The following is a 114,299-nucleotide window of genomic DNA, read 5'->3' as shown; positions in this document are numbered from 1 at the left end:
CCACGGACCCCAACCTCGGCAGGAAGCATCGGGAGCGGCTGCTGAACCGTCGCAACGTCGTGCTGAACCGGATGGCCGAACTGGGCAAGATCCCCCCCGCGGAGGCGGCGGAGGCGAAGGCCGCCAAGCTCGGCTACAAGGGCACGAAGCTGCCGGGCGGCTGCGAATCCAGCAAATATCCCTATTTTTGCCTGTATGTCCGCCACGAGATCCTCAGCAATCCCGACTTCGGGAAGACCGCCGAGGCTCGCCTGGCGACGCTGAACCGCGGCGGCCTGACCATCAGGACCACGCTCGACGCGGCCATGCAGGCGGCCGCCGACCGGGCGATCAGGAAGCACGTGCACGCCTCGGACGCCCCGGTCGCCGCCCAGGCCCTGGTCCAGCCCGGCACGGGAGCGATCAAGGCCATGGCCGCGAGCAAGCCGTACGGGCCGCGCAAATCGCGGAACGAGATCTCGTACAACGTGGTCGCGGACGCCGCCCACGGCGGCGGGATCGGCTTCCAGGCCGGGTCGACTTTCAAGACGTTCACGCTGATCACCGCGCTGAAGCAGGGCATGAAACTCGACGACGGCCTGACCGCGGGCGCCGGCTACCGGGCGCCGGGCTACGCGACGTTCAAGAACTGCGAGGGCGGGAGCATCGGCGACCCCTCCCACACGGTCACCAACGACGAGGGCTCTCCCGGGTGGAAGACGTTGCGGACCGGCACGTGGGACTCGGTGAACACGTTCTTCATGGAGCTGGAGCAGCGGGTCGGGCTCTGCGAGACCGTCGAGACGGCCAAGTCGCTGGGCATCCGTCGCGCGGACGGCCGGAAGCTGCAGGAGTACGAGACGTTCACGCTCGGGATCAACGAGATGGATCCGGTGACGGTGGCGGCCGCGTACGCGGCGATCGGGGCACGGGGCCGCCACTGCGCGCCCATGGCCATCGCGCGCATCACCGATCGCGACGGTAAGACCACCTCCTACCGGCCGAAATGCCGCCAGGCCCTCGACCCGGCGATCGCGGACGCGACGGCGGACGTGCTGTCCGGGGTGTTCACCGAGGGCACGATGAGCGCCGTCGGCGGCATCGGCCGCCCCGCCGCCGGCAAGACCGGCACCACCGACCAGTACGCGGCCGCCTGGTTCGCCGGGTTCACTCCTGATCTGGCGGGGGCGGTGAGCATCGGGGATCCGCGCGGGTCCCAGCGGCACAAGCTGGCCGGGGTGACGATCGGTGGCCGGTACTACGGGACCGTGGCCGGGGCCACCCTTCCGGGGCCGATCTGGAAGGACACGATGGTGGGTGCGCTGAAAGGGGTGGAGCCGTCGTCGTTCACGCCCGTCGACACGGCCCGCTTCGGGGGATGTGGCGAGAGCTGCCGCCCCGAGCGGAGGGACACCGACGCGGAGCCGGAAAGCGGTTCGCCGGACACCGCCGAGCCGGACACCCCCGAGCCCGGCTACGGCGGCCCGGGCGACGGCGACCCGGGCGCCTCTGAGCCGGACGGCGGCGACCAGTAGGTCGTGGCGGGGTGGCGGCTGTCGACGCGGGTACGAGTACCTGCGCCTACACCGCCTGACACCGAGGAGAGAGCGCATGGGAGCCGCCCCGCGTCCCCGGCGCGGGGCCCGCGCGCGGGAGCACCCGTGAGAGGCGGGCTGCGGCGGCTCTCCGACGCGTTGTTCCCCGGCCACGCGGCCGAGTACGGCACCCTGCCGACCCTGCTGATCGTGCTGACCGTCACGACCGGCCTCGTGGACGCCGTCACGTTCCTCGGCCTGAACCGGGTCTTCGTCGCCAACATGACCGGCAACGTGGTCTTCCTCGGCTTCGCCCTGGCCGGCGACCCCCAGCTGTCGAGGTGGGCTCCGCCGCTGGCCGTCGCGGCCTTCACCGCCGGGGCGTGGAGCGCGGGCCGGTTCGCGGGATGGGTGAGGGACATGCGGCGGGGGTTCACGGCGCTCACGGCCGCGCACGCGGTCCTCGTCGCCGGCGCTCTCGCGGTGGCCCAGGTGGCGGGACATCGCGAGACCGCCGCGCAGGCGGCGCTCATCGGGCTGCTCGGCTACGGCATGGGCCTGCAGAACGCGGCCGCGCTCCGGCTGGGGGTGCCCGACCTGGTCATGACGACCGTGCTCACCACCATCCTCACGCGTCTGGCCACCGACCGACCGGGACGGGCGGCGATGCGCCGGTCGGTCACCCTCGGCGCGCTGTTCACCGGCGCGGTGACCGGCGCCGTGCTCTACCGGCACGCCGGTCCCGCGCCCGTGCTGGCGGCGGTCACGGCCTTGCTCGCGATCGTCGCCTTCGCGTCGCGCCCGCCCGCGCGGCGGCCTGAGACCAGGGCCTCCTTCCCGGACGATCAGTGAAGACGGGACGGTTCGCGGCCCAAATGGTCTCAAGGACGTATAGCGGTGTCCTCGACCCGGCGATCGTGGACGCGACGGCGGACGTGCTGTTCGGCGTGTTCGCCAAGGGCGCCATGCGAGAGGTCGGCGGCATCGGCCGCCACGCCGCCGGCAAGACCGGCACCACCGACCAGTACACGGCCGCATGGTTCGCCGGGTTCACGCCTGATCTGGCCGGTGCGGTGAGCGGCCGATCTGGAAGCACACGATGATCGGTGCCCTGAAGCGGATGAGTGATCAGATCCATCTACGGATCGGTGCCGAGCCGTGGTGCCCGGCCGACACAGCGAAGATCGACAAGATCCTCGACCACTACGACATTCCACTCGCTGGGATCATCCAGCAGCACCGCAGGTACTACATCTTCGAGTGCCTGGATGGCCACGGGAACACGTCCAACCTATGGGCCTATGCCGAGATCAGCCGGCAAGAGCGACGCCAGCTTCTCAAGGTGAAGGAGCGAAGTGAGCTCTCGCAACTGTTCACGTCGATCCTCAAGTCCCGCTCGTTCACAGCCGCCGTGGCCATCAATCACGGACTGGAGTTGGCGGCCACAGTTGACCAACCTGACCGAGCACCAGTGAAGGCCGCATCGACAGCGATCACGCGCGAGGCCGACACAGTTCGCGCGGTGGACGGTCTCGCCGCTTGCTGAGGGAGAAGGCCACCCCGCCGCACGCACGGACCCTGGCCAACGAACCCGGGGCCGGGGTGGGAAGATCCGACGGGGGTGTGGAGCTTGCCCACAGAGCATGGCCGAGCGATAGCGAGGACCACTCTGGGTGGGCTCCCGCCAGCCCACCGGGTAATCGGGATTGGGGTGGGCTGGCGAGCGGAGCGAGCGGGGTTTTCGGGGGTTCGGGTTACAGCTTGGCGAAGCAGGGGCCGTCGAAGGTGTACGACTTCGCCGTCTCGCCGGTGAAGAAGTCCTTGACGATCGAGACGCCGGTCGGGGCCTGGTCGTCCACCTTGTTGATCAACGTCTGGCGGAAGGTCGCCGTGTTGGCGTCGTCGGCGTAGTTGCCCGCCTCAGGGGGCAGCATGCCCTCGTAGTCCACGGTCTTCAGGGTCTTCACCGCGGCCAGCAGGCCCTTTCTGCTCACGTCCCCGCCGGCCACCATCTTGTCCAGGGCGGCCTTCAGCGGGTACGCCCACGCCCAGCCGGACGTGTAGCCCTCGTTGGCCGTCACGTTCGGGAACGCCTCGCGCAGGGCCTTGTGGCCGGGCGTGTCGGCGTCCCACGGCTTGCCGGGGGCCGACTGCTCGTACAACGCCTTCAGCGCGGGCGCGGCCGGGGACTTCAGCAGGGCCGGGTTCCACGTGGGGCCCGTGCCGATGAAACGGCCCTTGTAGCCGGCCGCGGCGGCCTGGCCGATGATCGTGGCGGCGTCCGCCGGGCCCGTCGTGAGGATGACCAGGTCGGGCTTGTTCTTGGTGATCTCGGTGATGGCGCGGCCCTGTTCGTTCGCGCCCGTGGGCGTCTCCACACTGGTGAACGTCAGGCCGTTCCGTTCAGCGGCGATCTTGGCGCCGGCGGCGGCGTCCGCGCCGTAGTCACCGGCCAGGTGGACGGCCATGACGGACTTCGGCTTGTACGTCTCCACCGCGTAGTCCACGGAGTTCATGGCCTCCACGCAGTAGTTGGCCCCGGACTCGACGATCACGTCCTCGAACTCCCAGGCCGAGGTCCAGGAGGCGGGGGCGGCGACGATGTCGTTGGCCTTGAGGTCGGCGATGATGGCGGCGGTCGTGGGGGAGCCGAGCGTCTGGGCCAGGCCGAGCACCTGGTCCTTGATCTCGTTGTAGACCTGCCGGTGCACCTCCGGGTTGTACTTGTTGTCCCGGACGTAGCGGGTGACGTCCACCTCGTACTTGCCGCCGATGCCGCCCGCCTTGTTGACGCGGGCCCAGAACGCCTTCTGCGCGTCGGTGATGGGCACGGCCAGCGCGGCGAACGGCCCCGAGGTGAGGTCGGAGATCGAGCCGAGGTAGATGCATCCCTTGTTGCGGTCGACCGCGTTGGGACATGGCTCCGTGGTGACACCTGGCGCCTGGGCGCCGCCCTTGCTGCCCTCGTCGTCCCCCCGGATGACGCCGCACGCGGACAACAGAAGGGCCACCGACGCGGTGAACGCCACCACATAGCGACTCTTCATGAAAAATCCTCTCTCAGTATGAAAAGGGCCAGGATTTCCAGTAGTTGCGGATCCGGATCCACAGACCGAACAGGCCGCGCGGCTCGAAGATGAGGAACAGCACGATCAGCAGCCCGTACAGCACGGTCTCGACCTGGAACACGTTGGGGGTCTGCGTGGTGTCGCCGCTGACGAACGGCACCAGCGAGGGCAGCGACCTGGTGAGGGGCTGCAACAGCGTGATGAACAGCGCGCCCGCGATCGACCCTGACACGGTGGCCACGCCGCCGATCAGGACCATCGCGATGAACTGGACGGACATGAGCAGGCTGAACGAGCCCGGCTCGACGTACCCGGAGATCGTGTAGAGCAGGCCGCCGGCGCAGCCCGCGTAGAAGGAGCTGATGCCGAAGGCCAGCACCTTGTAGCGGGTCAGCGGCACCCCGATGACCTCCGCGGCGATGTCGCGGTCGCGGACGGCGGCGAAGGCGCGGCCGATGCGCGAGCGGGCCAGGTTGCGGGCCGCGACGGCGAAGACGATCAGCAGCGCCAGCATGAGCGTGTAGAGCAGCTGCTCCTTGGTGCCGAGCGGCCCGTCCTGGTCGAGGCGGACGCCGAAGAGCTGCGGCACGGCGGCCTCCCGGCCCACGCCGGGGCCGCCGGTCAGCTCCTGCCACTCCTTGAAGATGTGCTCGCCCAGGAAGACCAGACCAAGAGTGACGATGGCCAGGTAGAGGCCACGCAGGCGGGTGGCCAGCGGCGCGACCAGAACCCCGGCCGCGGCGGCGACGAGCCCGGCCGCGGGCAGCCAGATCCAGATCTCCGCGATCCCGTAGCCGAGCCGCTGGCCGTCCACGGGCCCGGACAGGGCGGCGGCGGTGTAGGCCCCGATGGCCACGAAGAAGGCGTGGCCGAGGGAGACCTGGCCGGCGTACCCGGTGACGATGTTGAGCCCGATCGCGCCGATGGCCATCACGTACGCCGTGGCCAGCACCTCCAGTGACCGGTCCTGCAGCAGCACCGTCAGCGCGAACGCCAGCACCACCAGCAGCCCCGTCCACACCCGCTTGGCCCGCGTGTCGAGCAGCGCCATGTCCTGGGCGTAGGAGGTGTAGAGGAGCGGCCGGCCACGGACCCTGTGAGACCGGCCGGTCGGTATGTCAGGGGCGGCCGGGGCCGCCGCGGAGCGCGTCGTCTCGGTCATACCCGCTCGACCTCCCGGGTCCCGAACAGGCCGTACGGCCTGACCAGCAGCACGATCAGCATCACCACGTACGGCGAGACGACCGCGAAGTTCTGTCCCAGCCAGGGTGCGAACTCCCCTTGGTAGGACTGGAACAGCGACTCGACCACGCCCACGACCAGCCCGCCCACGACGGCGCCGCCGAGCGAGTCGAGCCCGCCCACGATGATCGCCGGCAGCGCCTTCAACGCGATGATCCAGGTCAGCTGCTCGACGCCCTGCCCGGTGCCGACGAACATCCCGGCGATCGCCGCCAGGAATCCGGCGAGCCCCCACGACAGCGCGAACACCATGCCGACGGACACCCCCTGCGCCAGCGCGGTCTCCTGGTCGAAGGCCGCCGCCCGCATGGCGAGCCCGTACTTCGTGTAGCGGAAGAACGCGAACAGCAGCGCCACCAGCACGGCCGTCACCAGCAGCATGGCCAGCCAGCGGCTCTGCACGACCAGCGGCCCGAGCGACACCTGCGTGAATCCCCACGGATCGCCCATCTGCCGCACGTCGCGCCCGATGAAGGCGTTGACCACCACCCGCACCACCACGTCGATGCCGAGCGTGATGATCGCCACGACGAAGACCGGCCGCCCCACCATGGGCCGGATCGCCACCCGCTCGATGCCCAGCGCGACGAGGGCGATGAGCAGCGCGGACAGGATCACGGCGGCGTAGAAGCCGGTCACCTCGGCCAGGTAGCTCACCGCGACGGCCCCGGCCAGCATGAGAGCGGGCTGCGCGAAGCTGATCACCCGCGTGGCCTTGTAGATGATCACGAATCCGAGGGCGAGCAACGCGTACACCGAGCCGTTGCCCAGGCCCCTGATGATGGTCTCCAGCAGCCCCTTCACCGGGCGTACATCCCTTCCACCAGGTCCTCGAACAGCTTGGCGATGGCGCTGCGCTTGACCTTCTGGGTGGCGGTCAGCTCGCCGTCCTCGTGGTCCAGCTCCTTGGGCAGGAACGCGAAGCGCTTGACCTGCTCGACCGAGGCGAAGCGGGCGTTGACCTCGTTGACGATCCCGCGGACGAGCTCCCGCGTCTCCGCCTTCTCCGACAGGTCCCGATAGGTCGTGTACGGCAGCCCGCGCCGCCGCGCCCACTCCCCCACCGTGTCCGGCTCGATCCCGATCAGCGCCACCAGGTACGGCCGCTGGTCCCCGATGACCACGGCCTCCTTCAGGTACGGCGACGCCTTCAAGGCGTTCTCGATCTCGCTGGGCGCGACGTTCTTGCCCCCGGCCGTGATGATGATGTCCTTCATCCGGTCCGTGATCCGCACGTGCGTGCCGTCCACCCACTCGCCCACGTCGCCCGTGTGCAGCCAGCCGTCGGGATCGAGCACGTCGGCGGTGGCACGCGGGTTGCGCCAGTAGCCGGCGAAGTTGCCCGGGTGCCTGGTCATGATCTCGCCGGTGGCCTCGTCGATCTTCAGCTCGATGCCGGGGTGCGGCTCGCCGACCGTGCCGAGGCGCACCCGTCCAGGGCGGTTGGCGGTGGCGATGGCGGTGTTCTCGCTCATGCCGTACACCTCGTGCATGGGGATGCCGATCCCCATGTAGAACTTGAGCACGTCGGGCGCGATGGGCGCGGCGCCGGAGGCGGCGTAACGCACCCGCCGCATGCCGAGCCGCTCGCGCAGCGCGCGATAGCAGAAGACCCACCCGATCGCGTACGCCAGCCGCGTCCCCAGCGTGTGCGTGCCTCCCGTGCGCACCAGCGTGTCGCCGATCCGGTCGGCCACCCGCAGCCAGAACCGGGTGATCGCGCGCTTGAGCGGCGAGGCCGACTCCAGCTTGATGTTGACCTGGGCGAGCACCTTCTCCCAGATGCGCGGCACCCCGAACAGGATCGTCGGCTGCACCTCGCGCAGGTTGGCCTGGACGGTGTCGATGGACTCGGCGAAGTTCACCTGCACGCCCGCCGCGGAGTTGAACCACACGGTGAACGCGCGCTCGGCCACGTGACACAGCGGCAGGTACGACAGCGCGAGGTCGCGTTCGGAGGGCGGCGGGGAGGTGAAGCCGCCGCCGGTGACGAGCGTGTCGACGGCGAACTCGACGTTGCCGACGGTGAGCATGACGCCCTTGGGCGGCCCGGTGGTGCCGGAGGTGTAGATAAGCGTCATCACGTCGTCGGGCGCCGCCTCGGCCATGCGGCGCTCCACGGCATCGGGGTGCCCGGCCCGGTGCTCGGCACCCAGGGCGAGGAACTCCGGCCAGGACATCAGCAGGTCGTCGTCGTAGCGGCCGCGGATGCCGCGCGGCTCCATGTAGACGATCCGCCGCAGGTCGGGGCACTCGTCGCGGACGGCCAGGGCCTTGTCGACCTGCTCCTGGTCCTCGGCGAGGAGGATCGCGGCGCCGGAGTCGGCCAGCAGGTACGCGACCTCGGCGGGCGGGTTCGTCGGATAGAGGCCGACCGTGATGCCGCGCACCGCGACCGTCCCCAGGTCGCCGTAGAGCCACTCGGGGCGGTTCTCGGAGTGGATGGCCACCCGGTCGCCCGGCTCGATCCCCAGCGCGAGCAGGGCGTGCGCGACCAGCTCGACCTGCGTCCAGTAGGCCGCCCAGGTGACCTCCTGCCATATGCCGAAGTCCTTGTGCCGCATCGCGACGGCGTGCGGGGTCGCTCTGGCCCGCTCACGCACCCTGTCCACGATCGTCATGCGGTCCCTCCGAGATACGCCTCGATCACCTTGGGGTCCTGCTGCACCTCGGCCGGGCTGCCCAGCGCGACCGGGCGGCCGAAGTCCAGCACCAGCACGCGGTCGGCCAGGTCCATGACCAGCCCCATGTCGTGCTCCACGAGGACGACGGGGATGCCCAGCTCGTCCCTGATGTCCAGCACGAACCTGGCCATGTCCTCGGTCTCCTCCAGGTTCATGCCGGCCACCGGCTCGTCGAGCAGCAGCAGCCGCGGCTCCATGGCGAGGGCCCGGCCCAGCTCGACCCGCTTCTGGATCCCATACGGGAGCAGCCGCACGGGGTGGCGGCGCCAGGCCTCCAGCTCCAGGAAGTCGATGATGTCCTCGACCTTGGCGCGGGCGGCCAGCTCCGCCCGCCGGGCGCGGCCGTACCAGAGGACGGCCGCGAACGCGCCGTAGCCGAAGTGGTGGTGCCGGCCGAGCATGAGGTTGTCCAGGACGGTGAGGTTGTGGAACAGCTCCACGTTCTGGAACGTCCTGGCCAGGCCCATGGCGGCGATCTCGTGCGGCCGTTTGAGCAGCAGGTCCTCGCCCAGGAAGGTGACGCGGCCGCTCTGGGGCCGGTAGACGCCCGACAGCACGTTGAAGATCGAGGTCTTGCCGGCGCCGTTCGGCCCGATGATCGCCAGCAGCTCCGCCTGCCCCACCTGGAAGGAGACGCCGTCCACGGCCTTGACGCCGGCGAAGCTCAGGTGCACGTCCTCGAACGTCAGGAGAGCCGTCATGAGAGCCACCGCTTCCTCCGCTTGTAGTGCTTGACCTCGCGGAAGGACCGGACGGCCCCCAGGTAGAACTCCTTGATGTCCTCGTCGGCGAGCAGTTCCTTCGCCGGCTTGTCCATGACGATCTTCCCGGTCTCCATGACGTAGCCGTGGGAGGCGATGGACAGGGCCATGGTGGCGTTCTGCTCGACCAGCAGGACCGTGGTGCCCTGCCGGTTGATCTCGACGATGAGGTCGCGTACCTGGGCGACCAGCGACGGCGCGAGGCCCAGGCTGGGCTCGTCGAGCAGCAGGTAACTGGGGCCGGCCATGAGCGCGCGGCCGACGGCCAGCATCTGCTGCTCGCCGCCCGACAGGTAGCCGGCCACGCTCTTGCGCCGCTCGCGCAGCAGCGGGAACAGCGCGTAGACGCGGTCGAGGTGGGACTCGGCCGCGGTGTGGCCGCCGACCTTGAGGTTCTCCTCGACGGTCAGCTCGGCCAGGATGCGGCGGCCCTCCATGACCTGGCTGACCCCGCGGCGGACGATCTGGGCGGGTTTGAGGTGGTGGATGGGCTCGCCCTCCAGCGTGACGGCGCCCTTGGTGATCTCTCCGTCGTGCACGTCGAGCAGCCCGGACAGGGCCCGCAGGAGCGTGGTCTTGCCCGCGCCGTTCGCGCCGAGCAGGGCCACGATCGAGCCGGGCGGGACGGTGAGGCTCACGCCGCGCAGCACGAGCATCACATCGTCGTAGACGACCTCGAGGTTGCGTACCTCCAGCACGCGCGGCTCCCGGGAACGGTGTGGTCTATGTCACTCCCCCGATGAGCACAATGTCCACGTTTGCCCGTCAGCCGACAAGAGGCCCGGCCGAAATTAGGCAGTGCACTGGCCCTAAGATTGCTGTTATGGCAATGTGCGAGCATCTTTCCCAGGCTGGCGACCCGCCCGCGCGGACGCCGGAGGGCTGCGAGGAGTGCCTGGCCGACGGCGGCCGTTGGGTGCACCTGCGGCGCTGCCTGGAGTGCGGCCACGTCGGGTGCTGCGACTCCTCGCCCGCCAAACACGCCAGCGCCCACTTCCGCGCCACCGCCCATCCGGTGATCCAGTCGTTCGAGCGCGGCGAGGGCTGGCGGTGGTGCTTCGTGGACAGCCAGATGGGCTAGGACGCTCTCCCGGGCGGGCGGGTCAGCGCTCGAGGATCGCCTCCTCGAAGTCGAGCTGGGCCATCACCTCGCGCATCACCTCGTCGTCCAGGCGGCGCTCGTCGCGCAGACGCACGAAGACCTGGCGCTCGGCCTGGAGCATCTCGCGGCGCAGACGCCGGTAGAGCGCGCTCGGGGTCTCCGCGCCGCCCTGGCCGGTGCCGCCGCCCAGGCGCTCCCACGCGGAGAGCGAGCGGCGCCACGACTTCTCCCTGAGCTGGTCGATGACCTGCTTCTGGATCTCGTCGGGCTCGCCATCCTGCTCGCCGACCAGCCGCTCCAGCTCGGCCACGCCGGCCTCCAGCGCCGCCTGCTGGGCCGCCGCCTCTGCCAGGCGGTCTTCGTACTGCTCCTGCTCGCTCGACACCCGCAGCCGCCTGATCAGCGGCGGGAACGTGGTGCCCTGGATCAGCAGGGTGCCGATCACGGTCGTGAACGTCAGGAACAGCAGCAGGGCGCGGTCGCGCGCGGGCACCTCCGGCGGGATGGCGAACGCCGCCGCCAGCGACACCACGCCGCGCATGCCCGCCCAGCTCAGGATCACCGACTGCTGCGGGGTCGGCGCCGGCTGCCAGCCGGGCCTGGACAGCAACCGGATCAGCCCCGTGACGGCGAACACCCAGGCGAACCTGCTCGCGATCGTCACGCCGAGCACCGCGGCGGCGTAGCCCGCGACCTCCCACGCGCCGTAGCCGCCGATGCCTTCGATCACCGTCACGAGCTGCAGCCCGATCAGCGCGAACACGATCGTCTCGAGGAAGAAGTCGGTGACCTTCCACACCGCGTCCGACACCAGCCGCGTGCCGAACCCTCGCAGGTGCATGCGGTAGCCCAGGTAGAGGCCGACGATCACCACCGCGATCACGCCGGAGGCGTGGACCGACTCGGCCGCGAGGTAGGCGGTGAACGGGATCAGCAGCATCACCGTGTTCTCGACCAGCGAGTCGCGCGTGTGCTGGAACAGCCAGGCGAAGACGAACGCCAGCGCCAGCCCGATCACCACGCCGCCGGCCGCCGCCAGCAGGAACTGGCCGACGCTGTCGAGCAGGTCGACCGTGCCGCCGACGAACGCCCCCAACGCCACCCGGTACGCCGTCAGCGCCGTGGCGTCGTTGAACAGGCTCTCGCCGATCAGGATCGTCAGCGTCCTGCGCGGCAGCCCGAGCCGCCGCCCGACCGCGACGGCGGCCACCGCGTCGGGCGGCGCGATGATGGCGCCCAGCGCGAACGCCAGCGGCAGTGGCAGGGCCGGCACCAGCAGGTGGACGACCATCCCGACAAGGGCCGTGGTGAACAGCACCAGCCCGATCGACAGCAGCGCCACGGCCCGCTTGACGTCACGCAGCCGCAGGTAGGAGCTGTCGAGGGCGGCCGAGTAGAGCAGCGGCGGCAGGAACACGTAGAGCGCCAGCTCCGGGTCGAGCGGGACCGCCGGCACCAGCGGCGAGACCAGCAGCCCGGCGGCCACCAGCAGCAGCGGGGCCGGCCAACCCCTCCGCCGTGCCACGGCCGAGACCGCGATGGCGCCGCCGGCCACCAACAGCAGCTGCAGGCCCAGGATGGGACTCACCGATGCTCCTCCTGCCTCGGCCGATCACCTCGCCTGGAGCGTACCTGGCGGGCCGAGGTGGAGCATCACCACTCCCTGCGGTCGCTCCTCTGGTGGTAATCCGGCTGCTCAGGGCGCAGGCGTTCACCGGTGGAGAACATGGGGTCCCCGGCGTACGGGCGGGGGGTGTTCGGGTCCGGCTGTTGCTGGTGCGGCTGGTACTGCTGCTCCTGGCGGCCGAGCGCCAGCAGCGGGTCCACCGGGTTGGCCTGCTGGGGCTGCTGGTAGGCGGCGTAGTCGTCCATGGCCGGCTGCTGGGGTGCCGCCCGGCGGCGGCCGGCGCCCGGGATGCCGTGCATGGGCGTGCCCAGGCCCGCCCCGCCGCCTTGGCTGGGCTGGGGCTGCGCGTAGGCCGGGGCCGGGGCCTCCTGGCGCCGCCCGAAGGGGTCGGAAGCGGAGGCGTAGGGGTCGGACGGGTACGGGTCGGCGGGGAAGGGGTCGGACCGGTGCTGGGGGGCGGCGTAGGAGTCGGCGGCCTGGGAGGCCGCGTAGGGGGAGGCCGCCTGGGAGGGGAAGCCGAGCGGGTCGGTGCTCACCGGTGACGGGCGGCGCTGGTCGGCGCCGGGCATCTGGTAGACGGGCTCGTTGTCGGCGTACTGGGAATTGCCGAAGGGGTCGGGCTGCTGCTGGTACTGCGGGGCGTCCCCGGTGTACTGGGGGCCGCTGAAGGGGTCTCCGGTGTACTGGGGCTGAGGGCCCGTGGGGTCGACGTACTGGGGGCCGGTGAAGGGCGGCCGCTCGCCGTAGGCGGGGTTCGCGTCCCTCGGGGCCGTGGTCTCGCCGAACGAGGCGACGAGCTTGTCCTGCGGCGCCGGGCCCCTGGCCACGAGGACGTCGTTCGGTGACAGCGCGGCGGTGGGCCGGTCGTCCAGAGGCTGCTGGTGATGGGGCTGCTGCTGGAGGTGATCGGGCTGGGGCGGGCGCTGGTATTGACCGGTGCCCGGGATGACCTCGGTGCCCGGATCGTGCGCGGGTACGGCGGGCTGCTCGCCCGTCGCCTCGGCGTAGCCCTCGTCGAGCGTGTCGAGCAGCCGGCCGACGTCCTCCATCGGCATGCGGAAGCTCGCTGTGCACATCTCCCCTCGCCACAGGCTGAGCACCAGGGTGCCCTCGTGCCACGTGACCCGGAGACACCGCTCCTGACCTCGTGCATCGAAGAAGACTTCGCCAAATGATGGCAACGGGACAACTTCCGACATGGCAGACATACTGCTAAACCAGCCCTTATTCGTCCACTCAACCCCGGAAAACCCTACGGAACCGGCCTTCCCCTACACACCGTGAACCCCTCTGATCACACACGGGTGATCGCGTTTGACCAGTTGGAGTCCCGATCGCCCAGTGTGCCACGCGCGCCGCCGGAAGGATTCGGGAACGCCGGGATGTGCATGGCCGATCACACCGCGTTCGGCACGGCGACCCGGAAAATGCGGGTAGCGTTTACTGCCGTGCCGGACTCCCATCTCCCGCCAGTCGACGAGCTCCTCAAGGTCGCGGTCAGCGCTCTCGGAGGGAGCGAACGGCAGGGCCAGGTCACAATGGTCCGCGCCGTGCAGAAGGCCATCGACGACGAGGAGCATCTCGCGGTCCAGGCGGGCACGGGCACCGGCAAGTCGCTGGCCTACCTCGTGCCGTCGATCCGCCACGCGATGGACAGCGACAAGCCGGTCGTGGTCTCCACGGCCACCATCGCGCTGCAGCGCCAGCTCGTCGACCGCGACCTGCCCCGGCTGGCCGAGGCGCTGAGCAAGGAGTTGCCGCACGAGCCGACCTTCGCGATACTCAAGGGCCGCCGCAACTACCTGTGCCGCTACAAGGCCACGGCCGGCTGGCCCGAGGAGGACGAGCAGGACCAGCTGTTCGACCCGCGCGAGGTGAGCGCGACCGGCCGCATGGTGCAGCGCATCCAGGAGTGGGCCGAGGAGACCGAGACCGGCGACCGCGACGAGCTGGTGCCGGGGGTGAGCGAGCAGGCCTGGCGGCAGTTCTCGGTGAGCGCGCAGGAGTGCCTGGGCGCCAACCGCTGCCCGAGCGGGGCCGAGTGCTTCGCCGAGCTGGCCCGCGCGCGGGCGGGCGAGGTCGACGTGGTGGTGACCAACCACGCGCTGCTGGCCATCGACGCCATGGGCGACCTGCCGGTGCTGCCGGAGCACGAGGTCGTGGTCGTGGACGAGGCTCACGAGCTGGTCGACCGGGTGACGTCGGTGGTGACGAGCGAGCTGTCGGAGCTGACGGTGTCGCTGGCGGTGCGCCGGGTGGGCAGGCTGATCGAGCAGGCCGTCGCCGACCAGTTGCAGGAGGCCGGCGAAGACCTCAAGGCGCTCCTGGCCGCCGCCCCGCCGGGGCGCATCGACGAGCTGCCGCAGGTGCTCGGCCTGACGCTGCAGCTCATCCGCGACACGGCCTGGCGGTGCATCACGGCTCTGGGGCCGCGCAACGCCGACAAGGACGACCCTGACAAGGCGGGGCAGCGCAAGGCGGCCTTCACGGCGCTCGACGAGGTGCACGACACGGCGGTACGCATGCTGGAGGCGTACGGGCACGCCTCCGAGGCCGACCGGGCCGAGGTCGTGTGGCTCGACGGGGGCACCGACCGGCGCCCGCCCATGCTGCGGGTGGCGCCGCTGACCGTCGGCGGCATGCTGCGCGACAAGCTCTTCGGCGAGCGTACGGTGATCCTCACCTCCGCCACCCTGGCCCTGGGCGGCACGTTCGACGCGCTGGCCGCGCAGTGGGGGCTGGGCGACAGCAAGGAGTGGCAGGGCATCGACGTCGGCTCGCCGTTCGACCACCCCAGAGCCGGCATCCTGTACGTCGCCAAGCACCTGCCGCAGCCGGGGCGCGACGGGCTGCCGCAGCAATACCTGGACGAGATCGCCGAACTGATCGAGGCCGCCGGGGGGCGCACGCTGGGGCTGTTCTCGTCTATGCGCGCCGCCAAGGCGGCCACGGAGGCGCTGCGCGACCGGCTGGACGTGCCGCTGCTGTGCCAGGGGGACGACTCGACGATGCTGCTGGTCAAGCAGTTCGCCGAGGACGAGCGCACCTGCCTGTTCGGCACGCTGTCGCTGTGGCAGGGCGTGGACGTGCCGGGGCCGTCGCTGCGGCTGGTCATCATCGACCGGGTCCCGTTCCCACGCCCCGACGACCCGCTGACCTCGGCCAGGCAGCGGCACGTGGCGGCCAGGGGCGGCAACGGCTTCATGGCGGTGGCCGCCAACCACGCCGCCCTGCTGCTGGCGCAGGGGGCGGGCCGCCTGCTGCGCGCCCAGGACGACAAGGGCGTCATCGCGGTCCTGGATCCCCGCCTGGCCACGGCCCGCTACAGCGGCTTCCTCCTGGGCTCCCTCCCCCCGTTCTGGCGCACCACGGACCCCGCCATCCCCCGCGCGGCCCTGAAGCGTCTGGCAGCAGAGTCCCCGAACTGACCCACTCCCCGGCGGGGTCGTCCGGCGCCCCGCCGAACGCCGACCCCCGCCGCCCGTTCGCAGGGCCGACCCGCCCGCCGTCGCCCGCGTCCCACGGCGTATGCACGTCCAGCGGGCGGCGCTCGGCATGTGGGGCGGCGCTCGGGCGGCGCGCGGCGAATCGGCGGCGGGGGGGAATCGACGGTGCCCAGGGCTGCGCCGGACGCCCGCCACCGCGGAACGCACGCACTCAAGGCCCACGCCACCGCAGAACGCACGCCACCGTGGGTGTGGGTGCCGTCACCCGCGCCTTCCGAGCGCCGGTGCGGCGAGGGGGTGTGCGGCGGAGCCCGGCGCAATGTGCACGGCGACCAGGCCGGGAACCACGGAGCCGGTCAACATGGGCTCGCGTAACGGCGGGCCACCGGTGAAGGGATCAGAGGCCGTTTCCTGGAGGGCCCTCAGCCGGAGTACGGCGAGTGGCAAGCCACGGCAACGCGTAACAGATGATTACCCGAACGGGGTCAGGGTGGGGCGTTTGGGGGAGAGCCCGTCGCCCGAGGAGACGCCGCGCAGGCGGCGCGCCACCCAGGGAACCAGGTGCTCGCGCAGCCATTGGGCGTCCTCCCGCCGCCGCGCCCGTGGATCCACCGTCCGCGCCGGCCAGTCCTTGCGCCAGTCCTCGAATGGCACCCCCAGCACGTCCAGCACCCGCGCCGCCACCAGCCGGTGACCGTCCTCGTTCATGTGGAGCCGGTCGGCGCTCCACGCCCGCCAGTCGCGCAGCCCCTGCATCGACCACTGGTCGACGAGCCGGCACCCGTACAGGTCGGCGATGGACCGCACGTGCAGGTAGAAGATCGCGAAGCGGCCCCGCAGCCGCCGCATCAGCGGCGTGTCGCGCGGGTCCACCCCCGTGAACAGCAGCACGTCCGCGCCGCCGGCCCGCAGGTCGCGCACGGCCCCTGCGACCTTCTTGGCCATGACGTCCGGGTCGCTCCCTGGTCTGAGCAGGTCGTTGCCCCCGGCGCAGAAGCTGACCAGGTCGGGCGCCATCTCGACGGCCTGCGGCACCTGCTCGGCCACGATCTGGTCGAGCAGCTTGCCGCGGACCGCCAGGTTGGCGTAGCGGAAGGACGGGTCGTCGGCGGCCAGCCGCTCGGCCACCCGGTCGGCCCAGCCGCGGTAGTGGCCATCGGGGCCGGGGTCGTTCAGTCCTTCGGTGAAGCTGTCCCCGAGGGCGACGAAGGACTTGTAGTGCCTCATGAGGTGGTCTTCATCTCCACGATCGCCTGCAGCGCAAGGACGTATGACTGTAGTCCGAAGCCCGCGATGGTGCCCGTCGCCACCCCGGCGACGACCGAGGTATGGCGAAACTCTTCCCTGGCTGCGGGATTGGAGATGTGCACCTCGATCAGCGGGGCGGTGCGCTGGGCGGCCGCGTCGCGCAGGGCGTAGGAGTAGTGGGTGAACGCGGCCGGGTTGAGCACGACCGGGATGCGGCCGTCGGCGGCCTCGTGCAGCCAGCCGACCATCTCGGCCTCGTCGTCGGTCTGGCGCACCTCGACGTGCTCGCCGAGCTTGCGGCCGGTGTCGCGGCAGAGCTCGACGAGGTCCTCGAACGTCTCGGCGCCGTAGACATCGGGCTCGCGGGTGCCGAGCCGGCGCAGGTTGGGGCCGTTGAGCACGAGGATCATGCGGAGATCTCCTTGTACGCGGCTTCGAGCAGCTCTTCCGAGGGATCTTCGAGGCGGCCCGGCTTCGCCAGGTCGTCGAGCACCACGAACCGCTGCTTGGCGCCGCGGTTCTTCTTGTCGAGCCGCATGTGGTCGCGCAGGCGCGGCCAGGCGCCGGCGCGGTAGGAGATGGGCAGGCCCACGCTGGTGAGGATGGCGCGGGTACGGTCGACGAGGTCGGCCCGCCCGGAGAGCCTGGACAGCTCGGCGGCGTAGACCATGCCGATCGCGACGGCCTCGCCGTGGCGGATCTCGTAGTGTTCGTCGCGCTCGATGGCGTGGGCCAGCGTGTGACCGTAGTTGAGGATCTCGCGCAGGCCCGCCTCGCGCAGGTCGGCGCCCACGACGTCGGCCTTGACGCGGATCTTGCGTTCGATGAGCTCTCTGGTGTGGGGGCCGTCGGGGCGGGTGGCGGCCTCGGGGTCGGCCTCGATGAGGCGGAGGATCTCGGGGTCGGCGATGAAGCCGCCCTTGATGACCTCGGCCAGCCCCGCCACGTAGTCGCGGCGCGGCATGCCGGACAGCGTGGACAGCTCGCACAGCACGCCCGCGGGCGGCAGGAACGTGCCGACGAGGTTTTTGCCCTCGGGCGTGTCGATGCCGTTCTTCCCGCCGACCGCCGCGTCGACCATGGCCAGCAGCGTCGTGGGCACGAGCACGACCTGCACGCCGCGCAGCCACGTGCCGGCCACGAACCCGGCCAGGTCGGTCGTCGCCCCGCCGCCCACGCCGACGACGGCGTCGGAGCGGGTCACGCCGGCGCGGCCGAGCGCGGACCACAGCCCGGCCGCCACCTCGACGGTCTTGGCCTTCTCACCGTCCGGCACGGGCAGGTCGACCACTTCGTAGCCGGCCTCGGTGAGGGCCGCGCAGACGGGACGGGAGAGCTCCTGCAGGGTCTCCGGGCGGATCACCGCGACCGTGCGGGCGCCCGGTCTGACCAGCGTGGTCAGCTCGGCCAGCACGCCGGTGCCGACCACCACGTCGTACGGGCTGTCGCCCCGCACGGTGATCCTGGTCGCGTCCGTCATGCGGGCAGTCCCTTCACGATCTCGTCGGCGAGCTCTGCCGGCTCCCGCTTGTCCGTGACCACGGTCATCACGGCCAGCCGCTCGTAGACCGGCCGCCGCTCCTCCATGAGCTTCTTCAACTGGCTGCGCGGGTTGAGCACGAGCAGCGGCCGGGCCGAGGCGAGCCCGACCCTCTGGACCGCGTCGGCCAGCCCCACTTGGAGGTAGACCACGTGGTGGCCGGCGAGCAGGGCCTGGGTCTCCTCGTTGAGCACGGCCCCGCCGCCCAGGGACAGGACGCCGTCGTGCTCGGCCAGGGCGCGGCGCACGGCCTCGTGCTCCAGCTCGCGGAAGCGGGCCTCGCCGTCCTCGACGAAGATGTCGGCGACGGGCTTGCCGGCCACGGCCTCCACGTCGGCGTCGGTGTCGCGGAACCCGACGCCGAGCCGCTCGGCCAGCAGCCGCCCGACCGTGGTCTTGCCGGACCCCGGAGGGCCTATGAGCACAGCCGTCGTCATTTGATCACCATGGAAGAGAGGTAGCCGGAAAGGTTGCGGGCGACTTCCTCGACGGAGTCGCCGCCGAACTTCTCGAGCGCCGCGTCGGCCAGCACCAGCGCGACCATGGCCTCGGCCACGATGCCGGCCGCCGGCACGGCGCACACGTCGGAGCGCTCGTGGTGGGCCTTGGCCGCCTCACCGGTCTTGACGTCGATCGTGGCCAGCGCCCTGGGCACCGTGGAGATCGGCTTCATCGCGGCGCTGACGCGCAGGATCTCGCCGTTGGTCATGCCGCCCTCGACGCCGCCCGCGCGGTTGGTGATGCGCTTGACGCCGTCTTCGGCGGTGTATTCGATCTCGTCGTGGGCGCGGGAGCCGGGCCTGCGGGCGGTCTCGAAGCCGTCGCCGACCGCGACGCCCTTGATCGCCTGGATGCCCATGAGCGCGGCGGCGAGCCGGGAGTCGAGCCTGCGGTCCCAGTGGGTGTAGCTGCCGAGGCCGGGCGGCAGACCGTAGGCGAGGACCTCGACGACGCCGCCGAGCGTGTCGCCGTCCTTGTGGGCCTTGTCGATCACGTCGACCATGGCGGCGCTGCCCTCGGGGTCGGCGCACCTGACCGGATCGGCGTCGATCGTGGCCAGGTCGCCAGGGCCGGGCAGGCTCTCCGCCGGGGTGCGGGCGCCGCCGATCTCGGTGACGTGGCTGACGATGTCGACGCCGAGCGCCTGCTTGAGGAAGCGCCTGGCGACCTCGCCGAGCGCGACGCGGGCCGCGGTCTCGCGGGCGCTGGCCCGGTCGAGCACCTGCCTGGCGTCGTCGAAGCCGTATTTCTGCATGCCGGCCAGGTCGGCGTGGCCGGGGCGCGGGCGGGACCTGGGAGCGTTGCGGGCCAGGCCCTCCAGCTCGGCCGGGTCGACCGGGTCGGCCGCCATGACCTTTTCCCACTTGGGCCACTCGGTGTTGCCGACGCGGATCGCGACGGGGCTGCCCATCGTCCGCCCGTGCCGGATGCCGCCGACGATCGTGACCTTGTCCTCCTCGAACTTCATCCGGGCGCCCCGGCCGTAGCCGAGACGGCGGCGACGCAAGGCCTCGTCGATCGCGGCCGTGGTCACCTCTACCCCGGCCGGCAGGCCTTCCAGGATGGCGACGAGTTCGGGCCCGTGGGATTCTCCGGCGGTCAACCAGCGCAACATGCGTACAAGTCTTCCATGTGCGGCCGAGTGAGATGTCCCGCGTTCACCCGTCGAGACACAGCACGGTGAACGCGCCCAGCAGCATGAACGGCCCGAACGGGAACTGCGTGCGCCGCGTGCCGCGCCCGGTCGCCAGCAGGGCGAGGCCGTAGAGCGCGCCGAGCAGCTGCCCGCAGAAGGCCGCCACGACCCAGGCCTGCCAGCCCAGCGCGGCCGCGGCCATGCCGATGAGCCCGGCGAGCTTGACGTCGCCCAGACCCATCGCGTCCGGCCGGATGAACCAGAGCAGCCCGTAGAGGGCGGCCAGCGCTGCGCCTCCGGCCAGAGCCCTCGGCAGCTCGCCCGTGGGGAGGATCGCCAGGGCGGTGATGGGGTACGCGGGCAGCGTGATCGCGTCGGGCAGCGTGGTCGTGCGCCAGTCGATGACGGCCAGGGCGACGCCGATGACGGCGAACGGCACGTACGGCAGGCCGATCCGCCAGGCGACGAGCGCGGCCACGGCGGCGGTCACCAGCTCGACCTTCGGCGGCCAGGCGGGCTCCGGGACCCTGTCGTAGGAGTCGGCCAGCGTCCTGATGCGGTGTCCGCAGACCAGTCCGGCCAGCGCCATGAGTGCGACCACGGGCCGACGCTAGCCCGGGCCCCGGCCCGCCCGCCGCCGACCGACGGACCCGGCATGACCACCCCCGACCGGCCCCCTTCACCCGTAGGATGGGCGGTCTTTCACACGTGCGGTCGGCGGCCTCCGCCCCGCCCTCTTCGGCAACCCTTTGCCCGTCCCGTCCGCGAGCCTTCGCCGGGGCTTTCGGCCCGCACGCCTTCGCCCGTCCCGTCCGGAAGCCTTCCCCGGGGCCCGTCCGCGAGTCTTCGCCCGATGCGGTCAAGGGGATCCGCCCGTGCAGAGGGCCCCACGCCATACGTCGGGGACCGCGGCTCGTGCGGCCGAGGGAACCCCGCCCGTGCGGTCGGAGGCCTCGCCGTGCGGGCCCCAGAGCCTCGGCCGGTGCGGCCGGGGATTTCGGGTGTCCGATGGGTGGGCTTCGCACGGGGGTCGAAAGGCGGCCTGTTGCGGCGCACCCGGCCGATCACGGACACTGCCCGCGTGGACAGGGATCGGTTCGCCAGGATCGCGGTGGTCATCGCGACGTTCGTGCTCGCCCCTGTGTTGCTGGAGATGCTCGCCTGGTACATCCAGGGCGAGGACTACAACCTGTCCCGTGCGCTCACCGTCCTCGCCGTGGTCTGCGGGCTCGCGCTGATCGCGCTCGTGGCCGGCCGGATCCGCGGCAGGCTGCCGGTGATGCTGGTCGGCGCGATGACGGTGGCCGCGGCGGGCGGGCTGGTCCTGGGGTTCGTCGCCGGGTTCGGCCCCGTCCTGTGGCACCGGAGCGTCTCCGGCGAGCTGCTCGGCCTGTCGATGATCGGGATCGCCGCGTTCACCGCGCTGACCGGTGTCTACCTGCTGCTGTTATTCCGGCGCGGTCTGTACGTGCCGCACCTCGAGGCCACCGCCGTGCCGTCGCCGACCACCACGAAACGCAAGCTCATCGGCGAGTCGGAGATCCTCATCCGCACCCAGCCGGACCTCAGCCACGCCCTGGAGAAGGCGCTCGGCAGCTGCGTGTCCGTGATCGACCAGGAGGACCTGCACTTCGTGGCCTTCTTCGGGCCCGAGGGCTGCGCGTTCTACACCGACGTGCTCGACGACGCCGACCTGCGGCACTTCTTCCACGACACCACGCCGGAGGAGCGGCGGATCACGTACCTCAGGCTCGGCCGCCAGCTCGACTGGCTCGGCCACCGGCTGGACACGCACCTGCGGTCGATGGAGAGCGGCACGGTGATCAGGACCGTGCTGGACGTCGAGCGCGGCGCCCTCTACCACTACTGGGTCGACCGCGGACGCTACGTCATCGGCCTCACCCTCGACCAGCGCAAGGTCGCCGAGGCCGACGACAAGATGGCCAGGCTCGTGGACCTGATCCGCGGGCATTTCACGCTCCCGCCGATCAACCAGCGGAGCCGCCAGGCGGAGCCCGGCACCGGCACCAACGTGCGCGCGCTCAGGAAAGACCAGGCGTGGCCCGAATCTGGCTCCTGATCCTCGTCCTGCTCGCCGGATGGGGGACGGCGCGGCTCGCCGGCGTCACGGGGCTGGAGACGTCGGAGACGTACCTGCTGGCCAGCCAGTTGCTGCTGGCCGTCGGCCTGTACGGGAACACGCACGACATCGACCCGGCCGAGGCCCGCGCGCACGCCCGGCTGATCGTGGCGGCGGTCACGGTCGGGGTGGTGCTGAAGGCGGCGCTCATCGCGGGCGTGCTCTACCTGTTCACCGGCGATCCGCTCGCGCTGGTGCTGGCGGTCGCGGTGGCGCAGATCGACCCGCTGTCCGTGGCGTCCGTCATGGGCGACTCGCGGCTCTCGCCGAAGGCGCGCACGATCCTCGCGGCGTGGGCGTCGTTCGACGATCCGGTGACGGTCGTCCTGTCGGTGTACGCGGCCACGCTGGCCTTCTCCTCCGGCGGGATCACCCTGTCCCACCTGGCGGATCTGGGGTGGAACGCGGTGTTCGCCGGGACCGCGTACGTGGTGTGGCGGCTGGTGCGGCGCGGCCCGGCCTGGCTGATCAACCTGGCGGCCGTGGCCGCCGTGCTCGTCGGCGCGTGGACGTTCCTGATGCTGGGGCTGGCGGCCGCCGGGTTGTTCCTGCGGCTTCCCGACGGGCGGCGGCTGGCGCAGGCGGTGGCGGTGGCGTTCCCGCTGGCGGCGTTCCTCATGGGGATGCTGCTGGTGGGCGGGGTGGCGGTGGCCGAGGGCCTGCTGCTCGGGGCGGTGGCGTTCTGCGCCCAGGGATTCGCCGCCGTGGCTCTGACCTGGGGGCTGCCGGTGATCGACCGGGTACGGCTGGCGCTGGCGCAGCAGAACGGGGTCACGGCGGTCATCCTGGCGCTGGTGTTCGAGCGGTCGCTCGACGGTTTCGTGGCGGTGGTGGCGCCGGCGGTGGTGACGGTGAACCTGCTGCACGCCCTGGCGAACCGTGCGGCCGACACCTGGGAACGACGCCGCTCCGTCGTCCCCTGACGTCCTTCACCGGCGGGAGAGCAGGGCCGCTTCACCGCCGGGAGGGCCGGCAGGGCCGCTTCACCGCCGGGAGAACCAGCGGCGCCTGCGTGCCGGCTCGACCGGCTCGATCCTGGCCACGGTGGCGCCCTCGATCTCGCCGACGGTGCCGGACTCGACCGCCGCCAGCGCCTCCAGCACCGCGCCCTCGATCACGAACTGCACCGGCCCGGCCACGTCCACCACGACCGCCGCCGCCTGCTCCTGCACGGCCGCCCGGCACACCTGCAGGGTGGTGGCCTGGATCGGCCGCGCGTCCGGCCGCCACCTGACCAGCGCCTGCGTGCCGGTGAACGCCAGCACCGCCTGCCTGCCGTCCTGCCCGACGAGCTTGGGCAGGGCCATCTCGCTCTCCTTCTCCTGCCGGAGCCCGTGCGCGCCGACCCCGGACTCGGTCAGCAACGCCACCACGGGAACCAGGAGGCGGGCGCCGCCGAGGGCGTTCAGCACCTCGGTGGCGTCGGCCGTACCGGCCTGGTAGGAGGCGAGGGCGGCGGCCACGGCGGGCGCGACGCCGCCGTCGTCGTCGGGGTCGAGGGGTTGCGGGATGCTCGGCACAACCTCCGAGGTTACCGGCGCCTGGGTGTGACCCCGAGCCTGGCCCGCAGCGCGCGCACCCCGGCCGCGAGCACCGGCGGAACGGTGATCAGGAGTGCCACCGCGTCGCCGAGCCGCTCGGCCGCCGTGTCCAGCACCAGCCAGGCGACCAGCGGCCCCAGCAGGGCCCAGGTCCGCATCTCCGAGATCAGCAGCCACCGCACACCCCGGATCAGGACCCGCTCGGCACCTCCGATCCGCGGCGCCCCGAAGCCGTTCCCCGCGGTGCCCGCCGCCCGCCGCCCCAACCCGAGGCCGTCACGTGCGGCATGCGGTGATCGTTCCAGGCCGGAGGAGGCAGGAGGTTTGGGCCGCGGCCGGGCGACGGCTCCTCGCCCGCGCAGGGTCCAGGCCAGGCGCGGCATCCCGGCGAGGAGCAGGGCGGCGAACCGCAGCCGGGCCCGAGGGCCGGGCAACGCGTGGAGCTCGCCCAGCCACTCCTCCAGCCAGCGGGCCCGGGCCCGCCGCGGCAGCAGGATCGCGGCCACCGTGAGGACGCCGTAGGACGCTTGGAGGCCCTCCCGCGCAGAGAGGTTGGCGACGGCCAGCCGTTCCAGCTCGTCCTCGATCCGGGTCAGGCCCAGCCGTCCGGCGATCGGCGCGAAGATCTCCAGCGTTTGCCGCGATTTCTCTCTGCGGTGCGTCTCGGGCAGCCGGCGCAGTGTCCGCATGTTGTGCAGCCGGTGCGCCAGCAAGAGCAGCAGCACGCGCATGTCCGCCTTCGCCGCGGCGGCCGCGGGCCTGTCGTCGGTATGCCCTGGCCCATACATGCCCGCCACCAAGTCCATGATCGGGTGACCGAACTCACGCACCAGCTCCGCCTCCGGGCAGCCGGCCGGCATCACGTCGTGCAGCAGGGCCGCGCACAACATCTCGTGATCCGCGCCCAGCTCGGCCAGGATCGCGGCGACCGCGACCGGATGGGTGACGTAAGGGTCGCCGTTGCGCCGGCGCTGGTCGCGGTGCCAATGGGAGGCGACCGCGTGTGCGCGCCGGACGAGCCGTAAGCGCTCGCCGGTCAGCGTGTCGCCGGCGGCCTCCAGCACCGGGCGGAGCGAGCCGTCGGCGCCGCTCACGACCCTCCTCCCGCCGTCCCGGGCCGCGGCAGCCAGGCGGGGAGGGGCTGCCGGCGCGACCGGTAGGCGCGGGCGATCGCCTCGCGGCCCCGCTCGGCGCCGTCCGGCGTGATGCGGTAGTAGCGGCGGCGCGGGCGCCCCTCCTCCACATGGGTCTCGGGGTCCTCCCACCGGCTCTCCACCCAGCCGATCTGCTCCAGCCTGGCCAGGATCGGATAGACGGTGCCGCTCGGCATCTCCGCCAGCTCGCACAGCTCGAGCCCGTAGCGTTCGCGTGCCGGATCGTCCAGGAGGACGCGCAGCACCGCCTGGGTCGGCATGGTCATCCTGGGACCGGCGCTCTTCATATCTCGTACTCTACATAGCTAGAGGGGGCACCATGGGGCCACATTGCCGGCACCGCTTGATAGACAAGCGCGGTGCGCATCGAACGACTCCCCCTCGACGAGCAACTCACCGCCACGCTCGCCGTCCTCCGCGCCTCCCCGGCCTGGCCGCCGTGCTGCGACGGGCCCGCACGCTCGACCTGCCCGGCTGGTGGGTGGCGGCGGGCGCGGTGGTCCAGACGATCTGGAACCACGTGACCGGCCGCGACCCCGGTCACGGCATCAAGGACTACGACCTGATCTACCACGACCCTTCCGACCTGTCGTGGGAGGCCGAGGACGTGGCGATCAGGGCGGGGCGGGAGGTGTTCGGGGAGGTGCCGGTGGAGATCCGCAACGATCCTTCGGGCGAGTGGAAGCTGTACGCGCCGTACGGCGTGACCGACGCCTTCGGCCTGGTGCTGCGGCCCGATCCCCGGCAGGCGCCCAGGCACGTCTACGAGGCCAAGGTGGCGCGGTGGACCGCGGCCTGGCCGGAGCTCACCGCGCTCCCCTGGCCCGACGGCCCTAGCCGAGGTCGGAGATCGCCGCGACCGGGCCGCCGCCCGACGGGCCCTGGTGGACGGCGGCCACCGAGACGAAGACCGCGGGATCGCCCGTGACCGACGCCGCCACGCCGCCGACGGCCGCCTTGATCTGGCGGTGCCAGTGCACGTCCGAGTCGTCCAGCATGATGTTGCGCCGGCCCCGCACCCGGCCCGACGGGTCGGCCTCGCACTTCATGAAGACGTTCACCAGGCGGCCCTGCAGATCGCTCGGGTGGGGCCGCTCGGGGAGCGGGAGGCCGGAGTCCCTGATGGCCGCCCAGATGCCGTCGGCGTCCAGGGCGTCCTTCATGACGCTGTGACCGATGCGGTAGCGCCCGCCGATCCCGCGTACGTTGCCCACCAGCACGATCTGCGCCCGGTCCAGCTCGACCCCGGACGAGCAGGAGGCCACGGACGAATACAGCGACAGGTCCTTGTGGATCTGGTCGGCGCGGGGCATGTCGATCTCGCCGAGCGCCACGGCGATGCCGAGGGCGGTGGTGGAGTTGGACAGGTCCATGGAGGGGCCGGTCTCCTCGATGGCGGTGTCCTGGCCGCGGCTCTTGGCGTCGGTGATGGTGGCCAGGGTCAGCAGCGGCGTCTTGGTCTGCACGTAGTGGACGTCGCGCGGGTCGTCGATGCCGGCGATCTTCATGGCCTCCCGCACGCCGGCGGCGACCTTCTCCACCATGGCGGGCCGGCCGATGTCCTCGGGGAGGATGACGTCGCTCATCGCCACCCCGACCGACAGGCGGGGCTCCTCGGTGGCGGGGGCGTTGGCGGTGGTGGCGAAGATCGTGGCGTGCGGGCTGAGGATGCCGTCGGTGCCGCCCGACCACACCAGCGGCACGCTCTCCGGCGCCGGATGCCCGTGCTCGGCCAGCACCTCGCGGAAGGCGCGGTCGGCCAGGATGCGCGTGTAGTCGTTGACGCCGCCGTTGCCCTCGGTCTTGCCGATGACGGCGAGCACCCGGTGCGCCTCGATCACGCCGTCGGCGATGAGCCGCGACAGTCCGGAGGCGTCGGTGACGCTCTCGATCGGCACCTTGCGCACTTCGATCGGTTCCGGCATGCCGAAGCCCTCCTCGTTCTACCCGTCCCCGCTGGCGACGCTAGCCGAGCCGGTCGGCGGCGTTCATGGGCAATGTCTGCCCATGAACGCCGCTTCCCATGTCAAGGTGCGCTGAGTGCCACGGTCGGGGACAGCCGGGCGGCGCGGGCCGCCGGATAGATCCCGGCCGTGACGCCGACCAGAAGCGTGGCGGCCACCGCGCCGGCCGGCGCCCAGGCATCCAGTGTGGGCGGGAATCCATGGCCGAGCGCGTACCCGGTGGTGACCAGGGCGCCCAGCGCGAGGCCGGCCAGGCCGCCGAGCGCGGACAGCAGCAGGGATTCCGTGAGGAACTGCAGGCGTATGTCGGTCCTGGTCGCGCCGAGCGCGCGGCGCAGGCCGATCTCCCTGCGGCGTTCGAGCACGGAGACCACCATCGTGTTCGCGATGCCGACGCCGCCCACGAGCAGGGCGACCCCGCCCAGCCCGAGCAGCAGGTTCGTGAGCGCCCCGGCGGCCGCCGCCCGCGCGGCCAGCGCGTCGGACGGCCGGGCGACCGTGGTCTCCTCGGGGTGCTCGGGGTTCACGGTACGGGGGAGCACCGCCGCCACGTCCGTCACCGACTCCGGGTCGGCGCGGACGTACACGGTGGTCGGGTGACCGTCGAAGCCGAGGTGCTCGGCGGCGGCCGGCCAGCCGACCAGCGCCGACCTGTCGATCTCCGGCGCCAGCGGGAGCGGGTCGAGCACGCCCAGCACCGTGAACCACCGCTCCCCGACCCACACCTGGTCGCCGCCGCGCGCCCCGAGCCGCTGGGCGGCGACCGCGCCGAGCACGACGGTCGGGTAGCGGCTCGTGGCCGGGCTGAACCAGGCACCCGTGCCCTGGAGGGTGTCCAGGAGGCGCTGGGTGGCGGCCTGTACGGAGACGCCGCCGGTGCGTTCGGGCGGGATCAGGTCGCTGCGGTAGATCCTCGCCTCCAACTGGGCCGTCGCGGCGGCTCCCCGGACCGGGCCGATCTGGCCGGCCATGGCGACGGCGGTCCTGGGCAGGCTGGCCTGCTCGCCTCTGACGGTCTGGCCCGGGGTGACGGTGAGGAGGCCGGTGCCCAGGCTGTCGAGCTGACGGATCAGGTCGGCGCGGCTGGAGGCGGAGATGCCGATGACGGCGACCATGGTGGCGATGCCGATCGCGATCCCGAGGGCGGACAGCAGGGCCCGGCTCGGCCTGGCCCGCAGGCCGACGGCGCCGACGCGGAGCAGGTCACGCGGGCTCATGACGCCTCCCGCCGGGTCGGGAGGTGCCCTGGACGTGCGCGGTCATGACGTCTCCTCCTCCACGATCCGGCCGTCGCGCATGCGTACGCGGCGAGGCAGGACAGCGGCCAGGTCGGCGTCGTGAGTGATGATCACGAGCGTGGCCGCCACGGCGGACAGCACCCGCAGCACCTCCGCGCCGGAGGCCGAGTCCAGGTTGCCGGTGGGCTCGTCGGCCAGCAGGAGGGCGGGTTCGCCGACGACCGCCCTGGCCACGGCCACCCGTTGCTGCTCGCCGCCGGACAGTTGGTGCGGGCGGTGGCCGAGCCGGTGGGCCAGCCCCACCCGCTCCAGGGCTAGCGCGGCCCGCCGCCTGCGCTCGTCGGGCGGGGTCTTCGCGTAGAGGAGGCCGTCGGCGACGTTGTCCAGGGCGCTCGTGCCGGGGGTGAGGTGGAAGTGCTGGAAGACGAAGCCGATCGTGGTGGCGCGCAGGGCGGCGAGCCGCCGGTCGGGGAGGCGGGCGACGTCGTGCCCGGCGATGCGCACGGTGCCGGAGGAGGGGAGGTCGAGGGTGCCGAGCAGGTGCAGCAGGGTCGACTTGCCGGACCCGGACGGGCCGACGACCGCCACCGCCTCGTCCGCCTCGATCCTGAGATCGACGCCGCGCAGCGCCTCGACCCCGCCCGGATAGGTCTTCGTGACCCCGGCCAGCTCCGCCACCGGTCCGTCGCCCAGGGCCGGGAGGCGGCGGGGTCGTGGCGGAGGCGCCGGGTCCGGGTGCACGGTGCCGCTCATGAGGCCGGCACCTCGACCATCATGCCCTCGCTCAGCCCGGCGCCCGTGACCTCCACCCGTCCCCCGGCGAACAGCCCCGGCTTCACGGCGATCACGTCGCCCTGCGGGGTGCGCACCCCGTACCCGCCTTCCCGGAGCGCCAGCAGCGCCTCCACCGGCACGGACAGCACGTCCTCGCGGGTCTCGCTGCGCAGGTCCACCGTGACGGGCACCTCGCGCAGGTCGCCGGTGCCGCCGTGCGGGGTGACCTCCACGTCCACGGTCACACTGTCCTCGGAGACCTCAGCCACCACCCCGACCTTGCTGATCTCGCCTTTGAGCCGGGTGCCGTCGGGCAGCTCCATCTCGACGTCCGCGCCCTTCCTGGCGAGGTGCTGGTCGGCGAGGTCGAGATCGATGGTGACGACCCGCCGGGTGCTCCTGACGACGAGCAGCTCGTCGCCGGCCGAGACGGGATCGCCGACCTGGGCCTCGGCCTGCTTCACCCACGCCGTGCCCGGCAGGACGGCCACCTGGGCGGCGTCCACGGCGCCGGTGACCGGCAGGTTCCTGCCGGCCTGCCAGCGGGCGACGGCGGCGGCGGTGACCGCGGTGAAGTGGTCGTCCACGGTCAGTCCCGCGCCGTGGCCGAGGGCCTTGAGGTTGCGTTCCAGCTGGGCGACGTCCGCGCCGCTCACCCCGACGGACAATTCGCGGTAGAGGGGGATCTTCCCGTAGAAGAGGGTGACCGGGCGCCGGTTCACCGTGTAGAGGGTCTGGCCGCGCCTGACCGAGGTCCCCTTGCCCCTGATCGCGGTCAGCGTGCCCGGCGGGCCGGCGCGCAGCACGCGCTCGTCGGCGTAGGCGAGCATGCCGTCCACGGTCTCGGTGTCGGCCAGGTCCCCTCGGGTGACCTCGGCGTAGGAGAGGGTGGCAGAGGACGGGGTCGGGGCGGGATCGCCGTCGAACGCTGCCACGAGCGCGGGTTCGCCGCCGAACACGACCGCCAGCGCGGCCGCCGCGCCCGTGCCGGCGACGGCGGCCAGGACCGGGCCCCGCCTCACTTGGTCCCTCCGGACGTCTTCTTCTCGCCCAGCAGCGGCCGGCACTCGTCGTCGGCGGTCTTGAACCGGTCGGTGTTCCTGCCGGGCAGGTCGTCGGTGTCGGGCCAGCGGGCGTCGCCGTTCACGACGACGGGGTCGGGCCAGTCGAGTCCCTGCTCGCGCATGCAGCGCGCGTACGCGACCATGGCGTCGACCGCCTGCCGGTCGTCGTCGCGGTCGGCGGTCTGCGGGGGCGCCAGCGACCGGCACGCGGTCATGGCCTTCTCCATCAGCTCGCGCCCGGCCCGGTCGGCGTCGTCGACGTCGACCCGCTCCCCCGGCGCCGGGTCGTCGACCTTCAGCCCCTGGTCGCGCAGGCACTGTGCGAACTTCAGCACGTCGCCGCCCGCCGGCGGCGAGGGCGTGGCGGCGGACGCGGGCTCGCCGGCCGAGGCCACGCCGTCGGCGGCCGGGGCGGCGGCGCATCCCGCCAGGAACATCAGCGCCACGAGGCACCGGATCATGGTCGGTCTCCTCCCGTGCGGGGAACCCTCGTCCCCGCACGGGTCCAGGTGTAGGCGGCGGGTCTAATCCGGCCTCAAAAGGCGGCTGTGGATTCCCTGATCGAGCGGGAGCCGGACGGAGAAGGTGGTGCCCCGGCCCGGCGCCGACGCCACTCCCACCGAGCCGCCGTGGGCCGCCACGACGGCTTGGACGATGGCCAGGCCCAGCCCGGAGCCGTCGCGCGAGCGGGCGCCCGGGGCGCGGTAGAAGCGTTCGAACACCCGCGCCGCCTCGTCCTCCGTCAGCCCGGGGCCGCGGTCGGAGACCTCCACCACGGCGTGCCCGTCCTCGGCCCGCGCCCGCACGTCGACGGCGGTGCCCGGCGGGGTGTGCGTGAGGGCGTTGCGTACGAGATTGCGCAGCACCTGGCCCAGCCGGGCCGCGTCGCCCGGCACCACGTACGCCGCGTCCTCGTCGAACGCGAAGCCGATGTCGCGCTCGGGCGCCAGCACCCGCGCGTCGCGCACGACCTCGGCGGCGAGCGGCAGCAGGTCCACGGGCAGGCGTTCGGGCGGCCGCTCGGCGTCCAGGCGGGCGAGCAGGAGCAGGTCGTCCACGAGCACCCCCATCCGCCTGGCCTCCGCCTCGATCCGCCGCACGTGATCACTGTCGGCGTCGCTGTCGGCGTGCCGCAGGAAGTGCTCGGCGTAGCCGCGCACGACGGTCACGGGGGTGCGCAGCTCGTGGCTGGCGTCGGCGACGAAGCGCCGCATCCGCTCCTCCGACTCGCGCCGGGCGGCGAAGGCGGCCTCGATCCTGGCCAGCATGTCGTTGAGCGCGGCGCCGAGCCGCCCCACCTCGGTACGCGGGTCCACGTCGGGCACGCGCCGCGACAGCTGCCCGTCGGCGATCTGCCGGGCCGCGCTCTCGATCCCGGCCAGCGGCCGCAGGCTCCGCCGCACGAACACCAGCCCGGCCGCCGCCAGCACCACCACGACCACGCCCCCGGCGAGCAGCTCGATCACGCCGAGCAGCCCGATGGTGGCGTCGATCTCCCGCAGGTCCATGGCGGCGACCACCGACTCGCCGCCCGGCCGGGTGTCGACGAGGACCCGCCAGTGGCCCGTGGTGTACGGCTCGCGCTCGTCCCGCGGCACGTCCGGCGGCCCGCCGGGGTCCCCGCGGACGACCGCGCCGGTGGCGTCACGTACCTGGAAGACGTAGCCGGGGAGCGAGCGCGCCGGCCGGTCGTCGGCCACCCTCGTCTGGGCGAGCGTCCTGAGCTGGACGTCGGCCCTGGCCACGAGCTGAGCCCGGAGCAGGATCAGGCTGGCCACGCCGATCGCGACCAGCGCGAGCGCCACGAGGACGACGGTCCCGGCGACGAGCCGGACCCGCAGGCTACGGAACGCGGAGAACATAGCCCACCGAGCGCACCGTATGGATCAGCCTCGGCTCGGCGGAGTCGACCTTCCTGCGCAGGAGCGACACGTACTGCTCGACGATGCCGGGATTGCCGCTGAAGTCGGGGTCCCACACGTGCTCGAGGATCTGGGCGCGTGACAGCACCCGGTTGTGGTTGACCATGAAGTACCGCAGCAGCTGGAACTCCGTGGCCGACAGGTGCACCTGGCGGCCCGCCCGCCACACCGTGTGGGCGTCCTGGTCGAGCTCCAGGTCGGCGACCGTGAGCCGGGCCGGGGCGGCCGCGCTGCTCCGGCTGCGCCGCAGCAGCGCGTGGATGCGGGCGATCAGCTCCTCCAGGCTGAAGGGCTTGGTGACGTAGTCGTCGCCGCCCGCGGTCAGGCCGCGCACCTTGTCCGCGGTGGCGTCCCTGGCGGTCAGGAAGAGCACGGGGGTCCGGTCGCCGCCGCCGCGCAGCCGCCGTACGACGTCGAACCCGTCCAGGTCGGGCAGCATGACGTCGAGGACGATGAGGTCGGGCGCGTGCCGCTGGGCCAGGCGCACCGCCTCCCGCCCGCCGGCGGCGGCCACCACCTCGAACCCCTCGCGCAGGCAGCCGACGAGTAACTCACGCAGGCTCGGTTCGTCCTCAACGACGAGCAACGTGTCCATGGCCGCCAGGCTAGGGATCGAAGCTCAACGTAGCCTAAACGCGTGATTCGCGAAGCACACGTCAACGGGATCAAGCTCGTCTACCGGGAGGAAGGCGACCCCGCCGCTCCCCCACTGGTGCTGCTCCACGGCCGGACCGCAAACCACAACGATTGGAACGGCATCACCCAGCACTTCGCGGCCCGCCACCACGTCCTCGCCCCGGACCTGCGCGGGCACGGGGCCAGCGATCGCCCGGGTGAGTACCCGCTGCCGGAGATGGCGGAGGACATCGCGGCGCTGCTCGATCACCGCGGCATGGAGCGGGTGACGCTGGTGGGCCACTCGCTCGGCGGCGCGGTCGCCTACCACCTGGCCATGAACCATCCCGGCCGGGTCGCGCGGCTCGTGCTGGAGGACCCGGCGCCGCCGCGCCCGCTCCAGGGGCGCCAGCCGATCGTGGAGGACGGCTCCACCGGGTTCGACTGGCGGATGATGCACGACACCGAGCGGCAGCTCCTCGATCCCGATCCCGCCTGGGTGAAGGGGCTGGAGCGGATCACGGCGCCGACGCTGGTGTTGTCGGGCGGGGCGGCGAGCCCGTTCGACGCGGCGGAGCTGGCGGCGCTGATCCCGGGGGCGAGGCTGGTGACGATCGAGGCGGGGCATCTCATCCACGCCACCGACCGCCGGGCGTTCCTGCGGGCGGTCGACGAGTTCATGGACATCTGAGCTCATCGTGCCGTAATGCGCGTGTTACGTGCTGGGGCCAGGGTAGTGCCGTGGTCGACATGCACGTACAGGAACGCCTGAGCAGGCTGCGGCTGATGGCGCCCCCGATCGTCCAGTGCGCCGTCGCGGCGGCGCTCGCCTGGCTGGTGGCCAAGGACGTGCTCGGGCACAGCCGCCCGTTCTTCGCGCCCATCGCGGTCGTCGTGTGCATCGGCGTGGGGCTCGGGCAGCGGCTGCGCCGGGTCGGTGAGCTGGTCGTGGGGGTCAGCCTCGGGGTCGGGGTCGGCGACCTGCTGGTGTCCTGGATCGGCTCGGGACCCTGGCAGATCGCGCTGGTCGTGGCGCTGGCGATGGCGGCCGCGGTGCTGCTCGACAGGGGCTCGCTGATCGTGCTGCAGGCCGGTTCCTCGGCGGTGCTCGTGGCGACGCTGCTCCCGCCGAGCGGCACGGGCGGGATCGACAGGATGCTGGACGCCCTGGTCGGCGGCCTCATGGGGCTGGCGGCCGTGGCGCTGCTTCCGGCCAGCCCGAAGGCGCTGGCGAGGCGGCACGCGACGGGGATCTTCGAGGTGCTGGCCGACGCCCTGCGGGGGATCGCGGAGGCCCTCGACAAGGCGGATTCGGCCCTGGCGAGCGAGGCGCTGGAGGCCGCGCGGGGCAGCCAGACGAACGTGGAAGAGTTCGAGCAGGCCCTGGCGACGAGCCGGGAGATCGCCAACATCTCGCCGCTGCACCGGCGCCGCGGCACCGCGCTGGAGGGGTACGAGACGGCGGCCGTGCCGCTCGACCACGCGCTGCGCAACACCCGGGTGCTGGCCAGGCGCGCCATCGTGGCGCTCGACGGCTCCAGCGCGCTGCCGCCCTGGCTGCCCGAGACGCTGCGCGAGCTGGCCGACGCGACGCTGCTGCTCAGGGACGACCTGGCCGGCGGCCGCTCGCCCGAGCGGGCCGCCTCGGCGATCATGGCGGTGGCCTCGCGGCCGGGCGCCGAGCGGTGGGGCTTTTCGGCGGACGTGATGGTCGCGCAGGTCCGGTCGATCATCGTGGACCTGTTGCAGGCCACCGGCGCCGACCGCGAGGAGGCCGTGGCCGCGCTGCCCCCGCTGGACGCCTCCGGCGACAGGGAGGTATAGGGCGACGTGACCGCAACGTCACATTGATCCGCCAAGGTGGAAGGGTGCGAACGAGGCTCAGCGATCATGTGAAGGACCGACTGGGCACGTTCGGTCTCATGGTGCCGTCCATCGCGCAGTGCGCGGTGGGCGCCGCACTGGCCTGGGTCATCGCCATGGAGCTGCTCGGACACCCGCGGCCGTTCTTCGCGCCCATCTCCGTGCTGATCTGCGTGGGCGTCGGCCTGGGGCAGCGGCTGCGCCGGGTCGTCGAGTTGGTGGTCGGGGTGAGCCTGGGGGTGGGCATCGGCGACCTGCTGGTGTCGTGGATCGGCTCGGGCCCGTGGCAGCTCGCGCTGGTGGTGGCGCTGGCGATGTCCATCGCGGGGCTGCTGGACAGCGGTGCGCTCTTCGTGGCGCAGGCGGGGTCGTCGGCGGTGCTGGTGGCCACGCTGGTGCCGACCGAGGGCGCCGGGGGCCTGGATCGGATGGCCGACGCGTTGACCGGCGGAATCATCGGGATCGCGGCGGTGGCGCTGATGCCCGCGAGCCCGTTCACGATCGCGGCCAAGCACCTGTCCGGGGTGCTCGACGCGCTGTCCACGGTGCTGGAGCGGGCGGCGGAGGCCATCGAGAAGCGGGACGTGGACCTCGCGGCCGAGGCGCTGGAGGAGGCGCGCGGCACGCAGGAGGCGGTGGAGGAGTACGAGAAGGCGCTGGAGACCAGCAAGGAGATCACCACCATCTCGCCGCTGCACTGGCACCGGCGGGCCCGCCTGGCCCGGTACGAGACCGCCGCCGTGCCCGTCGACCTGGCCCTGCGCAACGCGCGAGTGCTGGCCAGACGCACGCTGGCCTCGCTCGGCGAGGCGAGCCCGCCGCCGGCCGCGCTGGCCGAGGCGATGCGCGAGGTGTCGGAGGCGGCCCTGCTGCTGCAGCTGGAACTGGGGGCCGGGCGGGAGCCGACGCTGGCCCGGCAGGCGTTGCTGGCGGTGGCGGCGCGGGAACGGCCCGAGCAGGTGGGCTTCTCCGCGCATGTGATCATCGCGCAGCTGCGGTCCGTGGTCGTGGACCTGCTACAGGCGACCGGGATGGAGCACGAGGAGGCCACGAAGGCCCTGACGCCGCTGGACGAGCCCGGCCACGCCTGACGGTCAGGAGGGAGGGCGGGACGAAGGAGTTGAACCCCTCTTGGCGGCGCTCAGGACCCCGACAGGCGCTTGAGCCGGGTGACGGCCTCGTCGATGACCTCGTCCTTCTTGCAGAAGGCGAATCGGACGAAGTGGCGGCCGCGCTCGGCGTGGTCGTAGAAGACCTGGGTCGGGATGGCGACCACGCCGGCCAGCTCCGGCAGCCGCCGCGTCAGCTCCAGCCCGTCGGCGAACCCGAGCGGCCGGATGTCGGTCTGCACGAAGTACGTCCCCGAGGGCCTGAGCACCTCGAACCCGGCCGCGGACAGCCCCTCCATGAGCCGGTCGCGCTTGTCCTGGAGTCCGGCCCGCAGCGCGGACACCCACCCCATCTCCTGCCGCAGCCCGTACGCCACCGCCAGCTGCCACGGCGCGCTCGCGGTGAACGTGAGGAACTGCTTGACCGTCTGCACCGCCCTCACCAGCGGCGCGGGGGCGCAGACCCAGCCGGTCTTCCACCCGGTGACGGAGAACGTCTTCCCGGCGGAGGAGATCATCACGGTGCGTTCGCGCATGCCCGGCAGCGTGGCCATCGGGACGTGCTCGACCCCGTCGAACGTCAGGTGCTCGTACACCTCGTCGGTGATCGCCACCAGGTCGCGCTCCCGGCAGAGCTCGGCGATGACGGTCAGCTCCTCCCGCGTGAACACCGTCCCCGTGGGGTTGTGGGGCGAGTTGACCAGGATGGCGCGGGTGCGCGGCGTGACGGCGGCGCGCAGCTCGGCGGGGTCGAAGGTGAAGCGGCCGGCGACCGGCCGCAGCGTCACGGCCACCAGCCGGGCCTGGGCCAGCGCGATGGAGGCGGCGTAGGAGTCGTAGTAGGGCTCGAAGGCGATCACCTCGTCGCCCGGCTCGCACAGCGCGAGAACGCTCGCCGCGACGGCCTCGGTGGCGCCCACCGTGACGAGGACCTCCCGGTCGGGATCGTAGGCCAGGCCGTAGTGCTCGGCCCGGTGGTCGGAGACCGCGCGGCGCAGCTCGGGCATCCCCGGACCCGGAGGGTATTGGTTGGCGCCCGCGCCGATCGCGTGGATCGCGCGATCCAGCATCGCCGCCGGACCGTCGGTGTCGGGGAAGCCCTGGCCGAGGTTGATGGATCCGGTCTGCACGGCGAGCGCGCTCATCTCCGCGAAGATCGTCGTACCGAAGGCGCGCATCCTGGACACAAGTGGTTCCGTCACGCCATCAGACTCTAGTCTCGTCCCTGTGATCATTCGGGTCGTGCTCGCCCTCGCGCTGTCCGCGCCCCCTGTCATGTCCTCGTCCGCGCCCGAGCCCCGCGGCTGCCCGGTCGCCATGCCGCCTCATACGACCTGCGGATTCCTGATCGTCCCGGAGCGCAGGGACGCCCCGGACAGGAAGATCAAGGTCGGCTACGCCGTCCGCCACTCGATGGCGAAGGACCGCAAGCCGGACCCCGTCGTGTACATGAGCGGCGGGCCCGGGTCGGCGTCCATCCAGCTCACGGGCTTCCTGAGCGCGATGTTCCCGGACCGTGACGTGGTGACGGTCGAGCAGCGCGGCGGGAAATACTCCGAGCCGACGCTGGGTTGCCCGGAGACCGCCGCGGCGCTGCTCGGGCAGCTGCGCCGGCCCGCCGCGGACGTGGGCGCGGCGGCGGTGAAGTGCCGCGACCGGCTCCGCGAGCAGGGCGTCGACCTGCGGGGATACAACACGAAGGAGATCGCGGCGGACGTCGTGGCGCTGCGCCGCGAGCTCGGCTACGAGTCGTGGAACCTGTTCGGCGTCAGCTACTCGACCAGGGTCATGCTGGACGTGGCCGCCGCCGACCCGGAGGGCACGCGGTCGGTGGTGCTGGACTCGTTCCTGCCGGAGAGCGTCGCCTGGTACGACGACGCCGACAGGAACCTGTCCGACACGCTGGCCCGGCTCGGCGTCGAGGACGGCTTCGCGGCCATGAGTGCCCGGCTCAACGCCTCGCCGGCGCTGGTGCCGACCACCGACCCGATGCTCGGCCGAGGGTTCACGGCGCGGATGAGCGGTGACGACGTGGCCACGGTCATGGTGGAGGCGCTGCACGAGGCGGACGTGGCCGCGGTGGCGCCGCAGCTGCTGCCCGCCCTGGCCCGGGGGCACGACGAGCTGCTGCGCCCGCTGGCGGACGCCGTGGGCCAGGGGCTGGTGTCGCACGAGTTCGGGCTGTATCACGCGGTGCAGTGCCAGGACGAGGTCCCGTTCAACACCTTCGCCACCAAATCACGGCTTTTCACGGTAAATGTCGACAAAGCGGTGTGCGACGCGTTGCAGCTCCCCAAGTCCCAGCCGGTGAACGCCCGCCCGAAGGCCCCGGTGTACGTCCTCGGCGGCCGGCACGACCCCACCACCCCCGTCAGGACCGCCAGGCCGGCCGCCGGCGACCTGCCCGACGCCCGCTTCGAGGAGATCCCCCGCGCCGCGCACGCCGTCTTCCTGTCGAGTGCGTGCGCCCGGGCGAAGATCGCCGCTTTCGTCGCCGACCCGGTCGTCACCGCCTTCACTCTCTGCATGGACGACGGCCGCGATCGGCCCGTGGACCTGCACGTGACCGGGGCGCCGTACCAGATCTCCCGGACGCCGTGGCTGGCCGCGCCGTTCGCGTTGTTCGCGCTCGCGGCCCTGGTCCAGCTGGTCACGGCCGCGCTCAAGGGCCGGGCGACGGCGGCGTTCGGCGGACTGGCGGGCGTGGCGTTCGCCGGGCTGGTCACCCAGTCGGTGTACGGCCTGGCGACCAGGAACGAGACGGCCCTGGCCGTCGGCGTCCCCGGCGTGGTCGCCCCCTACACGTGGATCGCGGTCGCCTCCGCCATACTGACCGCGGCGGTCCTCCTCCGCCACCGCAGATGGCCGCAGATCGCCGCGACGGCCATCAGCGGCGGATTCCTCGTATGGTGGTTCACCTGGTTCCTGTGACGCGCATCCGAGAGCTCGACGCCCTCCGCGGCTTCGCGGTGGGCGGCATCATGCTGGTCAACACCTGGCAGCACGTGGAGAACAAGACCGACAACGGGCTAGACCTGACCATGGAGGCCCTGTTCCAGAGCCGGTTCTACCCGATCTTCTCGCTGCTGTTCGGCATCAGCTTCATGCTCTTCCTGCGCGGCAACAGCCGGTGGGCGCTGCTGAGCCGGCTGTTCTGGCTGTTCTGCCTCGGGCTGGTCCAGCACAGGTTCTACGAGGGCGAGGTGCTGACCGACTACGCCTTCTACGGGGCGGCGGTGTTGTTGCCCGCCTCCTTCATGGCCCCCGGCTGGCCTCAGCTGCTGCTGGGGGCGGCGGCGATCGCGTGGGCGCTGATGGTCGGCGGCGGGCCCCTGCTGATCCCCGGGCTGTTCCTCGTCGGCATGGCCTTGTGGGAGCTGCGGCCGCCGAGGACGCTGCTGCTGCCCGGGTTCGCGGCCGCGGCGGTGGTCACGGCGCTGCTGACCTACTCCTGGTCCACGACGAACGAGTGGATCGTCTACAGCACGGCCGCGCTGGCCGGCGCGGCGGCGTACGCGCTGGGTCTGCTGCTCCTGTTGAGGCCGTGGCTGTCGGCGGTGCTGGAGCCCCTGGGCAGAATGGCGCTGACCAACTACGTGTCGGGCACCGCGGTGATCGTCCTGACCGGGCCGCTGGCGAACGCCGACCCCACCCGATGGTCCGTGGTGGCCGTGGCGGCGGTGACCGTGGGCGTGCAGGTCCTCGTCAGCCGATGGTGGCTGGCGAGGTTCCAATACGGCCCACTCGAGTGGATTTGGCGGTGCCTGACCAGGTTTCGAGTGGTGCCCAACCGGCTAGAGTCGGGCCGTGACCACAATCGCCCTCTGCCAGATCCCGGTGTCTCCTGACCCGTCGACGAACCTCAAGAGGGCCAGGGAGGCGCTCTCCCGAGCCGAGGGGGCCGAGCTGGCGATCTTCCCCGAGGCCACGCTGACCCGCTACGGCCGGCGCATCACCGGCCTGGCCGAGCCGCTGGACGGGCCCTTCGTGTCGGGCCTGGCCGAGGCGGCGCGCGAGCACGGTCTGGCGGTGATCGCCGGCGTGTTCGAGCCGGGCCCCGGCCACCTGCCCGAACGCGTGCACAACACGGCCGTGGCCATCGACGAGCACGGCGCGATCAAGGCGGCGTACCGGAAGATCCACCTGTTCGACTCGTTCGGCGCGAAGGAGTCCGATCTGGTCGTGCCCGGCGCCGAGCCCGCGGTCGTGGAGCTGGCGGGCGTGCGGGTGGGGCTGATCACCTGCTACGACGTCCGTTTCCCCGAGCTGGCCAGGGCGCTGGTCGACAAGGGCGCGGAGCTGTTCGCGGTGATCGCGGCGTGGGGCTCGGGGCCGCTCAAGGAGGACCACTGGGTGACCCTGGTGCGGGCGCGGGCGCTGGAGAACACGATGTGGACCGCGGCCGTCGGCCAGGCGCCCAACCCGGCCGAGTCGTCCGACGGCTACGGCGTGGGCCGCAGCATGCTGGTCGACCCGCTGGGCGTGGTCCGCGCCGACCTGGGCACCGCACCCGGCGTGCAGGTCGTGCGGGTCGACCACGAGTACACCGTCACGGCGCGGGCCACGCTGCCGTGCCTGGAACACCGGGTTTTCTAAGGGTCAACCGATCGTAAAGTAGTACCGTGAGCGGAACGCAGATGCAGAAGGTTGTCCCGCCGCGTCTGCTCGTGCCATACCTGTCGGGCAAGCGCACGGTGATCTCCGGTTACGTCTACCGAGTGCAGGACTGCGTCAGGCTGACCACGCCGGAGGCGCTCTACTGGGGGCTCGACCTGTCCTTCGAAGGATCGGAGCTGTTCGCCGAAGTGCCCGAGCTCTACGTCATGCGCTGGTACGCCCGCGACGTCGACACGTACGCGGTGCCGTACGGGCCGCACATGGGAGGCGACTGGAGCGACGCGCCCCCGTTCGCGGGCAACGGCTTCACGACCTCGCCCGACCACGTGGTGCCGCAGTTCCACACCGTCCCGATGCCGATCCCCGCCGGGGCGGAGATCGTCCACGTCACCAGAGACGGTGAGCGGCCCTTCGCCGACTACGACGGGCTGACCTGGCGGCCTGCCGCATGAGTGACGACATCACGCCGGTCGCCTCCGGCTTCGTGGCGCGCTACGGCGAGCGCACCCTGCCTGCCGCGCTCGGTCCCGACAACGACGACGTGGTGCTGTTCAGCGAGGTCGAGCTGGAGGGGTTCGAGCCGGCGGCCGGCTACTGGCGGCGCCGGGTGGCCAGGTCCGAGGTGGAGTGGCTGGTGCTGATCCGGACGGTGGGCGCGTTCGGCGGCGAGCCGTGCATCGTGCTCGACGAGGACGAGGACGGCCTCCACATCGCCTACACGGGCCACAGCGGGATGAAGGCGGAGGCGCTGGGCTACTGGATGGTCGACCACGGGGCCTACGAGGTCGTGGTGCCCCGCGAGGAGGTCTTCTCCATCCGGGTGGAGCGGATTCCGGTCCCCTAGTCAACCGGAGGCCCCTTCGGGTGTCTCTGGAGTGTGATCGAAACAGCGACCATGGCGCAGCCGTCGTTCGCCGACCTGTTCGCGGCCCAATACCAGTCCCTGGTGCGGCTGGCCGGACTGCTCGGCGCCGACGACCCCGAGGACATCGCCCAGGAGGCGTTCGCCCGGCTGCACACCAGGCGGTTGCGTGACGACGGGGCCGCGCTGGCCTATTTACGCGCGACCGTCTGCAACCTGACCCGCAACCGCCTGCGGCACCTCCGGCTGGTCCGGCTGCGCCGTCCCGACCCCCCTGAACCGGCGCGCAGCAGCGAGCACGACGTGCTCGTGGCCGAGGAGCACCGGGAACTGCTCGCGGCCGTCGACCGCCTGCCGCGCCGTCAGCGCGAGGCGCTGGTCCTGCGCTACTGGCTGGACCTTTCCGAACGCGAGATCGCCGACGCCATGGGCGTGTCGCCCGGGTCGGTGAAGACGCACGCCAGCAGGGGCCTGGCCGCCCTCGGCAGGGCGCTGAAAGAGGAGGATGCGTGAACCACCTGGAAGAGCGCCTGCGGGCCGCGCTGGACGCCCGCGCCGAGACCTTCGAGGCGAGCCCGCACGCCTGGGCGCGGGTGCACGCCCGGCGTCCCCGGCGCCACCGTGGCCGCCTGCTGCTGGCCGCGCTGCCGGTGGCGCTGCTGGCCGTGTTCGTTCCCGTCCTGCTCAACGGGGGCCTGGGCAGGAACACCGCGACCGACCCCGACGCGGTCTACGAGCGCCTCATGCGGCAGCGCACGGCCGTCGGCGAGCCGCTGACCGTCGACGACCCGGTCGAGGGCCGGCCGCTGCGGATCTGGTTCGCCAAGGCCAGGTTGGGCTACCCCGAGGTGTGCTACGTCGTGGAACGGGCCGCCGGCGACCCCTACGGCGGCTGCTCCCCCGTGCCGGACAGCCAGGACATCCTGTTCGCGGGCAGCAGCCTGCGGGACGGTGCGGCGACCGCGCTGGACTGGGGCGTGGCCAAGAACGACGTCGGCGCGGTCACCGGGCTCACGAAGGCGGGGCGGAAACTGCCGGGCACGGTGCGGACGCCCGGCGGCGCGCCGTACCGGATCTGGACCGTGCCCTATCCGGCCGATGACCCGGTGACCGGGGTCGAGTACGCCGACGGGAACGGCAGGCGAATCGGGGAATGGTCGCGGGACATGTTCGCGCCACCGCCGGGAACGCCGGCCGGCGCGCCCATGGAGCTGCCCGACGGCGTCATCGCGCGGCCGTACCAGGCGGACGGCACGGTTGTGCAGTTGTCACGGCACGGCGCCGTCCTGCGCGAGATCCGGCCCGGCCCGCAGCAGGAGCCGGTGATCGTGATTGTGGGGCACAACGCGATTGCCGGCCTCGCGCGCCAGGACGTCGCCAGGGTCGAGATCCTCTTCCAGGACGGCGCCACGACGAGCCTGGAGACCAGGCCCGATCCGTGGGGCCGGGGCGTCGCGCTGTTCGCCGGGGCGCATCCGGACGGCGAACCGTTCCGTGGCTATCGGGTGGCCGCCTACGACGCGTCGGGCAAGGAGGTCTGGAGCCGTGATGAGCCCGAACCGGGGGTGGAGGAAGGGGGCTCCGATCTGATCGGACAGGTGATGACCCTTCCGGGCACGGAGAACTCCGGCCGCCCGGTCCGCCTCGCGTTCAGGAAGAGCCCCGAGTACGGCCCCTCACTCTGCCAGAGCGGCGGCGCCACGCCGGACAACTCGGGCGTGATGACGTGTACCTTCGGCGGCGGGAAGGGCTTCTCGGTCCTGACGGCGAAGACCTACCTGCCGGAGCCGGGGGCCGTCGTCCACTACGGCCCGGCCGGCGACGACTGGGAATGGGTCGAGGCGGTGCTCTCCGACGGGCGGCGGGTCCGGGCCGAGTTCTTCCGGGGCGACGGCGCCCCGCTGCGGATCTGGCACGTCGCGGTGCCTCTCGACGCCGAGGTGGGCGGCTACGTCATGAAGGCCCGGGACGCGACGGCCAGGCCGATCCCCGTCTTGGACAAGGCGTGCGGCAGGCAGGCCGAGCGCTCCGAGGCCGAGCGGGTGACCCTGGACGCGGGCGTCACCGCCCTGCTGAGCGGCGCCTGCATGGCCTTCTGGGAGAACGGCGAGGTCCAGGCGGGCCTGCCGGGGCCGATTCCCGGCGGGAAGCTGAGCGACCTGCTTCTCGACGCCGGGCAGCCGGTCTACTGGGCGGACACCGGGCGTGCCTGGTACGGCTACGCGCCCGCCGGGACCGCCAAGGTCGAGCTCGCGTTGAAGGGCGGCGCCACCGGCACGGCGCGGGCCGTGCCGGACCCGTGGGGGCAGGGTGTGACGTTGTTCGCCGGCCCGAAGCCCGAGGGAGGCGACTTCGGCGCCGAGGCGACCCTCATCGGCTACGGGGCCGACGGCAAGGAGCTCTGGCGCTTCGAGCCCTAGGCGCCCAGGGAACGGTAGCGGGCCCGGCGGGCCGCGAGACGGCCGGCCGGGCTCAGCTCCAGCAGCTTCGCGATCTCGTACTCCAGCGCCCGCCCCACCCGCTCGCAGAACTGCCTGGGCTCGTAGGCGGCGTCGGGCAGCTCCGGGATCACCCGGTCCACGATGCCGTCGCGGCGCAGGTCGGTGGCGCGGATGCGCTGCGCCTGGGCGATCTCGGGCGCGAAGTCGACCGAGCGGTAGAGGATCGCGGAGGCGCCCTCGGGCGGCAGCGGCGACAGCCAGGCGTGCTGCGCGCACAGCACCCGGTCGGCGGGCAGCAGGGCCAGCGCCGCACCGCCCGCGCCCTCGCCGAGCAGCAGGCAGACGGTCGGCGCGTCGAGGGTGACGAGCTCGGCCAGGCAGCGGGCGATCTCGGCGGCCAGCCCGCCCTCCTCGGCGGCCTTCGACAGGTCGGCGCCCGCCGTGTCGACTACCGTGACCAGGGGCAGGCCGAGCTCGGCGGCCAGCCGCATGCCGCGCCTGGCCACCCGGAGCCCGGCCGGGCCGAGCGGCGAGTTGAGGCGCTGGAGCCGCCGGTCCTGGCCCAGCACCACGGCCGGCGCGCTGCCGAACTTGGCCAGCGCGAGCAGCAGCCCCGGCGCGTCGTCCCCCGTCCCGGTGCCGGCGAGCAAGGTCAGGTCGGTGGCGGCGAGCTTGAGCAGCGTGCGTACGCCGGGGCGGTCGTCGCGGCGGGAGCGGGTGATCGCCTCCCACGCCTCCACGGGCCGCAGGTCCTCCTCTGGGGGCACGCCCGCCTCGACGGCGGACTTGTCGGCGGCGAGCACGGCCAGCGCCCTGATCGCGACCGCGCGCACGTCTTCCGCCGAGACCACCGCGTCGAGCAGGCCCTTGCGGTGCAGGTTCTCCGCGACCTGAACCCCTTCGGGAAAGGGGTAGCCGTGCAGCGCCTCGAACACCCGCGGCCCCAGGAACCCGATCAGCGCCTCCGGCTCGGCGGCCGTGACGTGTCCGAGCGATCCCCACGAGGCGAGCACGCCGCCCGTCGTGGGGTGGCGCACGTACACGAGATAGGGCAGGCCGACCGCCCGGTGCGCCTGGATCGCGGCGGTGATCTTCACCATCTGGACGAACGCGAGCGCGCCCTCCTGCATGCGCGTGCCGCCCGAGGCCGGCGCGGCCAGCAGCGGCAGCCGCTCGCGGGTGGCCCGCTCGGCCGCCGCGACGAACCGCTCGGCGGCGGCCACCCCGATCGAGCCCGCCATGAACGAGAACTCGCAGGCCACGACGGCCACCCTGCGCCCGTCGAGCAGCCCTTCGCCGGTGATCACGGCCTCGTCGTAGCCTGACTTGGCGCGGGCGGCGGCCAACTCGTCGGCGTAGGAGGAGCCGGGCTCGGCCGGGTCGGCGGGCGGCGCGTCCCACGACTTCCACGACCCCCGGTCGAGGACCGTTTCGATCAGTGTGCGCGCGTCCGGACGGCTCACTATCGCTCCCTAGATGTCAGCCAACGTTGCAATGTTGACGCATGAAACCACCCACCGGTGCCACCAGATGCGGATCATCGTTCGCGTTCCTCCAGCCAGGCGAGCACCGCGTCGCCGTCCTGGCCGAGCATGGGCGGCGCGGTGTGCTCCACTCCGGCCGGCCCGTCGAAGCGCAGGGGCGGCCCCGGCAGCTCGATGCGGCCCAGCACCGGGTGCTCGACCTCGACGACCAGGCCCTGCGAGCGGGTCTGGTCCCAGGTGTAGACCTCGTCGATCGACCTGATCGCGCCCGCCGGCACGCCGGCCTCGGCCAGCCTGGCCAGCCAGTGGGCTCGGTCGTGGGCGGCCAGGGCCTTCTCCATGTCGGCGATCAGCTCGTCGCGGTGCGCGCGCCGGTCCTTGTTGGTGGCGTAGCGCGGCGTGTCGGGGTCGATGCCGAGCAGCGTGGCGACCTTGCGCCACTGGCCGTCGTTGGCGGCGGCAATCTGCAGCATGCCGTCGGCGCAGCGGAAGGAGCCGTACGGGGTGATGGAGATGTGGTGGTTGCCGCCGGCAGCGGGCACCTGGCCGCCCACCGTCCAGGCGGTGCCGTGGTAGGCGTGCACGCCGGTGACGGCGGCCAGCAGCGACGTGCGCACGACGCGCCCCTTGCCGGTGCGCTCGCGCTCGTAGAGGGCGGCGGCCACGCCGTAGGCGCCGTGGATGCCGGCGAGCAGGTCGGCGATGGAGGCGCCGACGCGGTAGGGCTCGTCGGGCGAGGGGCCGGTCAGCGACATCAGGCCGGCCTCGCCCTGGGCGATCTGGTCGTAGCCGGGGCGCCCGCCCTCGGGGCCGTCGTGGCCGAAGCCGGTGATCGACAGGATGACCAGGCGCGGGTTGAGCTCATGGAGCCGCTCGACGGGGAAGCCGAGGCGCTCGAGCACGCCGGTGCGGAAGTTCTCGACGAGGACGTCACTCTGGCGGACGAGGCGCTCGATGAGCCGCTTGCCCTCCGGAGACTTCAGGTCGACGGCGATGGACTGTTTGTTACGGTTGGCCGCCAGAAAATAGGTTGAAATGTCGTGATCCGGCCCGACAAAGGGCGGGCCCCAGCCCCGCGACTCGTCGCCCCCGTCGGGGTGCTCGACCTTGATCACCCGCGCGCCGAGGTCGCCCAGCATCTGCGCAGCATGCGGTCCGGCCAGGGCTCTGGACAAATCCAGCACGACGATGTCGCCGAGGGGTCCGGGCACGGTCAACCTCCTGCTTGCGTTTTCGGGGCGAAAGAACATTCTCTCAGTTGGCCTTCCCCCGTCATCTACCCTGGGGCGGTGAATTCGCCGGCCGACCGCATCAGGAAACTGCCGCCGTCCTGCGGTCCCGTCCGCCTGGTGGCCGTGGACGGGCCCGCCGGGTCGGGCAAGACGACGTTCGCGCGGCGGCTGGCGGCGGAGCTCGGCTGCCAGGTGATCCACAGCGACGACTTCCCCGTGCCGTGGGAGGAGGGGCCCGGCGGCTGGTTCCACGCGCTGGAGGAGCAGGTGCTCCGCCCGCTGCGGCACGGCCGTCCGGGAGGTTTCCGCAGGTATGACTGGGTGCGCGGCGAGTACGCCGAGCACGTCGCCGTCCCGGTCGCGCCGGTCCTGGTGATCGAGGGCGTCGGCACGGCCCGTGCCTCGGTCGCCGGGCTGCTGGCGTTCACCGTGTGGATGGAGGCCGGCGAGCGGGTGCGCCTCGCCCGCGTGCTGGAGCGGGACGGGCCCGAGCTGGAGCCGCGGTGGCGGGAGTGGTTCGCGGCGGAGAAGGCGTGGTTCGCCGAGGACGGCACCAGGGAGCGGGCCGATCTCGTCATTCAGACGTGAGGTGGGCGACGTCGTTGAAGCGGACGAGCTCGAAGCGGCGGCCTGGGCCGGTCCGCCATACGGAGACGGAGGCGTTGAGCACCGGGGCGTAGGCCAGCACCGCGGCCAGCTCGGCGTCGGGGCCGCCCGCGATGACGTGGCGCAGCCCCAGCACCACCGAGTCGTGGGCGACGATCAGCACCCGCCGCCCGTCGGCGCGGCCGTCCAGGTCGCCGAGGAAGTCGCGGAGCCTGGCCACCACGTCCGCCAGGGACTCGCCGCCGGGCGGGCGGAAGGCGTAGGCGCCCTCGGACTCGCGCCGCGCCAGCTGCTCGGGGAACCGCTCCCTGATCGCGGCCAGGTTGTGGTGCGCGAACGCCCCGGCCCCCTGGTCCCTGAGCCGCGTGTCCACGGTGACCGGGAGCGGGTCGACGCCCCACTCCCCCTGCGCGATCTTCCACGTGTCGAGGGCGCGCAGGTAGGGCGAGCACCACACCAGCTGGGGCGCCTCGCCGCCGGGCAGTGACGCGAGCAGCCGGCCGAGCGCCGTCGCCTGCGTCCTGCCCAGCTCCGTCAGGGTCACCTCGTCGTCGCCGCGTTCGTAGACCAGCGGCGTCTCGCCCGCTTGCCGGTGGGCGAGGTTGGCCTCGCTCTCGCCGTGGCGTACCGCGATGATCAAGGAGGGTCCCATGACGCCATCCTCACACGCGGGCGCCCGTGATGACCTTCGCGAGCGCTTCGGCGACGTCGGCGGCGGCGTCCGGCGCGTCCATGAGCATCGCCTGGCGGATCCACACCACCGTCCGCGCCGCCTCTTCTGCGGCCGGGCAGGGCTCGGCACGCGCGCCCTCGGCGGTCAGCGCGGCCATCGTGCCGAGCGGCGGGTATCCGGCGTCGAGCGGCACACCCTCGGCGGCCATGGCGGCGAGCAGGAACTCGCGGTCCACGTCCGCCTCCACGCGCAGCATGAGGAGGTGGCGGGAGTCGCGCGTGGTGCCCTCCGGCCGCGGCACCGCACGCACGCCGGGGACGGCGGCCAGGTCGCGTTCGAGTGCGGCGCAGAAGGCGTTCCTGCGGTCGATCTCCCCGTCCAGGCGGTCCAGCCAGGGCAGCAGCAGGGCGGCCTGGAGCTCCGTGAGCCGCAGGTTCCAGCCGACGGACGGGTGGCCGTACCACGCGCCGCCGGGGGCGCGCCCGACGTTGCAGGCCGACCAGACGCGCTCGTGCACGGCCTCGTCGCGGCAGACGATCAGCCCGCCCTCGCCCGCGGTCATCGCCTTGCTCGACTGGAAGCTGTAGACGCCGGCGTCGCCCAGGCCGCCGACCGGGCGGTCCCGGTACGTGGTGCCGTGTGCCTGCGCCGCGTCCTCGACGACCGCCAGGCCGTGGCGGGCGGCCAGGTCGTTCAGCGGGTCCATGGCGGCGGGGCTGCCGGCCAGGTGCACCGGCATGATCGCGGCCGTCCTGGCGGTCAGCGCGTCCCGCACGGCTTGCGGGGACAGGTGCAGGTCGGCGGGATCGACGTCGGCGATCACGGGCGTGGCGCCGGCGAGCAGCACGGCGGTGGCCGAGGCCACGAAGGTGTACGCCGGGACGATCACCTCGTCGCCTCTTCCGATGCCCAGGCCGCGCAGCGCGGCGAAGAGGCCGAGGGTGGCGTTGCCGCAGGCGACGCCGTACCGGACGCCGGAGCGGCGGGCGAACGCGGCGGCCAGGTCCGCCACCACGGAGCCGCCCTGGGTGGCGCCCCAGAGGCCGCTGTCCAGGACCTTCGCGACGAGCTCGCGCTGGGCGGGGTCGAGGGGCGGGGGCCAGGCGGGCCAGGGGGTGGATCTGACGGGGATGCCGCCGTGGACGGCGAGAGTCACGAGAGCCTCCTGATGAGGGTGACGAGTGGCGGGTTGCTCAGAGCCCCGGCCCTCGTGCCGGGGGCCGCACGCGCATGATCACCTCGCCTGCGCCTGTCTGCTCCCGCCCTCGGTCCGGCCGCCCCGTTCACGGTGGAGGCGGGGACGCCGGTGGCCTGCTCAGCGTGGGCGCGGGGGCGGGCGGCGGCGTGCGCGGCATGGGAGCCGAAGCGGGGGCGGGCGGCGGCGTGTCCGGCGTCGGAGCCGAAGCGTGGGTGGGCGGCGGTGGGGCGTTCGGGCCGAGGAGGCGGGTCAGGTTGCGGCCCTGGATGAGCGCGCGGTCGGCGTCGGAGATCGGGGCGAGCGCGACCCGGCCGTAGCCGGTGCGCAGGTCGAGGAAGCAGGCGTCCGACCCGAACAGCACCCGCTCAGCGCCCGCCGTCGCGGCCAGCCGGGCGATCCACCGGCCGGTCATCTTCGAGCCGCACGTCTCCAGGTACACGTTCGGATGGTCGGCCACGAGCCGGGCCGCGCGGGCGAACCCGTACGGCCAGAGCCCCGTGTGCCCCATGAGCAGCCGCACGTGCGGATGGCGGGCGGCGACGGCGGCGAACCGGGCGGGGTCGCTCCACGGCGAGTCGGTCTGGCCGTGGGCGAGGACCGGCAGGCCGAGCTCCCAGACCGGCTCGTACAGGGGGTCGTCGAGGCGGCACTGGTGGACGTCGGGATGGAGCTTGACCCCCCACACGCCGTCGCGGGCGAGCGGGGTGCGGTGGTGCGGGTTGTAGACCTGCCACACCCCGAACCTGCCGGGGAAGCGGGCGGCGATCTCCATGGCGAGCTCGTTGCCGCGCACGGCGTCGGGGCCGACGGCGAGCAGGTGGCTGATGCCCATCGCGGTGACGCCGATCCGGTCCATGGCGGCCACCAGGTGCTCGGCGGTGGGCGCGGGGATGAGGAAGTCGGGCCAGGTCCCGACGTGGCCGTGGGCGTCGAGGATCACAGCAGCCGCTCCAGGGACCCGGCGGCGATGCGGTCGACGTCGTCCGGGGGCAGGTCGAGGTGGTCGAGCAGGAAGCGCGGCCCGCAGTCGTCGGCCACGGGGGCGCCGGTGCCGAACACCAGCCGCCGCGCCCCGAACCGGGCGGCCAGCCACTCGACGCCGCCCTGTGTGTTGACGGTGCCGATCTCGGTCCACACGTTCGGCGCCTCGGCCATCAGCTCGGCCACCGCGCGCAACGCGCGGTAGCCGGGGTTGAGCAGCAGGATGCGCTGCGCGGGCAGGCGTTCGGCGAGCCGGAGCAGCTGCGCGGGTGAGGTCTCGTCCAGGTCGATGGCGATCGGCAGGCCGAGCGCGGCCAGCCAGCGCGATGCGACCGGGCCGGTGAGGTCGAAGCGGTGGCGTTCGGGACAGAGCCGGACCATGCGCACCCCCCACGACCGCGCCTCTTCGGGCGTCTCCGGCTCGCCGGCCCCCGGCACGCCCGGCACCACGACGGGCACCGGGATGAGCCGGGGATCGGCGAGGGCGAGCAGGGCCTCGTTTCCGGCTCCCGGGTCGGAGTAGAGGCTGAGCGTGTGGGTGACGCAGGCGCGGTCGATGCCCAGCCGGTCCATGTCGTCCCGCGGGTCCGGCGGCAGGTCGTCGAAGGGCACGGGACCGACGAGCCGGTGGGCGTCGACCACAGATTTCGGCACAGACCGAAACCTAACCGGCGGATGGAGTGACGGTCAAGGGCGGGCAGCGCGGGTCGAGCCTGATCCTGGCCAGGTCGCGGCCCGCGAGCGCCCACGCCCGCCACGAGCCGGGCTCGAAGTGGAGCTGCGGGTTGGTGTACCACTCGTCGCCGAGACCGGTGGCCAGGAGTTTCGCCTCGGCGCCCAGTTCGTACGCGTTGCCGCCGCCGAAGAACGTGGACGTGAAGACCCGGCCCCGGTGCGTGGTCAGCTCGCCGTACCCGGACAGCGTGCCCTGCCGCACCACCTGCCTGGTCGCCAGGTCCATGGCGATCCAGGTGCCCGAATTGCGCTTGTAGACCCCGTACAGCAGCCCGCCGTGCGCCTTGACGTCCTGGAACGTGCGGTGCCCCGGGACCGGGTCCACCTGCCAGAGCACCTTGCGGGCGACGAGGTCGAAGGCGGCGACCGACGCCGTGGTCCTGACCGGCGGGGTCCCGCCCCCGCCGAGCACGTCGCCGCCCAGGTAGACCACGCGGCCGCGGGGGTCGACCGAGAGGCTCATCAGGCTCTGGTCCGGGATGACGCCCTCGTAGACGTCGATCCGGCCGGTGTCCGGGTCGACCACGGACAGCGCCCCGTTCAGCCGGGCGCCGAGCGGGGCGGTGGCGACCACGAGCTTGTCGGTGACGGGGTCGTACTCGATGTCCCACGGCCGCTGCTGGCCGTGCCCGAGATAGCCCACTGCGCGCACCTCGTCGGTGCGCAGGTCGACGGAGACGATCTGACCGCTGGGGTAGATGGCCGCGTAGATCTTGTTGCCGCGCCGCACGAGGTCCTTCGGCTCGCCCGGCATCCGGAACCTGCGCTTCTGGCCGGTACGCAGGTCGCGCACCTCCATCGAGAAGTGGCCGCCGACGTAGACGGCCCGGCCGGGCACGAGGAGCATGCTCTGCGGGCGCTCAGGGCCGCTGGGCAGGCCGGCCTCGATGAGGTCGGCGAACTCGGAGCGCCCCGTGCGCAGGTCGAGCCACCACATGCCGCCGCTGCCCGCGAAGCCGAGCAGGGTGTTCTCGTCGAGCAGGTGCAGCCGCCTGGTCTCGTCGCCCCGCGACGGCGGCTCGGCGATCTTCGTGAAGGCGGCGTCGGCGGCGCGGTAGCGGTGGACGGCGCCGTCCGGGCGGGAGGTGGCGTAGACCGTGCCGTCGCCGGCCGTGGTGAGCATGTCGATCGTGCCGCCGTCCAGGGTGACGCGGCGCTGGTCCGTGCCGTCCGTGCGCACGTCGATCAGCACATTGCCGCTCGCGGCCAGCACGCGGTCGCCGTGCACGGCGACGGCGCCGATGCCGGCCGGGCCGCTCGCCAGCTCCCTGACCGTGCCGTCCGCGCGGTCGATCCGGACCAGCTTGGCCTTGTCGAGCAGGCCGGCGTACACGTGGGCGGCGTCGGCGGCGACCGCCCGCACGTAGCGCTCTCCCTGGGCGAGGACGCCGAAGTCGCGCACCGCGCCCGTGGCCGGCACGTACTCGCGGACCCGGCCGTCGGGGTAGGTGCCGGCGTAGAGCGTCCCGTCGGGCGCGGCGGCCAGGCTCCAGACGAATCCCCCGTTCCTGCCGAACGACCGCAGATGCTCCACGGCGCCGGTGGCCGGGTCGAAGCGGTAGAGGTCCGGCACCGGGTAGGTGCCGACGTAGATCTTGCCGCCGGACACGGCCGTGGCCCACGCGCCCTCCGGCTCGCCGGCGGCCGGGCCGTCCGGCAGGGTGACGGTCCTGACGACCTTGCGGGTCGCGAGGTCGACGTCGGCGAGCACGGGCGGCTTCAACCCGCGGGTGACGACGTAGGCGTGCCCTTCGTGGACGGCCGCCCCCACGATGGCGCCGGTGACCGACGCCGGGCCGAACCGCTCCACCGCGGGCTCCTCGCAGGCCGCCGCCTGGGCCGCCGGGCCCGTGAGGAGCGCGGGTAAGAGCGCCGCCAGGACGATCAGGGGTGATCGGAGCATGGGCGTTCCTCGCGTTCATTGCTGATCGATTTTGGCCCAGACCGTAACCTTATGCGCGTGGTTCGTCAATGGCATGATGGCCCGCATGGCGATTAAGGACGAGACCGCTATGCCGTTCGACGCATGGCGGAGGATCGGCGGGCTGGAGGTCGCGCTCGACGTCGACGTGTTGTTCGGGGCGTACCCGGACCGGGACGGGCCGCCCGGCACGCCCGCCTCGGTGCTGAGAGTGCTGGGCGCGCACCGGATCCGGGCGGCGGCGGTGGCGAGCCTGCGGGCGGCGCTGTTCGACGTGCGCTCGGGCAACGACGAACTGCTCGCCCTCACCGCGCCCGCACCCACGGGACTCCCGGCTTCAGGGCTCCTGGAGGCCGCGGGGTCCGGGACGGCCGTTCCGGGGAACGGCGAGTCGGGGGCAGCGGTCGTTCCCGTCGGGACGGCGATCGTGCCCGTCGGGGCGGTTGATCTTCGTGACCCGATCGGCGCAGCGCGGGAGCTCGACCGGCTGGCGTCGGCGGGGGTGCGGGCCGTCCGGCTGTTCCCCGACGAGCAGGGGGTCGAGGCGGGCTTCCCGTCCGTCCGCCACGTCGCCAGGCAGGCGGCGCGGCTCGGCCTGGTGGTGCTCACGGGCGGCGACGTACGCAGGTTCTGGCGGCCCTTCGCCGGTCTCGGGGCGAGCGTGGTGTTCCTCGACACGCACTTCTACCACCTGGGCGACTTCCTGGTCGCCGCCGCGGACGAGCCCGGCTTCCACACCTCCACCCGCCTGCTCAACTCCCCCGACGCGCTGGAGCTCGCCGCCGCCGAGATCGGCGCCGACCGCCTGCTGTACGGCTCCCGAACCCCCCACTACGAGCCCCTGGTCCCCCTCCTGCGCCTGGCCACCAGCGGTCTGGCACCGGTGGAGATCGCGGCCGTGGCGGGCGGGAACGCGGCGAGGCTGCTGTCCGGCGAGACCGCGCGGAAGGAACAGCCGTGATCATCGACGTGCACGCCCACTGGGGCCCGTGGTTCTTCACCATGGACGTGGCCGAGGCCAATCTCGCCACCATGGACCGCTACGGCATCGACCGGGCGATCGTCTCCGCCACCGAGGCCGTCATCTACGACGCGCCGGCCGGCAACCGCGCCCTGGCCGCGTACCTGGAGACCCAGGACCGCCTTCTCGGTTACGTCACGGTCAACCCGCGGCGGCTGCGCGAGGCGGAGGAGGACCTCCGCGCGTACCTGCCGGGCGGCCGGTTCGTCGGCGTCAAGATCCACACCGACTACACGGGCTCGCCTGTCGCCTCCCCGCAGCTCCGGGACGCGCTCACCCTGGTCGCCGAGGCCGGCTGCCCCGCTCTGGTGCACACCTGGGGCGCCTCCGTGCTCGACCTGGCGCGCGTGTGCCAGGACATCCCCGGCCTCCGGGTGATCGCCGGGCACATGGGGGCGGACGGGTACCGGCACGCCATCGAGGCCGCCAACGCGTGCGACCGCCTCTACCTGGAGCCCTGTTGGTCCCACGCCCCCGCCGGCCGCATCGCGGAGGTGGTGGCCGCCGTGGACCCGGCCCGGCTGCTCTTCGGCACCGACGCGACCCTGATCGACCCGTCGTCGGCGTTCGGCGCGGTGGCGGCGGCCGGACTCTCCGCGGAGACCGCCGAGCGCGTCGCCTGGCGCAACGCCGCGGCGCTCTTCACGATCTAGCTCCCAGACCCGAAGCTGGACATTACGGCCCCGTCCGTTATAGCGTGCGGCCAAACTTCACCCAGGGAGCCCGCGCATGATCCCCCGCCGTCGTTTCCTCCACGCGGCCGCCGCGACCACGGCGGCCGCCACCCTCACGGCCCCGCCCGCCCAGGCCCGCGCCGCCGCCCGCGAAACCGTACCCCCGAAGCCCGAGGGCACCATCACCGACCTCGGCCCGGCGAGTGTCGCCAGCCCGCTCGGCAACGGCGAGTTCATCGGCGGCGTGCTCTACGCCGGGTCCCGCGGCCTGTCGCCCAACGTGGTCGGCGCCTACGACCTCACGCAAGATTCGGTCACGGCCCATATCGACATCCCGACGGGGATCGGCATCTGGGCCATGTGCCGGTCCGGCACCGACGTCTACGTCGGGACGCACGCCCGATCCGACCTCTACAAGATCGACACCACCACGAACCAGGCCACCAAGGTCGCCGAGTACCCCGACCAGTACATCTGGACCATGGCCTCCTCCCCCGACGGCAAGGTCTACCTGGGCACGTCGCAGCCGGGCCGCGTCTGGGAGTACGACCCCTCCACCGGCACCAGCCGCGATCTCGGCCAGCCCGCCCCCGGCGAGGCCTACGTCCGCAGCATCCAGGCCGACGACCGGTACGTCTACGCCGGAGTCGGCGCCAACGCGCACCTCATCGCGATCGACCGCGTCACCGGCGAGAAGCGGGAGCTCCTCCCTCAAGCCCTGGCCGACCGCGACTGGGTGGCCAGCCTGGCCATGTCCGGCACCCACCTGGCCGGCGGCATGAACTCGCTCGCGGAGTTGCTCGTGCTGGACAAGGCCGCGCCGGAGAACTACGAGGTCGTCAAGGCCACCGCCCCCGGCGAGAAGTACATCGTCTCCGTGCTCATCCACGACGACCACGTCTACTTCGCCGGCCGCCCCTCCGGCACGCTCTACCGCTACGGCCTGACGACCGGGAAGCTCGAGGTGCTCGGCGTCCCGTACTTCGAGGCGGCCACCCACCGCCTGCTGGCCCACGAGGGCCGCGTCTACGGCGTCCAGGACAGCGCGGTCTTCGTCTACGACCCGGCGACCGGCTCGCTCGACTACCGCAACCTCGTGCAGCGCGGCTTCCGGGCCGCGCCCGAGGAGCCGATGTCCGTGCACTCCGACGGCAGGCGCGTCTACGTCGGCGGCAAGGGCGGCGCCGACCTGCACGACCTCGCCACCGGCCAGGTCACCAGGCTCGCCATCGCGGGCGAGCCGAAGACGATGCTCACCGTCGACGGCTCGACGTACCTGGGCGTCTACACCCAGGCCGCCCTGTACGCGCACCGCGCCGGCGAGCGCGAGGCCACGCTGATCGCCCGCACGGGCAACCAGCAGGACCGGCCGCGCGACCTGGCCTTCGACGCCCGCACGGGCCTGGTGGTCATGCCCACCCAGCCGGAGCCCGGTCACATGAACGGCGCCCTGTCGCTGTATTCGCCGCGCACGGGTGCGTACGAGACGTACCGGCCGGTCGTGGAGCGCCAGACGGTCTACTCGGTCGCCGCCCGGCACGGCGTGGCCTACCTCGGCACCCTGATCCAGGAGGGCCTCGGCCTGCCGCCGCTCACCACGACCGCCCGTCTGGCGGCCTTCGACCTGGTGCGGCGGAAGCTGTTGTGGCAGGTGGAGCCGGTGCCGGGTGCCCGCCACATCTCCTCGCTCTCCCTCGGCCGGACCGCCCTGTACGGCATGGCGAGCACGGGCGAGGTGTTCGAGTTCGACCTGCTGCGCAGGAAGGTCACCAGAACCCTCAAGGTGGGGGCGAAGGGCGGGGAGCTGTTCGTCACCGGGCGGGTCGCGTACTGCTCGGACGGGGACAAGATCGTCAAGATCGACCTGATCCGGTTCACCGCCACGCCCATCGTGGAGGGGCTGGCCGGGCAGTGGTTCGGCGGCGAGCCCAAGCTCGCCCTCGACCCCTCGCGCCGCGCCCTGTACGCCGTCCGCGGCCGCAACCTGGTCCGCGTCGCCATCACCGGCCGCTAGTCATCCCCTGAGCACGCATACCGGGGTGCGGCCCTTCCGCCCGCCGGCCCTCAGCGCGGGATGGAGACCAGTGCGGCCCGCTCCCCCTCGGGCAGGGGCGGGCCGTAGGGGTCGTACGCGTGCGTCCCGGGAATGAGGCCCTCGGCGGCGGCCAGCCAGAGCATGCGCTGGACGTATCCCTCCATGGGTTCCGTGAAGGTGACCCGCGCCAGCCGGTCCAGCCGACCCGACGCCTCCTCGAACGCCCGCAGATCGGTTTCCTTGAACGCCTCCAGCACGTCCGCCGTCACCGCCACGCTCGCCGCCGCGATCCCGACCAGGGCCGCCTCGGCGCCCCACAGCAGCGACGGGCCGAACATGCGGTCCTCACCGGTGATGGCGAGCCGGTCGGCCTCCCTGGTGAGCGCGATGGCGCGCTGGCAGCCCATCGCGTCCGACAGCAGGGCCGTCTTGAGCCCCGCCACTCCGGGATGCGCCAGGAGCTCGCGCAGCGTCCGCTCCGGGCACGGGAGCGTGTAGAGGTCGAAGGCGATCATCGGCAGGCGGGCGGCCCGCCACACCTCCTCGTGCAGGGCCACGCGATCGCCCGCGGACGGGAACACCAGCACGCCGTCCGCCCCCAGCCCGGCCGCGACCCGTGACTGCTCCGCCGCCACGCGCGCCAGGTCCGCTCCGCCGGGCTCCGCACCGCCCTCCTTCCCGGGCGCGGGAGAGCCGCCGCCCTCCTTCCCGGGCGCCGGAGCGCCGCCGCCCACGCCCACCAGCACGGGCACGCCCAGCGCGACGGCGCGCTCGATGACGGCGACCCGGGTGGCGGGCGGGAGGAACGGCCCGCGGCCGGTGTGCGCGAGGACGGCCAGGCCGGTGGCGCCGTCGGCGACCAGGCCGGCGAAGTAGCGCGAGACCACGTCGAGGTCCACCTCGCCGGAGGCCGTCATGGGGGTCGCCGCGGCGGCGATCAGCCCGCCACGGAGCCGGTCCCGCAGGTTTCGTGCCGAAATATCCACCTAGAGGATCTTATTTCAGCCCGGTCATCGCGATGCTGTTCACCAGATACCGCTGCAGCAGGAAGAACACCAGCAGGCACGGCACCACGGACACGGCCGCCGACGACATGAGCACCGACAGCTGCAGCTCCTCGGTCCGCAGCGTGGTCAGGCCCACCGTCAACGTCCGGGTGGCGTCGCTCTGCCCGACCACCAGCGGCCACAGGAAGTCGTTCCAGTGCCACAGGAACACGAACACGCCGAGTGTGGCCAGGATCGGCCGGGTCAGCGGCACCACGATCGTCCAGTACACCCGCCACTCGGAGGCCCCGTCGACCTTGGCCGCGTCGAAGAGCTCGTCCGGCAGGCCCAGGATGAACTGCCGCATCAGGAAGACGGCCTGGGAGTTCGCCAGCGTGGGCACGATGAGCCCCCAGAACGTGTCCACTCCGTTCAGGCTGTTGACCAGCACGAACGTCGGGATGAGCGTGGCCTGGAACGGCACCATCATGGTCGCCAGGAACGTCCAGAACATCGCCTCCCGCCCGGGGAAACGTTTCTTGGCGAAGGCGTACCCGGCCATGGAGGCGGTGAGCAGGATGATCACTACGGACACCCCGGCGTAGATCACCGAGTTGAGCGTCCAGGTGGCGAACCCGGACGACGCCAGCACCCGCGTGATGTTGTCCAGCGTGAGCGACTCCGGCCACCGCGTGGGCACGGTGGGCCGCCCCGCCGGGGACAGCGCCACCACGAACATCGCCACGAACGGGCTGACGGTCAGCACGGACAGCAGCGCCAGCAGGGCCGCGAGCGGCCACGTGGTCCGCCACCGGCGCCGGCGCGCTGCCCGGACGGCGCCGGCCGCGGCCACGGGACGGGACGCGGTGATCGTCATGTGTTCCCCCGATCCAGGAAACGGCGCTGGACCAGCGACACCACCAGCACGATGGCGAACAGCACCATGCCCCACGTGGCCGCGTAACCGAAGTCGAAGGAGCGGAAGCCGTGGTCGTAGATGCCGTAGATGAGGGTGTAGGTGGCCCTGGCGGGGCCGCCGCCGGTCATCACGTAGATGGTGTCGAAGGTCTGGAACGCACTGATCGTCTCGATCACCAGGACGAAGAAGATGGTGGGCTTGAGCAGCGGCAGCGTGATGCGGCGGAAGCGCTGCCAGGCGCCCGCGCCGTCGACCGTCGCCGCCTCCAGGTACGACGACGGGATCGACTTCAGCCCCGCCAGCAGGATGAGCATCGAGTAGCCGAATCCCTTCCACACCGACACCACGGCCAGCGCGGGCAGCACCACCGCCGACTGCTCCAGGAACGCCACCGGCCCGAGGTCGGCCTTGGCCAGCAGGCCGTTGATCAGCCCGTCGAACTCGTAGATCCAGCGCCAGATGATGCCGGCCAGCACGAAGCTGGTCACGTACGGCAGGAAGAGCATGCCGCGGAACAGCCCGCGCATGAAGACCACCTGGTGGAGCAGCAGCGCCGTGCCGAGCGCCACGAGGAGGGTGAGCGGCACGTAGACCGCCGCGTACACGAGCGTGACCCGCAGGCTCAACCAGAAGTTCACGTCGTCGAGCAGCCGGGCGTAGTTGTCCGCGCCGATGAAGTCCCACTCGCCGCCGATGTTCCAGTTCGTCAGGCTCATGCCCGCCGCTCCCAGCGACGGGAAGATCCGGAAGATCAGGAAGAGCACCAGCACGGGCAGCACGAACAGCAGGCCGGTGACCGGGTCACGCAGGCGATGACGCACCAGGTGAATCCTTTCCTCGCTCAGCCGCCGCTGCCGAGCAGCTGGTCGGCCTCCTTGGCGGCCGCGTCGAGCGCGGTCTTGGCGTCCTCCTTGCCGAGCAGCGCGGCCTGGATGTGCGGGGCGAGGAGTCCCATGACGTGACGGGCCTTGGGGTGGGTGTCGCCGGGGAAGGCGTACTGCAGGGACTTGGCGAACTCCTTGGACGTCGCCGACTGGTCCGGCACCGTCACGTCCGTCCGCGCGGGGAAGAAGCCCGACTCCTTGGCCAGCGCGGCGGAGACCTCCGGGGAGGCCAGGTAGGTCGCGAGCTTCTTGGCCGCGTCCTTGTTCTCGGAGTGCTTGGCCAGCACCAGGCCGCCGGGGATGCCGAACGCGACCCGCTTCTTCCCTTCGAGCGGCAGGCCGATGCCGACGTTCTCGGCGCCGATGGCGGCGCCGAGCTGGTCGGCCTGGCCCGCGGTGGCCGCGTGGTACATGGCGGTCTTGCCGGCGGCCAGCGCGCCGCCCTCGATGTCGTTGCCCTTGCTGGCGGTGTTCTCCGGCAGCCCGCCGGCGGCCTTGAGGTCGAGCAGGAGCTGCAGGCTCTCCACCCCCTCGGGGCCGTTGAACGCCACGGTCTTGCCGTCGGGGGCGAAGACGCTGCCGCCGTTGGCCCACAGGATGGGATAGAAGCTCTGGTTGAGGCTGACCTCGGGCTTGCCCGGGTAGTCGAGCACGGCGACCTTCTTGGCGGCCAGCTTCGGCGCGGCCGCCTTCAGCTCGGCCAGCGTCTCGGGCGCCTTGTCCACGCCGGCCTCGGCGAACAGCTTCTTGTTGTAGATCGGCGCGGTGATGGTCTGGTAGATGGGCACGCCGTAGAGCTTGCCGCCGACGGTGAGCGCGCTCAGCGAGTTCGGCAGGTACGAGGCCTTGGCCGGGGCGACGACGTCGTCGACGGCCTCGACCGTGCCCTGCTGGGCGTACTGCGGGATCTGGTCGGGACCGAGCACCACCAGGTCGAAGCCCTTCTTCGAGACCAGCGCGGTGGTGACCTTCTCCTGGCGGCCCTCCCAGGGCTGCTGGTCGATCTTGACGTCGATCGCCGGGTTGGCGGCCTCGAAGTCCTTCTCGACCTTGCCCCAGAACGCCTGGCTCTTCGCCTGGTCCCCGATCACGGGATACATCCACAGGGTCACGGTGCTCTTGTCCGAGCCGCTGCCGGATCCGCACCCGGCGGCCGCGAGGCTCAACGCGGCCGCGAGGCCGACTGCCGCTGCCTTCTTCATCGGCGGCTTCCTTTCGACAGTAATACCGGTCCTGACCGAAACCTAGTAACCGCTCTCGACTGGGTCAATGGCTGATACATGAACGTAACTACGGTCGAGCCCGAAATTTCACGATCTCTCGGGCGATGGTCTCGACGTGCCGCGTCGTGTAGCGCTCGTTCCAGTCGATGACCAGCAGGGTGCGCTCCACCAGGCGCTCGGCCTGGGGGCACGGGTTCGGCTCGTAGCCGTCGAGGGGGTAACGGGAGGCGCCGTAGATGGCCGCGTCCCACACCGGCGCCCTGTTCAGGGGCTCGGCGAGATAACCCGCGTGTGCCGGGATCCCGGCCGCGGCCAGGTGCGCGGCGAGCTCGGGGGCGTCGCCGTCCGGGCACACGAGGGGGAAGAGCCACCAGGCGTGGCCGTCCGGGCGCGGCAGCCGCACCCCGGGGACGCCCTTGAGCGCGTCGAGCAGGCGCGCGGCGGTGCGGCGGCGGGCCGCGACCACCCCCGGCAGCTTGGCGAGCTGGGCGCGCGCCACGGCGGCCTGGAGCTCGGTCATGCGGTAGTTGAGCCCGAAGGCGGCGTGCGAGCGCCCGGCCGCGCGATCCCAGCCCTTGTCGGCGAAGAGCCGCATCCGCCGGGCCAGCTCCTCGTCGTCGGTGATCGCCACGCCGCCGTCGCCGCAGGTGATGTGCTTCCACTGCTGCAGGCTGAGGCAGCCCACCTCCCCCACCGTGCCCGCGAGCCGGCCGCCGGGCAGCTCGGTCAGCCACGCCTGGGCGCAGTCCTCGATCAGCGTCAGGCCGTGCTCGTCGGCCAGGGCGCGCAGCCCGGCGGCCCGGGCTGGGGCGCCGAACAGGTGGACCGCCATGATGGCCCTGGTCCGCGGGCCGATGAGGGCGGCCACGGCCCCGGGATCGAGATTGCCGTCGGACGGATCCACGTCGGCGAAGACAGGAACGGCGTTCTGCGCCAAGATGGGGGCCACGGTTCCGAAATCCGTGATCGGTGTCGTGATGATCTCGTCTCCCGGGTCGGGCGCGGCCGCCACGACCGCCAGATGGAGGGCCGCGGTGCCGGAGCTGCAGGCGATCGCGTGACGGGAGCCGTAGACTCCCGCGATCTCGCGCTCCAGCGCCCGCGCCTCGGTCCCCCAGACGGAGTTGAGCATGCCCGAGCGGATCACCCGCTCGGCGGCGGCCACCTCCTCGTCGCCGAGGGTGCGACCGTCCGCTTCAGCCATCGACGGGAACTTCACCGGTACACCTCACAAGATATCATTGCGGTCTTGACCGAAATCAGCGACAGGGAGGGCGAGGGTGGGAATCGTCATCGGGGTCGTCGGACCACACGATCTGGTCGACGACGTCGCGGCCGTCTGCGAGGAGCAGCCGGGCGTCAGCGCCCTGCGCCTCGACTACGACCACGAGTCGCAGGCGCCCGCGATCGTCGAGGCGCACGCGGGCGCCGTCGAGGGATGGCTGTTCACCGGCATCGTGCCGTACATGCTCTCCCGCGACGCCGAATCGCTCGACCGTCCCGCCGCGTTCGTCGACTACTCGGGCGCGACGCTGCTCAACGCCCTGGTACGCCTCCAGCACCAGGGCCAGGACGTCACCCGGCTGTCGATCGACACGTTGTCCGCCGCCGCCGTGCACACCACGTTCACCGAGGCCGGGCTGCCCACCGACGAGCTGCGCACGCTGCCGTACCGGCCGGAGATGACCTCCAAGAAGGCGATCGCCTTCCACCGCAAGGGCCCCGCGCACCCTGTGATCACCTGCCTCAGCTCGGTGCACGAGGCGCTCCGCGACCAGCTGCACGTCCTGCGCCTGGTGCCCTCCGTCCACTCCGTACGGGTGGCGCTGCGCCAGCTCCTGCTGACCGCCGAAGGGCAGGTGCAGGAGGACGCGCAGATCGCGCTCGGGCTCATCGAGGTGGCCGGCGAGGAGGGGCTGCTGCGCGAGGCCACGGCGCTCGGCGGCACGCTGGCGGCCTTCCGCGGCGGCACCCATCTGCTGGTGACCACCCGCGGGCCGCTGTACGACGCGACGGGCGGCTTCACGGGGCTGCCCATGCTGGCGAGGCTGGCAGGCCACAACGACGTGGTACGTGTCGGTTTCGGCCTGGGCCGCAGCGCGGCGGAGGCGGAGAGCCTGGCCCGCCGCGCGCTGGCGAGGGCCCGGCGGATCGGCGACGTCGCCGCCGTGCTGTCGCTGCGGGCGGACACGGACATCGTCCTGGAGTCCGTCACCGCCACCCCGCCGCCCGGCGGCCAGAACCTCTCGGTCATCGCCCGCCGGGTCGGGCTGTCGGTGCCCACGCTGGAGAAGCTCCTGGAGGCGCGTGCCGCCGCCGGGGACGAGCCGCTGACGACGCGCGAGATCGCCGACCGCCTCGCCGTCCAGCAGCGTACGGCGCGGCGGATGCTGCATCGGCTGGAGCTGGCGGGGCTGGCGGAGCGCACGGGGAGCCTCACCAGCGGCTCCAGCGGCCGCCCCCTGACCCTCTACCGCCTCACCCTCTGACCCGCCACCACCCGTCACCGCGCCCCGGGCGCCACCACCCTCCGCACCCTCTGACCCGGCACGGCCCGTCACCGCCGCGCTGCTCAGGCCGCCACCGCGACGGCGCGGCCGACCCGTGGCCGGCCCAGCGGGGAAGCGGGGGGCCGGATCTGCGACGGCGACCGAGCAGCCGACCTCCAGGGCACCACCCACACCCACCCCCACGCCATGGGTTCCACCGCGAGGACGCGTCCGGTCCGCGCCCGCAGCTGCCGGGCTCGGCGCCGCGACGGTGACCGCAGGGCGGTGGTGGCTCGCGTGGGTGAGAGGCGGGTGAGCGAGCGGCGTGCGGCCGAACGGCATCCGCCCCAGCGGCAGGCGGGCGAGCGGCAGGTGGAAGAAGGACGCGAGCGCGAGCGGCGGGCAGGTGGGCGGCACCCGAGCGAGCGGCGGGCAGGTGGGCACGGGGTCAGGAGAGCCAGCGGTCGAGGCCGGCCGCCACGAAGTCGTCGTCCCGCAGCCACGGATAGGCGGCCCAGACCCGGTCGATCTCCCGCAGCTGGCCCGGCGAGAGCTCCTCCTCCGGGTCCAGGCACCAGCGCCCGGCCAGCAGCCCCTGCCGCCGCAGCACCTCATGAATGCCCGGGATGCACCCGTGGAACCCGTTGGCCGAATCGAAGATGGCCGCGTTGGCGTCGGTCAGGTGCCCGTCCAGGGTGAGCAGCCGCCGCACCGCCGCGTCGTCCCCCGCCCGCGCGAGCCTGGCCTCCTCCAGCAGCTCGACGGCCCGCCGCACCCACACCGCCCACTGCCCGAGCAGCCCTCCGGCGAACTCGACCTCGACCTCGCGCCCGTCCACCACCACCCGGTGGCAGGTGATGAGGTCGGCCAGGATGTGGTCGTCGTTGCCCGTGTAGAGGGCCACCTCCCCCGCCCGCCCGGCCCGCACCACGCCGTGCAGGACGTCGAGTGTGCGGTAGCGGTCGAAGGGGGCCACCTTGATGCCGACGACCGACTCGACGCCCGCCAGCTCTGTCCAGAAATTTCGTGACAAGGGCCGCCCGCCCACCGCCGGCTGCAGGTAGAACCCGATCACCGGCAGGACCTCACCCACCGCCCTGGCCCGCTCGATCAGCCCGGCCTCGTCGAGCTCCTGGTACGGGCTGAGCAGCACCATGTGGTACCCGAGCGACCGGGCCAGCTCGGCCTCCGCCACCGCCTGGGAGGTGGGCCCGGTCGCCCCCGCGACCAGCACCACCTCGCGCTCGTACTCCGCGGCCGTGCGCGCCGCCAGCTCCAGCACCGGCGGCAGCAGGCCGGTGCCGTGGATGGCGAACTGCGTCGTGTGCACGCCCACGGCCAGCCCGCCCGCGCCCGCCTCGACGTAGTAGCGGGTCAGGGCCCGCTGGCGGACCTCGTCCAGTTTCCTGTCCTCGGTGAGCGCGAGCGGATGCGCCGGGATCACCAGGCCGCGCCTGAACAGGTCGCGCACTGACGTCTGCGCCTCCGAAGCGGTGCTGAGCACGTAGGTCCCCCTCATGTGGTCGAGATGGCGGGCTGGGCTGGTCAGAAGCGCCCGTCGCGGCGCTCGAACTTGGTCGGCTTGCCGAGCAGCGGCCCGCCGCCGGCCACCCACCGCGCGGTGTGCTCGACGAGCTCGGCGGGGGTGAGCTCCGGGTAGCCGAACAGGCGGTGGCAGCGCCCGGCGTTCGACAGCAGCGCGGTCGGGGCCTCCTCGCCGGTGAACACCGGCTCCTTGCCCATCGCCGCGCCGAGGGCCAGCGCGGCCTGGCGTACCGAGACCAGCTCGGGCCCGGTCACGTTGAGCACGGCAGGCGGGGCGGCGGCCAGGGTCAGCGACCGCAGCGTGACCTCGTTGGCGTAGCCCTGCCAGACCACGTTCACCTGCCCCGTCGCCAGGTCGATCGGCTCTCCGGCCAGGATCTTCTGCGCGAGGTCGACGAGCACGCCGTACCGCAGCTCGACCGCGTAGTTGAGGCGGATGAGCGACAGGGGCGTGCCGTACGTCGCGGAGAAGTGCTCCAGCACGCGCTCACGGCCCAGGCAGCTCATGGCGTATTCGCCCACGGGCCCCACCGGTGAGTCCTCGGTGCTGCCGCCGCTGCCGACGGGGACGAGCGGATAGACGTTCCCGGTGGACAGGGCGGCGATCCGGCTGTCCTTGAACCGGTCGGCGACGCGCCCCGGCAGGTACGCGTTGGTGAACCAGGTGGCGTGTTCGCGGCCCTGCGTGCCGAACTTGGCGCCGATCAGGAAGACGACGTTGGGCGCGTCGGGCAGGTCGCGAAGCGCGCGCTCGTCGGCCGCGTCGGCGGGCACCACGGTCGCGCCCTCGCCGGCGAGCGCCTCGGCGAGCCCGGGTTCGGAGAAGCGGGACACGGCGATGATCCGCCGGTCGGCGCCGCCGGCCCGGATGGCGTTGAGCGCCAGGCGCACCAGGCTCGGCCCCAGCTTGCCGCCGGCGCCCAGGATCAGGATGTCGCCGTCGAGCCTGCTCAGGTCGTCGATCAGCCCGGCGCTCGGCCGCGCCAGCCGCTCCTCGAGTTCCGCAGTCGTCCGCACGCGGGGTCTCCTCCATCCGTCATTTACGGTCCAGACCGTAACTGGGACGGACTTCGGCTGTCAACGGCGAACCTCGGATCAGACGGCGCTCGGGGGCGGGGAGAGCGGGTTGTCAGGGCGCGATCGCAGCAGCGGGGCGGCACCGCTCACGCGGGCTCGCATGACCGGGGCGGCACCGCTCAGATGCGCTCGCAGGACCGGGGCGGCACCGCTCGGTCGTGCTCGCAGCAGTGGGCCGGCGCCGCTCAGGCGTGCTCGCGGGCGCTGACCAGCACCTCCAGGACGGCCCTGGTCTCCGCCCACGGCACCGGGCTCGGCGCGCCGCCGACCATGGACAGGAACGCGTCGATGGTCCCCTCGTACCCCAGTCCCTTGATCGGATCGTCGCCGGCCTCGATCACGATCGTCTCGGAGCCGTCGCGCTTGTGCAGCGTGACGTCGTAGGACTCGCCTTCGGACACGCCGAGGATCTCCACCGTCCCCGTGACGCCGCTCCCCCACCGCAGCGCCATGACGCCGGTGTCCTCCGAGCGCAGCGTGCGGTAGTGCCGCCTGGCCCCGGCGGCGCCCGCGAGCCCCACGTCCGGCCCGAGGAGGGCGACCAGCAGCTCGACGCCGTGGATGCCCATGGTCACCATGGTCCCGCCGCCCTCGCCGGGCGTGTCCTGCCAGGCGTTGTAGCCGGTGGCCCAGAGGCCCACGTCATGCCGTACGGTGGCCCGCACGGCCAGCACCTCGCCGGGATCGACCCGTGCTCCCGCGAAGGCCGGCGCGAACCTCAGCACCGAACTCGACAGCACCCGCTCGTGGATCGCCAGCCGGTCGAGCGCGTCGAGCTGGGCGCGGGTGGCGGCGGCCGGCTTGTTCACGAAGCACGGCACGCCGGTCTCCAGCACCCGCGCCAGCGCCTCGGGCACCTGCGGGTTGGGGACGGTCAGCACCACGCCGTCCGGCCCGGCGGCCAGCACTTCGCCGAGGCTGCCCGCCACCTTGACGTCCGGGTGCTCGTCCGTGAAGCGCCGCAGCCGCGCGGGGTCCTGCTCCCACACCACCAGCTCGGCATGGCGGGTCAGGGTGCGGGCGTCTGTGTAAGGGTGGCTGGTGGCGAGCCCGGCCAGAGCGACACGCACGATCGTCTCCCTTCCTAGCGGAAATGCAGACCATCATGACAGCCGCCGTCGCCGTCACACGCGTGCGCTCACTTGCCCTCTGACGAGGTCCTCCACCCGCGCCCGGAGAGCGAGGAACTCCGGGGTCCGCTTGAGCGCGAGCTCCCGCCGGTCGGGAAGCGGCACCGGCAGTTCGGCCGCGACCCGGCCAGGGTTCGAGGTGAGGACGATGACGCGCCGCCCGAGCAGCACGGCCTCCTCGACGTCGTGGGTGACCATGAGCACGGTGGCGCCGGTGTCCTGCCAGACCTGGTGCAGGAAGACCTGCATGTCCTCCTTCGTCTGCACGTCGAGGGCGCCGAACGGCTCGTCGAGCAGCAGCACGGACGGCTCGCAGGCCAGGGCGCGGGCGATCGCCACCCGCTGCCGCTGGCCGCCCGACAGCTGCCGGGGCAGGGCCTTGGCGAGGGGCGACAGGCCGACCTCGGACAAGTACCAGTCGACGCGGCGCGCGCGCTCGGCGGCGGGCAGAGGCAGCAGCCGCAGGCCGAACCCGACGTTCTCGGCGACCGTGAGGAACGGGAACAACGCCCCGGACTGGAACACGAGCCCGCGCTCGGGCCCGGGGCCGCTCACCGGGCCGCCGTCGAGCTCGATGGCGCCGCCGGTGACCGGCTCCAGCCCGGCGATCATGCCGAGCAGTGTGGACTTGCCGGAGCCGCTGGCCCCCACGATGCACACGAAGTCGCCGGGCTCCACCTCCAGGCCGATGCCGTCGAGCACGCGGCGGCCGCCGTACTCCTTGACGACGTCGCGCAGGACCAGCGTCACGCCGCCCACCTCCCCATTCTGGCCCTGGCCAGCCTCAGCCCCACGTCGATGGCCAGGCCGATCACGCCGATCACGACGAGCACCGCGAAGATGCGGTCGGTCTGGAGGAAGCGCTGGGCGCGGACGATGCGGTAGCCGAGCCCCGACTCGGCCGCGATCAGCTCGGCGACGACCACGAAGTTCCAGGCGGCGGCCGCGTTGACGCGCATCGCGTCGAGCATGCCGGGCAGCGCGTACGGCCAGACCACCTTGCGCAGCACCTCACCGCCGGTGGCACCCAGCGTGGCGGCGGCCTTGCGCAGCTCGGCCGGGACGGCGCGGACCGCGTCGGCGGTCATCAGCGTGTTGAAGAACACCACGCCGATGACCAAGATCGCGATCTTGGAAGGCTCCCCGAGGCCCAGCCAGATGATCAGGAGCGGGATGAACGCGGACGCGGGCAGGTATCTCAGCATCCCGATCACCGGTTCGAGCAGCGCCAGGGCGACCTGGGAGGTGCCCATGGCCATGCCCAGCGGCACCGAGATCGCCACCGCCAGCGCGAACCCGGCGCTCACCCTGCCCAGGCTGGCGGCGGCGTCCGACAGGAGCTGCCCGCTCGCCGCCATCTCCGCGAACGCCTGCGCCACGGCGGCGGGCGACGGCAGGAACGTCGGATCGACGACGCCCAGGGAACTGACGACCGCCCAGAGGGCCAGCGGCACGAGCACGGCCACGGCCCGCAGCGCCCACCGCGTCCGCGCCGGCAGCACCCGGCCGCGTCCCTCCGGCCGCCGGCCCAGGCCCAGCAGCCGGGCGAGCGGAGAGACGGGCTGCCGCGGCCGCTCGCGGGCGGGGCGCTTGGGGAGCGGCGGCCAGTCAGCGCGGTCTCCCGGCCGCCGCCCGCTCACCGGCCCCGCGCCCCCGACATCGGTCGCCGGGTCCTGGACACCCGCCTGCGCGGGGACCACGCCTCGGAAACCATCCCCCTCCTGGACCGCACCCTGAGAACGGGGCCTCTCCGGCATCGCCCCCTGAGAACCGGTCTCCTCTACGGCGGCGCCCTGAGAACCGGCCCCTTCTGGGACCGCGCCCTGGGAGCCGGAATCCGGCAGTCCTGCGCCGTGGGAGCCGGGCTCCTTCGGGACCGCAACCCCGGGGTGGGACCCCTCCGGGCCCGCGACGCCCGGCACCGGTACCGGGTCGGCGAGGTCAGGAGCGGCAGGTCGCCGGGACGGCGGGCCGGAGTCCGCCCCCGGTGCTGGAGGGCGGGATCCCAGGGCTGGAGGGCCGGATTCCAGGGCCGGGGGGACGGGTCCCGGCTCCGAGGTGCGGGATGAGGCGGCGCGGGCCGGGCCCGTCATGATGAGGCCCCTTGGACGAAGCGCGGGTCCAGGAGGCCGTCCAGCGGCGGGGCGGCGTCGGCGAGGCCGGATTCGGTGAGGAAGGTCGCGATCTCCTTGGCCTGCCGCTCCAGGCTGCCCGAGGTGAACGCCTCCACGTTCTGGGCGAGGGAGAAGATCGTGGTCCCGGCGTCGTACTCGGCGTAGTCCTCCTCGCTCACCCCCGCCCGCTTCGCCATGATCGTCCTGGCCTCCGCCTTGTTCGCGTCGATCCAGGCCAGCGTGTCGAACCAGGTCTTCACCAGCCCCTGCACGACCTCGGGCCGGGACGAGACGAGCTCCCGCGACACCACCAGATGGTCGGGAATGGCCCCGGGGAAGTCCTTGGACGAGGCGATGGCCGTGGCGCCCGGCAGTTCCAGCGCCGTCGTCGTGAACGGCGCGAACACCCCCACCGCGTCCACCTGCCCCGCCTTGAACGCGGCCGCCGCCGCGTCCGTGGGCAGCGGCTTGAACGTGATGTCGTCCTGGGTGAGCCCCGCCTTGCGCAGCGCGAGCAGCAGCAGGTAGTGGTCCACGGTGCCCTGCTCGGCGGCGACGGTCTTGCCCTTGAGCTGGGCCACCGACGTGATGCCCGGCCTGGCGATGATCTGGTCGTTGCCGGTGGAGTTGTCGTTCACCAGCACGACCGTCTGCTTCGCGCCGCCGGAGACGGAGGCGAGCGTGTCGTTCAGTGTCTGGCTGTTGGCGTCGATGTTGCCGGTGGCCAGGGCGGTGAGGCTGTCGGTGTAGCTGTCGAAGTACTTCAGCTCGACCTGGACCCCGTTCTTGGCGAACAGCCCCTTCTCCTGGGCGACCTGCCAGGGGAACCAGCCGGGCCAGGCGGAGAAGCCCAGGGTGACGGCCTTGCCGCCGGACGACGGGGCGGGCGCGGCCGGGCCGCCGCCGCAGGCGGCGCAGAGGGCCAGCAGGGCGGCGATCAGGAGCCGTCGGGTCATGACGCGGTCTCCGTTCCCTTCGATGGGCTCTTCTTCGGCAGGTGGCCGGAGCGGACCAGGCAGCCGAGCGTGTCGCAGATGACGCGGGTGGCGATCAGGGAGGTGATGTCGGCGTTGTCGTACGGCGGGCTGCACTCGACCACCTCGATCCCGGCCAGCGGCGCGGCATCGGCGATGATCTGGATGAACTTGAGCACCTCGCGCGGCAGGAACCCGCCCGGCTCCGGCCACCCGGTGCCCGGCACGAAGGCGGCGTCCAGGCAGTCCACGTCGAACGACAGCCACACGGCCTCGGCGTCGCGCCAGGCGACCTCCAGCGCCTTGGCGGCGGCGGCCTCGATGCCCATCTCGACGCAGTCGGTGACCGTCATGATCGTGGTGCCGCGCTCGCGCCCGACCTTCACGCCGGGCCGGGGCGCCTGCCAGCCGCCGATGCCGATCTGCACGAGGTTCTGCGGCGGCACGTTGGGGATGTCCGTGGCGTGGAACCAGGGTGTCGTGTGCATCCGCTCGTCGAGATCGGTCTCCTGGGTGTCGACGTGCCGGTCGAAATGGATGATCCCGAGGTTGCCCGACAGGTGCTCGGCGACGCCGCGCACGGTCGGGTAGCCGATCGAGTGGTCGCCGCCCAGGACGACGGGGAACGCGCCGCTGGCGTAGACGTGGGAGACGGCCTTGGAGATCTGGTCGAAGGTCTTCTCGATGTTGCCGGGGATCGTGAAGACGTCGCCGAGGTCGGCCATCGTGATCGACTCGCGCAGGTCCACGCCCAGCTCGAAGCTGTAGGGGCCGTACAGGGCGGAGATCCGGCGGATGCCCTGCGGCCCGAACCTGGTGCCTGAGCGGTACGTCGTGCCGCCGTCGAACGGCGCGCCGAGCACGGCCACGTCGAAGTCGCCGCAGGTGCGCACGTCCTCGACGTACGGGGCCTTGAGGAAGGTGTTGATGCCCGCGAAGTGCGGCAGCTCGCCGCGCGAGAAGGTCGGGATGCGGCGGTCCACGATGGAGTCGGCGCCCGGCAGGCCGAGCTCCAGGGCGCGGGCCACCTCGCGGTCCCAGGCGGTGGTGGGCAGTTCGGCCTCGCGTTCGACGGCGAAGCGGGCCTCGGGTCCGTAGTCGTCGTGCAGCTTGCGGGGATGCCAGTGCATTCGAGCTCCGAATGATCGTTGCCCGGCCGGAAGGCAGCCAGGCGATGGCTGAACTCCCGGGCTTTTGTCCCGCCGTGGAGCGGCCTTGTCAAGACCGCCTGCACCTCTTGGACCAGACCCGTGTCAAGCCGGCGGAACCCTAGGTGCGCCTCACGCTCTCGGTGAGTCCCCCTCAGTGCACTCCCGTGGTGTTTCCGTGCCGTTAAGACCTTGTTCCAGTCGCCTTACCGGTGCCCGGTCCGCGGGCGCTTCGGCAGTAGGTCATATGGTGATCCCATGACTTCTGTCGCAGTACTCGGAACCGGGATCATGGGCGCTCCCATGGCCCGCAACATGGCCGGGTCCGGCCTCCAGGTGAAGGTCTGGAACCGCACGCCGGAGAAGGCGCGGCCGCTCGAGGCCGACGGCGCGGTGGTCGCGGGCTCGCCGGCCGAGGCGGTCGAGGGCGCGGACGTGATCGTCACGATGCTGGGCGACGGCGAGGCGGTACGCGCGGCGATGTCCGCCGCCGCCCCCGGGCTGAGGTCCGCGCAGGTGTGGGCGCAGATGAGCACGGTGGGGCTCGCGGCCGTGGAGGAGTTGGCGGCGCTGGCGGCCGAGCATGGGCTGACGTTCGTGGACGCGCCGGTGCAGGGCACCCGGCAGCCCGCCGAACAGGGCAAGCTGGTCGTCCTCGCGGCCGGTCCGCAGGCGGCCAGGCCGGCGCTGGAGCCGGTGTTCGACGCGGTCGGGCAGCGTACGCTCTGGCTCGGCGAGAACGGCGCGGACGGCACGGCCTCCAAGCTGAAGCTCGCGACGGTCAGCTACGCCATCTCGCTCACCGCCGTGGTGGCCGAGTCCCTGGCGCTGGCCGAGGGGCTGGGCCTGGATCCCGACCTGGTCCGCCAGGTGATCAGCGGCGGGCCGCTGGACAACGCCTACTTCCAGGGCAAGTCCAAGGCGATCATGGAGGGCGACTTCACGCCCAGCTTCACGGTCTCGAACGCCGAGAAGGACACGCGGCTGATCACGCAGGCGGGCGAGGCGGTCGGCGTGAAGCTGGACGTGGTGGCGGCCGCCGGGGAACGCTTCCGCCGCGCGGAGGCACAGGGACACGGCGAGGAGGACATGGCGGCGACTTATTTCGCTAGCTTCGACAAGGGGCAGACGGCTGCGCTGTGACAGCCGCCCATCGCTGATGGGAGTGGAAGTGAGCCCGGGTGTACTGCCGGAATTGACAGGAGCCCGGGCTTTGCGCTTTCCGGACTCAGTCGAGTGTCATGCAGCTCATTTCCACACCCGACCCAAGCGTCTCCCAGAAGCCCGGCTCACCGTGTGCTGCCAATGAGGCCGCTCCCGCGACGATGTCGGGCAATCAGATGAGGGGCTCCTGGACCGCGGGCGCCCACACGGCTCGCAGCCGTGGCGCTATAGCATGCCGGATTCGAAGGACGTCGATCAGTTTCTTGTCGGCCGCGTCCAGAACAGCGTTACGCGACTCGAAGCACACCTCCACCACAGCCCTGTTCCCAAAGTCCCATAGCAGGCGTTCCATGCACTTGCGACGCGCGCGTTCCCGGCACTTCAGGTCCATGCCGGTGCCGAGGGCGACAACGCCCGCAGGCCGCAGCGCCGCCACCGCCTCGACGACCTGGCAGCGACGTTTGTGCTCCTCATCGCGCCACGCACGGCGCTCAGGTCGCTCTCACGAAGCGTGATTAACTCCTCACAATTCGTCCACCTCCGCGAGCGTCCGCCCGCCGGACAACTTCGCGTATCCCGGCCCCCGATCGAAGAACCGGTCCGCCGGAGGCCGCAGGGTGGCCCGCAGTTCGGCAGTGGCCTGCTCGTCGATCCGGTCCCCGTCCAGCACCACCCCGTAGTCCCCCAGGGCGCCGGCGATCGACACCTTCCCGTCGCGGACGTCGGCCGCCACCGCCCGCGGATCCCGGTCGTACGGCGAGCCCCAGCCGCCGCCCCCGGTGGTCCGGATGCGGATGACCTCGCCCGCCTGGACGGGGTGGTCGTCCACCAGGCCCTCCATCTCCTTGCCGCCGATCTCCACCCGGAACGGCCGTCCGGCCAGGCCGCCGTTGACACCCCAGCAGGACAGGATCGAGCGGTCGGCGATCGACATGTACGAGGCGTCCCGCAGCATCCTGATGTGCTTGTCGTAACCGAGCCCGCCCCTGAACATCCCCGGCCCGCCGGAGTCGCAGGCCAGCCCGAGCCGCTCCACCCGGAACGGCCAGCGGGCCTCGGCGAACTCCACCGGGATGTTGCGCGAGTCCGGCACCACGTGGATGGTGTCCTCGCCGTCGGCGTACCAGCGCCCGCCGGAGCCGCCGCCCAGGACCTCCCGCATGAGGTACGGCTGCCCTTCGGCGTCCGTGCCGTACACGCCCGTGTAGCGGATGGTCTCCTGGTCGGCGGGCATGCGCCCGCCGGTGGCCTTGGCCAGGACGCCGGCGAGCACGCCGAGCAGGCGCAGGATGACGAACGTGCGGGCGTTCGTGGGCGCCGGGAAGATCGGCGTGAGGAGTGTGCCCTTCTCCGGGAAGATCATCTTGATGAGCGGCACGACGCCCTCGTTGACGTCGAGCTCCGCCATCCGCTCCGGCGTGTCGGCCAGGTTGCGCAGCACCGGGGCCAGCCACTTCTTCAGGAACACGCCGTCGGCGTAGTCGCCCGCGTGGTTGATCGGGCCCTTGGCCTGCGGCGACGTGCCGGTGAAGTCGATCGTCAGCGGCGACTCGGCGGAGTGGTCGACGGTGAGCGTGATGCGCTGGGTGTGCAGGCGCGGCTCGTCCACGCCGTCGTGCTCGGCGTAGTCCTCCCACACGTACGTCCCCTCGGGGATCTTCGACAGCAGCTCCCTGCGGAACGTCTCCGTGGTCTTGGAGATGATCGCGTCGAAGCACTCCACGACCGCCTGCTTGCCGTACCGCTCGAACAGCTCGCCCAGCCGCCGCGCCCCCATGAGGCACGCCGAGCACTCCGCGTCCAGGTCGCCGGCCAGCGAGTCGGGCATGCGGGAGTTTCGGGTCATGATGCGCAGCGCGGCCTCGTTCGGCACGCCCTGGTCCCACAGCTTGATCGGCGGGACCATCAGGCCCTCCTCGTACACCGAGCGGGCGTGCGAGGGCATGGAGCCCGGCACGGAGCCGCCGATGTCGTCGTGGTGGCCGAACGCCTGCACGAACGCCACCACCTCCCCCTCGTGGAACACCGGCACGGTCACGCACAGGTCCGGCAGGTGGCCGATGCCGCCCTCGGAGAGGTAGACGTCGTTGTGGAAGTAGACGTCGCCGGGCTTCATCGTCTCGATGGGGAAGTCGCGCACGATCGGCTGGACCAGCGCGCTGTAGGAGCGGCCGGTCAGCTTGCGCAGGCGCGCGTCGTGGATGCCGGCGCGGAAGTCGTGCGCGTCGCGGATCATCGGCGAGCGCGCCGTGCGGGCGATGGCCGTCTCCACCTCCTTCTCGACGGAGGCCAGGGTGCCCTCGACGATCTCGATGAGGATGGGATCAGTCACGCTTGACCTCCACGTTTCCGTACGGGTCGACGGTGGCGGTGAAGCCGGGGTGGATGGGGATCGTCGAGCCGTACTCCTCGATGATCGCCGGCCCCTTGACGGTGGCGCCGGGGCCGAGCGCGGCGCGCTGGTGGATCGGGGTGTCGCGGGTCTCGTCGAAGTGCACGGGGCGGACGGACGTGGCGCCGTTGCCGGGCTTGTCCAGGGGGCGGATGGTCGGGCGGGTGATGGGGCCGATGCCGGAGACGCGAAGGTTCACCCATTCGATGCCGTGGCGGGGGTCGTCGCGGTAGGCGTACCCGTAGAGCTTCTCGTGCGCCTCGTGGAAGCGCTCGATCACCTGGGCCTGCCACTCGGCGTCGATCTCGCCGGAGGGGGCGGGGACGCGGACCTCGTAGCCCTGGCCGTAGTAGCGCAGGTCGGCGCTGCGCATGTACACCGGGTCGTCGAAGCCCTCGCGGTCCAGCGCCTCGCCGGCCTGATGTTCCAGGTCGTGGAAGATCTCGGCCGCCTTGCCGAGCGAGAGGTCGCGGGTGACGTACGTGCGGACGTAGTCGTTCTTGACGTCCACCGTGAGCAGCCCGAACGCTGAAACGTTCCCGGGGTCGCGCGGGACGACGACCGACGGCAGGCCGAGGATGTCGATCAGCCGGCACGCCAGCAGCGGCCCCGACCCGCCGAACGTCACCAGCGGGAAGTCCCGCACGTCGAGCCCGCGCTTGACGGTGAGCTGCCGGATGGCGTTGCTCTGGTTGAACGCGCTGATCTCCAGGATCCCGGTCGCGGTGCGCTCGGGGCTGAGGCCGAGTTTGTCGGCGAGCGCCTCGATGCCCTGGCGGGCCGCGTCGGCGTCCAGCGGGATCTCGCCGCCGAGCAGGTGGGGAGGGATCCGGCCGAGGAAGACGTGCGCGTCGGTGACCGTCACCTCCGTCCCGCCCCTGCCGTAGCAGAGCGGTCCGGGGTCGGCGCCGGCGGACTTGGGGCCGACCTTGAGCGTGCCCTCGGGCGAGATCCAGGCGATCGAGCCGCCGCCCGCGCCGACGGTGATGATGTCGATCATCGGGATCTTGCACGGATAGCGGCCGACGGCGCCCTCGGTGGTGATGGACGGCTCGCCGTCGATCACCACGGCCACGTCGGTGGAGGTGCCGCCGCCGTCCAGGGTGATCACCGACTTGTGCCCGGCCGTGGAGGCGATGAGCGCGGCGCCGAGCGCGCCCGCCGCGGGGCCGGACAGGACGGTGGTGATCGGCTGGTTGACGACCTCGCGGGCCGACAGGATGCCGCCGTTGGACTTCATGACCGAGAACGGCCGGCCCAGGCGGGCGGACAGGTTGGCGAGGTAGCCGCGCATGGCGGGTTTGACGGCGGCGTCGACGAGGGTGGTGACCGAGCGTTCGTACTCGCGGTATTCGCGCAGCACGTCGCTCGAAAGCGAGATCACCGCCTCGGGGTGCTCGCGCCACAGCACCTCGCGCATGCGGCGCTCGTGCTCGGGGTTGGCGTACGAGTGCAGGAAGCACACGCCGATCGCGGTGATGCGCCTGGCGCGGAACCAGCGGGCCACCTCCACGGCCTGCTCCTCCGAGAACGGCCAGACCTCGTTGCCCAGGTGGTCGAGCCGCCCTCCGACGGTCTTCACCAGGTGCACGGGAACGATCCTGGGCGGCTTGACCCAGAAGTAGGAGTTGCCGTAGCCGTCGGGCACGCTCTGCCTGGCGATCTCCAGGATGAACTCGAAACCCTCGGTCGTGATGAACCCGAGGTTCCCGATCCGGTCCTCCAGCAGCTGGTTCGTGGCCACCGTGGTGCCGTGCACGATGGAGCCGACGTCCAGCTCGCCCAGCTTCGCGATGCCCGCGAGGAACCCGTCCGCCGGGTTCCCGGGGGTCGAGGGGGTCTTCGTGGTGAGGATCTCACCGGTCTGCTCGTCCACCGCGACCACGTCGGTGAACGTGCCCCCAGTGTCCACTCCGATACGGACGCTACGCATGGCTCCTCAGCTTCGGCGTCGGCCGAGCACTTCGTCGATGACTCGGGGCGCGTTCTCCGTCCCGACGTAGGCCGCCAGGCGTACCACCATCTCCTGGGACCTTGCGAGCTCGGCTTCGACCCTGGCCTTCCCCGATTGCCCGGCCTGCACCCCGAAATACGCTCCGATGATGGTACCGATCACTCCGGCCACCCCGGCGAAGAGCGGGGCGAATTCCGCAGAGGCGAACACAGCGGCGCCGAAGGCGGCCAGGACCGCGACGATGCCCGCCACGACCACGAGGAAGCCGTAACGCCAGCGCGTCGCGTCAGCCTGGGCCGCCGTCAAGTCGTCCTGCTTCATCATCGCGTCGAGCGACGCGGGTTTATCGGTCACCACAGTTCCTCCAAAACCTCAGGGGGAAAATGTCCCACGAGGTCCTAGAACAAGCCAAGCCACTAAGCTGGCGGCCCGTGACTGAATCGTCTGCCTTGTCTGCTGTGCCGTCTGGTGCCAGGGATGCCGTAATGAAGTTCTACTTCGGCCCCATGGATTGCGGGAAGTCCACCCTGGCGCTTCAGATGAACTACAACCACCGGCGGCAGGGACGGCGGGGCCTGGTGCTGACCAAGCACGACCGGTCGGGCGGACCCAAGATCACCAGCCGGATCGGGCTCGGGCTGGAGGCCATCGAGGTGGACGACTCGCTCGACCTCGTCAGCCTGGTGACGGCGGCGCGCGACCGGGTGGACTACCTGATCTGCGACGAGGCGTGCTTCTACACGGTAGAGCAGATCGAGCAGCTCGCCGACCTGGTGGACGAGCACGGTGTGGACGTGTACGCGTTCGGCCTGGCCTCCGACTTCCGCTCCGTGATGTTCCCGGCGGCGCAGCGGCTGTTCGAGCTGGCCGACGAGGTGTGCCGGCTGCAGGTCGAGGTGCTGTGCTGGTGCGGACGGCCGGGTCAGCTCAACGCGAGGGTCGTGGGCGGGGTGATGGCGCGGACCGGCGAGCAGGTCGTGATCGGCGACACCGACGCCTCGCCCGTGCGCTACCAGGTGCTCTGCCGCCGCCACCACCGCTCCGGCCAGCTCGGCGAGGGCGGCGCGCCCGTGACGAGGTCACACTAGGCGGCTCAGTACGTCTCTGAGCAGGCGGGCCTCCTCGCCCGAGAGGGAGGCGAGGAAACGCTCCTCCGCCTCCTCCACGGCGGGCACGGCGGCGCGCAGCGTGTCGTGCCCGCGCTCGGTCAGCTCGACGGCGTTCTTGCGCCGGTCGCCGGGGTGCGGCCGGCGGGCGACGAGCTTCTTGGCCTCGAGGGCGTCGATCATGGCGACCATCGTGGTGCGGTCGATGCCCAGCCGCTGGGCCGCCTCCTGCTGCGACAGCGGCTCAGCGGTGTCGAGTGTGGTGAGCACGGCGAGCTCGCGGCCGTCGATGCCGTACGGCTCCAGCGCCGGCCCCGTCACCTCCGCCAGCCGCAGCGACGCGTGCTTGAGCAGGTAACCCAGGCGACGTCTCGACACGTGCCCATTCTCGCACTACGGTAATCATCAGTGTTACTGATAATCAGTGGAGCTGATTCACAATGCCGAGTTTCGGGATCAAGACCGTCCCCGTCCGCGTCACCTACGGCGAGTTGCTGCGCGTCTGGCAGGAGGCCGACTCCATCCCGGCCATCGAGCACATCTGGCTCTGGGACCACCTGGTGCCGCTGTTCGGCCCGGCGGACGGCGACATCCACGAAGGATGGACGATGCTGGCGGCGCTGGCGGCGCGGACGGAGCGCATCGCCTTCGGGCACCTGGTGACGAGCAACATGACCAGGCCTCCCGCCCTGCTGGCGAAGATGGCGGCCACCGTGGACGCGATCGCGCCGGGACGGCTCGTGCTCGGCCTCGGGGTCGGCGGCACGCGGCAGCCGGGCGACGTCCACGTCCCCCGGGAGTACAACGCGTACGGGCTGCCCGTCGTCTCACCCGGCGAGGGCGTGGCCCGGCTGGACGAGGCCTGCGCCATCATCAAGCGGCTGTGGACGGAGGTCCGGTTCGACTTCGACGGGCGCTACCACCGGCTGCGCGACGCCGTTTGCGAGCCCAAGCCGGCCCGCCGCCCGCCGCTGCTGATCGGCGGATGGGGCGACAGGACCCTCGGCGTGGTGGCACGGCATGCCGACCTCTGGAACGTCCCCGGACCACCGCACAATTCGCTGGAGTTCATCGCCGAGCGGTCCAAGGCGCTGGACGCGCGATGCGCGGAGATCGGGCGCGACCCGGCCGAGATCGTGCGCTCCACGCAGATCATGGTCTCGTACGACGAGCCGGCGGCGGCCCGTACGGAGATCCGGCGGCTCCTGGACCTCGGCATCACGCACATCGTGATCAACCTGCTGCCGCCCTTCCCCGACGGCGCGGCCACCTGGGCGGCCGAGGAGATCATCGATCAGATCGCGCAGTAACCGTCCTCGTCGCAGCCGTCCGCGGGGGCGGCCAGCTGGGTGATCGGCGTCTGCCCGGTACGCTCGGCCACCTCGTCGATGGCGGCCGCGAAGGTGTCCTCGGGCTGTGCGCCCGACACCGCGTACTGGCCTTCGAACAGGAACAGCGGCACGCCGGTGATCCCGAGCGCCCGCGCCCTGCCGAGCTGCTCGCGCACCTCCTCGGCGCCCTCGCCGGAGTCCCGTACCCCGACCTCGGCCGCCAGCTTGGCCAGCACGTCCGCGTCGGCCACGTTCAGTCCCTCGCTGAAGTACGCACGGAACAGCCGCTCGGCCATCTCGCCGCCGAGCCCCTGGAGGGTGGCCACCTCGATGAGGCGATGCGCCTCGAACGTGTTGGCGCTCACGGCCCTGTCCTGGTGCATCTCCAGGCCGTCGGCGGCGGCGATGCCGGTGACCCGCTGGACCATCTGCCGGGCGTCCGGCCCGAACTTGCGCTCCAGATACGAGATCAGCGGCTCACCCTCCGCCGGGGCGTCGGGATTGAGCTGGTAGGGGCGCATCGTCACCTCGATCGTGCCGCCCTTGGCCCGGAACCGCTCGGCGGCCCTGGCGAACCTGACGTGCCCGATGTAGCACCAGGGGCACGCGACGTCGGAGAAAATCTCAACCTTCATGACCAAGCACAACCCCGGGCCACCGCCGGGGATTCCTCAGGCGGCGGCCGGTTCCGCAGGTCGGCGCGGTCGTCAGCCGGCGGCGAGCTCCTCCAGCCGGTACGGAAGGTACGCCGAGTCGTCCACCAGCGCCGACGCGCCGCGCCACCAGCCGAACCACTCGCCGCTGCGCCACATCCAGTCCACCCGCTCGATGGCGGCCACCACGTCACCGACCGTCTGCCAGCGCTCGCCGAGCTGATCCCGGGTGGCGCCGTGGCGGATCGCCCAGGCGCGCAGGATGCCCGCGGCGTCGGCGGACACCTCGCGGGCGTACGGGTCGGGGTGCTCCCCCGGCAGCCGGTGCGGGCCGAGCCCGGCCGCCACGCCCCAGCTCCACTGCGCCTCGGCGGGCCGTGAGTATCGCAGGGAGTGGAAGTCCAGGTTGGAGCCGAGATCCTCGTCGGGCCGCCGGGTGACGACCGCGTCGAGCCGCCCGCCCGCGTCGAAGTGGACCACCAGCCGCTGCCCGGGCTTCACCCCCTGCGGCAGGTCGAAGCGGTCCTCGGCCTGCCAGGAGTTGAGGTCGACCTCCGCCACGGGCCGGCCCCACAGCTGGTCGGCGGCGTCGTCGGAGATCCACGCGGCGAGCATCTCCAGCGCGGTCAGATCGGTCCATGGCTCGATCGCGACGGCCGTACGCACCACCTCGTCGGGCGGCGGCAGCTTGCCGCCCCTGGGCCGGCTCCACCACTCCGCGCCGAGCTCCCGGGTGCCGACCAGCAGCGCGGCGATCGCGGCCAGCTCGGCGGAGCGCCTGGTGAGCGAGGCGCCGAGGGCCAGTGCGAGCGTGCGGTCGGTCCGGTCGTCGCCGAGCACGGGGCGTACGTCCGCGATCAGGGTGTCGGCGGTCGGACGCTCCTCGCCCAGCAGGTTGCGTACGATCCGCCTGGCTTCGGTCCGTGCGTCTTCCGCGTGTGCCTGCCGCATACCGCCACGCTACGCCTGGAGATCCTTTTCCGCGAGAGCCCGTCTACCACCGCCCTGCTCCCCCACCCGTTGACCGCCTGGGTGGTGGGCCAACGATGCCCACTCCGGGCCGGCACGCGTCAGCGACGGTCGCTGACTCTGTGCGCATCGGAGGAGTCGCAGCCGACAGGGGACGGCGGGTTCGAACTGACGCTCATGATCGTTCGCCGTTGCGGAGCAAGGTCTGGCCCGGTGCGGGGCCCGGATCAGGCGGTGCGGCGGGAGCGGGCCACAGCCAGCCCGCCGAGGACCGTGCCGACCAGCCCCATTGCCAGGGCCACGGCCGCCCCGAACACTCCATTGCCGGTGCCGAGACCACCGTCGGCGACAGCCAGCTTCACCGCGCCGTTGAGCCCACCCGTCAGCCCCGCCACCAGGGCCACGATGGCTCCTCTCCTCCCGCCGTTGCCGAGACGACGGACCGAGCGCAGCGCCAGCCAGCCAATGACCACGCCGCCCAGCGCCACCAGTGCGGCCACACTGGCCCAGATTCGCTCAGGGGTCCCGAGGAAAGTATCGACACCCTGGCCTGCGCATTCTGCCGGCGTCGTACAGACTGGCGAGGCCGCCTGTGCGGCAAGCGCAAACAGGACGGACATTGAGGATCCTTTCGGTCGAATGACGGGCGCCCGCAGCGTGTACATCGCGGGGACTCGGCCTATGCCGGCCGAGGCTCCGGTGACGAGCGCCAGGGGGCTTCACGGAACCGATCGTCGCGCCGTCGAGGCAGCTGCGGCCTCCGACAGCGGACGGCAGCCTCTACGCAGTTCTGCGTAGCCGACTCATGTCCGGGTACGCCCGTCGTCGTAGCCGGTCGCGCGTCTGGGCGGAGTGTTCTCGCGCGCGGGAACCGTAGGATCGCGGCATGGATGACCGCGCCGCGTCGTTGCGTCTGCCGGTGCCGGCGCAGGATGTGTTGCTCGCGCTCTTCATCACCGTGATGCAGGTTCAGGGCACGATAGTCCGCAATGCCGGCGAGGAGGTGGAGCGACCCCTCACCGACCTGGGATACCTGGGATATGTCCTGCTGGTCGTGAGTGGTGTGGTCGTTGCCGTCCGCCGCCGGTGGCCGGTGCCGGTGTTCGTCACCACGGCGCTCGCCAGCCTGGTCTACTACGGCTTCGACTTCCCGGACGGGCCCGGTTGGCTCGGGCTCTTCGTCGCCCTGTACACCGTGACCGCCTACGGTGACGGGCGCCGGTCGCTGGTGATCGCCGCCGTGGGCACCACGGTGCTCGCCGTCGGCTGGCTGGTCGCCGCGGCCGGCATCGAGCCACCCGCCGCCATCGGCTGGGTGTTCTTCCGGATCGGTGCGTCGGTCATGAGCGCGGCCCTCGGCGAGTCCGTCCGATCCCGGCAGGTCATCGCGGCCCAGGCTCAGCAGCGCGCTGAGCTGGCCGAGCGGACTCGTGAGGAGGAGGCGCGGGCGCGGGTCGACGCCGAACGGCTGCGGATCGCGCGCGAGGTCCACGACACCGTCGCCCACGCCATAGCGATCATCAACGTCCAGTCCGGTGTCACCGCGCACGTGCTCGACAAACGGCCGGAAGTGGCGCGCGAGGCGCTGCGGGCCATCGAGCAGACCAGTTCCCGGGCCCTGCGGGAGATGCGGGCCATCCTCGGGGTCCTGCGTGACGACGACGGTGACGACACCGACGGGCGCGTGCCGTACCCCGGCCTGGGGCAGATCGACGAGCTGGCCGCCAAGGCGCGCGAGGCCGGGCTCGACATCGAGCTCGAGGAGAGCTCCCCCGCGGCGCCGTTGCCGAGCGCGGTGGGCAGTGCCGCCTACCGAATCGTTCAGGAATCGATCACCAACGTGATCCGCCACGTCGGCCCGACTCGGGTGACGGTGGCGCTCAACCCCGGAATCGAGGTCTTGGAGATCCGCGTGACCGATGAGGGCCGCCGTGCCGCCTCACGTGACGACCCCGCGAGTCCGCCCCTACCGGCCCGGCATCCGACCGGCACGGACAGCACAAGCAGCACGGACAGCACAAGCAGCACGGGCAGCACGGACAGCTCGGCCAAGACCGGCCGCGGGATCCTCGGCATGCGCGAGCGCTGCCGGCTGCTGGGCGGAGAGCTCGACGCCGGGCCGCTTCCGGGCGGCGGGTTCGAGGTCAGGGCACGGCTGCCCCTCGCGCCGAGCGGGTCGCGCCTGTGAACGCGGCCGGGTCGCCGTCGGCCGACGCTCCGATCAGGGTGCTGCTCGCCGACGATGAGGGGCTCGTGCGCTCCGGGTTCAAGGTCCTGCTCGATCTCGAGGACGACATCACGGTGGTGGGAGAGGCCACCAATGGCGCCGAAGCCGTCGAGCGGGCCCGCGCCACCCGCCCCGACGTCGTCCTCATGGACATCCGCATGCCCAAGCTGGACGGTATTCAAGCCACCGCCCAGATCGCCGGGACGCGCGGGTTGGAGCAGGTCCGGGTCCTCATCCTCACCACCTATGACACCGACGAGAACGTCTTCGACGCCTTGCAGGCCGGCGCCGGCGGCTTCCTGCTCAAGGATGCCGGGCCGGCCGAGCTCTTGCATGCCATCCGGGTGGTCGCCGCCGGAGAGGCGCTGCTCGCGCCGCGGGTCACCCGACGCCTTATCGGCCAGTTCACCGCGCGACGAACAGCTGCCCGGGCCGCGGAGGATCGGCTCGCGGTGCTGACTGAGCGCGAGCGCGAGGTGCTGGCCTTGGTGGGGCAGGGACTGAGCAACCACGAGATCGGTGCCCAGTTGTTTCTCAGCCCGGCCACCGCGCGTACCCACGTCAGCCGCGCGATGGCGAAACTGGGTGCGCGCGACCGTGCGCAACTGGTGGTCATCGCTTACCAGACAGGACTGGTCAGCCCTGCCATGCCGGACACGGCCAGGCCACGCTCGCGCGACGACCGGACGTAGATGATCATCTCGTTGTCGAACACCTTGGGCGCCCGCCGTGGCGGCCGCGTGCGCCGGCCTGGGCTGTCTGCGCCGCGAACGAGGGCGGCTCCTACACGCTCGGCGAGATCACCCGCGTCCTCGGCATCAAGAAGCAGTCCGTCCACGAGCTGATCCGCAAGGGGATGGCGTTGCTCCGAAGAGCAGCGGCAGCAGCTCAGACAGCGGTCGTCGACTCCGCCCCGGCCCCGCAGGTGGACACGGAGACGATGCTGCGCGAGCTGGTCCGGCGGTACCCCAACGTGGTCCCGGGTTCGGGGCGGGGCCACCATGGCCCGCTCGCCTGATTGGTCTCCACGGACGAGGAATGCCAGAGGTGGGGCGGCAGGGGGTGTCGAGCGGCCGGGCGGTGGCGTGGTGGCGCGTGACGGTGGCCAGGGTGTTGCCGGAGGGCCGGAGCGGGTGGTGCGCGTCGGCGGTGGCAGGGGTCGAGGTGTGATCGGGGCGATGTTCGGGCGCCCGCATGGCGGGGGCGGGCGTGGGATGATCGGCGCCATGCGTGCGCCTGATGCCGGACTCAGCGTCTTCCCCGCCGTTCCCGACGACGTCCGGGTGGTCGATCTGGCCTGGAACGAGATCGGCGAGGTGCCCGGCTGGGTGGGCGGGCTCACTTCCCTGGAGGAGCTGCGGCTCGACGGCAACGGCCTGCGTGCGTTGCCCGATCTGTCCGGGCTCACCGCACTTCGCGTGCTACACCTCGACGGCAACCGGCTCACGGACTTCCCGGAGTGCCCGCCGCACCTGGAGACGCTCTTCCTGTACGGCAACCGCATCCCCGCGCTCCCCGACCGGCTGCCCGCCACGCTGCGGCACCTGGCCGTCGGCGGCAACGGGCTGACCGAAGTGCCCGGATCGCTGTGGAAGCTGACGGGGCTCGAATCGCTCAACCTGGCCGAGAACACGCTGACCGAGATCCCGGCCGCCGTCGGCGGGCTGACGCGGCTGCGCATGCTCGATCTCGGCCACAACCGGCTCACCGAGATCCCGCCGGAGATCGGCGACCTGCGCCTCACCGACTACCTCTACCTGAGCGACAACCTGTTCACCGAGGTGCCGGAGGCGATCGGCCGGCTGGACCGGCTCGCGTACCTCAACCTCACCGACAACCGCCTCACCCGCCTCCCGGACACGATCGGCGCCATGGCCGCGCTGGTGGAGCTGCGGCTCTACAACAACCGGCTCGAGTCGCTCCCCGAGTCGGTCGGCGGCCTGGCGCGGCTGCGCGAGCTGCATCTCCAGGGCAACCGGCTGACGCGGCTGCCCGCCTCGATCGCCGGACTCGGCGAGCTGCGCGTCCTGGATCTGCGCAACAACCACCTGCGCGCCCTGCCGGACGCCATGCCGCCCGGCCTCACCCACCTCGACCTGCGTAACAACCGGCTGCGTGAGCTGCCGGAGAGTCTGGCCGAGCTGCCCGCCCTGGACAAGCTCGACCTGCGGTGGAACAAGCTCGACGGTGATCCGGGCGTGCTCGGGAGGCTGGCCGCGCGCGGTTGCGTCGTCCTGCGCTGATCCGCCCCAGAAAGGTGTCCGATGAACTGGGACGGCCTGATGCTGAACCGCGTCCCCGGACCCTGCGTACCTCCGCACATGACGACATTTCCACGTCTGGCCGCTTTCGCGCTGCTGGCCGGGCTGGTCACTGGTTGTTCCCAGAGCATCGGGAAGGACAGCGACTACGCCGCGGCGGGGAACGTCCCACAGGCCACTGCCCTCACCATTGAGCAGATCTCCGCCAAGGTCGGCTGCAAGCCGAAGATGCAGGTCGACGCCGATGACCTGCGCACCGCGTACTGCAAGACCCGAGAAGGCGCGTTCTTCGTCAACACGTTCAAGACCGAGAAGCTCAAGGACGAGTGGATGGACCGGGCGCCCGAGTACAACCCCCACCTGGTCGGGCCCCGCTGGACCGTCCTGGGGCCGCTCGAGGTGCTGGAGGTGCTGAAGCCGACGCTCAACGGCGACCTCCACCTGACCGACCACCGGGTCTCGCAGACGCCCAAGCCGAACTGAACCCGGCTCAGCGGGACTACGTACCTCCGCACATGACGACATTTCCACGTCTGGCCGCTCTCGCGATGCTGGCCGGGCTGGTCGCCGCCTGCTCCCCGGCTCACGGGAGCGGCGGCGGCTCCGTCGCAGCGGGCGGGCAGGCCAACGCCGCCCCCCTCACCGTCGAGCAGCTCTCCGCCAGGGTCGGCTGCAAGCCCCGCATGCAGGTCAACGCGGCCGACGTCCGCACCGGATACTGCAAGACCCCGGACGGAGAGTTCCTCGTCACCACCTTCCGGACCCAGGCCGGGAAGAAGGCCTGGATGGAGGCCGCCCCCGGGGACGACCCGCACCTCGTCGGCAACCTGTGGACGGTCATGTCGAGTCGCTCCGTGCTCGACCTGCTCAGGGAGCGGCTCGGCGGCGACGTCCACCTGATCGACCACAAGACCAGGAAGATGCGGGTCGTCGGCTGATCCGGGGAACGGCTCCTAACGCAGCCGTTCGTACTGGGCTCTGATCTCGCCGGCGGACGCCACCCGGTCCAGGAACATCAGCCCGTCCATGCGGCAGTCGCACGGGTTCTGCTCCCTGGTGTTCTGCGGGTAGCTCCCGCCGATCTTGATGCCTCTCGGGTCGGTCGCCGACGTGACGTCCGGCTCGGGGTCGCCCTCGACGCCCCACGGGTCGCCGGCCACGGTGTTGAAGCCGTCGAGCGGCCGGCCGTTCCTGTAGAGCTTCATCGTCGCGGTGTCGAAGTCGAACGTCGCGGCGAGGAACACCCACCGGTCCTTCGGCAGGATCTGCTGCCACGGCCGGTTCGCGGCGAACGTCTGCGAGCTGCTGCCGTCCACCCGCCGGGCCAGCGCCACCACGCGCAGCTCGCCGTTCACGGTGATCAGCTCGAGCAGCGCCCTGACGTCGTGGCCCTGGGAGTTGCCGCTGAGCACCCCGGCCAGGCCGATCGCGTTGAAGAAGTCGGCCGGGTCCTCGGTGTTGGAGTTCGGCGCCGGTCCCGTGCCGAGCATCTTGAACCAGCCCATGATGGTCACGCCCTGAACGCCGTTGAACGCCCGCAGGGTCGGTACGCCGTTCTCGCCGTAGATCCCCGCCTTCCAGTCGTCGTTGCCCGCCGTGGCGGGCTCTACCTGGCGGGTCTGGAGCGCGTTCTTGCTGCCCCGGTAGGCGCGGTCGGCCACCCGCATGGCGGCGCCGCCGTTGACCAGCGCGATGTTCGTGCCCGACAGGCCCTGGTCCTGCTCCTGCGCGGGGTCGCCGGGCAGCGGGTGCTCGAAGTCGTACGCCGCCACCACGTCGTCACGCAGGCTCGGCACCACGTCGGGCAGCGCCCACGCGGCCTTGGTGACCTTCCAGATCTTGCCGTTGGCCTTCGACAGGACATACAGCTCACCGGCCGCGTCCCGGCCGAAGCGCAGGTCGACGCGGTTGTGGCCGGCCAGCTCCTGCATGGTCACGCGCTTGCCGGTCGCGTCTGCGAGGAGCGGCTTGTGGATGGTGGCGCGACGACCGGTCTGCTCGCGCATCTCGGCGGCGACGGTGAAGAACACCTGGCCGTCCACGATGTCGCCGAACAGGTACTTGCCGCGCAGCAGCGGCAGCTGCCGCCCGCGGTAGACGAACCCGCCGACGACCGCGTGGCCGCTGTCGGACGTGCAGGGGTGTCCGGGCGGCGGGTCGTGGTCGTAGGCGGCCACCGGGTACGTGTAGCCGAACTCGGCGTCGTTGTCCGGCAGCGTGTAGAGGTTGCAGCGGTCGGCCTTGTCGAACAGGAACGGGCCCTCGCGCTCGCTCCAGCCCAGGTTGTCCCCGGCGCCGACGTCGTAGATCGCCTCGATGGCGTGCTCGCCGATGTGGCCGAGGAACATGCGGTTGCCGGCCTGCGGGTCCCAGCTGAAGCGGTGCGGGTCGCGCATGCCGAGGGCGTAGATCTCGCCCAGCGCGCCCGGCCGGCCGGTGAACGGGTTGGCGGCGGGGATGCCGTAACGGCCGTTGGCGCCGTTCGTGCCGAACGGGTCGATGCGCAGGATCTTGCCGTGCGGCACGGCCAGGTTCTGCGGGTCGTCGCTGCTCACGCCGCGGCCGCCGTCGCCCGCCGCGATGTAGAGCAGGCCGAAGTCGGGGTCGCCGCGGCGCGCGGTCGGGTTGAAGTCGATCTGCTGGATGCCGTGGATCTGGCCGGAGAAGCCGAGCCGCAGCATCTCCCTGCGGGTGCCGGAGAAGGTGCCGGCCCTCGGGTCGGTGGCCGTCCATTCGGTGATCACGCCGTGGAACCTGACGCCGGGCTGCGGCGGCAGGTCCGGGGTCTTGGTGGTGAGCGCGTCGCCCCACTCGGTGTGGACGGTGTAGAACTTGCCGTTCCTGGCGAAGTCCGGGTGGAAGGCGGCGAAGCCGAAGCCGCTGCCGAGGCCGCGGCCGGAGATGAAGTCGGGTGCGAAGGTGGCGCCGACGTCCAGGTATTCGCGTGGCTGGCCGCCGGACTTGCCGAGGAGGTAGAGCTTGCCGTTGAGGTCGTTGACGTACAGGCGGCCGGAGCCGTCGGGCAGCTCGCCCAGGTAGTTGATCCTGGCCCAGCGGACCAGCCGCTGGTCGGTGGGCGGCGGGATGGGCTCGGTCTTCGGGAAGGAGGCGAACTCCTCCAGCGTCAGCGTGAGGGCCGATGGGGTGGGCTTCTCGGGGATGGGGTCGTCGATCGGGGTCGGCTCGGCCAGTGCTGAGGCGGGAGGCGTGGCTAACGCCGTCATCGCGAGGACGAGCGCGACCGTGACGTGGCGAAGGGCTGTCATCGGGAAACCCCCTGTTCGCAACCGCTTCCGAAAGCGCTTACGCGCCAGCGGATCGTAACCCGGGAGTCAGGTCTGTCAAGGGCCCCGAGCTCGATGGCGGCGCGGCCACCGCGCGGGCGGGGGACCGCCGTGCCGGGCGAGGGCGGGACCGCCGTGCCGGGCGAGGGCGGGGCTACCGTACGGGCGGCGGTGCGGTGGAGGCGCGGACCACCAGCTCGTGGCTGGTGCGGCGGCGCCGCGGGCGGGAGGCGGGCGGCTTGAGCACCAGCTCCAGGGCCTGCTTGCCCATCCCGACCATGGGCAGCCTGATCGTCGTGAGCGCGGGGTAGACGTCGCGCGCGGTCGGCACGTCGTCGAAGCCGGCCACCGAGATCTCCTCGGGCACCCGGCGCCCGTGGTTCAACAGCCACGACAGCGCGCCCACCGCCATCGGGTCGTTCAGCGCGACCACGGCCGTCAGGTCGGGACGCGCGCGCATGAGCCGCGCGGTGGCCGCCGCGCCGCCCTCCCTGGTGAAGTCGCCGTGCACGACCGGCACCGCACCCCAGTCGAGCCCGGCCGCGTCGAACGCGGTGCGCAGCCCCGACAGCCGGTCCTCGACCGTGGTCAGGTTGGCGGGGCCGCCCAGCACGCCCAGCCGGCGGTGGCCCAGGCCCAGCAGGTGGCGCATGAGCGTGGCCGCGCCGCCCGCGTTGTCCGGCAGCACCGCGTCCACGGCCAGGTGGTGGCGGCCGATCACGGCCACCCGGCCGCCCGCCGCGCTGTACGAGCGCACCTCGGCGGCGATGTCGGCCTCGGTCGCCGCCTCGATGTAGCCGGAGCCGGCCAGCACGATGCGGGTCACCCGGTGGGCGCGCAACGCGCGGATCCGCGCCAGCTCGGCGCCGGGGTCGCGCTCGGTCTGGCTGATCAGCGCCAGGTAGCCGAGGCTCTCGGTCCCGCGCAGCACGCCCCTGGCGATCTCGCCGAAATAGGGATCGCCGACGTCGTGCACGATCAGCCCGATCATGGACGCCTGTCCGCCGGCCAGCGCCCGCGCGTGGCTGTTGGGCACGTAGCCGACCTGGGAGGCGACCGCCTGCACATGGGCCGCGACCTGCGGGCTGACGCCCGTGCTGCCCGTCATGGCACGCGAGGCGGTGGCCAGCGAGACCCCGGCGGCCTTGGCGACGTCCACGAGGCGGGGCGGCCGATGTGCCATACGAACCCCCCTTGTCCGGGGCCGAATCCCGTGTAATCGTACGTAACCGAAAGCGCTTCCGAAAGCGCTTGCGCGGCCTCTCTCCAGACGGGGGTTCCCTCGATGGCACGAGTATCCAAAGGCTTGGCGATCATCTCGATATGCGCGTTAGGACTGACCGCCTGCGCGAAGACCGACGAGCCCGGGGCCGCCCAGTCGCCGGGCCAGCAGCAGGGGCCGGTGAAGATCGGCATCTCGCTCCCGCTCACGGGCGACTTCTCCGAGCCCGGCAAGGGCATCCAGGAGGGCTACCAGGTCTGGGCCGACATGGTGAACGCCAAGGGCGGCCTGCTGGGCAGGAAGGTCGAGCTGATCTTCCGTGACGACGCCTCCGACCCCAACCGGGTCAGCTCCGACTACGAGTCGCTGATCACCCAGGACAAGGTCAACCTGGTGTTCGGCCCGTTCTCCTCGCGGCTCGTGATCCCCGCGGCGAAGGTCGCCGAGTCGTACAACATGTTGTTCGTGGAGCCGGCCGGGGCCGCCAAGGAGGTCTTCGAGCAGGGCTTCAAGCGGCTGTTCTACGCGGCGCCGGCGATCGCGAGCGACCACTACAACTACCTGGCCGAGTACATCACGAAGCTGCCGGCCGACCAGAAGCCCAAGACGGCCGCGTACGCGAGCCTGGACGACCCGTTCGCCCAGGGCACCGCGTACGGGCTGCGCGACAAGCTGGCCGCCGCCGGCATCAAGACCGTGGTGGACGAGGTGTACCCGCCGGAGACCACCGACTTCTCGCCCATCGCCGCCAAGATCGCCGCCGCGAAGCCGGACATCGTGGTGGGCGGCACCCAGTTCGAGGACTCCGTGGGCCTGGTGCGGGCGCTCCAGGAGCTCAAGGTGCAGCCGAAGCTGGCGGCCTTCTCGACCGGGCCGACGCTGCCCGAGTTCCCCGCCGCGGTGAAGGGGGCGGCCGAGCACATCCTCTCGCCGGTCGGGTGGTCGGCCACCGCCACGTTCACCGGCAACCAGGAGATGGTCAAGCGCTACAAGGAGATGTTCAAGGGCGAGGCCAACGAGGACATCGCCAACGGCTTCACCGTGGGCCAGATCGTCGAGGCCGCCGTGAACGCGGTCAAGTGCGTCGACCCCACGAAGGAATGCCAGGACAAGCTGGCCGACCACATCAGGCAGGGCACGTTCGACACGGTCGTGGGGCCGCTGTCGTTCGACGACGCGGGAAGGCCCGAGCAGGCGCACATGATCCAGCAGTACGTCAACGGCAAGATCGAGATCGTGCTCCCGGAGAACGCCAAGACCGCCGACATCGTCTACCCGAAGAAGGAATGGTGAACCTGCTCCTGCAGGGACTGGCCCTGGGCGTGCTGACGGGCGGGCTCTACGCCCTCCTCGCCTCGGGCCTGTCGCTGTACTTCGGCGTCATGCGGGTGGTCATGGTGGCGCACCCGGCGTTCCTGTTCCTGGCCGCCTACCTGACCTACACCGTGCACACCACGCTCGGCCTCGACCCGTTCCTGGCGCTGCCGCTGACCGTGCCGCTGTTCTTCGCGCTGGGCGTGGCGGTGCAGCGGCTGCTCATCGCGCGGCTGGCGCCGGAGAACATGGCGATGATGTCGGTGCTGCTGACGTTCGGCATCGCGCTGACCATCGAGGGGCTGCTCGGCACGTTCTACACCGGCTCGTACAAGTCGGTCAGCATGGAGTACGCCACCCGGTCCCTCACCATCGGCGGCGTGCACCTCCCGTACGACAAGATCATCGCGTTCTGGGTGGCGGCGATCACGCTCCTCGTGTTGTTCGCGGTGCTGATCAAGAGCAGGTTCGGCCAGTCGCTGCGGGCCACCATCCAGCACCGGGAGGCGGCCAGGCTGGTCGGCATCCAGACCGAGCGCGTGGCCGGCTACGGCTTCGGCGTGGGCCTGGCCACCGCGGCCGTGGGCGGCACGGTGCTGGCGCTGATCACGCCGTTCTTCCCCGCCTCGCACTGGGTGTGGATCGGCAAGCTCATGGCCATCATCGTGGTCGGGGGGCTGGGCAGCGTGGTCGGCGCGGCGCTGGCGGCCGTCCTGCTCGGTGTGGTCGAGGGCCTCGTGCTGGTCACCGTGGACGCGACCTGGGCCACGATCATGTTCTACGTCTTCCTCTTCCTGACCCTGCTCGCGCGCCCCCAGGGGTTCTTCGGAGGCCGGCTTGCGCATCGCTTCTAGAGGGCTCCCGCCGCTGGTCGCCGGGCTGGCGATCGCCTATCCGTTCCTGGTCCCGAACTACTACCTCGTGTACGCGGGCGCGCTGACCGTCATGTACGCCGCCATGGCCACCTCCTGGAACCTCCTGGGCGGCTTCACCGGCTACGTCTCGCTCGGCCACTCGGCCTTCTTCGGCCTCGGCGCGTACGGCACCGGGCTGCTCGTCACCCGGATGGACGTGCCGTGGGTCGTGGCGCTGCTCGTGTCCGCGCTGCTGGTCACGGTGTTCGCCGTGGGCGTCGGCATCGCGGCGGTCCGGGTGCGCGGCGCGTCGTTCGTCATCGTGTCGATCGCGCTCGTGTCCATGATGAACCTCATCGTCCAGGGCTGGCGCTCGCTCACCGGCGGCTCCACGGGCCTGCAGGTGCCCTCGCCCTTCCCCGACCTGCACCGCGGCGAGACCCACATGGTGTTCTTCTACCTGTTCCTGGCGCTGCTGGCGCTCGCGCTGGCCTCCTGGTGGTACGTCTCCCGCTCCCGCTTCGGCGCGGGCCTGCGGGCGATCAGGGAGGACGAGGACAAGGCCGAGTCCCTGGGCGTGCCGACCGGGGCTTACAAGGTGACGGCGTTCGCCCTGTCCGCCCTGTTCGTGGCGCTGGCCGGCGGGCTCTACGCGCTGTGGTTCGGCAGCCTCGACCCGATCTTCGTCTTCTCCATTCTCATCGCCTCGTCCATGGTGCTGATGAGCCTGCTCGGAGGCGTGCGGCACCTGTTCGGGCCGCTGCTCGGCGCGCTCATCGTGGCCCCGGCGGGCGAGTACTTCCTGATCGCGCTGGGCGAGACGCAGATCCACCTGACCGCGACAGGGCTGGTCCTGGTGCTGGTCGTGCTGTTCATGCCGGACGGCATCCTCGCCAGGTTCAGCAGGAGACGCGCCGGTCCCTCCATCCCGGACGAGACGGCCGAGCAGCGGCTCCAGGGGGTGGCGCCATGACGTCCCTGCGCACCGAGGGGCTGAGCAAGTCGTTCGGCGGCGTCCTGGCCGTGGACGGCGCCACGGTCGAGCTGCGCGAAGGCAAGATCAACGGCCTGATCGGGCCGAACGGGTCGGGCAAGACCACGTTCTTCAACCTGATCACCGGCATGATCAGGCCGGACGCGGGGCGCGTGCTCTACCGCGACCGCGACATCACCCGCCACTCGCCGCACCGCATCGCGCACGCCGGCATCGGCCGCACCTTCCAGCTCTGCCGGGTCTTCCCGCGCATGACGGTGCTGGAGAACATGCTCGTCGCCGTCCGCCGCACCCGGCTGCGCGAGCTGCTGGCCGGGCTGCGCGACAAGGGCGAGGTCGAGCGGGCCCGCCACTGGCTGCGCAGGATGGGCATCGAGCACCTGGAGGACGCCGAGGCCCGCGACCTGTCCTACGGCCAGCAGAAGCTCCTGGAGCTGGCCGCGGTGCTCATGGCCGAGCCGGAGCTGGTGCTGCTCGACGAGCCGGCGGGCGGGGTCAACCCGGCGCTGATCGACCGCATCGTCTCGCTGGTCCGCGACCTCAACGCCGAGGGCCGCACGTTCCTCGTCGTCGAGCACAACATGGACATGGTGATGGGCATGTGCGACCACGTCATCGTCTTCGACCGGGGCGCGCCCATCGCCGAGGGGCCGCCGTCCGCGGTGCGGGACGACCCGAAGGTGCTGGAGGCGTATCTAGGTGTCTGAGCTTCCGGAGTCTGGGGCCGTCCTGTCCCTGGAAGACGTCGAGGCCGGGTACGGCAGGGCCGCGCTCGTGCTGCGCGGGCTGTCCGTCACCGTGCGCGCCGGCGAGGTCGTCTGCCTCGTCGGCCCGAACGGCGCCGGCAAGTCCACCGCGCTCAAGGTCGCCAGCGGCCTGCTCGCACCGCGCTCCGGGCGGGTGCTGCTGGCCGGGCAGGACGTGACGGGGCTGTCGCCGCAGCGCCTGCTCGGCCTGGGACTCTCCCACGTGCTGCAGGGCCACAGCGTGTTCCGCGAGATGACCGTGGCCGAGAACGTCCGGCTCGGCGGGTTCACCGTCCGCGACCAGGCCAAGCTCAACGAGCGCGTCGAGGTGGTCAAGGAGTTGTTCCCCGTCGTGGCCGACCGGTGGGGGAGCATGGCCGGGCTGCTGTCCGGAGGGCAGCAGAAGCAGGTCGAGTTCGCCCGCGCGCTCATGCTGGAGCCGAAGGTGGTGCTGCTGGACGAGCCCTCGATGGGGCTCGACCCGCGCAACACCCAGGTGGTCTTCGACCAGATCGACCTCATGCGCCGGACCGGCGTCGCCGTGCTGCTGGTGGAGCAGAACGCGCGCCGGGCCCTGGAGATGGCCGACGTCGGCTGCGTGCTCGACCTCGGCCGCGTGCACATCTCCGGGCCGGCGCGGGAGCTGGCGGCCGACCCGCGGCTCGGCCGCCTCTACCTCGGGGGAGCGCCCGCTAATTAGCCGGGGCCACCCGGACCCGCTTCCTGAACACCCAGTACGTCCACCCCTGGTAGACCAGGACGAACGGGAGCGTGATCAGCCCGATCCAGCTCAGCATCGTCAGCGTGTACGCCCCGGAGGCCGCCTCGGCCAGCGTCAGGCCGGGCAGCGGCCGCAGCCGCAGCTCCATGAAGACCGCCAGCGTGGCCAGCACGATCGCCGCGGCCGTGGCCGCGAACGCCCAGCCCTCCCTGCGCCGCCAGATCAGGGCCGTCGCCGCGGCCAGCGCCGCCATGGCGGCCAGCGCGGGAAACGTGCCGAGGTTCGACAGCGCGAACACGGCCAGCGGGATCGCCGCCGCGCTCGCCGTCATGGCCGCGGCGCGGGCGCGGCGGCGTACCTGGCCGGTCGTCTTGAGCGCCAGGAAGACGGCGCCGTGCAGGGCACACACCGCCAGCGTGAACGCGCCGCCGAGCAGGGCCGCGGGCGCGCTGTCGAACAGCAGGTCGGCGAAGACCGCGCCCCACAGGAACGCCGGCAGCCCGCTGCCCACCATGATGCCCAGGTCGCACCAGAGCGGGTTGCGCACCTTGCCGCGCCACTCCAGGCCGACGCCCCGCACGATCAGGCCCACCAGGATGAGCGTGACCTGCAGGTAGAAGGAGCTGAACACGCCCGCGTACCAGGCGGGGAAGGCGGCGAACATGGCGCCGACCGCCGTGATCAGCCACACCTCGTTGCCGTCCCACACCGGGCCGATGGTCTGCAGGCTCTGCCGCTGCTCGGCGGGGTTCCTGCTGACGACCGGCGCCAGCAGGCCGACGCCGAAGTCGAAGCCCTCCAGCACGAAGTAGCCCGTCCAGAGGAAGGCGATGATGACGAACCAAAGATCGATCATGGTCGTGGCCTCTCAGTACATCAGCGACGGCTCGCGCCGCTCGGCCGCGGGGACGGGGGCGGGCTCCTCGACGCCCTGGCGTACGTGCCTGGTCAGCAGCACGGCCTCGGCCACCGCGAGCACGCCGTACAGCAGCGTGAAGATCGTCAGCGAGATGGCCACCTCGGTCAGCGTCACGCCGGGCGACACGCTGGAGGCGGTCAGGAGCTCGCCCGCGACCGTCCACGGCTGGCGGCCGATCTCGCTCAGCAGCCAGCCGGCGATGATCGCGGCCAGCGGCAGCGGCAGGGCGAGCAGGAACGCCCGCGACAGCCACCTCGGGAAGCCGCGCTTGCGGCGGGTCAGCCAGAGCCCCAGCACCGACAGGCCGACGGTGGCCATCCCGAAGTAGATCATGACCCGGAACGACCAGAAGACGACCGTCTGGTCCGGGCGGTAGTCGCCGGGGCCGAACTGCTGCTCGAAGCGGCGCTGCAGGTCTTCGGTGCCCTGGACGGTGGCGGTGGGGTCGTTGGTGGCGAGGAAGCTGAGGACGTACGGGATCTCGATGCCGGGGGCCAGGCTGAACGGGGCGCCCGCGGTGGAGTGCTCCAGGCCCTCGGCGGCGGCCAGCTTCATGGGCTGCTGCTCGTACAGCAGCTTGCCCGACATGTCGCCGGTGCCCGCGACGACCGCCCCCGCGATCGCCGTCATCACCAGCGCCGCCCGCGCGGCGCTGCGCCACATGGGCGCGTTCTTCCTGATCATCCAGTAGCCGCACACGGCCAGCACGAAGCCGCCCGCCACGATGAACGCCGCCCCGATCACGTGCGGCACCTGGGCCAGCGCCGTCGAGTTGGTCAGCACCGCCCACAGGTCGGTCATGCGGGCCTTGCCGTCCACGACCTCGTAGCCGACCGGGTGCTTCATCCAGGCGTTCGCCGCGAGGATGAAGTACGCCGACAGGTTGGACCCGATGGCGGCCGCCCAGATGCACGCCAGATGCACTTTCTTCGGCAACTTGTCCCAGCCGAAGATCCACAACCCCAGGAACGTCGACTCCATGAAGAAGGCCAGCAACGCCTCCATCGCCAGTGGCGCCCCGAAGACGTCGCCGACGAACGTGGAGTATTCACTCCAGTTCATGCCGAACTGGAACTCCTGCACGATGCCGGTGACCACGCCCATGGCGAAGTTGATCAGGAACAGCTTCCCGAAGAACTTCGTGAGCTTCAGGTAGTGCTCTTTCCCCGTACGGTGCCAGGCCGTCTGCAGGCCGGCCACGAAGATCCCCAGACCGATGGTAAGGGGCACGAACAGAAAGTGGTACACGGTGGTCACCCCGAACTGCCACCGCGCCAGGTCAAGTGCATCCATCTTCCCCGCCGACTCCTGAGCTCTACAGGCTGTAGTACATCTACTTGAAGTAGTACTACAAGCCGTAGAGCAATGCGATGCGACCTTGGTCACATCACCCCGTATGTGCTGGTTGCCGGGTATCGAGGATGCCCGGAAGGGGCGGTCCGGGGCGTCAGCCGCTCGGTTGATTCGCTTGTCCGCCGCAGGGCGTACGACGGTGATGATCCCTCGTATGGCAGGTGTTGCCCTTAACGGCCTGGTCGTGGCTGCCTAGAGTGGCGGCATGAAAGTGGCGGGCAGTGCCGTGATCGGCGTTCAGAGGGATCGAGTGTGGGCGGCGCTCCAGGATCCGGCGGTGCTGGTGCGCACCATCCCGGGGTGCGAGCGGCTGGAGGAGACGGGGCCGGACACGTACCGGATGACGGTCAACGCGGGCGTCGCCTCCATCAAGGGGGTCTATCAGGGGGAGGTCGCGCTGAACGATCCGCTGCCGCCCGAGAGCTTCACGCTGAAGGCGCGCGGGCAGGGCGCGCCGGGGACGGTGGACGCGACCGTCCGGGTACGTCTGAGCGAGATCGACGGCGGGACGCGGGTCGACTACGACGCCGACGCGGTGATCGGCGGGATGATCGGCGGGGTGGGGCAGCGCATGCTCGGCTCGGTGGCCAAGCGGACGGCGGCCGAGTTCTTCACCGCCGTCGAAGACCACCTGCGTGGTCCCGCCGAGCCTGATGGTGCGCGGCCGCTGCTGCGGAGCGTGCCCCCGGCTCCGGAGGCGGCCGCCGTCCCGGTGGAGGCGGCTCCGGGCGAGGCGGCGGACGAGCGCGCTGCCGCTGCGGGCGCTGTCTATGAGCGGCCTCGGAAGCGGCACACCGAGACGCGGCCGTGGGTGATGCTGGCGTCGTTCGGCATGGGGGCGGGCATCGCGCTGACGGGCGTCGCCGTGGGCTGGCTCCTCGGCCGCGGGTCCCGCCGCCAGGGCTCGTAGCGGAGATCGACGCGGTCATCGTGTCCGCCTCGATCTCCGCCGGTCCGCTTGCCGGCCCTGCTCTTCACACCACCCGTTTCGCGCCATCGCCCACGCGAGCGAGGCGGTGGGTGAGAGGGTGAGCGGCCACGAATCCGGGCAACCCCTGGGGCCCGCCACCCCGGCACGCGACGGCGAGCCAGGCGGGCGAGCGGCCACGGCATGGGGCGGCCCCTGCCGGGCGCCGTCACCTCCGCAGGGGCGACGGTGGGCCGGAAGGGCGGGCGGCCCGGCCCCGGAGGTCGCGGCAGGGGTTGCCGGAAGGCGGTCAGGGCCGTCGAAGGCTGTCAGGGGCCGACGGGGCGGTCAGGGGTGGTGGGTGGAGCGGAGGGCGAAGAGGTCGGAGGGGGAGATGGGCATGCGGTCGATCTCGATGCCCTCGGCGTCCTCAATGGCAGAGGCGATCACCGCCGAGACCGGGATGACCCCGGCCTCGCCCGCACCCTTGATGCCGAGCGGGTTGAGCGGCGAAGGCGTCTCCAGGTGATCGGTCTCGATGTGCGGGATCTCGGTGGCGTACGGCATGAGGAAGTCCATGAAGGAGGCGTTGACGAGCTGCCCGTGCGAGTCGTACGCCATGCGCTCGTACAAGGCCCCGCCGATGCCCTGCGCCACTCCCCCATGGATCTGCCCCTCCACGATCATGGGATTGATCAGCCGCCCGCAGTCGTGCACGACCGCGTACCGGACGACCTTGATCTCGGCCGTGTCCGGGTCGGTCTCCACGACGGCCGCGTGCATGCCGGCGGCGAACGTCGACCGGATCGGCGAGTAGTAGTCGCGCCCCTCCAGCCCCGGCTCCTCCTCCTCGGCGACCGGCGGCCGGTCGGGCGAGGCCGTGCCGGAGAACTGGGTGGCCTTGGCGGCCTCCTCGTCGAAGGCGTAACGCAGGGGGTTGGACAGGACCGCGACCGTGGACAGCGGGATGGACGCGCCCGGCGCGCCGGCCACGTGCACCAGGCCGTCGGTGATCTGGAGATCGGACGGGTCGGCCTCGAGGGCGTCGGCGGCGATGCGCAACGCCTTCTCGCGCACCTTCCGGCAGGCCAGCGCGATGGCATTGCCGCTGACGACGGCGGCGCGGGAGGCGAACGTGCCCACCGCGTACCCGAACCTGCGCGTGTCGCCGGTGACCACGCTGACGCGCTCGATGGGCACGCCCAGCTCGGCGGCGGCGATCTGGGCGAACACCGTCTCGTGCCCCTGCCCCTGGGAGGTGAGTCCCGTGGACACGTGCACGCGGCCGTCGGAGGTCACCTGCACGTGTCCGCCCTCGTACGGTCCGACGCCGGTGCCCTCCACGTAGCACCCGATGCCGATGCCCCTGCCGGGCGCCCGCTCGAAGTCGTCCCAGCCGATCAGCTCCTTGATCATGCGGAGCATCTCGGGGTAGTCCCCGCTGTCGTAGATCAGCGGCCGCCCGTCCTGGAACGTCATCCCCTGGTCGTACGGGAACTCGCCGGGCTGGATGAAGTTGGCCGCGCGCACCTCGGTCCGGTCCTTGCCGAGGTGCCAGGCGATCTTGTCCATGGTCCGCTCCATGCAGAACACCCCCTGCGGGCGCCCCGCGCCCCGATAGGGAGTGACCTGCACGGTGTTGGTGTAGACGGCGCTGAACTCGACCCGGTAAGAACCGATCTTGTACGGCCCGAGCAACTGGGTGGAGGTGACGATCGGCACGATGATCCCGTACGGCGTGTAGGCGCCGTGGTCGTGCAGGATCGTCACGTCCAGCCCGAGGACGCGGCCGTCGTCGTCGAACCCGACGCGGACGTACTGGACCTGACCGCGCTCGTGCGCGGACGAGATGAAGTGCTCCCTGCGGTCCTCGGTCCACTTGATCTCGCGGCCGAGCGTCATGGCCGCCCACGGGAGGAGGATCTCCTCCGGCCACGGGTGCACGATCTTGACGCCGAACCCGCCGCCGACGTCCGGCGCGATCACCTCGACCTGCGGAAGGGGCAGGCCGAGCGCGGCGGCCACCGCCATGCGGACGCTGGTGGAGGTCTGGGTGCTGGAGTAGACGCGCAGGTCGCGGCCGTCCCACCGGGCGTACACGCCGCGTCCCTCCAGGGGCATGCTGGCGCTGCGCTCGATGTCGAGCCGGAAGGCCAGGGTGTGCGGGGAGGCCTCGATGGCCTCGCGCGCGCCGCGCCCGTCCGCGCCGGCGACCTCCTGGACGAGGTGGGCGCCGACGTTGCCGGGCACGTCCTCGTGGACGAGCTGGGCGCCCTGGACGGCCTCCTCCAGGCCGACGACCGGCTTGAGCGGCTCGTAGTCGACCTCGATGAGCGCGCAGGCGTCCTCGGCCGCGTACCGGTCGGTGGCCACCACCATCGCCACCGGCTCGCCCACGTGCCTGACGACGTCCTTGGCCAGCGGGTACGCGGTGCGCCCGTGCGTGAGCGCCGGATGCGGGATGAGCAGCGGCAGCGGCCTGCCGACCCGTTCGGGCAGGTCCTCGAAGGTGTAGATCGCGACGAGTCCCTCCACGTCGAGCGCCGGCCCGACGTCGATGTCGCGGATGCGGGCGTGCGCGTGCGGCGAGCGCACGAACGCGGCGGCGAGCGCGTCGCGCCCCAGGTCGTCGAGGTAGCGGCCGTTCCCCGTCAGCAGCCTGGGGTCCTCCCGCCGCGGCACGGGCTCGCCGAACAGCCTCGTCGTCATGCTTCCTCCGCCAGCAGCTCGGCGGCCCGGTGGACGGCCTTGACGATGTTCTGGTAGCCGGTGCACCGGCACAGGTTGCCGGAGACGCCCTCCAGCACCTCCTCGTCGGTCGGCGCCGGATTGTCCCTGAGCAGGGCGGTCACCGTGCACAGGAAACCGGGCGTGCAGAAGCCGCACTGCAGCCCGTGGCACTCGGCAAAGGCCCGCTGCACCGGCGAGAGCCCGTCCGCGCCCGCCAGCCCCTCCACAGTGGTGATCTCGCAGCCGTCCACGGTGACGGCGAACGTCAGGCACGAGCGCACGGGCCGCCCGTCGAGCAGCACCGTGCAGCAGCCGCAGACGCCGTGCTCGCAGCCCACGTGGGTGCCGGTGAGGCCGAGGTCGTGCCGCAGGCAGTCGGACAGCAGCCGCCGGGCCGGTACGCTCACCCGCCGCGCGGCGCCGTTCACGACGAGCGTGATCTCATGCTCCACCGGTCTCCGCCTCCCTGGCCGCGTTCCGCAGCGCCCGCTTGGTCAGCACTCCGACCAGGTGGCGGCGGTAAGAGGCCGATGCGTGGATGTCGTCCTCGGGCTCGATCCGGTCCTGCACGAGCTGGGCGACGTCCCCGTCGAGCTCGTGAGCGGCGCTCTGCCCGCCGGCGTCGGTCACGTCCACGACGACCGGCACCGGCCCGACTCCGATGCAGGCGACCCTGGCCGCGGTGACGTGCGCGTCCTCGTTCACCGTGACGACCGCGCACACTCCGGCCAGCGCGTAGTCGCCGTGCCTGCGGGTCACCTCCTCGAAGGCGGCCCCTGTCCGCGGCCCCAATGACGGGAAATATGCCGACACCGCCAGCTCGCCCGGCTGGACGGCCGACTCCATGGGGCCGACGAAGAACTCCCGCGCGGGGACGTCCCGCTCCACCGGGGAGCTCCCCTCCCACCGGGCGATCCGGACGGAGCCGTCCAGGACGGCCAGCACGGCGGGCAGCTCGGCGGCCGGGTCGGCGTGCACGAGGCTGCCGACCACGGTCCCCCGGTTCCTGATCACCGGGTGGGCGACCAGTTTGAGCGCTTTGGTGAGCAGCGGGTGAACCCCGGCCCGCTCCAGCTCGGAGTGCCGGGTCAGCGCCCCGACGCGGACGCCCGCCTCGGTGCGCTCGACGCCGCCGAGCCCCGCCACCCGGTTGATGTCGACGAGATGCTCCGGCGCGGCCAGCCGCATGTTGAGCATGGGGATCAGGCTCTGCCCACCGGCCAGCACCTTCCCCCGGACCTCGGCGAGGGTCTGGAGCGCCGCGCCGAGGTCGCGCGGGGCGTGGTACTCGAACGGCGGCGGCTTCACCCGGCCTCGCTCCTGGCCGGCTTGAGCGACGGCCCCGCGATGGCCCGCAGCAGGTGGTAGCCGCCCAGCACCACGATGGTGCCAAGCGCGATGCCCTCCAGCGTGAAGTCGCCGGCGATGAAGTGGCTCACGGGTCCGATGGCCAGGATGATGCCCGCCCCGGTCGGGACCATGTTGACCGGATCGGCGAAGTCCACCCGGTTCTCGATCCAGATCTTCGCGCCGAGCAGACCGATCATCCCGTACAGGATGACGGTGACGCCGCCGAGCACGCCGCCGGGCGTGGCCGCGACCAGCGCGCCGAACTTCGGGCAGAGCCCGAACAGGATCGCGATGACGGCCGCGATGTAGTAGGCGGCCGTGGAGTAGACCTTGGTGGCGGCCATGACGCCGATGTTCTCGGCGTACGTGGTGGTGGGCGAGCCGCCGACCGCGCTGGTCACCACGGTGCCGACACCGTCGGCCACCACCGCGCGGCCGACGTACGGGTCGACGTCGGTCTTGGTCATCTCGCCCACGGCCTTGACGTGCCCGATGTTCTCGGCGATGAGCGCGATGACCGCGGGCAGGACCAGCAGCACGGCCGAGAACCGGAAGTCGGGGGCGTGGAAGCTCGGGATGCCGAACCAGGGTGCCGAGGCCACGGCGTCGAAGTTCACCCGGTCGTGCGGGAACGCCGTGGCCACGCAGTACGTGCCCTCGGCCGGGCAGGGGTTCCCCGCCGCGTCCCGCAGGTTCTGGCCGGGCAGCACGGACGTGACCGGCCCCGCCGTCCGGTCCAGGATCCACGACAGCACGAACCCGGCGACGAGCCCGATCAGCACGCCGATCCGCCCGATGAACCCCTTGAACAGCACGATCACCAGGAACGTGATCAGCATCGTGATCAGCGCGACCCAGTGGTCCTGCGGCCAGTAGACGTCCGCCACCACGAACGCCAGCCCGAAGCCGATGAGCATGACGACCGCGCCGGTGACGACGGGCGGGAAGACCCGGTGGATGATCTGCACGCCGAGGAAGTGGATGGCCAGCCCGGCCAGCGCCAGCACGAACCCGGCGACCAGGATGGCGCCGGTCACGATCGCGTCCGCGCCCGCGGTGTCGCCGCCGAAGGCCGCCCTGATGGCGAACACGCCGCCCACGAAGGACGCGCTGGTGCCCAGGTAGCTGGGGACCTTCCCCTTCACAATGAGCAGGAACAGGATCGTGGCGACGCCCGACATCATCACGGCGACGTTCGGGTCCAGCCCCATGACCAGGGGGAAGACGAAAGTCGCGCCGAACATCGCGATCACGTGCTGCGCGCCGAACCCCACCATCCTGGGCCAGCTCAGGCGCTCGTCGGGCCTGACCACCTCACCGGGCGTCAGGTGCTTGCCGTCACCGTGTTTGGTCCATCCCCAAGCCATGAAAGCCCCTTTTGTGCTGGGCCGGCGACACCGTCCGTTGCGGGCACATTAGGCCCGCCCGTACGGTCCTACACGGGCATGATCTGCCAAATCTGCGCCGACTACCAGTGAAAACCTCGCGCACATGCGAGCTCTACGCGACGTGAATCGAGAACCCCTCGCCGCTCACCACCTGACCGGCGCGGATCTTGGCGGTCTTGCGCAGCTCCACCTCGCCGTCCACGAGCACCATGCCTTCGGCGATCAGTTGTTTGGCCATGCCGCCCGTCTCCGTGACCCCGCAGTATTTCAGCAGGTCGCACAGCGGGATGTAGTCAGAGCGCAGTTCGAAGTCCAGGTCCACGAGGCCCCAGCCTAGATGCCCCGCATCCGCAGCACGTGCAGGGCCAGGGTCAGGTTGAGCCGCAGGTGCGGGTCGTCGGTGAAGTTGCCGAGCAGGCGCTCCAGCTTTCCGATCCGGTACCGCAGGGTGTTGTAGTGGAAGTGCAGCCGCCTGGCGGTCTCGGCCACGTTGAGGTTCGTCTCCAGGAGCACCTGCAGGGTGCGCCGGAGGTCGGCGTTCTCGGCGTCGTCGTCGGAGGCCAGCGGCCCGAGCGTCTCGCGGACGAAGGCGTGCAGCTCGTCGGTGTCGTTGACCAGCGACAGCAGCCGGTAGACGCCCAGTTGGTCGAAGTGGGCGACCGCGCCGGGGCCGTGCAGCTGGCGTCCGACCCTGGCCGCCTTCAGCGCCTGCGAATAGGCCTCCGGCAGAGTGTCCGCCCCCGGGCTCGGCCGGGACGTGCCGGTCGAGAACGTGGCGGGCGGCACGTCGGCGAACCCCGAGGCGGCGTCCTTGGCCACGCGTACGGCGTCGATGGCGGCGTCGACCACGGCCACCACCTCGTGGGAGAACCCGGCCACCGCTCCGCGCGGGTCGTGCCGCCTGATCGCGGCCGTCCAGCACGCCACGAGGCGGTCCTGGGCGCTGCGCTCGTCGCCGTCGGGGTCGAGCTCGGCCACCAGCACGGTCACCGGCCGGGCCAGGTCCCACCCGAACGCCCTGGCGCGGGCCGTGATCCGCTCGGCCGTGCCGGCTCTGCCGGTGAGCACGTCGCGCAGGAAGTCGGCGCGGTATTTGCTCTCGACGGCGTTGACCGCCTCCTGCCGGGTGACGACGAGCGCGGCCACGGTGGCGGCGCGCTCGAGGATGCCGACGTCGCTGTCCCTGATCGCCCCCGACGCGCTGTAGGCGACGATCCTGCCGTGGTGGTGCCCACCTGCCAGCACCGGCACCGAGGCGAACTCCCGGCCCCGCGCGGCCGACGGCCCGCGGCCCGCGGCGGCCGGCGGGCCCTCGCGGGAGATCGACTCGCGCAGCACGGCGACGTGGTCCGGCGGCCCGGCGCTGGCCAGCACGTGCCCGGCGCCGTCGACGGCCGCGACCGACACGTCGAGCAGCTGCGCCACCTCGGCGGCGACCTCACCCAGCCCGCCGCCGGCCAGCACCACCTGCACCAGCGCCCGGTGCGCCTCCTCGGCGCGGGCCAGCACGGCGGCCTGACGGTTGAGGATGTCGGTCAGCACCTGGTTGAGGATGTCGTCGAAGCCGACGTCGTTCGGCAGCAGGATGAGCGGGAAGCCGAGCCGGTCGGCCTGCTCCACCATCTCGTCGGGCAGCTCGTCGACGTACCGGCCGAGCTTGATCGCCAGGGCGGCGAGCCCGCGCTCGTCCAGGTCGGCCACGAGCCGGCCGAGCGACTGCGGCGTGTTGCGGAGCGGATAGCCGGTGGTGAGCAGCAGCTCGTGGGGTTTGACCCAGGCCAGGATGTCGGGGACCTCCATGACGTTGAGCCGCTGGACGATGCGGCCGAGCCCGCTCTCGCCCGCGATGAGCCTGGCCTCCGCCAGGGTGGACACACCCAGGACCTCTTCCACGGACACACCGTGAATGATCGTTCCGGTGCTGGCCAGACGGACGGGGGGCTCCATGAGGAAATTGTGACCCGGGAAGCGGTCTGTCAGGAAGAGCCAACCTTCCCGCTGACTGTTGGCAAATTTCTCCGTACGGAGGGTTCCCGCCCCCGTCTACGGTCAGGTCCAGGGTCGGTTGGGAGGTCCGGTGACGGTCAGTACTCACGCGCGGCGTACCCGCGTCCATGTCACGGGCGCGGCCAGCACGGCGGTACGGTCCGTCCTGGAGTCGCCGCGCCGCCCCGCCCGCGTGCTCGCCGTGTTCCCCGCGGGCGTGTATCTGGAGGTCAGGACCGAGACGGAGCCCTCGGTGATCGCCGTCATCACCGGCGAGGCCACCAGGCTGCCCAACTCGGTGCTGCTGGCGGGCCCCCTGCCGCACGTCACCGTCGGTGACGACGCGTACGTCGGCGACCGCGCGGTCGATCTGGGCCCGCTGAGCCTGCGCGTGCGCCGCTGGTGGGATCCCGCTCCGCCGCTGGGGCCGATCGACCGGGCGCGGCTGGCGGGGGCCGCCGCGATCCTGACCCGGCCATCGGATCCCGCCCCCGGTCTGGCCGGCAACGGCGCGGTCGCCTCGCTCGCGGCCGCCTGCGCGAAGGGGTGGCTGCTGGGGGCCGTGTCGGCGGCCGAGCAGCTCGTCGGGCTCGGGCCCGGGCTGACGCCGAGCGGCGACGACGTACTGGCGGCGCTGCTGGTGACGTTGCGGCACCTGGGCACGGCGACGGGCGCGGAGCGGGCGGTGTGGCTGGCCGACTGGCTGGCCGCGACGGTCACGTACGACGCGCGCACGCGCACCACTCCCCTGTCGGCCACGCTCCTGCACTGCGCGGCCCGAGGCGAGGCGAGCCCCGAGCTGCTCGCGGTGCTGCGCGGCATCGCGGGCGGCCAGGCGCTCGAACCGGCACTGCGCCGCCTGCGCCGCCTCGGCCACACCTCGGGCGCCGACCTCGCGCAGGGCGTCGCCATCGGCGTCGGCGCCGTCCTGGCCCTGGGCGGGCAGCGGTGAGCGCCGAGGCGGTGCTGGTCCGCAAGGGGGCCTACTACGACTCGGTCCAGCTCATGCGGGTCAGCCGGGCGCTGTCGGGAACGCCGGGCGTCGCGGCGGCCATGGTCGCGATGGCGACCGAGCTCAACGTCTCCGTCATCAGGGACCTCGGCTTCACCGTGCCCGAGGCCTGCCCCGGCGACCTGCTGATCGCCGTCAGGGCCGACGACCCGGAGGCCGCGGTCGCGGAGGCCGACCGGCAGCTCACCACACTGCAGCGGCCGGGCGCGGCGGCCGAGCAGCCGCCACTGACCACGTGGTCGGCGGCCGCCGGGGAGCCGGCCGGCCTGGTGCTGGTGTCGGTGCCGGGCGAGCACGCCTTCTGCGAGGCGTACGACGCCGTCATGGCCGGGCTGCCCGTCATGGTCTTCAGCGACGGCGTCCCCGTCGAGCTGGAACGGCGGCTGAAGGAGCTGGCGGAGGAGCGGGACGTCCTGGTGATGGGCCCGGACTGCGGCACCGCCTCGATCGGCGGCGTGGGCCTCGGCTTCGCGAACGTGCTCGCCCCCGGCCCCGTCGGCGTGGTCGCCGCGTCGGGCACGGGTGCGCAGCAGGTGACGTCGCTGCTCGACTGGGCGGGCACGGGCGTCAGCCACATCCTGGGCGTGGGCGGCAGGGACCTGTCGGCCGAAGTCGGCGGCCTGTCGACGCTGCGCGCGCTGCGCATGCTCGACGAGGACCCGGCGACCGAGCTGATCGTGCTCGTCTCGAAGCCGCCCGCCCCCGAGGTGGCGCGGGCCGTGGAGGAGGCCGTGGCCGGGCTGCGCACGCCGGTGGTGCCCGCGCTGCTTCCCGCGCCGGACTCGGGCGCATCAGGTGGCGCCAATCTGACGAAGGCCACCGAGCAGGCGCTGCGCACCCTCGGCAGGCCCGTCCCCGAGTGGCCGTCCTGGGTGGCCGCCCCGCAGACCCCGCGCAAGACGCTCAAAGGCATCTATTCCGGAGGGACGCTCAGCCTGGAGGCCGCGGCGGTCGCCGGCCAGGGCGACATCGTGGACTACGGCGACGACGCGTACACCAGGGGCCGGGCGCACCCGATGATCGACCCGACGCTGCGCCTGGAGGCGCTGGCCCGGACCGGCGAGACGGACGTGGTGCTCCTGGACGTCGTCCTCGGCCACGGCGCCGACCCCGACCCCGCCGCGGCGCTGGCCCCCGCCGTCGCCCGCACCTCGGCGGCCGTCGTCGTCGCGCTCGTCGGCACCCGGGGCGACCCACAGGACCTGCAGCGCCAGGCCGCCGCCTTCCGCGACGCGGGCGCGGCCGTGTTCCTGTCCAACGCCCAGGCGGCCCGGCACGCCAGGAGCCTCGTATGAGCCCGCTCTCCACCCCGTCCCGCGTGATCACGGTGGGCGCGGGCCTGCTCGACGAGGCGCTGGCGGCGCAGGCCGTCCCCACGACCCCGGTGGACTGGCGCCCGCCCCTGCCGGGCACCGCGGAGGCGCTGGTCAAGGTGCTGGGTGATCCGCGCAGGCAGGCCGCCAACGAGCTGGCCGCAGACCGGCTGACCTCCGCACGGCCGCACCTGGTGGGCGTGCGCCGGGCGGCGGAGGTGCTGCCGCGGGGAACGTTCCTGCACGCGGGCCCTCCGATCACGTGGGAGCGCGCGTCCGGCCCGATGCGCGGCGCGCTGATCGGCGCGATGCTGCTGGAGGGCCTGGCCGCCGACGAGCACGACGCGGCGGCGCGGCTCGCGGCGGGCGAGGTCGCGCTGCGGCCGTGCCACGAGCACGCCGCGGTGGGGCCCATGGCAGGCGTGGTGAGCCCGTCCATGTGGCTGTTCGAGGTACGCGACGAGGAGCACGGCGGCACCGCCTACTGCTCGCTCAACGAGGGCCTGGGCAAGGTCCTCAGGTACGGCGCGTACGGGCCGGAGGTGCTGGAGCGGCTGCGCTGGATGGCCGCGGTGCTCGGCCCCGCGCTGGCCGCGGCGCTGGAGCGGACCGGCCCGATCGACCTGCGCTCGCTCATCGCACAGGCCCTGCAGATGGGCGACGAGCTGCACAACCGCAACCGGGCGGCCACCTCGCTGCTGCTGCGCGAGCTGGCCCCGGCCGTGGTCGAGGCCGCCCCCGGCGAGGCCGCGCAGGTGCTGCGCTTCATCAACGGCAACGACCACTTCTTCCTCAACGCCGGCATGGCCGCGGCCAAGGTCAGCACGGATGCCGCCCGCGGCATCCCCGGCTCGACCATGGTCGTGGCCATGGCCAGGAACGGCACCGACTTCGGCGTCCAGGTGTCGGGGCTCGGCGGGCGCTGGTTCACCGGGCCCGCCGGGGTGCCCGACGGGCTCTATCTGGGCACGTACGGGCCCGAGGACGCCAACCCCGACATCGGCGACTCCACGATCACCGAGACGTCCGGCCTCGGCGGCTTCGCGATGGCGGCGTCCCCGGCGATCGTGCGGTTCGTGGGCGGCGAGGTGGCCGACGCCGTCAGGGCCACCCGCTCGATGTACGAGATCACGCTCGCCGAGCACCCCGCCTACCAGATTCCCGGCCTGGGTTTCCGCGGCACGCCGGTCGGCATCGACGTCACCCTCGTGGCCAGGACGGGCCTGCTGCCCGTGGTCAACACCGGCATCGCCGGGCGCATCGCGGGAACGGGGCAGGTGGGCGCGGGCCTGGTCAAACCCCCTGCCGAGGCTTTCACCAGCGCGTTGCTGGCGTTGGCCGAGGCCGTAAGTGATCCATTTTGAATGGCCGCATATCCGCACGTCAGGACCGCAGTAAAGCGGACGTCAGCTTCCATTACGCATTCCCCGCCGATATCGTAACGAACCTCATAATCTGCAAGTAGCGTGACAACGCACGTGACGGATGAGGGAGATGGGGGCGGGAAGATGGCAGCCGACCGCTTGCTCAGCGGGCCGGGCCCGGAGGGAGGCGCCCCGAGCGGGACTCCGCAAGGCCAGGGCCGCCTCGTAGGCAGGCGTTACCGGCTCATGTCTCCGGTCGGCAGGGGCGGGATGGGCATGGTGTGGCACGCCCACGACGTCCTCCTCGACCGCGACGTGGCGGTCAAGGAGCTGATCCTTCCCTACGGGCTCGACCACGCGGGCAAGCAGGTGGCGCACCGGCGCATGCTGCGCGAGGCCAGGTCGGCCGCGCGCCTCCAGCATCCCGGCATCGTGACCGTCCACGACGTGGTCGAGGAGGACGGCCGCCCCTGGATCGTGATGGAGCTGGTCCGCGCGTGGTCGCTGGAGCAGGCCGTACGCCAGAGCGGGCCGCTCCCCGTGATCCAGGCCGCCGAGATCGGCATCCGCGTGCTCGACGCCCTCATGCACGCCCACGCCGCCGGCATCCTGCACCGCGACATCAAGCCCGGCAACGTGCTGCTGACCCAGGACCGGGTGGTGCTGACCGACTTCGGCATCGCGGCCATCGAGGGCGACGTCAACATCACGCAGACCGGGCTGCTCATGGGGTCGCCGGCGTACATCCCGCCGGAGCGGCTGTCCGGACAGCCGATCACCCAGGCGGCCGACCTGTGGTCGTTCGGTGCGACGCTGTACGCCGCCGTCGAGGGGCGGCCGCCGTACGAGGGGCCCGACCCGGTCGCGGTGCTCGGCTCGGTGCTCACCCAGGACCCGATCACGCCGCAGCGGGCCGGCTCGCTGACGCCGGTGATCGAGGGCCTGCTGCGCAAGAACGCCGCGGAGCGGCTCACCGCCGCGCAGGTCATCGAGATGCTGGAGACGGTGCTGCGCGCGCACGGCTCGCCGCGGCCGCGCAAGCCCGAGGCGCTGCCCAGCCCGGCCGACCCGGCGCCCGCCGGGCTGCTCCCACCGCTGGACACGCCGTCGGGGCCGATGCCGTCACGGATCGTGGAGACGCCCTCGGGGCCGGTGCGCGTGCCGTACGACCCGATGACCAGCCCGTCGGGCGGTCACTCGATGCCGTACGACGGGTTGTCCACCCCGTCCGGCAGCCACCGGACCGACCAGCTGCCGCGGCCGCCCGCGTTCGGCGGCCCGTCGCTCGCCAGCCCGTCAGGCCCGCACCCGGCGCCTCCTGGGGTGCCCCGGGTTCCGGGCCGGGATCTCGACGACGACCTGGACGACCCCTCGCTGCCGCGCCCGGCGCCGATCCTGCCGCTGACCACCGACAGCCGCTCGTCCGCCGCCACGTCGGCCCCGTGGCCGCTGGCCTCCCCCGACGACCTGCGCGAGCAGTCGCGCGGCCTGGCGCAGGAAACCGGCCACAACCGCCTGGCCACGCTGCCCAGCGCGACGCCGCGCACGGGCAAGAGCCGGCGCAGGACGGAGGAGGACGACGGCCCCTGGATGCGCGACGGGCGGCCCACGCCGCTCACGATCGTCAGCGCGCTGCTGGGTGTGGCCGTCGTCGTCGGCGCCGTGATGATCATCCTGTCCGGCGGCTCGCCGGAGACGGCCCCGGTCGTGCAGACCGCCACGTCGGCCCCCGCGACGCGGCAGGCCGTGCCCGCCTCCACGGCGCCCGACGGCTACACGGAGCACACTCCGGCCGGCTTCTCCGCCGCCGTGCCCGACGGCTGGAAGCTGGGCGCCTCGGGCGGCGTGGCCACGTTCAGCGGGCCGAAGGACTCCGGCATGCGGATCCTCGTCGAGGATGTGACGCCGCAGAACGACGGCGGGCTGTCCGCGCTCGGCCGGCTGGAGGCCGAGGGCGGCATGGAGAGCTACATCCAGGTGCAGCTGCAGGCGGTGGACTTCCGCGGCTGGAAGGCGGCCGACTGGGAGTACACCTACACCACCGCCAACGGCGTCCCCATGCACGCGCTGACCAGGTACGTCACGATCGACGACGCCACCGCGTTCAAGATCACCTTCGACATGCCCGAACTCAAGTGGGACGACGAGGCGGACACGCGCAAGGTGTTCCTGGACACGTTCAGGAACACCGCCTAGCCGCTCTGCGCACGCCGGCCACTGTGGCGCCGCTCCCGCTCACGGGTATTGCACTGATCAGTCCAAAACATGCTAACGTGACCGATATGGCGCGACCGAGGAAGTTCGAGGAGGACCGGGCGGTCGAGGCGGCCATGCGGGCCTTCTGGACGGCCGGCTACGAGGCCACCTCGACGCAGGACCTGTGCGCGGCCACCGGGCTCGGGCGCAGCAGCATCTACAACACGTTCGCCAGCAAGCACGACCTGTTCCACAAGGCGCTGCGGCACTACATGGACGAGCGCAACGCCCTGCTCGCCGAGCTGATGGACGGCGACCTGCCGCTCAAGGCGAAGGTGCGGACCGTGCTGTGGTGGGCGGTGGAGCCCGAGCCGGACGATCCGATCGGCTGCATGGTGGTCAACTCGATGATCGAGCTGGGCCCGCGCGATCCGGAGATCGCCGAGCTGCTGCGCCGCGACAACGACCTCCGGGCGCAGCTGATGCGCTCGGCGATCGAGACCGCCCGCGCACGGGGCGAGATCGACGCGGGCAAGGACCCGCTCGCGCTCGCGCGGTTCGTCTTCGCCACCGTCAGCGGGCTGCGCGTGATGGCTCGCGGCGGCGCCGACCGGGCTGCGCTCGAGTCCGTCGCGCGTACCGCGCTGGACGCGTTCTGATTTTTTCGCGCCCGAATTTTGAACTGATCGATCTAAAACTTGGAAGGGATCCGCCATGCCCTTGGTGGTGTACGTCCTGGGCTTTTCGATCTTCGCTCAGGGCACGTCGGAGTTGATGCTGGCCGGGCTGCTCCCCGAGATGGCCGCCGACCTGGGCGTGTCCGTGCCGCAGGCCGGGCTGCTCATCTCGGCGTTCGCGATCGGGATGCTGGTGGGGGCACCGGTGCTGGCGATCGTCACGCTGCGCTGGCCGCGCCGTACGGCGCTGCTGACGTTCCTCGCGATCTTCGCGCTGTCGCATGTCGTGGGCGCGCTGACGACGAGCTACGGCCTGTTGTTCGCCACCAGGGTCGTCGGGGCCTTCGTGTACGCCGGCTTCTGGGCCGTGGCCGCGAGCACCGCGATCGGCCTGGTCCCCGCGAACGCCCGCGGCAAGGCGATGAGCGTGCTCGCCGGCGGGCTGACGGTCGCCACGATCATCGGCCTGTCCCTCGGCACCGTCATCGGCCAGCACTTCGGCTGGCGGGCGGCGTTCTGGGCCGTGGCGGCCCTGTCGGCCCTCGCCGGCGCGGGTCTCCTCGCCACCATCCCGGGCGGCCGGCGGGAGACCGAGGCCGCCTCGGGTGACGGAACCCGCGCCCAGGAAGGCCCTCGCGTCGCCGTCGAGCTGCGCGCCATGGCCAACCCCAGGCTCTGGCTCTCCTGCGGCATCACCGCGCTCACGACCACCGCCCTGCTGGCCTCCTTCAGCTACCTGAGCGTGCTGCTCGTCGACACCACGGGCCTGGACCCGGCCTGGGTGCCCGCCGTGCTGGCCGTCTACGGCCTGGGCTCGCTGATCGGCATCACCATCGGCGGCAGGACCGCGGACGCCCGCCCGTTCCCCTCCCTCTTCACCGGGATCACCGGTCTCGTCGTCACCTCGGCGGCCCTGGCCCTGAGCGCTCCGATCCCGTTCCTCGCCATCCCGCTGATCTTCCTGCTCGGCGCGTTCGGCTTCGGGACCAACCCCACGCTGAACACCCGCGTCTTCGCCCTGGCCAAGAACGCGCCCACGCTCGCCGCCGCCGTGAACGTCTCGTCCTTCAACGTCGGCATCACCATCGGCCCCTGGCTCGGCGGGCTGTCCATCGGCGCGGGCTTCGGCTACCCGTCGGTCGCCTGGATCGGCGCCGCGGTCGGCGCGGTCTCCCTCGCCGTGGTGGCGCTTGCCGCACGCCTGCACCGTACGGAAACCGCCGTGCCGCAGGCGGCCGGAACCCTTGAGATACGGTCGGGCGTATGAAGCTGGCGAGCATCCACTTTTACCCCGTCAAGTCCACCGCGGGCCACGACCTCCCTGAGGCGGAGGTGCAACCCTGGGGGCTGGCGGGCGACCGGCGCTACCTGATCGTCGACGAGCAGGGCAAGGTCCTCACCGCCCGCGAGGAGCCACGGCTCCTGGCCTGCGTGCCCGTACTGGACGGCGGCACGCTCACGCTGACCGGCCCGCACGCCGCCCCGCTGCCGGTCGTCCCGGACAGCTGGACGTCCACCGTGGACGTGTGGCGCACGCCAGTGGAGCTGACCGACTGCGGGGACGACGCGGCCCGGTGGCTGTCGGAGCTGGCGGGCCAGCCAGTCAGGCTGAAGTGGCTCGACGACCCGACCCGGCGCCCGGTCAATCCCGAGTACGGCCACCCGGAGGACCGCGTCAGCCTGGCCGACGGCTATCCGCTCCTGCTCACGTCCACCGCCTCGCTCGCGCGGCTCAACGACTGGATCGTCGAGGGGGCGCTGGAGCGCGGGGAGGAGGCGCCGGAGCCGCTGCCCATGCGCAGGTTCCGGCCGAACGTGGTGGTGGACGGCGCCGCGACGTCGTTCGCGGAGGACGAGTGGAAGCGGGTGCGCATCGGCGAGGTGGATTTCCGCGTCAGCAAGGGATGCGACCGGTGCGTGCTCACCACGATCGACACGGCCACGTACACGAAGGGCAAGGAGCCCATCAGGACGTTGTCCCGGCATCGCAAATGGGATGGCAAGGTCTGGTTCGGCATCAACCTGATCCCGGACGGGCCCGGCCGGATCGCCGTCGGAGATTCCATCACCATTCTCTGAGATTCTCTGAGATTGTCTGAGGTTCTCTAAGGTTCTCTGAGATTCTCCGAGATATCGCCCGACGCCGCTTGACGCCGTCTGACGTCGGCAGAACGTCATAAAAAACGGCATTCCCGAGGAAAAAGGGCCACTGTCCCCTTTGGGGTGATGTTAGGGGCTATGCGAGACTTCACAGGTGACCAGCACCCCCACAAAGCCCGCTGTCTCCCCTGCTGATCAGATCCGGATCGTCCAACGCCGCACCTTGGCCGTGCTTTCCGCGGCGCAGATCATGGGCGGCGTGGGAGTCGCGGTCGGGCTGGCGCTCAGCTCGGTCGTGGTCGACGAGCTGTCGGGGTCGACGGTGATCAGCGGGTTCGCGGGGACGGCCACCGTGCTCGGCGCGGCGCTGCTGGCGCTGCCGACGGCCAAGGCCTCCGGGAAGGGCGGGCGCCGCGCGGGCCTGACGCTGGCGTACGTGGCGGCGCTCGCCGGTTGCGCGATCTCGGTGGCCGCGATCAGCCTGCGGACGTGGCCGCTGCTGCTGTCCGGGCTGGTACTGGTGGGCGGCGGCAGCGCGGGCGGCCTGGCCGCGCGGTACTCGGCGACGGACCTGTCGCCCAAGGGCCACGCGGCCAGGCACCTGTCGCTGGTCGTCTGGGCCGCCACGATCGGCTCCGTCGCCGGCCCGAACCTGGCCGAGCCCGCCGACCGGATCAGCATGCGGCTCGGGCTGGTGGAGAAGGCGGGGCCGTTCGCGTTCGCGGCGCTCGCCTTCGCGCTGGCGCTGGTCGTCATCATCGGCTTCCTGCGCCCCGACCCGCTCACGCTGGCCCGCAGCCTCGACGGCGCCGAGGATCCGGGGCCCCAGCGCAACCGTACGATCAGGACCGCCTGGCAGACCCTGCGCACCACCCCGATGGCCGGCCGGGCGCTGGTCATGATCGCCGTCAGTCACACGGCGATGGTGTCCGTCATGTCGATGACCCCGGTCAAGCTCCACCACGACGGCTCGACCCTGGACGTCATCGGCCTGGTGATCAGCCTGCACATCGCCGGCATGTACATGTTCTCGCCGGTCGTGGGCTGGCTGGCGGACAAGGCGGGCAAGGTGCCGGTGCTGCTGCTCGGCATGGGTCTGCTCCTGGCCGCGGCCGTGCTGGCCGGCACGGCCGGTCACCGGGTGTGGCAGGTGACGACGGCGCTGGTGCTGCTCGGCCTCGGCTGGTCGTGCGGCCTGGTGGCCGGCTCCGCCCTGGTCGCGGAGTCCGTCCCCATCGACCGCCGCCCCGCCGTCCAGGGACTGTCCGACCTGCTGATGAACGTCTGCGGCGCCACGGGCACGATCGTCGCCGGCGCCATCGTCGGCACGCTGTCGTACGGCGCCCTCGGTCTGGTGGTCGGCATCATGGTCACCCTGGCAGCCCTCTGGCTCACCACCACCCGCCCCCGCCCCTGACCCCCACCACGCCTTCGACCCGCCACAACGCCCAGCCCACACCCACCGCCGCAGCCCCCGCCGCCCTACGGCCGCAGCCCCCGCCGCCCTGCCGCCGCGCGGCCAGGCACATCCCAGAGGTGCCACCGGCGGACAACGCGGCCCGCACAGCACCACCGCGCCACACGCCGCCAG

The 114,299-nt window shown here is 72.1% G+C and carries 108 protein-coding genes and 1 riboswitch (1 of these 109 cut by a window edge); of the genes, 47 read left to right on the top strand and 61 right to left on the bottom strand.

Annotated elements, in window-relative coordinates:
- The 4 genes from ID574_RS04230 to ID574_RS04215 form a co-directional block, all read left to right on the top strand.
- Positions 1-1,514, top strand: partial view of a transglycosylase domain-containing protein gene (locus ID574_RS04230; protein WP_188187404.1) — the 3' portion only. 691 nt of this gene lie to the left of the window's left edge; the window shows 1,514 of its 2,205 coding nt (coding positions 692-2,205); its start codon lies off the left edge, out of view; its stop codon occupies positions 1,512-1,514.
- A gap of 126 nt (positions 1,515-1,640) precedes the next feature.
- On the top strand, positions 1,641-2,366 hold the full coding sequence (locus ID574_RS04225) for a YoaK family protein (protein WP_188187403.1): 726 nt from the start codon (positions 1,641-1,643) through the stop codon (positions 2,364-2,366).
- Positions 2,367-2,389: 23 nt separating this feature from the next.
- Entirely contained in the window at positions 2,390-2,617 is a 228-nt protein-coding gene (locus ID574_RS04220) for a hypothetical protein (protein ID WP_188188383.1), read from the top strand.
- Positions 2,614-3,060, top strand: a complete 447-nt coding sequence (locus tag ID574_RS04215) for a hypothetical protein (RefSeq protein ID WP_188187402.1) — start codon at positions 2,614-2,616, stop codon at positions 3,058-3,060. The genes ID574_RS04220 and ID574_RS04215 overlap by 4 nt, the downstream gene beginning before the upstream one ends.
- A gap of 208 nt (positions 3,061-3,268) precedes the next feature.
- On the opposite strand, the gene ID574_RS04210 is transcribed toward ID574_RS04215, so the two are convergent.
- From ID574_RS04210 to ID574_RS04185, 6 genes are read right to left on the bottom strand one after another with little or no spacing between them, the layout of a single operon-like run.
- Positions 3,269-4,561, bottom strand: a complete 1,293-nt coding sequence (locus ID574_RS04210) for an ABC transporter substrate-binding protein (protein WP_188187401.1) — start codon at positions 4,559-4,561, stop codon at positions 3,269-3,271.
- Between the two features lie 13 nt (positions 4,562-4,574).
- A complete protein-coding gene (locus tag ID574_RS04205) occupies positions 4,575-5,744 on the bottom strand; it encodes a branched-chain amino acid ABC transporter permease (protein ID WP_188187400.1) in 1,170 nt (389 codons plus the stop codon).
- On the bottom strand, positions 5,741-6,628 hold the full coding sequence (locus ID574_RS04200) for a branched-chain amino acid ABC transporter permease (RefSeq protein WP_188187399.1): 888 nt from the start codon (positions 6,626-6,628) through the stop codon (positions 5,741-5,743). Before ID574_RS04200 ends, ID574_RS04205 begins: the two co-directional genes overlap by 4 nt.
- Positions 6,625-8,445: an AMP-dependent synthetase/ligase gene (locus ID574_RS04195; RefSeq protein ID WP_188187398.1), complete on the bottom strand. Its 1,821-nt coding sequence runs from the start codon at positions 8,443-8,445 to the stop codon at positions 6,625-6,627. The genes ID574_RS04200 and ID574_RS04195 overlap by 4 nt, the downstream gene beginning before the upstream one ends.
- Complete coding sequence (locus ID574_RS04190; protein WP_188187397.1) at positions 8,442-9,209, bottom strand: ABC transporter ATP-binding protein; 768 nt, start codon at positions 9,207-9,209, stop codon at positions 8,442-8,444. The genes ID574_RS04195 and ID574_RS04190 overlap by 4 nt, the downstream gene beginning before the upstream one ends.
- Positions 9,206-9,967, bottom strand: coding sequence for an ABC transporter ATP-binding protein (locus tag ID574_RS04185; protein ID WP_188187396.1), 762 nt, complete (start codon positions 9,965-9,967; stop codon positions 9,206-9,208). The genes ID574_RS04190 and ID574_RS04185 overlap by 4 nt, the downstream gene beginning before the upstream one ends.
- A 125-nt stretch (positions 9,968-10,092) precedes the next feature.
- On the opposite strand from ID574_RS04185, the gene ID574_RS04180 reads away from it, so the two are divergent.
- Positions 10,093-10,350, top strand: a complete 258-nt coding sequence (locus ID574_RS04180) for a UBP-type zinc finger domain-containing protein (protein WP_188187395.1) — start codon at positions 10,093-10,095, stop codon at positions 10,348-10,350.
- A 22-nt stretch (positions 10,351-10,372) separates the two neighbouring features.
- Here ID574_RS04180 and ID574_RS04175 read toward each other — a convergent pair whose 3' ends face one another.
- The gene (locus tag ID574_RS04175; protein ID WP_188187394.1) at positions 10,373-11,959 is read right to left on the bottom strand and encodes a Na+/H+ antiporter; all 1,587 of its coding nucleotides are present in this window, start codon (positions 11,957-11,959) and stop codon (positions 10,373-10,375) included.
- A gap of 65 nt (positions 11,960-12,024) precedes the next feature.
- Complete coding sequence (locus ID574_RS04170) at positions 12,025-13,053, bottom strand: hypothetical protein (RefSeq protein ID WP_188187393.1); 1,029 nt, start codon at positions 13,051-13,053, stop codon at positions 12,025-12,027.
- Between the two features lie 372 nt (positions 13,054-13,425).
- Here ID574_RS04170 and ID574_RS04165 point away from each other — a divergent pair, with 372 nt between their 5' ends.
- A complete protein-coding gene (locus ID574_RS04165) occupies positions 13,426-15,426 on the top strand; it encodes an ATP-dependent DNA helicase (RefSeq protein ID WP_188188281.1) in 2,001 nt (666 codons plus the stop codon).
- A gap of 489 nt (positions 15,427-15,915) precedes the next feature.
- Here the strand turns inward: ID574_RS04165 and ID574_RS04160 are convergent, their stop codons facing one another.
- The 6 genes from ID574_RS04160 to ID574_RS04135 are packed head-to-tail and all read right to left on the bottom strand — an operon-like array spanning position 15,916 to position 20,469.
- Complete coding sequence (locus tag ID574_RS04160) at positions 15,916-16,671, bottom strand: SGNH/GDSL hydrolase family protein (protein WP_188187392.1); 756 nt, start codon at positions 16,669-16,671, stop codon at positions 15,916-15,918.
- Positions 16,668-17,102, bottom strand: a complete 435-nt coding sequence (gene aroQ, locus ID574_RS04155) for a type II 3-dehydroquinate dehydratase (protein ID WP_188187391.1) — start codon at positions 17,100-17,102, stop codon at positions 16,668-16,670. Before aroQ ends, ID574_RS04160 begins: the two co-directional genes overlap by 4 nt.
- Positions 17,099-18,172 carry a 3-dehydroquinate synthase gene (gene aroB, locus ID574_RS04150; protein WP_188187390.1) on the bottom strand — a complete coding sequence of 358 codons (1,074 nt, stop codon included), beginning with the start codon at positions 18,170-18,172 and terminating at the stop codon, positions 17,099-17,101. Before aroB ends, aroQ begins: the two co-directional genes overlap by 4 nt.
- Positions 18,169-18,669, bottom strand: a complete 501-nt coding sequence (locus ID574_RS04145; RefSeq protein WP_188187389.1) for a shikimate kinase — start codon at positions 18,667-18,669, stop codon at positions 18,169-18,171. Before ID574_RS04145 ends, aroB begins: the two co-directional genes overlap by 4 nt.
- Positions 18,666-19,847, bottom strand: coding sequence for a chorismate synthase (gene aroC / locus ID574_RS04140; RefSeq protein ID WP_223166353.1), 1,182 nt, complete (start codon positions 19,845-19,847; stop codon positions 18,666-18,668). The genes ID574_RS04145 and aroC overlap by 4 nt, the downstream gene beginning before the upstream one ends.
- A 43-nt stretch (positions 19,848-19,890) precedes the next feature.
- Positions 19,891-20,469 carry a prepilin peptidase gene (locus ID574_RS04135; protein WP_188187388.1) on the bottom strand — a complete coding sequence of 193 codons (579 nt, stop codon included), beginning with the start codon at positions 20,467-20,469 and terminating at the stop codon, positions 19,891-19,893.
- A 480-nt stretch (positions 20,470-20,949) separates the two neighbouring features.
- Here ID574_RS04135 and ID574_RS04130 point away from each other — a divergent pair, with 480 nt between their 5' ends.
- A complete protein-coding gene (locus ID574_RS04130; RefSeq protein ID WP_188187387.1) occupies positions 20,950-21,948 on the top strand; it encodes a hypothetical protein in 999 nt (332 codons plus the stop codon).
- Positions 21,927-22,931 (top strand): cation:proton antiporter family protein, encoded by a 1,005-nt coding sequence (locus ID574_RS04125; protein WP_188187386.1) that lies wholly within the window; start codon positions 21,927-21,929, stop codon positions 22,929-22,931. Before ID574_RS04130 ends, ID574_RS04125 begins: the two co-directional genes overlap by 22 nt.
- Before the next feature lie 60 nt (positions 22,932-22,991).
- On the opposite strand, the gene ID574_RS04120 is transcribed toward ID574_RS04125, so the two are convergent.
- The 3 genes from ID574_RS04120 to ID574_RS04110 are packed head-to-tail and all read right to left on the bottom strand — an operon-like array spanning position 22,992 to position 24,990.
- Positions 22,992-23,528, bottom strand: coding sequence for an SseB family protein (locus tag ID574_RS04120; protein ID WP_188187385.1), 537 nt, complete (start codon positions 23,526-23,528; stop codon positions 22,992-22,994).
- An 11-nt stretch (positions 23,529-23,539) separates the two neighbouring features.
- Entirely contained in the window at positions 23,540-24,643 is a 1,104-nt protein-coding gene (locus tag ID574_RS04115) for an HD domain-containing protein (RefSeq protein WP_188187384.1), read from the bottom strand.
- Positions 24,640-24,990 carry a PadR family transcriptional regulator gene (locus ID574_RS04110; RefSeq protein WP_223166352.1) on the bottom strand — a complete coding sequence of 117 codons (351 nt, stop codon included), beginning with the start codon at positions 24,988-24,990 and terminating at the stop codon, positions 24,640-24,642. Before ID574_RS04110 ends, ID574_RS04115 begins: the two co-directional genes overlap by 4 nt.
- A gap of 152 nt (positions 24,991-25,142) precedes the next feature.
- On the opposite strand from ID574_RS04110, the gene ID574_RS04105 reads away from it, so the two are divergent.
- Positions 25,143-25,631: a nucleotidyltransferase family protein gene (locus ID574_RS04105; RefSeq protein WP_223166351.1), complete on the top strand. Its 489-nt coding sequence runs from the start codon at positions 25,143-25,145 to the stop codon at positions 25,629-25,631.
- Here the strand turns inward: ID574_RS04105 and ID574_RS04100 are convergent.
- The 7 genes from ID574_RS04100 to ID574_RS04075 form a co-directional block, all read right to left on the bottom strand.
- Positions 25,537-26,628: a barbiturase gene (locus ID574_RS04100; RefSeq protein WP_188187383.1), complete on the bottom strand. Its 1,092-nt coding sequence runs from the start codon at positions 26,626-26,628 to the stop codon at positions 25,537-25,539. The two genes, ID574_RS04105 and ID574_RS04100, sit on opposite strands and share 95 nt — an antisense overlap.
- 101 nt (positions 26,629-26,729) lie before the next feature.
- On the bottom strand, positions 26,730-27,884 hold the full coding sequence (locus ID574_RS04095) for an ABC transporter permease (protein ID WP_188187382.1): 1,155 nt from the start codon (positions 27,882-27,884) through the stop codon (positions 26,730-26,732).
- Positions 27,885-27,926: 42 nt separating this feature from the next.
- Positions 27,927-28,658 (bottom strand): ABC transporter ATP-binding protein, encoded by a 732-nt coding sequence (locus tag ID574_RS04090; protein WP_188187381.1) that lies wholly within the window; start codon positions 28,656-28,658, stop codon positions 27,927-27,929.
- Positions 28,655-29,701 carry a peptidoglycan-binding protein gene (locus ID574_RS04085; protein WP_223166350.1) on the bottom strand — a complete coding sequence of 349 codons (1,047 nt, stop codon included), beginning with the start codon at positions 29,699-29,701 and terminating at the stop codon, positions 28,655-28,657. The genes ID574_RS04090 and ID574_RS04085 overlap by 4 nt, the downstream gene beginning before the upstream one ends.
- Positions 29,698-30,204 (bottom strand): hypothetical protein, encoded by a 507-nt coding sequence (locus ID574_RS59435; RefSeq protein WP_223166349.1) that lies wholly within the window; start codon positions 30,202-30,204, stop codon positions 29,698-29,700. Before ID574_RS59435 ends, ID574_RS04085 begins: the two co-directional genes overlap by 4 nt.
- A 63-nt stretch (positions 30,205-30,267) precedes the next feature.
- A complete protein-coding gene (locus ID574_RS04080) occupies positions 30,268-31,605 on the bottom strand; it encodes a sensor histidine kinase (protein ID WP_188187379.1) in 1,338 nt (445 codons plus the stop codon).
- Positions 31,586-32,260 carry a response regulator transcription factor gene (locus tag ID574_RS04075; protein ID WP_188187378.1) on the bottom strand — a complete coding sequence of 225 codons (675 nt, stop codon included), beginning with the start codon at positions 32,258-32,260 and terminating at the stop codon, positions 31,586-31,588. Before ID574_RS04075 ends, ID574_RS04080 begins: the two co-directional genes overlap by 20 nt.
- 42 nt (positions 32,261-32,302) lie before the next feature.
- On the opposite strand from ID574_RS04075, the gene ID574_RS04070 reads away from it, so the two are divergent.
- From ID574_RS04070 to ID574_RS04060, 3 genes are read left to right on the top strand one after another with little or no spacing between them, the layout of a single operon-like run.
- Positions 32,303-32,971, top strand: coding sequence for an alpha/beta fold hydrolase (locus ID574_RS04070; RefSeq protein WP_188187377.1), 669 nt, complete (start codon positions 32,303-32,305; stop codon positions 32,969-32,971).
- A 59-nt stretch (positions 32,972-33,030) separates the two neighbouring features.
- Positions 33,031-34,104, top strand: coding sequence for an FUSC family protein (locus tag ID574_RS04065; RefSeq protein ID WP_188188278.1), 1,074 nt, complete (start codon positions 33,031-33,033; stop codon positions 34,102-34,104).
- Positions 34,105-34,148: 44 nt separating this feature from the next.
- Positions 34,149-35,234: an FUSC family protein gene (locus tag ID574_RS04060; RefSeq protein WP_188187376.1), complete on the top strand. Its 1,086-nt coding sequence runs from the start codon at positions 34,149-34,151 to the stop codon at positions 35,232-35,234.
- Between the two features lie 50 nt (positions 35,235-35,284).
- Here ID574_RS04060 and ID574_RS04055 read toward each other — a convergent pair whose 3' ends face one another.
- Positions 35,285-36,454 carry a pyridoxal phosphate-dependent aminotransferase gene (locus ID574_RS04055; RefSeq protein ID WP_188187375.1) on the bottom strand — a complete coding sequence of 390 codons (1,170 nt, stop codon included), beginning with the start codon at positions 36,452-36,454 and terminating at the stop codon, positions 35,285-35,287.
- Between the two features lie 25 nt (positions 36,455-36,479).
- Here ID574_RS04055 and ID574_RS04050 point away from each other — a divergent pair, with 25 nt between their 5' ends.
- From ID574_RS04050 to ID574_RS04020, 7 genes are read left to right on the top strand one after another with little or no spacing between them, the layout of a single operon-like run.
- On the top strand, positions 36,480-38,183 hold the full coding sequence (locus ID574_RS04050) for an alpha/beta fold hydrolase (RefSeq protein WP_188187374.1): 1,704 nt from the start codon (positions 36,480-36,482) through the stop codon (positions 38,181-38,183).
- On the top strand, positions 38,180-39,100 hold the full coding sequence (locus ID574_RS04045) for a DUF418 domain-containing protein (protein WP_188187373.1): 921 nt from the start codon (positions 38,180-38,182) through the stop codon (positions 39,098-39,100). Before ID574_RS04050 ends, ID574_RS04045 begins: the two co-directional genes overlap by 4 nt.
- Positions 39,060-39,848 carry a carbon-nitrogen hydrolase family protein gene (locus tag ID574_RS04040; RefSeq protein ID WP_188187372.1) on the top strand — a complete coding sequence of 263 codons (789 nt, stop codon included), beginning with the start codon at positions 39,060-39,062 and terminating at the stop codon, positions 39,846-39,848. Before ID574_RS04045 ends, ID574_RS04040 begins: the two co-directional genes overlap by 41 nt.
- A 26-nt stretch (positions 39,849-39,874) precedes the next feature.
- On the top strand, positions 39,875-40,321 hold the full coding sequence (locus ID574_RS04035) for a hypothetical protein (RefSeq protein WP_223166348.1): 447 nt from the start codon (positions 39,875-39,877) through the stop codon (positions 40,319-40,321).
- The gene (locus ID574_RS04030) at positions 40,318-40,713 is read left to right on the top strand and encodes a hypothetical protein (RefSeq protein ID WP_188187371.1); all 396 of its coding nucleotides are present in this window, start codon (positions 40,318-40,320) and stop codon (positions 40,711-40,713) included. Before ID574_RS04035 ends, ID574_RS04030 begins: the two co-directional genes overlap by 4 nt.
- 33 nt (positions 40,714-40,746) lie before the next feature.
- A complete protein-coding gene (locus ID574_RS04025) occupies positions 40,747-41,244 on the top strand; it encodes a sigma-70 family RNA polymerase sigma factor (protein ID WP_223166347.1) in 498 nt (165 codons plus the stop codon).
- Positions 41,241-43,151: a hypothetical protein gene (locus tag ID574_RS04020; RefSeq protein WP_188187370.1), complete on the top strand. Its 1,911-nt coding sequence runs from the start codon at positions 41,241-41,243 to the stop codon at positions 43,149-43,151. The genes ID574_RS04025 and ID574_RS04020 overlap by 4 nt, the downstream gene beginning before the upstream one ends.
- On the opposite strand, the gene ID574_RS04015 is transcribed toward ID574_RS04020, so the two are convergent.
- Entirely contained in the window at positions 43,148-44,635 is a 1,488-nt protein-coding gene (locus ID574_RS04015; protein ID WP_188187369.1) for a carboxyl transferase domain-containing protein, read from the bottom strand. The two genes, ID574_RS04020 and ID574_RS04015, sit on opposite strands and share 4 nt — an antisense overlap.
- Positions 44,636-44,709: 74 nt before the next feature.
- Entirely contained in the window at positions 44,710-45,867 is a 1,158-nt protein-coding gene (locus tag ID574_RS04010; protein ID WP_188187368.1) for a CaiB/BaiF CoA transferase family protein, read from the bottom strand.
- A gap of 78 nt (positions 45,868-45,945) precedes the next feature.
- Here ID574_RS04010 and ID574_RS04005 point away from each other — a divergent pair, with 78 nt between their 5' ends.
- Positions 45,946-46,476: a uridine kinase family protein gene (locus tag ID574_RS04005; RefSeq protein WP_188187367.1), complete on the top strand. Its 531-nt coding sequence runs from the start codon at positions 45,946-45,948 to the stop codon at positions 46,474-46,476.
- Here the strand turns inward: ID574_RS04005 and ID574_RS04000 are convergent.
- The 5 genes from ID574_RS04000 to ID574_RS03980 form a co-directional block, all read right to left on the bottom strand.
- On the bottom strand, positions 46,463-47,146 hold the full coding sequence (locus ID574_RS04000) for a histidine phosphatase family protein (protein ID WP_188187366.1): 684 nt from the start codon (positions 47,144-47,146) through the stop codon (positions 46,463-46,465). The two genes, ID574_RS04005 and ID574_RS04000, sit on opposite strands and share 14 nt — an antisense overlap.
- A 10-nt stretch (positions 47,147-47,156) precedes the next feature.
- The gene (locus ID574_RS03995; protein WP_188187365.1) at positions 47,157-48,323 is read right to left on the bottom strand and encodes a DegT/DnrJ/EryC1/StrS family aminotransferase; all 1,167 of its coding nucleotides are present in this window, start codon (positions 48,321-48,323) and stop codon (positions 47,157-47,159) included.
- Positions 48,324-48,450: 127 nt separating this feature from the next.
- Positions 48,451-49,305 (bottom strand): amidohydrolase family protein, encoded by an 855-nt coding sequence (locus tag ID574_RS03990; RefSeq protein ID WP_188187364.1) that lies wholly within the window; start codon positions 49,303-49,305, stop codon positions 48,451-48,453.
- Positions 49,302-50,000, bottom strand: a complete 699-nt coding sequence (locus ID574_RS03985; RefSeq protein WP_188187363.1) for an amidohydrolase family protein — start codon at positions 49,998-50,000, stop codon at positions 49,302-49,304. The genes ID574_RS03990 and ID574_RS03985 overlap by 4 nt, the downstream gene beginning before the upstream one ends.
- Positions 50,001-50,010: 10 nt before the next feature.
- Entirely contained in the window at positions 50,011-51,984 is a 1,974-nt protein-coding gene (locus ID574_RS03980; RefSeq protein ID WP_188187362.1) for a PQQ-binding-like beta-propeller repeat protein, read from the bottom strand.
- Positions 51,985-52,069: 85 nt separating this feature from the next.
- Between ID574_RS03980 and ID574_RS03975 the strand changes: the two genes are divergently transcribed.
- The 3 genes from ID574_RS03975 to ID574_RS03965 all read left to right on the top strand — a co-directional run bounded on the left by ID574_RS03975 (position 52,070) and on the right by ID574_RS03965 (position 55,711).
- On the top strand, positions 52,070-52,963 hold the full coding sequence (locus tag ID574_RS03975; RefSeq protein ID WP_223166346.1) for an amidohydrolase family protein: 894 nt from the start codon (positions 52,070-52,072) through the stop codon (positions 52,961-52,963).
- Entirely contained in the window at positions 52,960-53,676 is a 717-nt protein-coding gene (locus ID574_RS03970; protein WP_188187361.1) for an amidohydrolase family protein, read from the top strand. The genes ID574_RS03975 and ID574_RS03970 overlap by 4 nt, the downstream gene beginning before the upstream one ends.
- Before the next feature lie 76 nt (positions 53,677-53,752).
- Positions 53,753-55,711 carry a PQQ-binding-like beta-propeller repeat protein gene (locus ID574_RS03965; RefSeq protein ID WP_188187360.1) on the top strand — a complete coding sequence of 653 codons (1,959 nt, stop codon included), beginning with the start codon at positions 53,753-53,755 and terminating at the stop codon, positions 55,709-55,711.
- Between the two features lie 50 nt (positions 55,712-55,761).
- Here the strand turns inward: ID574_RS03965 and ID574_RS03960 are convergent, their stop codons facing one another.
- From ID574_RS03960 to ID574_RS03940, 5 genes are all read right to left on the bottom strand, one after another.
- Positions 55,762-56,718, bottom strand: a complete 957-nt coding sequence (locus ID574_RS03960; RefSeq protein WP_223166345.1) for a dihydrodipicolinate synthase family protein — start codon at positions 56,716-56,718, stop codon at positions 55,762-55,764.
- Between the two features lie 10 nt (positions 56,719-56,728).
- Entirely contained in the window at positions 56,729-57,595 is an 867-nt protein-coding gene (locus tag ID574_RS03955) for a carbohydrate ABC transporter permease (protein WP_188187359.1), read from the bottom strand.
- The gene (locus ID574_RS03950) at positions 57,592-58,458 is read right to left on the bottom strand and encodes a carbohydrate ABC transporter permease (RefSeq protein WP_188187358.1); all 867 of its coding nucleotides are present in this window, start codon (positions 58,456-58,458) and stop codon (positions 57,592-57,594) included. The genes ID574_RS03955 and ID574_RS03950 overlap by 4 nt, the downstream gene beginning before the upstream one ends.
- Positions 58,459-58,478: 20 nt before the next feature.
- Positions 58,479-59,723, bottom strand: a complete 1,245-nt coding sequence (locus ID574_RS03945) for an ABC transporter substrate-binding protein (protein ID WP_188187357.1) — start codon at positions 59,721-59,723, stop codon at positions 58,479-58,481.
- An 88-nt stretch (positions 59,724-59,811) separates the two neighbouring features.
- Positions 59,812-60,963, bottom strand: a complete 1,152-nt coding sequence (locus ID574_RS03940) for a DegT/DnrJ/EryC1/StrS family aminotransferase (protein ID WP_223166344.1) — start codon at positions 60,961-60,963, stop codon at positions 59,812-59,814.
- A 61-nt stretch (positions 60,964-61,024) separates the two neighbouring features.
- Here ID574_RS03940 and ID574_RS03935 point away from each other — a divergent pair, with 61 nt between their 5' ends.
- Complete coding sequence (locus tag ID574_RS03935) at positions 61,025-62,233, top strand: response regulator (protein ID WP_223166343.1); 1,209 nt, start codon at positions 61,025-61,027, stop codon at positions 62,231-62,233.
- A 448-nt stretch (positions 62,234-62,681) separates the two neighbouring features.
- On the opposite strand, the gene ID574_RS03930 is transcribed toward ID574_RS03935, so the two are convergent.
- The 7 genes from ID574_RS03930 to ID574_RS03900 form a co-directional block, all read right to left on the bottom strand.
- A complete protein-coding gene (locus tag ID574_RS03930; protein ID WP_188187356.1) occupies positions 62,682-63,752 on the bottom strand; it encodes a dihydrodipicolinate synthase family protein in 1,071 nt (356 codons plus the stop codon).
- Between the two features lie 26 nt (positions 63,753-63,778).
- Complete coding sequence (locus ID574_RS03925) at positions 63,779-64,795, bottom strand: NAD-dependent epimerase/dehydratase family protein (protein ID WP_188187355.1); 1,017 nt, start codon at positions 64,793-64,795, stop codon at positions 63,779-63,781.
- 245 nt (positions 64,796-65,040) lie between these two features.
- Positions 65,041-65,925 (bottom strand): Gfo/Idh/MocA family protein, encoded by an 885-nt coding sequence (locus tag ID574_RS03920; RefSeq protein WP_188187354.1) that lies wholly within the window; start codon positions 65,923-65,925, stop codon positions 65,041-65,043.
- A gap of 54 nt (positions 65,926-65,979) precedes the next feature.
- Complete coding sequence (locus ID574_RS03915) at positions 65,980-66,735, bottom strand: ABC transporter ATP-binding protein (RefSeq protein ID WP_188187353.1); 756 nt, start codon at positions 66,733-66,735, stop codon at positions 65,980-65,982.
- Complete coding sequence (locus tag ID574_RS03910) at positions 66,732-67,685, bottom strand: ABC transporter permease (protein WP_223166342.1); 954 nt, start codon at positions 67,683-67,685, stop codon at positions 66,732-66,734. The genes ID574_RS03915 and ID574_RS03910 overlap by 4 nt, the downstream gene beginning before the upstream one ends.
- 389 nt (positions 67,686-68,074) lie before the next feature.
- Positions 68,075-69,055 (bottom strand): ABC transporter substrate-binding protein, encoded by a 981-nt coding sequence (locus ID574_RS03905; RefSeq protein ID WP_188187351.1) that lies wholly within the window; start codon positions 69,053-69,055, stop codon positions 68,075-68,077.
- Entirely contained in the window at positions 69,052-70,203 is a 1,152-nt protein-coding gene (locus ID574_RS03900; RefSeq protein WP_188187350.1) for an agmatinase family protein, read from the bottom strand. Before ID574_RS03900 ends, ID574_RS03905 begins: the two co-directional genes overlap by 4 nt.
- 51 nt (positions 70,204-70,254) lie before the next feature.
- A riboswitch (guanidine-I (ykkC/yxkD leader) is annotated at positions 70,255-70,357 on the bottom strand.
- A gap of 122 nt (positions 70,358-70,479) precedes the next feature.
- Between ID574_RS03900 and ID574_RS03895 the strand changes: the two genes are divergently transcribed.
- On the top strand, positions 70,480-71,364 hold the full coding sequence (locus ID574_RS03895) for an NAD(P)-dependent oxidoreductase (protein ID WP_188187349.1): 885 nt from the start codon (positions 70,480-70,482) through the stop codon (positions 71,362-71,364).
- Positions 71,365-71,908: 544 nt separating this feature from the next.
- Here ID574_RS03895 and ID574_RS03890 read toward each other — a convergent pair.
- From ID574_RS03890 to ID574_RS03880, 3 genes are read right to left on the bottom strand one after another with little or no spacing between them, the layout of a single operon-like run.
- The gene (locus ID574_RS03890; protein ID WP_188187348.1) at positions 71,909-73,717 is read right to left on the bottom strand and encodes a hydantoinase B/oxoprolinase family protein; all 1,809 of its coding nucleotides are present in this window, start codon (positions 73,715-73,717) and stop codon (positions 71,909-71,911) included.
- Positions 73,710-75,710 carry a hydantoinase/oxoprolinase family protein gene (locus ID574_RS03885; protein ID WP_188187347.1) on the bottom strand — a complete coding sequence of 667 codons (2,001 nt, stop codon included), beginning with the start codon at positions 75,708-75,710 and terminating at the stop codon, positions 73,710-73,712. The genes ID574_RS03890 and ID574_RS03885 overlap by 8 nt, the downstream gene beginning before the upstream one ends.
- A gap of 6 nt (positions 75,711-75,716) precedes the next feature.
- On the bottom strand, positions 75,717-76,085 hold the full coding sequence (locus ID574_RS03880) for a hypothetical protein (protein WP_223166341.1): 369 nt from the start codon (positions 76,083-76,085) through the stop codon (positions 75,717-75,719).
- Between the two features lie 131 nt (positions 76,086-76,216).
- Here ID574_RS03880 and ID574_RS03875 point away from each other — a divergent pair, with 131 nt between their 5' ends.
- A complete protein-coding gene (locus ID574_RS03875; protein ID WP_188187345.1) occupies positions 76,217-76,819 on the top strand; it encodes a thymidine kinase in 603 nt (200 codons plus the stop codon).
- On the opposite strand, the gene ID574_RS03870 is transcribed toward ID574_RS03875, so the two are convergent.
- Positions 76,811-77,215, bottom strand: a complete 405-nt coding sequence (locus ID574_RS03870; RefSeq protein ID WP_188187344.1) for a MarR family winged helix-turn-helix transcriptional regulator — start codon at positions 77,213-77,215, stop codon at positions 76,811-76,813. The two genes, ID574_RS03875 and ID574_RS03870, sit on opposite strands and share 9 nt — an antisense overlap.
- A 62-nt stretch (positions 77,216-77,277) precedes the next feature.
- Here ID574_RS03870 and ID574_RS03865 point away from each other — a divergent pair, with 62 nt between their 5' ends.
- Positions 77,278-78,147 carry an LLM class flavin-dependent oxidoreductase gene (locus ID574_RS03865; protein ID WP_188187343.1) on the top strand — a complete coding sequence of 290 codons (870 nt, stop codon included), beginning with the start codon at positions 77,278-77,280 and terminating at the stop codon, positions 78,145-78,147.
- Here ID574_RS03865 and ID574_RS03860 read toward each other — a convergent pair.
- The 3 genes from ID574_RS03860 to ID574_RS03850 form a co-directional block, all read right to left on the bottom strand.
- Complete coding sequence (locus ID574_RS03860) at positions 78,132-78,803, bottom strand: DsbA family oxidoreductase (RefSeq protein WP_188187342.1); 672 nt, start codon at positions 78,801-78,803, stop codon at positions 78,132-78,134. The genes ID574_RS03865 and ID574_RS03860 overlap by 16 nt on opposite strands.
- Before the next feature lie 72 nt (positions 78,804-78,875).
- Complete coding sequence (locus tag ID574_RS03855) at positions 78,876-79,772, bottom strand: hypothetical protein (RefSeq protein WP_188187341.1); 897 nt, start codon at positions 79,770-79,772, stop codon at positions 78,876-78,878.
- Positions 79,773-80,017: 245 nt separating this feature from the next.
- Positions 80,018-80,410, bottom strand: coding sequence for a DUF6223 family protein (locus ID574_RS03850; protein WP_188187340.1), 393 nt, complete (start codon positions 80,408-80,410; stop codon positions 80,018-80,020).
- 266 nt (positions 80,411-80,676) lie between these two features.
- On the opposite strand from ID574_RS03850, the gene ID574_RS03845 reads away from it, so the two are divergent.
- The 6 genes from ID574_RS03845 (at position 80,677) to ID574_RS03825 (ending at position 85,216) form a co-directional block, all read left to right on the top strand.
- Positions 80,677-81,978: a sensor histidine kinase gene (locus ID574_RS03845; RefSeq protein WP_188187339.1), complete on the top strand. Its 1,302-nt coding sequence runs from the start codon at positions 80,677-80,679 to the stop codon at positions 81,976-81,978.
- Between the two features lie 32 nt (positions 81,979-82,010).
- Positions 82,011-82,709: a response regulator transcription factor gene (locus ID574_RS03840; protein ID WP_223166506.1), complete on the top strand. Its 699-nt coding sequence runs from the start codon at positions 82,011-82,013 to the stop codon at positions 82,707-82,709.
- Between the two features lie 346 nt (positions 82,710-83,055).
- Entirely contained in the window at positions 83,056-83,187 is a 132-nt protein-coding gene (locus ID574_RS61460; protein ID WP_262495936.1) for a hypothetical protein, read from the top strand.
- Between the two features lie 56 nt (positions 83,188-83,243).
- Positions 83,244-84,260 (top strand): leucine-rich repeat domain-containing protein, encoded by a 1,017-nt coding sequence (locus ID574_RS03835; protein ID WP_188187337.1) that lies wholly within the window; start codon positions 83,244-83,246, stop codon positions 84,258-84,260.
- A gap of 78 nt (positions 84,261-84,338) precedes the next feature.
- Positions 84,339-84,761, top strand: a complete 423-nt coding sequence (locus ID574_RS03830; RefSeq protein WP_188187336.1) for a hypothetical protein — start codon at positions 84,339-84,341, stop codon at positions 84,759-84,761.
- Between the two features lie 32 nt (positions 84,762-84,793).
- Positions 84,794-85,216 carry a hypothetical protein gene (locus ID574_RS03825; protein WP_188187335.1) on the top strand — a complete coding sequence of 141 codons (423 nt, stop codon included), beginning with the start codon at positions 84,794-84,796 and terminating at the stop codon, positions 85,214-85,216.
- 15 nt (positions 85,217-85,231) lie between these two features.
- On the opposite strand, the gene ID574_RS03820 is transcribed toward ID574_RS03825, so the two are convergent.
- Both ID574_RS03820 and ID574_RS03815 read right to left on the bottom strand, forming a co-directional pair.
- A complete protein-coding gene (locus ID574_RS03820) occupies positions 85,232-87,544 on the bottom strand; it encodes a PQQ-dependent sugar dehydrogenase (protein WP_188187334.1) in 2,313 nt (770 codons plus the stop codon).
- 172 nt (positions 87,545-87,716) lie between these two features.
- Positions 87,717-88,745, bottom strand: coding sequence for a LacI family DNA-binding transcriptional regulator (locus tag ID574_RS03815; RefSeq protein WP_188187333.1), 1,029 nt, complete (start codon positions 88,743-88,745; stop codon positions 87,717-87,719).
- A 123-nt stretch (positions 88,746-88,868) separates the two neighbouring features.
- On the opposite strand from ID574_RS03815, the gene ID574_RS03810 reads away from it, so the two are divergent.
- Genes ID574_RS03810 through ID574_RS03790 form a run of 5 tightly spaced genes read left to right on the top strand, consistent with a single transcriptional unit; the run spans position 88,869 to position 93,392 of the window.
- Positions 88,869-90,077: an amino acid ABC transporter substrate-binding protein gene (locus ID574_RS03810; RefSeq protein ID WP_223166339.1), complete on the top strand. Its 1,209-nt coding sequence runs from the start codon at positions 88,869-88,871 to the stop codon at positions 90,075-90,077.
- Entirely contained in the window at positions 90,071-90,952 is an 882-nt protein-coding gene (locus ID574_RS03805) for a branched-chain amino acid ABC transporter permease (RefSeq protein ID WP_188187331.1), read from the top strand. Before ID574_RS03810 ends, ID574_RS03805 begins: the two co-directional genes overlap by 7 nt.
- Positions 90,936-91,925: a branched-chain amino acid ABC transporter permease gene (locus ID574_RS03800; RefSeq protein ID WP_223166338.1), complete on the top strand. Its 990-nt coding sequence runs from the start codon at positions 90,936-90,938 to the stop codon at positions 91,923-91,925. Before ID574_RS03805 ends, ID574_RS03800 begins: the two co-directional genes overlap by 17 nt.
- Positions 91,922-92,653, top strand: coding sequence for an ABC transporter ATP-binding protein (locus tag ID574_RS03795; protein WP_188187330.1), 732 nt, complete (start codon positions 91,922-91,924; stop codon positions 92,651-92,653). The genes ID574_RS03800 and ID574_RS03795 overlap by 4 nt, the downstream gene beginning before the upstream one ends.
- A complete protein-coding gene (locus ID574_RS03790) occupies positions 92,646-93,392 on the top strand; it encodes an ABC transporter ATP-binding protein (RefSeq protein ID WP_188187329.1) in 747 nt (248 codons plus the stop codon). The genes ID574_RS03795 and ID574_RS03790 overlap by 8 nt, the downstream gene beginning before the upstream one ends.
- Here ID574_RS03790 and cydB read toward each other — a convergent pair.
- Both cydB and ID574_RS03780 read right to left on the bottom strand, forming a co-directional pair.
- Positions 93,385-94,269: a cytochrome d ubiquinol oxidase subunit II gene (gene cydB / locus ID574_RS03785; protein WP_188187328.1), complete on the bottom strand. Its 885-nt coding sequence runs from the start codon at positions 94,267-94,269 to the stop codon at positions 93,385-93,387. The two genes, ID574_RS03790 and cydB, sit on opposite strands and share 8 nt — an antisense overlap.
- A gap of 12 nt (positions 94,270-94,281) precedes the next feature.
- On the bottom strand, positions 94,282-95,625 hold the full coding sequence (locus ID574_RS03780; RefSeq protein ID WP_188187327.1) for a cytochrome ubiquinol oxidase subunit I: 1,344 nt from the start codon (positions 95,623-95,625) through the stop codon (positions 94,282-94,284).
- Between the two features lie 265 nt (positions 95,626-95,890).
- Between ID574_RS03780 and ID574_RS03775 the strand changes: the two genes are divergently transcribed.
- Positions 95,891-96,595 carry an SRPBCC family protein gene (locus ID574_RS03775; RefSeq protein ID WP_188187326.1) on the top strand — a complete coding sequence of 235 codons (705 nt, stop codon included), beginning with the start codon at positions 95,891-95,893 and terminating at the stop codon, positions 96,593-96,595.
- A 345-nt stretch (positions 96,596-96,940) separates the two neighbouring features.
- Here the strand turns inward: ID574_RS03775 and cutA are convergent, their stop codons facing one another.
- The 6 genes from cutA to ID574_RS03745 all read right to left on the bottom strand — a co-directional run bounded on the left by cutA (position 96,941) and on the right by ID574_RS03745 (position 104,007).
- On the bottom strand, positions 96,941-99,301 hold the full coding sequence (gene cutA / locus ID574_RS03770; RefSeq protein ID WP_188187325.1) for an aerobic carbon-monoxide dehydrogenase large subunit: 2,361 nt from the start codon (positions 99,299-99,301) through the stop codon (positions 96,941-96,943).
- Positions 99,298-99,774, bottom strand: coding sequence for a (2Fe-2S)-binding protein (locus ID574_RS03765; protein ID WP_188187324.1), 477 nt, complete (start codon positions 99,772-99,774; stop codon positions 99,298-99,300). Before ID574_RS03765 ends, cutA begins: the two co-directional genes overlap by 4 nt.
- Positions 99,764-100,630: an FAD binding domain-containing protein gene (locus tag ID574_RS03760; protein ID WP_188187323.1), complete on the bottom strand. Its 867-nt coding sequence runs from the start codon at positions 100,628-100,630 to the stop codon at positions 99,764-99,766. The genes ID574_RS03765 and ID574_RS03760 overlap by 11 nt, the downstream gene beginning before the upstream one ends.
- Positions 100,627-102,039: a uracil-xanthine permease family protein gene (locus tag ID574_RS03755; RefSeq protein ID WP_188187322.1), complete on the bottom strand. Its 1,413-nt coding sequence runs from the start codon at positions 102,037-102,039 to the stop codon at positions 100,627-100,629. Before ID574_RS03755 ends, ID574_RS03760 begins: the two co-directional genes overlap by 4 nt.
- Positions 102,040-102,172: 133 nt before the next feature.
- The gene (locus ID574_RS03750; RefSeq protein WP_188187321.1) at positions 102,173-102,382 is read right to left on the bottom strand and encodes an RNA-binding S4 domain-containing protein; all 210 of its coding nucleotides are present in this window, start codon (positions 102,380-102,382) and stop codon (positions 102,173-102,175) included.
- Between the two features lie 11 nt (positions 102,383-102,393).
- Positions 102,394-104,007, bottom strand: coding sequence for a PucR family transcriptional regulator (locus tag ID574_RS03745; RefSeq protein ID WP_188187320.1), 1,614 nt, complete (start codon positions 104,005-104,007; stop codon positions 102,394-102,396).
- Positions 104,008-104,137: 130 nt separating this feature from the next.
- On the opposite strand from ID574_RS03745, the gene ID574_RS03740 reads away from it, so the two are divergent.
- The 8 genes from ID574_RS03740 to ID574_RS03705 all read left to right on the top strand — a co-directional run bounded on the left by ID574_RS03740 (position 104,138) and on the right by ID574_RS03705 (position 114,125).
- Positions 104,138-104,998: an oxamate carbamoyltransferase subunit AllH family protein gene (locus ID574_RS03740; protein WP_223166337.1), complete on the top strand. Its 861-nt coding sequence runs from the start codon at positions 104,138-104,140 to the stop codon at positions 104,996-104,998.
- Positions 104,995-106,353, top strand: a complete 1,359-nt coding sequence (locus ID574_RS03735; protein ID WP_223166336.1) for an AllF/FdrA family protein — start codon at positions 104,995-104,997, stop codon at positions 106,351-106,353. The genes ID574_RS03740 and ID574_RS03735 overlap by 4 nt, the downstream gene beginning before the upstream one ends.
- Complete coding sequence (locus ID574_RS03730; RefSeq protein ID WP_188187318.1) at positions 106,350-107,735, top strand: YlbE family protein; 1,386 nt, start codon at positions 106,350-106,352, stop codon at positions 107,733-107,735. Before ID574_RS03735 ends, ID574_RS03730 begins: the two co-directional genes overlap by 4 nt.
- A gap of 246 nt (positions 107,736-107,981) precedes the next feature.
- The gene (locus ID574_RS03725) at positions 107,982-109,931 is read left to right on the top strand and encodes a serine/threonine-protein kinase (protein ID WP_262495935.1); all 1,950 of its coding nucleotides are present in this window, start codon (positions 107,982-107,984) and stop codon (positions 109,929-109,931) included.
- Positions 109,932-110,017: 86 nt separating this feature from the next.
- A complete protein-coding gene (locus ID574_RS03720) occupies positions 110,018-110,590 on the top strand; it encodes a TetR/AcrR family transcriptional regulator (RefSeq protein WP_188187316.1) in 573 nt (190 codons plus the stop codon).
- Between the two features lie 55 nt (positions 110,591-110,645).
- Positions 110,646-111,875, top strand: coding sequence for a Cmx/CmrA family chloramphenicol efflux MFS transporter (locus ID574_RS03715; RefSeq protein WP_188187315.1), 1,230 nt, complete (start codon positions 110,646-110,648; stop codon positions 111,873-111,875).
- Positions 111,872-112,687, top strand: a complete 816-nt coding sequence (locus ID574_RS03710) for an MOSC domain-containing protein (RefSeq protein ID WP_188187314.1) — start codon at positions 111,872-111,874, stop codon at positions 112,685-112,687. The genes ID574_RS03715 and ID574_RS03710 overlap by 4 nt, the downstream gene beginning before the upstream one ends.
- A gap of 175 nt (positions 112,688-112,862) precedes the next feature.
- A complete protein-coding gene (locus tag ID574_RS03705; protein WP_223166335.1) occupies positions 112,863-114,125 on the top strand; it encodes an MFS transporter in 1,263 nt (420 codons plus the stop codon).
- Positions 114,126-114,299 lie beyond the last annotated feature (174 nt).

This window comes from Nonomuraea sp. SYSU D8015 (genome assembly GCF_008065375.1).
Classification (GTDB): domain Bacteria; phylum Actinomycetota; class Actinomycetes; order Streptosporangiales; family Streptosporangiaceae; genus Nonomuraea.
Note: the sequence above shows the minus strand (reverse complement) of the source record. Positions and strands in the feature narration are given on the sequence as shown.

Coding starts and splice junctions, on each gene's coding strand:
- ID574_RS04220 (WP_188188383.1), top strand. CDS start 2,390: ATGGTCTCAAGGACGTATAGCGGTGTCCTCGACCCGGCGATCGTGGAC.
- ID574_RS04215 (WP_188187402.1), top strand. CDS start 2,614: ATGATCGGTGCCCTGAAGCGGATGAGTGATCAGATCCATCTACGGATC.
- ID574_RS04210 (WP_188187401.1), bottom strand. CDS start 4,561: ATGAAGAGTCGCTATGTGGTGGCGTTCACCGCGTCGGTGGCCCTTCTG.
- ID574_RS04205 (WP_188187400.1), bottom strand. CDS start 5,744: ATGACCGAGACGACGCGCTCCGCGGCGGCCCCGGCCGCCCCTGACATA.
- ID574_RS04195 (WP_188187398.1), bottom strand. CDS start 8,445: ATGACGATCGTGGACAGGGTGCGTGAGCGGGCCAGAGCGACCCCGCAC.
- ID574_RS04190 (WP_188187397.1), bottom strand. CDS start 9,209: ATGACGGCTCTCCTGACGTTCGAGGACGTGCACCTGAGCTTCGCCGGC.
- ID574_RS04180 (WP_188187395.1), top strand. CDS start 10,093: ATGGCAATGTGCGAGCATCTTTCCCAGGCTGGCGACCCGCCCGCGCGG.
- ID574_RS04170 (WP_188187393.1), bottom strand. CDS start 13,053: ATGCCGATGGAGGACGTCGGCCGGCTGCTCGACACGCTCGACGAGGGC.
- ID574_RS04165 (WP_188188281.1), top strand. CDS start 13,426: ATGCGGGTAGCGTTTACTGCCGTGCCGGACTCCCATCTCCCGCCAGTC.
- ID574_RS04160 (WP_188187392.1), bottom strand. CDS start 16,671: ATGAGGCACTACAAGTCCTTCGTCGCCCTCGGGGACAGCTTCACCGAA.
- aroQ (WP_188187391.1), bottom strand. CDS start 17,102: ATGATCCTCGTGCTCAACGGCCCCAACCTGCGCCGGCTCGGCACCCGC.
- aroB (WP_188187390.1), bottom strand. CDS start 18,172: ATGACGGACGCGACCAGGATCACCGTGCGGGGCGACAGCCCGTACGAC.
- ID574_RS04145 (WP_188187389.1), bottom strand. CDS start 18,669: ATGACGACGGCTGTGCTCATAGGCCCTCCGGGGTCCGGCAAGACCACG.
- aroC (WP_223166353.1), bottom strand. CDS start 19,847: ATGTTGCGCTGGTTGACCGCCGGAGAATCCCACGGGCCCGAACTCGTC.
- ID574_RS04110 (WP_223166352.1), bottom strand. CDS start 24,990: ATGAAGAGCGCCGGTCCCAGGATGACCATGCCGACCCAGGCGGTGCTG.
- ID574_RS04100 (WP_188187383.1), bottom strand. CDS start 26,628: ATGCCGGAACCGATCGAAGTGCGCAAGGTGCCGATCGAGAGCGTCACC.
- ID574_RS04095 (WP_188187382.1), bottom strand. CDS start 27,884: ATGAGCCCGCGTGACCTGCTCCGCGTCGGCGCCGTCGGCCTGCGGGCC.
- ID574_RS04090 (WP_188187381.1), bottom strand. CDS start 28,658: ATGAGCGGCACCGTGCACCCGGACCCGGCGCCTCCGCCACGACCCCGC.
- ID574_RS59435 (WP_223166349.1), bottom strand. CDS start 30,204: ATGATCCGGTGCCTCGTGGCGCTGATGTTCCTGGCGGGATGCGCCGCC.
- ID574_RS04080 (WP_188187379.1), bottom strand. CDS start 31,605: ATGTTCTCCGCGTTCCGTAGCCTGCGGGTCCGGCTCGTCGCCGGGACC.
- ID574_RS04075 (WP_188187378.1), bottom strand. CDS start 32,260: ATGGACACGTTGCTCGTCGTTGAGGACGAACCGAGCCTGCGTGAGTTA.
- ID574_RS04065 (WP_188188278.1), top strand. CDS start 33,031: ATGCACGTACAGGAACGCCTGAGCAGGCTGCGGCTGATGGCGCCCCCG.
- ID574_RS04030 (WP_188187371.1), top strand. CDS start 40,318: ATGAGTGACGACATCACGCCGGTCGCCTCCGGCTTCGTGGCGCGCTAC.
- ID574_RS04000 (WP_188187366.1), bottom strand. CDS start 47,146: ATGGGACCCTCCTTGATCATCGCGGTACGCCACGGCGAGAGCGAGGCC.
- ID574_RS03980 (WP_188187362.1), bottom strand. CDS start 51,984: ATGCTCCGATCACCCCTGATCGTCCTGGCGGCGCTCTTACCCGCGCTC.
- ID574_RS03975 (WP_223166346.1), top strand. CDS start 52,070: ATGGCGATTAAGGACGAGACCGCTATGCCGTTCGACGCATGGCGGAGG.
- ID574_RS03965 (WP_188187360.1), top strand. CDS start 53,753: ATGATCCCCCGCCGTCGTTTCCTCCACGCGGCCGCCGCGACCACGGCG.
- ID574_RS03955 (WP_188187359.1), bottom strand. CDS start 57,595: ATGACGATCACCGCGTCCCGTCCCGTGGCCGCGGCCGGCGCCGTCCGG.
- ID574_RS03945 (WP_188187357.1), bottom strand. CDS start 59,723: ATGAAGAAGGCAGCGGCAGTCGGCCTCGCGGCCGCGTTGAGCCTCGCG.
- ID574_RS03930 (WP_188187356.1), bottom strand. CDS start 63,752: ATGAGGGGGACCTACGTGCTCAGCACCGCTTCGGAGGCGCAGACGTCA.
- ID574_RS03905 (WP_188187351.1), bottom strand. CDS start 69,055: ATGACCCGACGGCTCCTGATCGCCGCCCTGCTGGCCCTCTGCGCCGCC.
- ID574_RS03900 (WP_188187350.1), bottom strand. CDS start 70,203: ATGCACTGGCATCCCCGCAAGCTGCACGACGACTACGGACCCGAGGCC.
- ID574_RS03895 (WP_188187349.1), top strand. CDS start 70,480: ATGACTTCTGTCGCAGTACTCGGAACCGGGATCATGGGCGCTCCCATG.
- ID574_RS03885 (WP_188187347.1), bottom strand. CDS start 75,710: ATGCGTAGCGTCCGTATCGGAGTGGACACTGGGGGCACGTTCACCGAC.
- ID574_RS03875 (WP_188187345.1), top strand. CDS start 76,217: ATGAAGTTCTACTTCGGCCCCATGGATTGCGGGAAGTCCACCCTGGCG.
- ID574_RS03865 (WP_188187343.1), top strand. CDS start 77,278: ATGCCGAGTTTCGGGATCAAGACCGTCCCCGTCCGCGTCACCTACGGC.
- ID574_RS03860 (WP_188187342.1), bottom strand. CDS start 78,803: ATGAAGGTTGAGATTTTCTCCGACGTCGCGTGCCCCTGGTGCTACATC.
- ID574_RS03855 (WP_188187341.1), bottom strand. CDS start 79,772: ATGCGGCAGGCACACGCGGAAGACGCACGGACCGAAGCCAGGCGGATC.
- ID574_RS03850 (WP_188187340.1), bottom strand. CDS start 80,410: ATGTCCGTCCTGTTTGCGCTTGCCGCACAGGCGGCCTCGCCAGTCTGT.
- ID574_RS03845 (WP_188187339.1), top strand. CDS start 80,677: ATGGATGACCGCGCCGCGTCGTTGCGTCTGCCGGTGCCGGCGCAGGAT.
- ID574_RS61460 (WP_262495936.1), top strand. CDS start 83,056: ATGCCAGAGGTGGGGCGGCAGGGGGTGTCGAGCGGCCGGGCGGTGGCG.
- ID574_RS03835 (WP_188187337.1), top strand. CDS start 83,244: ATGCGTGCGCCTGATGCCGGACTCAGCGTCTTCCCCGCCGTTCCCGAC.
- ID574_RS03830 (WP_188187336.1), top strand. CDS start 84,339: ATGACGACATTTCCACGTCTGGCCGCTTTCGCGCTGCTGGCCGGGCTG.
- ID574_RS03825 (WP_188187335.1), top strand. CDS start 84,794: ATGACGACATTTCCACGTCTGGCCGCTCTCGCGATGCTGGCCGGGCTG.
- ID574_RS03820 (WP_188187334.1), bottom strand. CDS start 87,544: ATGACAGCCCTTCGCCACGTCACGGTCGCGCTCGTCCTCGCGATGACG.
- ID574_RS03815 (WP_188187333.1), bottom strand. CDS start 88,745: ATGGCACATCGGCCGCCCCGCCTCGTGGACGTCGCCAAGGCCGCCGGG.
- ID574_RS03805 (WP_188187331.1), top strand. CDS start 90,071: ATGGTGAACCTGCTCCTGCAGGGACTGGCCCTGGGCGTGCTGACGGGC.
- ID574_RS03795 (WP_188187330.1), top strand. CDS start 91,922: ATGACGTCCCTGCGCACCGAGGGGCTGAGCAAGTCGTTCGGCGGCGTC.
- cydB (WP_188187328.1), bottom strand. CDS start 94,269: ATGATCGATCTTTGGTTCGTCATCATCGCCTTCCTCTGGACGGGCTAC.
- ID574_RS03780 (WP_188187327.1), bottom strand. CDS start 95,625: ATGGATGCACTTGACCTGGCGCGGTGGCAGTTCGGGGTGACCACCGTG.
- ID574_RS03775 (WP_188187326.1), top strand. CDS start 95,891: ATGAAAGTGGCGGGCAGTGCCGTGATCGGCGTTCAGAGGGATCGAGTG.
- cutA (WP_188187325.1), bottom strand. CDS start 99,301: ATGACGACGAGGCTGTTCGGCGAGCCCGTGCCGCGGCGGGAGGACCCC.
- ID574_RS03755 (WP_188187322.1), bottom strand. CDS start 102,039: ATGGCTTGGGGATGGACCAAACACGGTGACGGCAAGCACCTGACGCCC.
- ID574_RS03745 (WP_188187320.1), bottom strand. CDS start 104,007: ATGGAGCCCCCCGTCCGTCTGGCCAGCACCGGAACGATCATTCACGGT.
- ID574_RS03730 (WP_188187318.1), top strand. CDS start 106,350: ATGAGCCCGCTCTCCACCCCGTCCCGCGTGATCACGGTGGGCGCGGGC.
- ID574_RS03725 (WP_262495935.1), top strand. CDS start 107,982: ATGTCTCCGGTCGGCAGGGGCGGGATGGGCATGGTGTGGCACGCCCAC.
- ID574_RS03720 (WP_188187316.1), top strand. CDS start 110,018: ATGGCGCGACCGAGGAAGTTCGAGGAGGACCGGGCGGTCGAGGCGGCC.
- ID574_RS03715 (WP_188187315.1), top strand. CDS start 110,646: ATGCCCTTGGTGGTGTACGTCCTGGGCTTTTCGATCTTCGCTCAGGGC.
- ID574_RS03710 (WP_188187314.1), top strand. CDS start 111,872: ATGAAGCTGGCGAGCATCCACTTTTACCCCGTCAAGTCCACCGCGGGC.